This window comes from Brevibacillus sp. NPDC003359, from assembly GCF_042878995.1.
Taxonomy (GTDB): domain Bacteria; phylum Bacillota; class Bacilli; order Brevibacillales; family Brevibacillaceae; genus Brevibacillus.
On record NZ_JBIAOR010000006.1, the window covers coordinates 1 to 115,343 of the forward strand.

Annotated in this window: 57 protein-coding genes and 3 pseudogenes (1 of these 60 running past the window's edge); 10 read left to right on the forward strand and 50 right to left on the reverse strand. The window is 47.1% G+C overall.

The features are described 5' to 3' along the window. Window positions 1–287: 287 nt before the first annotated feature. The 8 genes from ACFYU8_RS17050 to cyoA all read right to left on the reverse strand — a co-directional run bounded on the left by ACFYU8_RS17050 (window position 288) and on the right by cyoA (window position 7,005). Window positions 288–1,244 carry a carbon-nitrogen hydrolase family protein gene (locus tag ACFYU8_RS17050; protein ID WP_390301345.1) on the reverse strand — a complete coding sequence of 319 codons (957 nt, stop codon included), beginning with the start codon at window positions 1,242–1,244 and terminating at the stop codon, window positions 288–290. Between the two features lie 70 nt (window positions 1,245–1,314). Continuing rightward, the gene (locus ACFYU8_RS17055) at window positions 1,315–1,887 is read right to left on the reverse strand and encodes an SCO family protein (protein ID WP_390301342.1); all 573 of its coding nucleotides are present in this window, start codon (window positions 1,885–1,887) and stop codon (window positions 1,315–1,317) included. A gap of 15 nt (window positions 1,888–1,902) precedes the next feature. After that, complete coding sequence (locus tag ACFYU8_RS17060) at window positions 1,903–2,229, reverse strand: c-type cytochrome (protein ID WP_390301339.1); 327 nt, start codon at window positions 2,227–2,229, stop codon at window positions 1,903–1,905. A gap of 36 nt (window positions 2,230–2,265) precedes the next feature. After that, window positions 2,266–3,132 (reverse strand): heme o synthase, encoded by an 867-nt coding sequence (cyoE, locus tag ACFYU8_RS17065; RefSeq protein ID WP_390301336.1) that lies wholly within the window; start codon window positions 3,130–3,132, stop codon window positions 2,266–2,268. Between the two features lie 28 nt (window positions 3,133–3,160). Continuing rightward, window positions 3,161–3,493: a cytochrome o ubiquinol oxidase subunit IV gene (gene cyoD, locus ACFYU8_RS17070; protein WP_390301333.1), complete on the reverse strand. Its 333-nt coding sequence runs from the start codon at window positions 3,491–3,493 to the stop codon at window positions 3,161–3,163. After that, the gene (gene cyoC / locus ACFYU8_RS17075) at window positions 3,494–4,090 is read right to left on the reverse strand and encodes a cytochrome o ubiquinol oxidase subunit III (RefSeq protein WP_390301330.1); all 597 of its coding nucleotides are present in this window, start codon (window positions 4,088–4,090) and stop codon (window positions 3,494–3,496) included. It abuts the gene before it with no gap. Next, the gene (locus ACFYU8_RS17080; RefSeq protein WP_390301327.1) at window positions 4,090–6,063 is read right to left on the reverse strand and encodes a cbb3-type cytochrome c oxidase subunit I; all 1,974 of its coding nucleotides are present in this window, start codon (window positions 6,061–6,063) and stop codon (window positions 4,090–4,092) included. Before ACFYU8_RS17080 ends, cyoC begins: the two co-directional genes overlap by 1 nt. Window positions 6,064–6,099: 36 nt before the next feature. Then, window positions 6,100–7,005, reverse strand: coding sequence for a ubiquinol oxidase subunit II (cyoA, locus tag ACFYU8_RS17085; protein WP_390301324.1), 906 nt, complete (start codon window positions 7,003–7,005; stop codon window positions 6,100–6,102). 260 nt (window positions 7,006–7,265) lie between these two features. Between cyoA and ACFYU8_RS17090 the strand changes: the two genes are divergently transcribed. From ACFYU8_RS17090 to ACFYU8_RS17100, 3 genes are read left to right on the forward strand one after another with little or no spacing between them, the layout of a single operon-like run. Then, window positions 7,266–8,786, forward strand: a complete 1,521-nt coding sequence (locus ACFYU8_RS17090) for a spore germination protein (RefSeq protein WP_390301321.1) — start codon at window positions 7,266–7,268, stop codon at window positions 8,784–8,786. A gap of 6 nt (window positions 8,787–8,792) precedes the next feature. After that, window positions 8,793–9,917, forward strand: a complete 1,125-nt coding sequence (locus ACFYU8_RS17095; protein ID WP_390301318.1) for a Ger(x)C family spore germination protein — start codon at window positions 8,793–8,795, stop codon at window positions 9,915–9,917. Between the two features lie 3 nt (window positions 9,918–9,920). Continuing rightward, a complete protein-coding gene (locus tag ACFYU8_RS17100; protein WP_391365899.1) occupies window positions 9,921–11,015 on the forward strand; it encodes a GerAB/ArcD/ProY family transporter in 1,095 nt (364 codons plus the stop codon). 41 nt (window positions 11,016–11,056) lie between these two features. Here the strand turns inward: ACFYU8_RS17100 and ACFYU8_RS17105 are convergent, their stop codons facing one another. Further along, a complete protein-coding gene (locus ACFYU8_RS17105; protein ID WP_390301312.1) occupies window positions 11,057–11,974 on the reverse strand; it encodes a pseudouridine-5'-phosphate glycosidase in 918 nt (305 codons plus the stop codon). Between the two features lie 30 nt (window positions 11,975–12,004). Beyond that, window positions 12,005–13,462: an aminotransferase class I/II-fold pyridoxal phosphate-dependent enzyme gene (locus ACFYU8_RS17110; protein ID WP_390301354.1), complete on the reverse strand. Its 1,458-nt coding sequence runs from the start codon at window positions 13,460–13,462 to the stop codon at window positions 12,005–12,007. 229 nt (window positions 13,463–13,691) lie between these two features. On the opposite strand from ACFYU8_RS17110, the gene hisC reads away from it, so the two are divergent. Together hisC and ACFYU8_RS17120 are read left to right on the forward strand one after the other, a co-directional pair. Beyond that, on the forward strand, window positions 13,692–14,807 hold the full coding sequence (hisC, locus tag ACFYU8_RS17115; protein ID WP_390301309.1) for a histidinol-phosphate transaminase: 1,116 nt from the start codon (window positions 13,692–13,694) through the stop codon (window positions 14,805–14,807). A gap of 189 nt (window positions 14,808–14,996) precedes the next feature. Continuing rightward, window positions 14,997–16,292, forward strand: coding sequence for an MFS transporter (locus ACFYU8_RS17120; RefSeq protein WP_390301307.1), 1,296 nt, complete (start codon window positions 14,997–14,999; stop codon window positions 16,290–16,292). Between the two features lie 75 nt (window positions 16,293–16,367). On the opposite strand, the gene ACFYU8_RS17125 is transcribed toward ACFYU8_RS17120, so the two are convergent. After that, entirely contained in the window at window positions 16,368–16,550 is a 183-nt protein-coding gene (locus tag ACFYU8_RS17125) for a hypothetical protein (RefSeq protein ID WP_106840900.1), read from the reverse strand. Between the two features lie 12 nt (window positions 16,551–16,562). Next, window positions 16,563–17,393, reverse strand: coding sequence for a hypothetical protein (locus ACFYU8_RS17130; protein WP_390301304.1), 831 nt, complete (start codon window positions 17,391–17,393; stop codon window positions 16,563–16,565). 505 nt (window positions 17,394–17,898) lie between these two features. On the opposite strand from ACFYU8_RS17130, the gene ACFYU8_RS17135 reads away from it, so the two are divergent. Then, window positions 17,899–18,822, forward strand: coding sequence for a hypothetical protein (locus ACFYU8_RS17135; RefSeq protein WP_390301301.1), 924 nt, complete (start codon window positions 17,899–17,901; stop codon window positions 18,820–18,822). A 42-nt stretch (window positions 18,823–18,864) separates the two neighbouring features. On the opposite strand, the gene ACFYU8_RS17140 is transcribed toward ACFYU8_RS17135, so the two are convergent. From ACFYU8_RS17140 to ACFYU8_RS17265, 26 genes are all read right to left on the reverse strand, one after another. Beyond that, window positions 18,865–19,950: a DUF5050 domain-containing protein gene (locus ACFYU8_RS17140; protein ID WP_390301299.1), complete on the reverse strand. Its 1,086-nt coding sequence runs from the start codon at window positions 19,948–19,950 to the stop codon at window positions 18,865–18,867. Between the two features lie 299 nt (window positions 19,951–20,249). Further along, window positions 20,250–22,127, reverse strand: coding sequence for a M56 family metallopeptidase (locus ACFYU8_RS17145; protein ID WP_390301296.1), 1,878 nt, complete (start codon window positions 22,125–22,127; stop codon window positions 20,250–20,252). Beyond that, window positions 22,120–22,491, reverse strand: coding sequence for a BlaI/MecI/CopY family transcriptional regulator (locus ACFYU8_RS17150; RefSeq protein ID WP_390301293.1), 372 nt, complete (start codon window positions 22,489–22,491; stop codon window positions 22,120–22,122). The genes ACFYU8_RS17145 and ACFYU8_RS17150 overlap by 8 nt, the downstream gene beginning before the upstream one ends. 257 nt (window positions 22,492–22,748) lie before the next feature. Next, on the reverse strand, window positions 22,749–23,723 hold the full coding sequence (locus ACFYU8_RS17155) for an ABC transporter ATP-binding protein (RefSeq protein WP_390301291.1): 975 nt from the start codon (window positions 23,721–23,723) through the stop codon (window positions 22,749–22,751). Beyond that, the gene (locus tag ACFYU8_RS17160; protein WP_390301288.1) at window positions 23,720–24,766 is read right to left on the reverse strand and encodes an ABC transporter ATP-binding protein; all 1,047 of its coding nucleotides are present in this window, start codon (window positions 24,764–24,766) and stop codon (window positions 23,720–23,722) included. Before ACFYU8_RS17160 ends, ACFYU8_RS17155 begins: the two co-directional genes overlap by 4 nt. Next, complete coding sequence (locus ACFYU8_RS17165) at window positions 24,742–25,722, reverse strand: ABC transporter permease (RefSeq protein ID WP_390301285.1); 981 nt, start codon at window positions 25,720–25,722, stop codon at window positions 24,742–24,744. The genes ACFYU8_RS17160 and ACFYU8_RS17165 overlap by 25 nt, the downstream gene beginning before the upstream one ends. After that, complete coding sequence (locus ACFYU8_RS17170; RefSeq protein ID WP_390301282.1) at window positions 25,719–26,690, reverse strand: ABC transporter permease; 972 nt, start codon at window positions 26,688–26,690, stop codon at window positions 25,719–25,721. The genes ACFYU8_RS17165 and ACFYU8_RS17170 overlap by 4 nt, the downstream gene beginning before the upstream one ends. 86 nt (window positions 26,691–26,776) lie before the next feature. Continuing rightward, complete coding sequence (locus ACFYU8_RS17175) at window positions 26,777–28,516, reverse strand: peptide-binding protein (protein ID WP_390301279.1); 1,740 nt, start codon at window positions 28,514–28,516, stop codon at window positions 26,777–26,779. Window positions 28,517–28,726: 210 nt separating this feature from the next. After that, window positions 28,727–29,782, reverse strand: a complete 1,056-nt coding sequence (gene ltaE, locus ACFYU8_RS17180; RefSeq protein ID WP_390301276.1) for a low-specificity L-threonine aldolase — start codon at window positions 29,780–29,782, stop codon at window positions 28,727–28,729. After that, complete coding sequence (locus tag ACFYU8_RS17185; RefSeq protein ID WP_390301273.1) at window positions 29,779–31,035, reverse strand: ATP-grasp domain-containing protein; 1,257 nt, start codon at window positions 31,033–31,035, stop codon at window positions 29,779–29,781. Before ACFYU8_RS17185 ends, ltaE begins: the two co-directional genes overlap by 4 nt. Then, window positions 31,010–32,062: a PLP-dependent cysteine synthase family protein gene (locus ACFYU8_RS17190; protein ID WP_390301270.1), complete on the reverse strand. Its 1,053-nt coding sequence runs from the start codon at window positions 32,060–32,062 to the stop codon at window positions 31,010–31,012. Before ACFYU8_RS17190 ends, ACFYU8_RS17185 begins: the two co-directional genes overlap by 26 nt. Continuing rightward, window positions 32,052–33,578 (reverse strand): argininosuccinate lyase, encoded by a 1,527-nt coding sequence (locus tag ACFYU8_RS17195; protein ID WP_390301267.1) that lies wholly within the window; start codon window positions 33,576–33,578, stop codon window positions 32,052–32,054. Before ACFYU8_RS17195 ends, ACFYU8_RS17190 begins: the two co-directional genes overlap by 11 nt. Before the next feature lie 72 nt (window positions 33,579–33,650). After that, entirely contained in the window at window positions 33,651–34,922 is a 1,272-nt protein-coding gene (locus ACFYU8_RS17200) for an MFS transporter (protein WP_390301264.1), read from the reverse strand. A gap of 90 nt (window positions 34,923–35,012) precedes the next feature. Beyond that, entirely contained in the window at window positions 35,013–35,912 is a 900-nt protein-coding gene (locus ACFYU8_RS17205) for a GHMP family kinase ATP-binding protein (protein WP_390301261.1), read from the reverse strand. Between the two features lie 173 nt (window positions 35,913–36,085). Then, window positions 36,086–44,848 (reverse strand): non-ribosomal peptide synthetase, encoded by an 8,763-nt coding sequence (locus ACFYU8_RS17210; protein ID WP_390301258.1) that lies wholly within the window; start codon window positions 44,846–44,848, stop codon window positions 36,086–36,088. An 18-nt stretch (window positions 44,849–44,866) separates the two neighbouring features. Continuing rightward, the gene (locus ACFYU8_RS17215; protein WP_390301254.1) at window positions 44,867–46,894 is read right to left on the reverse strand and encodes a condensation domain-containing protein; all 2,028 of its coding nucleotides are present in this window, start codon (window positions 46,892–46,894) and stop codon (window positions 44,867–44,869) included. Window positions 46,895–46,974: 80 nt separating this feature from the next. Further along, entirely contained in the window at window positions 46,975–56,541 is a 9,567-nt protein-coding gene (locus ACFYU8_RS17220) for an amino acid adenylation domain-containing protein (RefSeq protein ID WP_390301251.1), read from the reverse strand. Between the two features lie 10 nt (window positions 56,542–56,551). Continuing rightward, the gene (locus ACFYU8_RS17225) at window positions 56,552–63,667 is read right to left on the reverse strand and encodes an amino acid adenylation domain-containing protein (protein ID WP_390301248.1); all 7,116 of its coding nucleotides are present in this window, start codon (window positions 63,665–63,667) and stop codon (window positions 56,552–56,554) included. A 968-nt stretch (window positions 63,668–64,635) separates the two neighbouring features. Next, the gene (locus ACFYU8_RS17230) at window positions 64,636–69,135 is read right to left on the reverse strand and encodes an Ig-like domain-containing protein (RefSeq protein ID WP_390301244.1); all 4,500 of its coding nucleotides are present in this window, start codon (window positions 69,133–69,135) and stop codon (window positions 64,636–64,638) included. Between the two features lie 233 nt (window positions 69,136–69,368). Further along, window positions 69,369–69,896 (reverse strand): hypothetical protein, encoded by a 528-nt coding sequence (locus ACFYU8_RS17235; RefSeq protein ID WP_390301241.1) that lies wholly within the window; start codon window positions 69,894–69,896, stop codon window positions 69,369–69,371. Further along, window positions 69,877–71,661, reverse strand: a complete 1,785-nt coding sequence (locus ACFYU8_RS17240; protein ID WP_390301239.1) for a sensor histidine kinase — start codon at window positions 71,659–71,661, stop codon at window positions 69,877–69,879. Before ACFYU8_RS17240 ends, ACFYU8_RS17235 begins: the two co-directional genes overlap by 20 nt. Beyond that, on the reverse strand, window positions 71,658–72,338 hold the full coding sequence (locus tag ACFYU8_RS17245; RefSeq protein WP_017251702.1) for a response regulator transcription factor: 681 nt from the start codon (window positions 72,336–72,338) through the stop codon (window positions 71,658–71,660). The genes ACFYU8_RS17240 and ACFYU8_RS17245 overlap by 4 nt, the downstream gene beginning before the upstream one ends. A gap of 264 nt (window positions 72,339–72,602) precedes the next feature. Then, a complete protein-coding gene (locus ACFYU8_RS17250) occupies window positions 72,603–75,173 on the reverse strand; it encodes a winged helix-turn-helix domain-containing protein (protein ID WP_390301235.1) in 2,571 nt (856 codons plus the stop codon). A gap of 240 nt (window positions 75,174–75,413) precedes the next feature. Then, window positions 75,414–75,659, reverse strand: coding sequence for a hypothetical protein (locus ACFYU8_RS17255; RefSeq protein ID WP_391365901.1), 246 nt, complete (start codon window positions 75,657–75,659; stop codon window positions 75,414–75,416). Further along, on the reverse strand, window positions 75,586–76,041 hold the full coding sequence (locus tag ACFYU8_RS17260) for a hypothetical protein (RefSeq protein WP_390301232.1): 456 nt from the start codon (window positions 76,039–76,041) through the stop codon (window positions 75,586–75,588). The genes ACFYU8_RS17255 and ACFYU8_RS17260 overlap by 74 nt, the downstream gene beginning before the upstream one ends. Further along, window positions 76,038–76,247, reverse strand: coding sequence for a hypothetical protein (locus ACFYU8_RS17265; RefSeq protein WP_390301229.1), 210 nt, complete (start codon window positions 76,245–76,247; stop codon window positions 76,038–76,040). Before ACFYU8_RS17265 ends, ACFYU8_RS17260 begins: the two co-directional genes overlap by 4 nt. Window positions 76,248–76,384: 137 nt before the next feature. Between ACFYU8_RS17265 and ACFYU8_RS17270 the strand changes: the two genes are divergently transcribed. Further along, window positions 76,385–77,458: an RDD family protein gene (locus tag ACFYU8_RS17270; RefSeq protein WP_390301226.1), complete on the forward strand. Its 1,074-nt coding sequence runs from the start codon at window positions 76,385–76,387 to the stop codon at window positions 77,456–77,458. Window positions 77,459–77,790: 332 nt separating this feature from the next. On the opposite strand, the gene ACFYU8_RS17275 is transcribed toward ACFYU8_RS17270, so the two are convergent. The 4 genes from ACFYU8_RS17275 to brnQ all read right to left on the reverse strand — a co-directional run bounded on the left by ACFYU8_RS17275 (window position 77,791) and on the right by brnQ (window position 84,537). Further along, window positions 77,791–80,112, reverse strand: coding sequence for a S9 family peptidase (locus ACFYU8_RS17275; protein ID WP_390301223.1), 2,322 nt, complete (start codon window positions 80,110–80,112; stop codon window positions 77,791–77,793). Between the two features lie 197 nt (window positions 80,113–80,309). Then, window positions 80,310–81,911 (reverse strand): sensor domain-containing diguanylate cyclase, encoded by a 1,602-nt coding sequence (locus ACFYU8_RS17280; protein ID WP_390301220.1) that lies wholly within the window; start codon window positions 81,909–81,911, stop codon window positions 80,310–80,312. 428 nt (window positions 81,912–82,339) lie between these two features. Continuing rightward, a complete protein-coding gene (locus ACFYU8_RS17285) occupies window positions 82,340–82,993 on the reverse strand; it encodes a 2OG-Fe(II) oxygenase (protein ID WP_390301351.1) in 654 nt (217 codons plus the stop codon). A gap of 197 nt (window positions 82,994–83,190) precedes the next feature. Continuing rightward, complete coding sequence (brnQ, locus tag ACFYU8_RS17290) at window positions 83,191–84,537, reverse strand: branched-chain amino acid transport system II carrier protein (RefSeq protein ID WP_390301217.1); 1,347 nt, start codon at window positions 84,535–84,537, stop codon at window positions 83,191–83,193. A gap of 797 nt (window positions 84,538–85,334) precedes the next feature. Between brnQ and ACFYU8_RS17295 the strand changes: the two genes are divergently transcribed. The 3 genes from ACFYU8_RS17295 to ACFYU8_RS17305 all read left to right on the forward strand — a co-directional run bounded on the left by ACFYU8_RS17295 (window position 85,335) and on the right by ACFYU8_RS17305 (window position 88,516). Beyond that, window positions 85,335–86,813, forward strand: coding sequence for a hypothetical protein (locus tag ACFYU8_RS17295; RefSeq protein WP_390301214.1), 1,479 nt, complete (start codon window positions 85,335–85,337; stop codon window positions 86,811–86,813). A 282-nt stretch (window positions 86,814–87,095) separates the two neighbouring features. Further along, window positions 87,096–87,725, forward strand: coding sequence for a DUF2306 domain-containing protein (locus tag ACFYU8_RS17300; protein WP_390301211.1), 630 nt, complete (start codon window positions 87,096–87,098; stop codon window positions 87,723–87,725). A 203-nt stretch (window positions 87,726–87,928) separates the two neighbouring features. Next, the gene (locus ACFYU8_RS17305; RefSeq protein WP_390301208.1) at window positions 87,929–88,516 is read left to right on the forward strand and encodes a hypothetical protein; all 588 of its coding nucleotides are present in this window, start codon (window positions 87,929–87,931) and stop codon (window positions 88,514–88,516) included. 695 nt (window positions 88,517–89,211) lie between these two features. Here ACFYU8_RS17305 and ACFYU8_RS17310 read toward each other — a convergent pair. From ACFYU8_RS17310 to ACFYU8_RS31515, 8 genes and pseudogenes are all read right to left on the reverse strand, one after another. Beyond that, entirely contained in the window at window positions 89,212–89,817 is a 606-nt protein-coding gene (locus ACFYU8_RS17310) for a hypothetical protein (protein WP_390301205.1), read from the reverse strand. A 64-nt stretch (window positions 89,818–89,881) separates the two neighbouring features. After that, on the reverse strand, window positions 89,882–90,946 hold the full coding sequence (locus tag ACFYU8_RS17315; RefSeq protein WP_390301202.1) for a ParA family protein: 1,065 nt from the start codon (window positions 90,944–90,946) through the stop codon (window positions 89,882–89,884). Window positions 90,947–91,210: 264 nt separating this feature from the next. Beyond that, on the reverse strand, window positions 91,211–91,375 hold the full coding sequence (locus tag ACFYU8_RS17320; protein WP_390301199.1) for a hypothetical protein: 165 nt from the start codon (window positions 91,373–91,375) through the stop codon (window positions 91,211–91,213). A 104-nt stretch (window positions 91,376–91,479) separates the two neighbouring features. Further along, window positions 91,480–105,780: an SDR family NAD(P)-dependent oxidoreductase gene (locus tag ACFYU8_RS17325; protein WP_390301196.1), complete on the reverse strand. Its 14,301-nt coding sequence runs from the start codon at window positions 105,778–105,780 to the stop codon at window positions 91,480–91,482. A gap of 43 nt (window positions 105,781–105,823) precedes the next feature. Further along, entirely contained in the window at window positions 105,824–107,860 is a 2,037-nt protein-coding gene (locus ACFYU8_RS31500) for a beta-ketoacyl synthase N-terminal-like domain-containing protein (protein ID WP_483862306.1), read from the reverse strand. Between the two features lie 18 nt (window positions 107,861–107,878). Then, window positions 107,879–112,759 (reverse strand): annotated as a pseudogene (locus ACFYU8_RS31505) (type I polyketide synthase); the annotation flags it as partial. A gap of 30 nt (window positions 112,760–112,789) precedes the next feature. After that, window positions 112,790–115,159 (reverse strand): annotated as a pseudogene (locus ACFYU8_RS31510) (type I polyketide synthase); the annotation flags it as partial. Between the two features lie 18 nt (window positions 115,160–115,177). After that, window positions 115,178–115,343 (reverse strand): annotated as a pseudogene (locus tag ACFYU8_RS31515) (class I SAM-dependent methyltransferase) (its annotated part continues 863 nt past the right edge of the window); the annotation flags it as partial.

Sequence of the window (115,343 nt, forward strand, 5' to 3'; positions counted from 1 at the left end):
GTAGCGCTCTGTACATTGGCGTACTTGCCCTTAGTGTAGCCAGAGTAACCTACGAAGTTACGAATAGGGGCTGTCCTCGTTCATGATAACTTATGGAATACTTCTTCGAAACTTCTACGTTTGAAGCGCTCCCGCCATTTATTCCGGTGCGGACAGTCATATCCCCCTTTGCGGGGCGTAGGTTGAAGCGTAGACTGGAAATGCGCTTCGCCTCCACTACAGCAACTAAGAAAGACCTCCACCGCCTTTATCAAGCAATGGAGGTCTTCTGCATTTTACAAACGGACTTATTTCATCCACTTCACATTTTCTTTTTTCTCTTCATTCACCAACAACGTAAAAACATCCGGTCGCGAGTAATGGCCAACGACATCAAAATCGAATTGGCTATAGGCGATATCGCGAATGTCTAGATCAGCGTAGAGAATCTCCTCCCGACCAAAAACAGGCTCGACGATATAGTCACCCAATGGCCCCACAATCGCACTTCCACCTCTGCTCATCTCGTCTGGCGAAGAGGCCAGATCGTCATAGCAGGCCAAATCAGTCGGATACATCTCTTTTGTAACGTACTGATTGCTCGATAAGACGAAGCATCTGCCTTCCAATGCGATATGGCGGATGGTGGCTTGCCATGCATCCCTCGCATCAGCTGTTGGTGCGATATAGATTTGAACACCTTTTGCATACATCGCTGCTCGTGCTAACGGCATATAATTCTCCCAACAAATTAGGGCCCCGATCTTACCGTAAGGAGTCTCAAATACCGGCAAAGTACTTCCGTCCCCTTCACCCCAAATCAACCGTTCGGAGGCAGTCGGCTTCAGCTTGCGATGCACACCGAGCAACCCACCATCGGGTCCAAAAAATAAGACGGAACAATATAAGGTGCCGCCGCTATTTTCATTGTCTCTCTCGATCACACCTATGACGAGATACACGCCAACTTTGCGCGCTGCCTCTCCGAGCTTGTCTGTCTCTTCACTCGGGACGACAATCGAATTGTCCCAATAACGAAACCAGTCTTTGCGGCCTTCTGGAGAACGACTTCCTACTTTTGTCCCAAAAGTAAGGCCTCTCGGATACGCAGGGATAAAAGCTTCGGGAAAAACAACGATATTTGCTCCCTTTTCTCCTGCTTCCAGTGTCAGTGAAACTGCCTTTTCCGTACTTGCCTCAAGGTCCATGATGACAGAAGCAGCTTGAACTACAGCAACTCGAACGTTTTGTTGCGGAATAGACATATTGACCTCCCCTGCTCTCCTAGAGAAATTCGCTTGTTCTCCTACTATTCGGTGTATCCGAGGGTCTCCCCTACTGCTGCAACAATTTAATATCCTCGATAATTTTGTTGTAAGGCACGTCCGTCATTCCTTCATAACGGTTAACCACTGTTCCCTTTTGATCGACCAAGTATAAAAACGTGTCGTGGATGATTTGATCGGAATTAGGGTCCTTTTCTATCGGAGTCTTGAATGACTTGAGAATAAACGTTTTGATCTCATCAAATCCATAGCCAGTCAATGCATGCCAATTGGAGAAGTCAGCATTGAATTTACCCAGATATGACTTCAATGCCTCCGGCGTATCTCTTTCTGGATCAACCGAGAAGGAAACAAACTCCACATCAACGCCAGCTTCTTTTGCTTTTTTCTGCAATTCAGCCATGTTTGCGGTCATCGTAGGACAAACGGTTCCACAATACGTAAAGACAAAGTTAGCAACCCATACCTTATTTTCCAGATCTTTCGATGAAAAAGGCTTCCCTTCCTGGTCCGTATAAGCAAATTCATTAACCGGATAGTTGTAATCATATCTTGCAGGACCACACGCAGTTACCAAAACCATCAGGATACTGAGCATGATCAACCAAGCTGTTTTTTTCATTGTACCGCCCCTCTCCTATTCCTTTTTCTCAGAGAGCCACTTCGCTAACTGGCCGATTTCTTCGGCGCTGAGTACATTTTCATAACCAGGCATGCCATTTGCACCGACCGTAATTATTTCAACGAGTTTTTCCTCCGTCATTTTCGAGCCAACTTGCTGCAAGCCTGGACCCACCCTACCGGATAAATCGTTTCCATGGCAGCTCATGCAATTATTTTTGTATAGCTTCATCGCACTTTTATCTGCATCTGCAACTTCTGCTTGTTCTTCTGTTGCACCACCGCCGCATGCAGTTACGAGCAAGAACAGAGAACCGATCATTAGATACTTGATAGCTTTCATGGAACTCCCTACCCTTCCTACGGGAATGACTATCCCTTACAAAAAGGGACGGCCTGTCGTATCCACTACCATGCACACAAACACAATCATCAAATAATTAATCGAGATAAAAAAATTCGTTTTCGCCCATTTTTCCGTATTCTCCGACACAATCCCAATAATCGTATGCCCCATCCATACCATTCCGAATAGGAAGGAAACAGCGAAAAAGATAATCCCTACGTAACCCAGCACATACATAATCGTTACCGTTGGCAATAGCAACACCACGTACGGAATCATTTGCAGCTTGGTCCGCTTGATCCCCTTCATTACCGGGAGAAGAGGAAATCCAGCCGCTGTATACTCGTCTACACGTCTGATGGCAAGCGACCAGAAATGAGCAGGCTGCCACAAGAACAGCAAAGCGAACAAAAGCCACGCTCCTGCGTCAATCTCATTCGTATAGGCACAATACCCCATCACAGGCGGCATTGCCCCAGACACTCCACCAATGGACGTGCTCCAAGTGGACGTTCTTTTGAGCCACATCGTGTAAACGACTACGTACACGAACATCCCGAATAATCCGAGCCAACCTACTAGCGCATTGACTTTATAAAATAGCACCAGCTCTCCTACAAGACCGAGAACCAGGGCGTACAGCAGTACGCCCCCAGGTTTCAGTCGTCCAGTAGCAAGTGGTCGGTCTTTCGTACGGGTCATTTTTTGGTCAAGCTGCCAGTCCCAAATGTTATTTAACACACAGGACGAAGCCATTGTGAGTGTGGTCCCGATCATCAACCATAACAAGAGCATCCAATCCGGCTCCCACTTACTCGCTACCCAATACCCACCGAATGCTGCTACCAGATTGAGTTGTAGAATGCGAGGCTTGGTCAGCTGTATCCAATCTGCTAGCATCTCCATACCCCCGGCAAAATGTTGGTCATTATAGTGCGACCATGTTGTACATCATGATCCAAATCGAACCGATCACAATGAGGAATACGATAAACAACCCGAGTAAGAGCGACATCAAGTTGTAGCGTGGTTTATCCTCTTCTTTCAGATGCATGAAGAAGAATAACTGGACAATAAACTGGAACAGAGCCGCAACTAAATAGATGATGAGTCTCTTATCACTATCCAACCAACCGTTCTCTAGGGCTAGAATGGGAATGATGGTGAAAACAAGCGACAAGACGAAACCGATCACATACGATTTCAGGGAACCATGACCGCCGTGTTGTTCTGTCGTGCCATGCACAGATTGCTTGCTCAATTAATTCACCCCCATCACATATACGATGGTGAAGACGAAAATCCAAACAACATCAAGGAAATGCCAGAACAAGCTGATGATGTTGACTTTTCGCTTGGTCACTGGGGTAATACCGCGCTTCGCGATTTGCATAATCAGGATGATCATCCATCCTAATCCGAGAGCCACGTGCAAGCCATGCGTTCCTACCAATGTGTAAAAGGCGGTCCAGAAAGCACTCGTGCTAATCGTTGCCCCTTCGCTTACGAGGTGCATGAACTCGTTGATTTCCAGGAACAAGAACGATGCTCCCAGAAACACAGTCACACCGAGCCAGTTCATCAAAGCAAGACGATTCCCCTTATTCATAGCGAGAATCGCAAGACCGCTCGTAAAACTACTGGTCAACAAAATAAACGTACTCGCGTAAATCCCATTCATCTGAAAAAGATCTTTTGGACCTGGTCCACCATCCGTGCTCCCTTGCAGCACGATAAAAGTCGCAAACAAGGTAGCGAATAAGATGACATCCGTCATGAGGTAGATCCAAAAGGCAAACGTGCGCAATTCCTCTTGGTCTGGATGATGATCATGATGTCCAGCATTCACATTAGCCATTACGTAATCACCCTCCCTGCTTCTGCCTCTGTACGTTTAATCTCTTCCACCGTGACGTAATAGTCCGTGTCGTAGTTAAACGAGTGAACAACCATACACGCAAGTACACCGATAAACCCTGGTACAGCCATCCATAACCAGTCAAAAATCAAACCGAATCCGACAAAGAACCAGAACATGGACATCACGATTGGAATACCGGAGTTTTTCGGCATATGAATCGGTTCCAGCTCTACTTTCGCCGGCTTTTCCAAGCCTTGCTCGATGCGCAGCTTTCTTTCATGCCAATCATCTTGAGACGTTACCTGTGGCATTACGGCAAAGTTATAGAACGGTGCTGGAGAAGGAATCGACCACTCCAATGTACGAGCATTCCATGGGTCTCCTGTTGTATCTCTCTTCATATGTTTGATACTGTGTGCAATGTCCCAAATTTGGACAAGGAAGGCAGCACCCATGATTACGGCACCGATCGTCGATACCAGGTTCATTTCGAACCAGCCTTTGTCCCAGCCGTACGAATAAAGACGACGCGTCATTCCCATCAAGCCCAGCGCGTATTGCGGCATGAAGCACAGATAGAACCCGATGTTCCACAGCCAGAAAGCCCAACGACCTATACGCTCATTCAGCTTGAAGCCAAAAATCTTCGGCCACCAGTAATACAAGCCCGCGAAGAATCCAAACACAACACCCGCAATGATCACTTGGTGGAAGTGAGCAACGAGGAAGTAGCTGTTGTGATACTGGAAGTCAGCAGGTGCCACGGACAGAAGTACACCCGTCATCCCACCGATGACGAAGTTCGGGATAATCCCGACCGTCCACAGCATCGGCGTTTCGAACGTAATTTTTCCTCGGAACATCGTAAACAGCCAGTTAAACACTTTCACACCCGTCGGAATCGCAATCAACATCGTCGTGACCGCGAAGAACGCATTGACGTCCGCACCGGAGCCCATTGTGAAGAAATGGTGCGCCCATACGAGGAACGAGAGAACGCTAATGATGATCATGGCGAACACCATGGATTTGTAACCAAACAGCTTTTTCCGAGAGAAAGTCGCCACGATCTCGGAGAAAATCCCGAACGCTGGCAGAACGATAATGTAAACTTCCGGGTGACCCCACATCCAAATCAAGTTGATGTACATCATCGGATTACCGCCGCCATCCAAGGTGAAGAAGTGCCCACCCAAATAGCGGTCGATAAACAGCAGTGCCAATGTAACGGTCAAGATTGGGAATGCGAAAACGATTGCGATACAACTCGACAAAACTGACCATGAAAACATAGGCATTTTCATCAAAGTCATACCAGGAGCACGCACTTTCAAGATCGTCACAATAAAGTTAATCCCGGTCATCAAACTACCTATACCTGAAATCTGAATCCCCCAAATGTAGAAATCCTGACCTGGTCCCGGGTTAAAGGCTAACTCCGAATACGGCGGATAAGCCAGCCATCCTGCATCCGGGGAACCCCCAATGACGAAGGACAAGTTAAACAGCATCGCCCCTGAGAAAAACAACCAGAAGCTGAGCGAATTCAGAAACGGAAACGCTACGTCACGTGCACCGAGTTGCAGCGGCACGATGACATTGAACAAACCAAACATGAGGGGCATCGCCATAAACAGAATCATGATAACGCCATGCGTCGTAAAAATCTGGTTGTAGTGATCCCCACTCAAAAACTGCATATCAGGCATGGCGAGCTGAGCTCGCATCAGGAGAGCATCTACCCCTCCTCGAAACAGCATGAGAACGGAAGCGAGAATGTACATGATACCGATCTTCTTGTGATCGACAGTTGTCAGCCATTCGCGCCAGAGCCATCCCCATTTTTTAAAGTAAGTCAGCACCGATACGATTGCGATCATACTGAGCACAATGCTGACGTCCGCACCGTAAATAAGTGGATCGCCTGTTACGAAAAATTCAGAGGCGAATTCTTTCACACTCTCCCACATCGTTGTCTCTCTCCTCCCTCTTTCAATTTCAACCGACTATTCTTTCACCCGCGCTGGCGGTTGCACTCTCGTAGATAGGCCGTGATTGTGTGAAGCAGCATACTTGGTCACAGTCATCTCGTACAATCCTTCAGGGAAAGCGGAGAAATAGCGTACATCCGATGTTCCTTGTTTGGTCAGCTCTTTGTAACCATCCAACGTCAGCCCAGGGGAAGTATTTTTCACCTGATTCACCCATTGATCAAAGCCTTCTTGGGAAGTCGCATTTGCTGTAAAGAACATCTTCGCAAATTCTTTTCCGGTAAAGTTCGCACCAGATCCCATGTACTCACCCTGCTCATCTGCTTGCAGGTAAAGAGTCATAGACATGCCGGACATGGCATAAATCTGACCGCCAAGCTGTGGAATCCAGAATGAATTCATCGGGGCGTCAGATGTCACTTCGAAGCGTACCGGCACATCCTCTGGGAACTGCACATAGTTCACAGTGGCAATGCCTTGTTCAGGATATTGGAACAGCCACTTCCAATCCAAATTGGTCACTTGAATCGTGATCGGTTTCTTCTCGGATTCCAATGGCTTGGATGGCTCCAGAGAATACGTGTACTGAACAGTCACGATCCCGATCAACGTAATAATGATGATGGGAATGCCCCACCAAATGATTTCCAGTTTCGTGCTGTGTTCCCAATTAGGCGTGTACTTTGCCTTTCTTCCTTCTCTGTCACGGTATCGCCATACGATGACAAAAGTAAGAATTAGTACAGGAACAATCACAATTAACGTTAAAAGCGTGGATAAAATCATTAAGTCCTTTTGCTGTTCACCAATGGGTCCTTTCGGATCGAGCACGATATAGTTATCAGCGCAACCGGTCGTCAAGAACAGCAGGATGAACATGAACAAAAATGACATACAGCGTACTGTCTTGGACGTCTTCATGTCCTTGTCCTCATCTCCTATCACCATGCACAGGGTACTATTGAAACAAGTCTTACTCTAAAGCCGGACCGTTGGAGTGTCACCAGCCAATGACAAAGTGGATCAACCAGCCATGTTCAATAATCCGCTACATTTTGTACACTTTTTAGACATAAATAAAACCTTCTCAATTAAGAAGGTCCTTATCTAGTCGAATGGAATTGGAAATCGATGGGTACCCTAAGAGCACTTCCATCTCATTGCTGATTAGGTGAAGCTATATGATCAAAAAGTTTCGGAGAAAGCTATCGATTCATCACATCAAACAGAATCAAGACCCACAAGAAACTCCCCTACAGGAAGACCTTCAAGCAAATGTGACTACCGTTCGCAGTCATTTTGGGTTCACGAGTGACCTAGCCGTCCGAACCTTTTGGCTTGGGGCAAATCAATCACATCAAGCATCTTTGCTGTTCCTTAAAGGCATGACGAATCAAGATGTCATGGATCGAGATGTCATTAGACCGCTGATGAATACCATTGGCGATCTCCACGAGGGCATGGTTGATCATATTATGAATGCTGTTCTGCATGTCTCGCTGGCGTGGAAGGAGAGCACACTTGAAAAAGTGCTCGAACAGCTTGCCCGCGGATATATCGTTCTTTTTATCCATAACCAAGCACAGTGCATTATTATCGGAGCCAAATCGCTTGGACAAAGAAGTGTGGAAGAGCCTTCTAAAGAAGCAGTCATTCGCGGTCCACGCGAAGGCTTTATTGAAACGATTGACACAAATCTCTCACTGATTCGCAAAAGATATCACAATCCCAATCTCCAAATTGAAACCTATTGGATCGGTACACAATCGGATACAAGGGTATGTCTCGCCTACATCCGAGGAGTTGTGAAGGAAGAATTGGTCGACGAGGTGAGAGCTCGTCTATCTGTCATTAAAATGGATGCCATCTTGGATTCTGGCTATATCGAGCAATGGATCGAAGACGAACCGTTTTCTATTTTCCCGACGATCTACAACAGTGAAAAACCGGACATTCTGGTAGCCAAAATTTTAGAGGGGCGTGTTGCTATTTTGGTGGATGGCAGTCCCGTTGCCCTCATGGTACCAGCTACGTTCCAAGAGTTTTTCCAGAATCCGGAGGACTACTATTCTCGCCCCTTCTATGCCAGCTTTTTACGCTTGCTTCGTTACGCAGCATTTTTTGTCTCAGCATTTCTCCCATCTCTTTATATATCTTTCGAAAATTTCCACAAGGATTTAGTGCCACCTACGTTGCTGTTCAGTTTTATCAATGCCAGAGAAGGCGTTCCGTTCCCTTTGCCCATCGAGCTGCTTCTTATGGCGATCGTGTATGAATGGCTTCGTGAAGCCGGGGTACGTATGCCCCGTCCTATTGGACAAGCTGTCAGCATCGTAGGAGCTTTGGTCATTGGAGAGGCTGCTGTTAGTGCAGGGTTAGTAGGGGCGCCGACCGTTATTGTCATTGCCGCGTCAGCCATCACTTCGTTTATTTTCCCTGCCATTTCTGACGTGGTGGTCATTCTGCGATTCGTTTCGATTTTTGCCGCGTCGGCGCTTGGACTGTACGGCAATTTTCTCGTCTTTTATATGGTTGCGATCTATTTGTGCGATCTCCGTTCATTGGGGGTACCCTATCTGGCTCCTTTAGCTCCTTTGAAGCTGCAAGATTGGAAGGACTTCTTTATTCGCTTTCCGCTTTGGTTCATCAAACTAAGCTCTGGTGCTACCCCTTTCCCACTGAAGAAGCAAAAGGGAGAATGATTGGTCATGAAGACACTAACCGCTGTGATAGGCTTGCTGACTGTCATTTTAGGGGGTTGCTGGAATAACATCGAGCTCACTGAGACAAGATTTGTCACGGCAGTTGGAATCGACTTGAACGAGGAAGGCCGTTATGTCCTTACTGTGAACGTCATGAAGCCAAGTAGTGGAAAAACGGATGGAGGCACGGCGGAAAAAAGCGCGATTATCCAATCGACAGGCTATACCACGTTTGACGCAGCCCGAAATATGATCGAGTACTCGGGGTACAAGCTTAGCTATCATCAAATGCAATACGTAGCGATTGGTACTGACGCAGCCAAAAAGGATATCATCGGGCCCCTTGATTTATTTTTTCGCGACCAGGAATTATCCGGGCGTCACTGGGTCATTTATGTCGAAGGGAAAGCGGAATCTCTCCTGCACACAAAAGGAAATACGAACGACATCCAGCCGTTGCAAATCAACGAAAAAATGATAGCCAGTCGAGCCATTGGCAAATATCCACCCGTACGTTCGCTGGACCTAATGCGGATGATGGCGAGTAAAGAGAAAATAGGCTATCTGCCGATCAGTCATCCAATCCAATCGAAGAAAGAAAGCCGTGAAGCTGGAGCTGTCATTATCAAAGGCGGAAAAGCTATTGCTTCGATCAATGAGACACAGGTGCGCGGATTACTGTGGACAACGGGGAAAATAAAAAGCACGATTGTCATCGTTCCACTCAAGAAGCAGGGACAATACGCATCGATCGAGATTATAGGTTCCAAAACAAAAATCCGTCCCGTTCTCGAAAATAATCAGTTACATATCCAGGTGACTGTCCATCCACACGGATATATCGGAAGTCTCAATCATCCCATTCCAATGGACACAGAGACGTATAAATGGTTACAGACAAAAGTCAATCATGTCATTAGAGATGAAATCCATGAGGCTGTAGCAGTAGCGAAGAAAAATAAGGCCGATATTTTTGGCTTTCATGAATATGTGCATCGCACGTATCCACAAGTGTGGAAAACCCGGGAAGAACAATGGCCCGCTCACTTTTCAGAGCTAGACGTAAAAGTGAATGTTCAGAGCAAGCTCCTCTTAAATGGACTTCTGGCAGAGCAACTTGGCGAAAAATAAGGAGTGGGATGGTTGGACGTCCGGACGATTTCAAGATTTCAGTGGGTCTCGATCCAAGCATTAAGTCTCCCCATAATGGGACACGTCTTCCTAATCGAACCTCTGATTCATACTGCGGGCAAAGACGGCTGGATATCTGCTTTGATCAGCATTCCTTGTGGCATTCTATTCGTCCTGCTGTTGAGCATACTGCGAAGTAAACTTCAAAACACCTCGTTGCTGACGGGAACTGAAGAAAAAGCCGGTAGAGCACCAGCTGTCATTTTATGTGTGATCTTACTCGCCTATTTTCTGTATGCTTCTGCTACGACGATGCGTGGTCTGGAGGAGTTCGTCAAAATAACCTTTTTGCCAGAGACGCCTCTCTGGGCAATCGGAACGAGCTTCATTCTTCTCATTTGGTTCAGTCTGCAAAGAAACATCGAATCCATCGCTAGAATGGCCGTGATCTTTTTTTTGATGACGATGATAACAGGACCGCTTGTTGGACTGACACTCATGCAAGAAAAAGATTATGCCCGCATTTTGCCGATCCTCGACAATGGGTGGGGACCTGCTCTGGAGGGCTCGCTTTTCTATGTTGCATTGTGGGGGGAATTGATCTTAGTCCTCCTGCTTCAGACAAAATGGGTCGGAGTTCGTCATGACTTCAATGGTTTCTCCTTTCTTGTGTTATTTAACGTCTTTTTGGGAGCATCCATGCTAATGAGTGCCATTGCTGTATTTGGGCTGCCTCTCTCGGAAAAATTGGACTGGCCGGTACAAAATACAGTCAGACAAATAAAAATGGGATTTATAAGCCGGGGAGACATTTATGGTATATATACCATGACAGCAGGCTGTTTCATCCGGGTAGCGGTATTTTTATATGCCATCTGTGAATGTCTTGCCTTTCTCCTTTCCACCACTTACAAAAAGCTGAGCTTGCCCGTCTGTTTGGTTACGCTTTTGCTGTCTTTACTCGTCTTTTCCAATCATCAACAACTCTTGCAGACTAATCACGCCTATTTTAAGTATGGATACGTACTCCTGCTACTGCCGATTTTTTTGCTGATTCTCTTCCGGATCAAAGGAGGAAAGGCGGTAGAGAACCCTTGAGTAAGCAAAAGAAAAAGGCCACCCCAAGGCGGCCTTTCCTCCTATGATTCGCTACGGTTTAACGCAACGGCAATTTGTGCAGCGAGCTTTGCATTATTTTTCACCAGGGCAATGTTTGCCTCCAGGCTTTTTCCGCCTGTTCGTTCTTTTACATTCGCTAACATGAATGGCGTTACTTGCTTGCCAGTGATTCCTTGTTTTTTCGCATCATGCATTGCTTGGAGAATAATCGCTTCGATTTCATCGTAAGGGATCCCATCCGCTTCGAGGATCGGATTGGCAATCACCACTCCGCCCTTCATACCGAGTTTCCATTTAGCATCCAGCATCGCAGCTGCCTCTTCAGGCAAATCCATGCTTACAGACACATCGAATCCACTGTGGCGGGAGTAAAAGGCCGGGAACTCTGTTGTTTGATAGCCAACAACAGGTACTCCGAGGGTTTCCAAGTACTCCAGTGTTCTTCCGATATCCAAAATGGATTTGCAGCCCGCACATACGACTGCCACATTTGTCTCTGCCAGCTCTGTCAAATCAGCAGACACATCCCACGTTATTTCCCCTTCACGGTGAACACCGCCGATTCCACCTGTTGCAAACATGCGAATGCCTGCCAACTCAGCACCGATCATCGTCCCCGATACGGTTGCCGCTCCGATTTTTTTCGAGGCTAAAATATACGGGATGTCCCGGCGGCTGACCTTGGCCACATTTTTGTTTGTCGCGAATTCTTCCAGCTCACTCGCACTCAAGCCAATCTTGATTTGCCCGTCCATAAAACCAATCGTTGCCGGAACAGCACCATGATTGCGAATGATTTGCTCTACGTCATTCGCCATTTCCACATTTTGCGGGTAAGGCATTCCATGGGAGATAATCGTCGTTTCTAGTGCAACAATCGGTAATTGATGATCAAGTGCATGTCTGACCTCTTCCGAAAAGCTGAGATATTGTTTCATAGAATTCTCCTCCAATGCCTGATTGTATGGTTATTCCTTGATGACACGAATGGTCTGTAGCGTGGGATCTTCAAAGCCCTGTACCGGCAGGCCTGCCTCCATGTTTTTCTTCGCATAGATGAGGTTCTCTTCCGAAATGATCTCACCCGGGATAAAGATCGGTATACCTGGTGGATATACCATGACAAACTCCGCGATAATTCTTCCCACGGATTGTTCGACGGGGATCATCTCCGTCGGTGCGTAAAAGGCATCGCGCGGGGTAACCGCGAGTACCGGTATTTTGGGAAGCTGCATTTTCGGGCGGCTATTTCTGTTTACTTGATCCTCGAACACAGCAGCCAGCTCTTCCAATGCATAGACAAGGATTTGCAAATCTTCTTTCGTATCACTTGGTGTGATAATACAAACGATGTTGTACAGGTCAGATAGCTCTACTTCAATGTTATAGCGATCGCGGAGCCATTTTTCGGCTTCATACCCCGTAATGCCGAGGTCTTTTACCGAGATGACCAGCTTGGTCGGATCATGAGCAAACGCTCCATTTGTCCCGATAATTTCTCTACCAATGCAGTACAGATGTTTAATTTTATTGATTTGTGCTCGTGCTTCGTTGGCCAGCTGAATTGTTTGATCCAATAGCGCTTTCCCGGCTGTAACCAACCGCTTTCTCGCCACATCGAGCGAAGCGAGCAGTAAATAGGAAGTGGACGTCGTGGTGAGCATACTATAGATAGCTTGTACACGCTGGATCGAAACCAGATTTCCCTGAATGTTCAACAACGAACTCTGCGTCAGCGAGCCTCCTAATTTATGCATACTGCTTGCAGCCATATCTGCACCAGCTTGCATCGCCGATAGTGGAAGCTTGGGATGGAAGTGCACATGTGAGCCATGCGCTTCATCGACGAGTACAGGAACTCCTCTGGCATGCGCAATTTGAACAATACTCTTCAAGTCACCTGCAATTCCAAAATAGGTTGGATTGATGACTAGCACTGCCTTTGCATCAGGATGCTGTTCCAATGCTTGTTCCACAGATTGTGGTGTAATTCCATGGGAGATCCCGAAGACTGGATCTATTTCTGGATGTAAAAAGACAGGAGTCGCACCCGATAAAACGATTCCACTCATGATGGATTTGTGTACATTCCGTGGCACGATGATCTTATCGCCAGGATTACATACCGCCATAATCATGGTCATAATGACTCCGCTCGTACCTTGAACAGAAAATATGGTGTGACCAGCGCCAAAAGCTTCAGCAGCCAATTCCTGCGCTTGTTTGATAATTCCTTTTGGTTGATGCAAATCATCTAATGGTTCAATGTTAATCAAATCGATGGAAAGTGCATTTTTTCCCATGAACCATCGAAATTCAGGATCCATCCCTTTCCCTTTCTTATGACCTGGTATATGGAATTGGATTGGATTCTTCTGGGCATGCTTTCTCAACCCGTTAAAAAGCGGCGTTTGCCCTTGAATCAACATTTTTCCCACCTCACTATCCTTCCGTGTTGTTTGAATGAGTGATGTTTCTGGGCTGATTATAAAGTAAGCTGCTCCTTCCTTCATGATCCAATCTTGACTTTTATGAACCATCCAATTTGTGTTCTTCCCCATAATTGGTCTGTTTCATCTTTCATGAATTGGCTGGTTACAGTACTGGAGATTTCACTTACAGTGTTGCTACCATGAAGTTTTGGAGGCCATATAGATGAAACAACTGCCCACGATTCCATCGCGACAAACATTAGAAAAAATACAATCCTATCAACCTGGGATGCCAATTTGGGAGATTAAAAAAATGTACGGACTCTCCCATATCATTAAATTAGCCTCAAATGAAAATCCACTCGGCCCATCCCCCAAGATCATCCGCGCCATTCTCGGTGCGCTCCCGGAACTGCATCGTTACCCGGATGCCAATACAACTACGCTGAAAGAGCACTTGGCTGATCACCTTGAGTTAACTCCGGAGCATTTACTCGTCACGAATGGCGGGGACGAACTGATCAAGCTCATTTCCGAAACCTATTTGGAGCCTGAGGACGAAATCGTCGTACCTTCGCCGACCTTTAGTGAATATGAATTCGGCGCACATATCATGGGGGCTGTCATCAAAACGGTTCCGCTTGAGGCTGATTATGCATTCAATGTTTCCGCTATTTTGGCAGCCATCACGGATCGAACAAAGCTTGTCTACCTTTGTTCCCCAAACAACCCGACAGGCACTTATTTGTCTCGTCTGGACTTGACGTCATTGCTAGACCAATTGCCAAACGGGGTGCTTGTGGTACTCGATGCTGCTTACAGTCACTATGCAACAGCTGACGATTACACAACGGGTATTGAATTTGTCCGCCAAGGATACCCTGTTCTCGTCTTGCAAACCTTCTCAAAAATTTATGGGCTTGCCGGTATTCGAGTCGGATTTGGTGTCGCTCACCCATCGGTAATCCAAAAAATCCTGAAAGTAAAAGAGCCGTTTAACGTCAATTCTTTGGCACAAACAGCCGCAATTACCGCGCTTGGAGACGTGGAGCATTTTGAAAAATCTCTCTCAGAAAACACCAAAGGCCGTAAGCAGCTCTATGATGCCTTCGATGAAATGAATATTCCCTATGCCGTGAGTATGTCTAATTTTGTCTTGGCAAAATTGGGGCCAAATGCGGGTAGGATTTATCAAGAGCTGTTGGCAAGAGGAATCATTTTGCGTTACGGAGACACTTGGGGGTTACCGGAGCATATTCGAATCAGTGTAGGTACGCTGGAAGAAAATCAAATTCTCATACAAAACCTCCGTGAGCTATTGCTTATCATAGGAAAATGAACGAAAAACACCGGATAGAAATGTCCGGTGTTTTTGCTTTTGCAAAGTGTTTATTCGGCTGGATTATCCTTGTGTTTACCCGTCCCCAATACTATACTGAATGAAAATTCCCCAGTCTTTTCCATCCGAAGGACTGACTGAAATTTCATAACTTCACGAAAGCTTTCGCTCCATAGAAAGGTGGATCAGATGTCACTCAAACGCGAAGATTTACAAAGCTACATCGACTCCCCAGATAAACAGCAAGGACTATACAAACGAACGCTCTGGATTGTGGTCATTTCGCAAATTTTTGGCGGTGCAGGACTTGCGGCAGGAGTCACCGTAGGGGCTCTCCTCGCTCAGGATATGCTCGGTTCGGAAAGTCTCGCGGGCATACCTTCCGCATTGCTCACGCTTGGCTCTGCTATCGCCGCATTGCTGGTGGGGAGACTCTCACAACGCTTTGGACGCCGTTTGGGCCTCGCTAGCGGATTCTTTGCCGGAGGGATAGGCGCAATTGGGGTGGTAATCGCAGCCGTCGCAAATAGTGTTGTCCTTCTGTTTGCTTCCTTAATTCTGTATGGTGCTGGCACCGCCACTAACCTGCAAGCCCGCTATGCAGGCACAGACTTGGCAAAGCCTAAACAGCGAGCGACTGCCGTGAGCATTGCCATGGTCTCCACTACATTCGGGGCTGTTGCAGGACCAAACCTGGTGGAAGTCATGGGACGATTCGCTACATCCATCGGTGTCCCTGCACTGGCTGGTCCTTTCATCTTGGGTGCCGCTGCCTTCATCCTCGCTGGTCTCGTATTTTGGGCATTGCTTCGACCGGACCCGTTCATCGTTTCGAAAGCAATTGCCGAAGCACAACATTTGGATCAGAGTTCCACGTCCTGTCTGAATGAGAATCAGCTTGCAAGCAACAACCGGGGAATCATCGTGGGAGCCACCGTCATGATTTTAACGCAGATCGTCATGGTCGCTATTATGACGATGACGCCTGTACATATGAAGCACCACGGGCATGGTCTCTCTGAAGTAGGCATCGTCATCGGTTTTCATATCGGTGCGATGTACCTCCCCTCGCTTTTGACGGGTGTACTCGTTGACAAGATCGGTCGCTCCACAATGGCATATGCTTCCGGTGCCATTCTGCTTGCAGCCAGCATGCTCGCTGCTTTTGCTCCCGCTGATTCGATGCCGCTGCTCATCGCAGCTCTTGTGCTGCTCGGACTGGGCTGGAATTTTGGATTGATTAGCGGTACCGCGCTCATCGTGGATGCAACGCAGCCCGCCACTCGTGCGAAAACCCAAGGAACGGTTGATGTCTTGATTGCCTTGGCTGGTGCTTCCGGTGGAGCCCTGTCTGGTATGGTTGTCGCCAACGCCAGCTTCGCAGCACTTTCACTCGCTGGAGGCGTACTATCGCTGTTTCTGGTCCCTGTCTTGATCTGGTCCCACCGCAAGAGCAAACACAGTGTCGAGATCGCCCAAAACTAAAGCCACCCTCATCAGGTGGCTTTTCCTCTATCCCAAGTACCCCGAAACAAAAAATGACACTGCTTACGGGCAGTGTCATTTTCCTCCAACCACTTTATTATCATGTCGCTCATTCGGACTATGTTCATCTACAATCTGTTTTAAGCTAGCGAAGCCAGGAGTAAATTTGCTGTTGGGAATCTTCTTCTTGGAAGAGAGATTTTTCGAGTAAACAGCAGTTTCGTTGCCTCTTTTCGAGAAGAACTCAGCTAATTTCATCGTATCCCACTCCTAACTAGCTCTCTTTAGGGTTTTAACCTTATTCACAAACTTGGTAACAAATCCTAATAATAACATATACGTAGTCAACCGCTCGAACTCCTGCATATTTTCGGGAGTAAATGTGTCATTCTTGTAAACAGCGACCGCGAATCCAAGCCTGAACTTGCCAAAATTTTTTACAATCGCAAATTGTTCGATGTCCGTGTCTTGAATACGTCCTTTTACTTGTTTATCGGCAATTCTGCAATCATCTTGAAGCATGGAAGACAGTAGTAGCGTACGTACTGTGTCAAAATCCTTCAACTCGGTTAAGTAAAACACTTCAAACTGCTTGTCATTATTCGTAGGTACGATCCAATAACAGCATAGCTCGTCCGGTTTCAATCCATAAATCGTCTTTACCTCCATTTCAAATGCCTTCATAAACGTGATCGCATTCGCATTAATAATAGCTGTTGATTGACCGCTGCCATCCAAGCTGTAAATCGCATTGGCCAATTCTTTCTCACAATATTTCACTTCCATCTGGAACTCGATGTCGTTCCCTCTCACCTTGTTGCAGATGAACAAAACGATGAATACCATTCCTGCCAAAATGGCGGAATACAAGATAGACAGGCCTAGAACAGAGCCTAATGAAACTAGCTTGTTTTCCTCATTTGGCGGTGCTAGGATAAACAGCCATTCGATCGGTTGAAACATCCACTTATGTATGACTGTTATCAAATCTGGCAATAAACCTTTTAAAATTTCAAGTACGAGCCAGGAGACCAGAACGGACAAGATGCCAAGAACAGAAAAAACAATTTTTACATTGCTCTGCACGAGATTCTTTAGCACCTGTAAACCTCTCCTTCTGGTAAAGTTTTACATTATTTTAACATTTTATTTAGATTCTACAAATAGGAAAAAACTACCTACATTTAGGTAGTTTTTTCGGCGTTTCTATCGTAATCGTACTTACTTTTTGATTCCCTATGTACTGTATCGTCTGCTGTATAATCTTGCTGTTCTCTTCAATTCTCTTCAGTGGTTTAAATGAACTCAGCAATTGCGCGCTCCCCCTATCGGTATACTGGGTGTAATTCGTAACGAAATGCTCCCTTATTGGTCTGCCCATTTTTCACCGCTATCAAACACGAAATGCTCATCATGACCTTCCATCCATCTTGCTAATACCCCATACCTTATGCCGTTTTAATTTTGTTTAGACCCTCTTCTGGGTGCTGCTTTTCCACTGTTAGTGACGGTTTTGTTACAGACAATGTTGCTCCCATTGGCACAATTGACTTCCACAATCCTTGCAATAATAAAGGATAATCCGAACGAAAAGGAGTTAGTCAGAATGAATTCAGTAATAGCGAAGAATGAAACCGTTCTTTCTTATATCATTGCCATAGCGCTTATCTTGCTCATGGTAGCGGCTTCCGTCATACTCGATGATCCCGAAGTGATTCTACCAGAAATTGCAGCGATGGCGATTGGCATATGGGTATACCGAGAACCGGGATGGATCAGACAGCCCTCTAAAATTTTTGTGGCTCCGTCGATTACAGCTGCAATCGGATTTGCGATAAATCAAGTAGACTTGCCGTACCTTGGAAAAGTCAGTATCACGCTCGTACTCATGATGCTCTTTTTACGAATCATCCAATCGAATTTTGGACCATCCCTTGCCACTGGCTTATTACCTCTGGTCACGAATGCAGTTGAATGGTCATTTATGATCTCCGTTGTCATGCTTTCCTTCATCATCATGCTTGGCGTTCTCGCCTTCAAATGGAATGACGGTCTTGAGAAAAAAGTGAAGATACCGTATCAGTATATGCTCGTGTTTTTGATTTTGACATTCGTATGGATCGGGTTATGCTGGATGGCTGGTTACCCACAGTTAGCAGTTATTCCGCCCATTCTCGTCGTTGTATATGAATCCCTTCACAAGCCGATGTTCAACGGCAAGATGGCCTTCAAACTCAGTCTGGTGTTAACCATATCGGCGACAGTTGGTACTTTGCTCTACTTTGCAATTGATTCGTGGGTGATCGTCACGCTGCTCGACATGATTTTGATGCTTGTTTTGTTACGTATCCTAGGTATGCGTGTCCCGGCAGCATACGCTTTTCCACTGCTTCCTTTTGTCTTCCCTGATGAAATTGTGGTCATGCTGCCCTTCAGTGCGCTCATCGCTTCTACATTCTTGTTTGGCTCCGTGCTTTTGTACAAGAACTGGGAAAGAAAAAGAAGTCAGCTTCATGCCCCGAGGAATTAGCCCATAACAATAGAGCCACCCGTCTTGGGGTGGCTTTTATCCTTACTTCGCCTTTGGGGTTACCTTTTCCACTTTGTTTTCGCCCATCTTCACTTTGAATACATCTTTTTTTTCAAAATCGGAAGCTTGATAGTCGTAAAAAAAGATGAAATCTCCCCCGATGTTTATCGATTGACTGGAAATGCTACCTAATGGATACAGCGGGGTTGTCTTGCCGTCCGTCATATTCATTCGGCCTACCGTGTGTGCCCCTTTTATTTCTGAGATGTAGTATAGATACTTCCCAGCAATAATGATCGGATTCTTTACTGGTGGCAACCCTTTCTTGACTAGAGCAGTCTTCCCATCCTTCAATCCTATTTTATAAACATCCGCGACTCCATTATGGTCTACCCATTTTGTGTAGTAAATGAAATCGCCAGACAGACCGACAAGGGTCAGTTCTTTGTCTTTGCTTATTACCTTATTCTGCGTTCCATTCCTCTTCATTTGATATAGTTGACCACTCTTATTGGAGTAAAAAATCCAATCCTGATAGAAATAAACTTCCTCAAACTGATCAAGCAGCTTCTTTTGATTTTTGCCGTTCGTGTCCATCCTGTGCAAACGACCGTAATCATCTCCGTAAAAGATGACATCTCCCACTACATACAATCGATGTACGTTATTGGGGTCCCCTTCCGTAAGACTACCGCTCTTGATAACTGTTTTCGAACTGCCATCTGTCTTGATTTTCATGAGCTCCGTCACATCTTCATACGTACGATTGATATCGTAATCGGGCATCTCAAGCTGATAGATTTCTTTAAAAGGCTTACTGCGCGTATAGTAAATCCAGTCACCTACGACATTCAAATTATCGGCCCAATCACTGCTCAACTTTTGAAGGGAGCTTCCATCCTTTTTGATTTTGTATAAGCCATCGTTGTTATAAAAAATCCACTCTCCTTGAACGGTGACAAAGCTTCGGTCTGAATTGATATTGACAGGATCGCTGCCCAACACATTTATCACTGGCTTTTTTATTGGAGCAGTCGCTATCGTTCGTTGATTTCCAAAACCAAAAACCACAATCAGACAGACTGTCATCGCAATGGTGATCATCCATTTCCCGTTTCGTTGCACCATGCATCTCTCCCATTCATATGCAATCCGGCGACACTGATTTATATGTACCAAAACGAAATTACTTTTGTCTATCTTCATTTGTATGATTTGGAAGATTTTATAAATCAAACAACACATATGCCATTATTACCGGCTAAAAGATGGTTGTTCGTTGAAAATACTGTTCTAGACTCGAAAAATAAAGGATTAGACCGTGATAATATAGTTGTAGACTGAGAAAATATAGTTTTAAACAAACAATAAAAAAAGGAGGCATCTCGCCCCCTTCAAGAAATTTTGCCGACTGACGAAATCTTCTTTCATTTATTATGTTCACTTATGTTCACTTCTTCTTTACCAGTCTGATACGTATAAATTTCTACCTCTGCATGATCTTGTTCCCTTCCACTTGCCACAACCTTAAAGGAATGATTCACTTCATTTTTCCCAGGCGTGTAAATATGCCTACTCCAAGTGAAAGAAGCATTGAAAATTGAATCCACAATCTTGCCAGTCGTCTCATCAATGATCACCCAGTGAATCTTGTTGTCTGGCAATTCCTTTATATTGATCGCTAAAGTTTCGCCGCTCTTTATGACAAAGGCAGCACCGAGCTGTACCCCCTGTTTTGCTAAAGTTTCTTCCACCTGATTTAATTCACCGATATCACTCGTTTTGGGCAGCTTAGCTTTTCCGTTAAAAATGTCTGTTATTTTTATTTTTTTGTCATACGAAGTATACATTTTATGGCCAACGATGGCGCCGCTTGTCTTTTGGGATAGACTATAAGTAAACTGTTTCGGAGTAATAACCTCCTCTATTACATAAACTCCCCGCTTCATAAGCTCTTTGATAAATGCCTGATGATCATACTTATATTTTGGGTCCTGGTAGTCCAAGTCAAAAGTAATTTGATTGACTATCATCTGTTTAATCACTTTATCGTCTATGTAATCCTTCGCGCGTTCACTGAAAGCAACCGTTACCGTATGGCCTTCAATAGACATCGTTTTGTTGATCATGTTCGCAGCTGACTCTTTATCCTGCCAATATTGATGAATTTTATAGTAAGGCTCAGTATGGTTGAAATAAGCATCAGCATCGATCTTTCGTCCATCAGCATCAATATACAAATTTGTGCTTGTATGCATCGACTTTGTTCCAAGCGCGATTTCCACATTTTCTTCAGGCGTTTTGAACGTATCGTAATAGGTCTCAATGTCACCGATATCTTCCGTAAGAGGCTTGGATTTCTCAGCAAAAACAACGGAGGATGAGAAGACTGACACAGTTGTAATTAGAACAACAAGGAAGATGCCTAAGACCGTTTTTCCGCTTCCCGTATTTCGTTTCATGATTAGAGAAAACCTCCTGTACAACTGTTTTTTTGGTTGAGCCAGATTGCTGTTCAGAACAGGCGAACTTGAAGCAAAATGTAAAATCATCTCGCTGTATCGTTTCTTCTCAGCAGTTTTCAAGCCTTTCGTTATTTGTTCATCTACGGCGTATTCGCAGGCCTCGCTAATATTAGCTAAAGCAAGATAAGATACAGGATTGAACCAATGCAGGCAGTTGACCAACACCGCCATAAGCTTAATCCAAGCGTCTCTTTGCTTGTAGTGGATCCATTCATGCTGCAGCGCAAGTTGGTAATCCTCTGCATTTATGTTCGCGTTTGGCATTACGATTGTCGGCTTGAAAAATCCAATTAGCATAGGAGAGTGCACATAATCGCTGACTACCACTTTCAGATCTCCTATACGATCGATCGGGGAGGATTGAATCGCTTGCTTTTTAAAGCGAAAGTAAGCGAAAAAATAACGGTACAACATTGCTAAACAACCAACCATCCAGATTCCAAGTATCCACTGATCTACAGATAAAATTGAAAAACCTTGGTTATGAGACGTAGTGCTGGCACTTGCCGTCTGGTCAGGCATTGATGTTCCGATCGCTGCAGTCATCTCTATAACAGGGCTCGTTGAATCTGATTGCACCTGTTTTTCATAAAAGGAAAACAGCGGTTGATTGATTGACAAGTTAAAGTGCAGCGGCAAAATAAAAAGCGATAATGCCATCAAACTGGCGTAATAATACCAACGACCACCATATTTTGATGCCAATTTCGTTCTTAGCAGAATGAATAATAAACTTGCAACACTACCGGTAAGAGAGGTCATTAATAACCATTTAATCATAGCTGTCCGCCTCGCTATTTATAAATGCCCGGAGCTCTTCGATATCCTTCTTTGTCAAATTTTCAGCCTGGAACAATGAGCTAATCAAACTTTTGGCAGAGCCATTATGGATGGAGAGTAGAAAGCTCTTTGTTTGCATTTTTCTGTAATCCTCTTCGCTTATAGCTGTCCAATATTCATGAGCATGCGAACGTCCGCGTTTCACGGATTGCAACGCCCCTTTGTCTAGTAACCTACCGGCAAGCGTGAGAATAGTCGTCTTATTTTTGTCAGGAAAATATTCCATGATTTCATTTGTAGTCATCCTCCTTCCACTATCCCATAGGACTTGCATAATCTCCATTTCAGCTTTTGTGATTTGCATATCGGTAAGTCGCTCCTTTCGATTCTACATTGTGTTTTTTATTCTACAACGCGTTGAAACGAAGTGCAAGCCGAAGTCGAGCAAATATTAATTGGCCAATCCCGTAAAGATAAGGACGTATGAAAGGAACTGATGATTTGGTCAACGTCATTCACAAAGGTGGATGTTCATGACTATCATAACGCCAATGTCAGTATTTCCGTTATCGAGTTATTTTGAGAATAGAAGAAGCCACCCTTTAAGGTGGCTCTTTCTCTCTATGCTAAAGGGAAATGACACGCGACCTGCCGATCCTGCCCAACCTCGATGAGCTCGGGAATCTCCTTGCTGCATCTCTCTTGCGCCATTGGACAACGAGGATGAAAACGACAACCTGACGGCGGATTGGCCGGAGATGGTACATCCCCTTGCAGGACGATCCGCTCTTGTCTCCGATGCGGAGTCGGTTTCGGAATCGCTGACAACAATGCCGCCGTATACGGATGTAGTGGCTGTGCGAACAAGTCATCCGTTCGTGCAATCTCCACCATTTTCCCCAAGTACATCACGCCTACCCGATCAGAAATATGGCGTACCACATTCAGACCATGCGCGATAAATAGATAGGTCAGCCCCATCTCTTTTTGTAATTTCATCATCAGGTTCAAGACCTGTGACTGTACGGACACATCCAGCGCAGAAACAGCTTCATCCGCCACAATGAATCGTGGAGAGAGCGCGATCGACCGCGCAATACCGATCCGTTGCCGCTGTCCTCCGGAAAACTCATGCGGATACCGATTCCGCCTCGTAGGATCCAGTCCCACTAGACTCATCAGCTCGACTACACGCTCATCTATTTCCTTTGCAGACGCACGCAGATGGACCCGTAACGGCTCTCCAATAATATCGCTTACCAAAAATCGTGGATTCAACGAACCAAACGGATCTTGAAATATAATTTGCATATCCCGTCTCAGCTTCAAATTCTCTTGTCTGTTCACCTGATGGATATTGGTTCCGTCAAACAGCACTTCTCCGCTTGTCGCCCTTTGCAAATTCAGCACGACACGCCCCAGCGTCGACTTCCCGCAGCCGGATTCTCCTACGAGTCCAAATGTCTCCCCTGGCCGAATTCCGAATGATACATCATCTACCGCTTTTACATGACCGACGACACGACTCAACAAGCCGGCCTTAATCGGAAAATACTTTTTGATATCTTTTGCTTCCATCAAATATTCCCGGTTCATTGGCGGTTCACCTCTGCTTTGCTTCCAGCGGCTGAATTTGCACGCTGATTTATTCTGAAGTGATTGCTGACATCTTCATTCAACCAGCAAGCCACTTGTTGTCCCGTAACAACCTCGCGCAAGATAGGTTCCTCTTTTCGGCATTTGTCAATGGCATGCGGACAACGCGGGTGAAAACGGCAGCCCGTCGGCAATTGGGTAATGCTCGGTATGGTGCCTTGAATGGTATACAATTCACCGCCGCGCTCCCCTTCAAATCCGGGAATGGACTGCAACAAGCCAATCGTGTACGGATGCCTTGGCTCGTCAAATATAAGCTCGACCGTCCCCTCTTCCACAATCGTTCCTGCATACATCACCGCGATACGATCCGCCATCTCTGCTGCTACCCCCATGTCATGGGTGATCAGCAAAATTGACATGCCCAATTCCTTTTGCAGCCGTCTCAGCAAATCCAAAATTTGCGCCTGAACCGTTACATCAAGAGCAGTCGTTGGCTCGTCTGCTATCAGCATTTCCGGGTTGCAGGCCAAGGCCATCGCGATGACAACACGCTGACACATCCCTCCAGACATTTCGTGCGGGTACTGTTTCACTCGTACTTCCGGCGCTGGAATCCCAACCAGACGAAGCATCTCAATCGCTTTTTTAAACGCCTCCTGCTGGCTCATATTTTGATGCAGCATCAAGCTCTCCGCAATTTGATCGCCTACTGTAAACACCGGATTGAGAGCCGACATCGGGTCCTGAAAGATCATCGCGATTTTGTTCCCGCGAATGTGCATCATTTCATCCAGTTCTTTTGCCGCCAGGTCTTGTCCGTGAAACATGACGTTCCCACTCTGAATAAATCCGCCTGCATAATCAATCAGTCGCATGACCGCAAGTGACGTTACACTCTTCCCGCTGCCGGATTCCCCGACCAAGCACACCGTCTGTCCTTTGCCAACGTTAATGCTCACTCGATCCGTTGCCTTGACAGTGCCGTCATCCGTAAAGAAGCAAGTGGTCAAATTTTTTATTTCGAGGATGTTGCGTTCCACTTGTTCAGCCTCCTTTTCGGGTTCTTCTTTTTCTTCCGTGGGTCGAATGCATCACGGATACCGTCTCCGACGAAGTTAACCGCTAGCACTACGAGCAAAATACAAAGGCCAGGATAAAGTGCCTGCAAAGGATCGACCAGCATGAATTCCTGGGCCTTGCTCAGCATTAATCCCCAGCTTGTATCAGGCGGTTGAATCCCCAAGCCTAAATAAGAGAGACCTGACTCTGATAAAATCGCTGAACCAACCATGAGAGTCGCATACACAATGATGGGAGCCATTGCATTGCGAATCAGGTGGCGCGTAATGATGCCCCAGTGCGAAACACCGATCGCTCTCGCTGCTTCCACATACTGCATCTCCCGTAGCTGCAAGAACTGCCCGCGCACCAGACGTGCCACGCTTGTCCAGCTCGTCAGTGCCAAAATCAAGATCATGTAGATAAATTCCGCTCCGAAGAGAGCCAGAACCAGAATGTTAAAGAACAGACTCGGAATGGAGTTCATCACGTCAACAAGACGCATGAAGCAGGTATCAATCCAGCCTCCGAAATAACCGGAAATGGCTCCAATCAGCGTGCCGATGACAACAGCAGCAAAAGCAACGCTGAAGCCTACCAGCATAGACACTCGGCTGCTATGAATGAGACGGGATAAGATATCACGCCCGAGCTCGTCTGTTCCGAGCACATACCCTTCCGTTCCAGCAGGCAGGTTGGTAATCATAAAATCAACCTTTGCCGGATCATGTGGTGCAACCCAATCGGCAAATACGGCGATCCCAATAAAAAACAGGAGTACGATCATTCCACCAACGGCATACGGATTGCGCATAAATTTTTTGCCTGCGGTTGTCCAGAGTCCAGGAGGTTTTTGACCAACAGGATTCGTCGGAAGCTGTCCACCTGGTCGATTCGTTTCAACGACAGTGTCATCTTGAAGTTGTACTTGACTCATGCTGCCCTGCCTCCTTTGCGTCCAAGCTGTACTCGTGGATCAACCATCGCGTAGATTAAATCAGCTAACAAGTTTCCAATAATCACCATCAGCGAAATCAGCAACGTAATCGACATCAACACCGAATACTCACGGGCTACAGCCATTTCCACAAACAGACGCCCCATACCTGGCCAGTTAAATACACTCTCTGTCAATGCTGCACCTGCTACCAGAGTCGGCAAATCCAATCCGATGATCGTCACGACAGGGATTAGTGCGTTACGCAGCGCATGGCGAAAAATGACCCGTCTTTCCTTCATCCCTTTGGCACGTGCCGTCCGAATATAGTCCTGCTCCAATACCTCCAGCATACTGGCGCGCGTATATTTGACATAGGCAGCGATGTTCACCAGTGTTAACACCGTAACAGGCAGAATCAAGTGCAAAATAAGGTCGCTTAACTGTCCCTCTTTTCCCATCGTCCACATGTCAGATAGTGGGAGCAGATTCAACTGCATCGCGAAATACTGTTGCAGCATAATCCCAAACCAGAAGGTCGGCATCGCGAATCCGAGATAGGCAACGATGGAGGCGATCTGGTCAGACAGACCGTATTGCTTTGTGCTATTGTAGATTCCCCACGGGATGGCGATCAGCATGGAGAGCCCCCACGCCACAGACATGAGCACAAACGTATTCCAGACCGTCGGCCACAAAATATCACCAACAGGAACGTTATTTTTAAAGGTATGACCCAAATCTCCTTGCAACAAATTTCCAACCCATTTCATGTATTGAATGTAAACTGGCTGATCCAACCCCATATTTTTCATCTGGATGAGTTGTGCTTCTGGGGACATTCCCGGTGAGAGCATGACTTTTAACGGTCCTCCCGGTGCTGCATGCATCAGTCCAAACGACACCACGGTGATCAAAAATAAGACAAGTACAGCTTGTAGTACGCGGCGTACCAAATATTCAGTCAATCCAGCATCCTCCTTTCGTTTGAAAGGGGAAGGGACATAGTGCTGCCCTTCCCCCTTTTCCTATTGCTAACCGCTACTAGCCAAGCTTATTTTTTTGTATCATCGATCCACCAGTTCAGGAAACCAAAAGTCTCCCCGTAAGGAATCATGGATACCGGCTTGAACTCATCTTTGTACTTCACGCGAGAAGTCATGCCTCGTGGTGTTCCGTACTGATACATGAAGACGTATGGCAGATTCGTCGAGATTTCCTTACCGACTTCTTTATAGATCGCTGCGCGTTCCTCTTGTTTAACTGTGGATACAGCTTTTTCCCAGAGCGCATCCAGCTTCGGATTGTCGTACCAGCCAGCGTTGTTGCCAGGCGGGAATGCCTTTTTACCGAAAGTAGAAATGCCATCCGGATCTGGATCAGACAATTGCCATCCGAGTAACAGAACCTGGAATTTACCAGGGTTGGCATATTGATCGACAAGAGCCGAGAAGTCTAATGCTTTTGGCTTCGCTTCAATTCCGATCTCTTTCAGGTTTTGCTGAATAACGACTGCTGCCTGTTCTCGACGACTGTTCCCCGAGTTGAAAATGAATTCAAAGGAGAAGCGATTGCCGTCTTTGGCAAGGATTCCATCTGCCCCGGCTACCCATCCGTCTTCTTTCAGCAATTGTTTTGCTTTCTCTGCACTATATTCGTAATGGACTGCCGCATCGCCCGGGTCTGCCCATGTACCTGGCAGGAACGGTGCATCCATAATTTTTCCGGTTCCCTTCAAGATATTGTCGATAATACCTTGACGATTGATTGCGTGAGCGATGGCCTGACGCGTTTTTTGACCTTCAAACAACCCGTAGTTGTTCGGGAAGTTCTTCTTGTCGAAGTTGAAGGCAAAGTATTCATAGCTAGGACCTGGCTCCGTCGAAATGTTGATACTTCCTTTCGCCTTCACCGCTTCGAGCTGCGTGACAGGAATGGAATCTACCAAGTCAACGTCGCCTTTCATCAGAGCCTGTACTTGTGTGTTCTGATCCGCATAGATTTTGTACACAACCTTTTGGATATGCGGCTTCTTTTCACCCCAGTAATCTGGGTTAGCATCAAGCACATGGTATTCTTTTTGTTTCCACTCCGACCATTTAAATGGTCCGGAAGTTGGGGTCTTGGCTGGATCTTTTCCGTAAGAATGTGCTTGCAATTCTTTAAACGGTACGTCTTTCAACACGTGAGCAGGTGCCAACTTTTGCATTAATCCAAAGGCAAATGGAGCATACAATTGCGTCAATTTAATTTCCAGGGTGTAGTCATCCAGTTTTTTCATTTCTTTAACTTTGTCGTATTTCGTAATTTCTGGTGATCCGGTCTCAGGAGTTTTGATCGCATTAATGGTATACATCAAATCTTCCGCCGTGATTGGCGTTCCATCGGACCATTTCGCATTATTCTTCATCTTGATTGTATAGGTTAGGCCATCCTCGCTTACTTTTGGCAACTCAGCTGCAAGAGACCAAGGGTATACTGCTAAATCAAAAGACGGGTTTCGATTGTACAAATACGCCTGAGTATACTCCATAACGTCACCGGAAGCTGTATCGTTTCCGAAAATCGGATTGATTGTGACAATGTCAGAAGTCGTCGAATGCGTAAACGTCCCTCCGTCTACTGGCTTCTCCTCATCCGTACTGGTCGCCTGCGGAGCGACCTGTTCCACCGTTTTCTGTGCTGGTGTTGCAGTCCCTGGCGAAGCATTGTTCCCGCTTGAGCAACCGACTAACAGTGCGCCGGTTAACGAAAGCAGTGCCAACGGCTTCAGCCACCCTTTTCCTTTTTTCAAAGCATATCCCCCTCTTTCGCGTGTTTTTCAAGCCTTTTCCATAACGGGAAATACATCCCAAGACCTGTCTTTTTAATATTAAATAATTTTCTGTTATTTGAAAATATTTTCTCTTTAAAATATTTGAAAAAATCGGATGATTTTATATTATTTTATAAACCTTTATAATAAATCCCCCTTCTAATGAAGGGGGGAGCGAACATGCGTACCCTACAGAGTTTGGTCCCGCAGTAGTTCATGTACAATGCTAAGCGCCTTGTCGATATCCGCTGTCTCAATTCCGGAATGAGTCACCGCTCGAATTCTGCCGTGACCGAGCTCTGCTACGTGCAGCCCATGCGCATACGCTGCTTCTATGAAGGTCTGCCAGGTATGGGCTGGGTGTTCAATCTGGAAGAACACAATATTGGTCTCAACATCCTCCACACGAGTCACGATTCCTGGAATCTCCGCCAGACCACGTGCCAAGCGAAGGGCGTTTGCGTGATCGACTGCCAATCGATCCGTCATTTGTTGCAAGGCAACCAGACCTGGAGCTGCAATTATCCCTGCCTGACGCATACCACCACCCAGCATTTTGCGAAGACGATACACTTTCTGAATAAAGTCCTCTGTTCCAACAACAAGGGAACCAATCGGTGCTGACAATCCTTTCGACAGACATATTTGCACGGAATCCGCATAACGTGCAATCTCTGCCGCATCCACGTCAAGAGCAACAGCTGCATTGAACAAGCGTGCACCGTCCATATGAACGGGCACAGCCTTTTCCTTTGCAAATGCGTGAACCTCATCCAAATAAGACAACGGTAGGACACGTCCTCCCATCCTGTTATGCGGGTTCTCCAGGCAGATCAGGGAAGGCAATGCGAATTGTGGATCTTCTGGCTCCAATGGGAATACCCGCTCCATGTCAGCAATGTCCAACCTTCCATCTGGCTGCGTCGGAATCGGTTCGTACATAATGCCACCACACACGGCCGCACCACCCGCTTCATAGATGTAAATGTCGGTCTCATTCCCTACAATTACTTTGGAACCGCGAGGACAATGCACCATTAAGGATGCCAGATTGGCCATCGTTCCACTCGGCATGAGAATGGCCGCCTCTTTACCCAGCTTCCGAGCCGCTTCTTGCTCCAATTGGCGAACCGTAGGATCTTCCCTATACACATCGTCACCGAGGACCGCCTCTTGGATTGCATCCATCATCTCACGTGTCGGCAAAGTAAATGTATCGCTTCTCAATTCTATCAACGGCTTCATACCCCGCTCTCCAATTGCTGACTTACTTGTACTTTCAGGCAGTCATTCACCTGCTGGATCAGCTCAACGGTCTCGCTGTAATGCTTGCCTTCGACGATGACATATCCGAGACGATGCGAGAAATTTTGTGGAGGCTGAACGTTTTGCCCGATTTTCGCCTGAATCGCCACTTCCACAATCCCCGGCAGGTTGCGAACCGTATCCATTCCATGTATCCCGCTAAAGGTTCCCTGACTCTCTGACACGAGAAAATGAATGCCTGCATATTGTTGCTTTTCGACTGTTTGAGACAATTTAGGAGCAAGTCCAGCCGCACACCGAATCTGTTGCAAAAGCAGATCAATCCCCGTGGAGCGGCGAACCAGCTCTGGAATCATTCCACCGGCAAGCCTTGCGTTGACTTCGATGACAACACAACCTGCTGATGTCCACTTCACTTCTGTATGGGCAGCACCGAACTGATAGTTCACCGCCGCTAACGCCCTTTCCACTGTTCGCTCGATCTCCTGCTTCTCTTCTGCCGACAGTGGTGCAGGGAAAATATGCCCCGCTTCCACGAAAAACGGATATCCCGTTAACCGTTTCTGGGTAATACCGATCACAAAGCATTGTCCTTGCCACGAGAACGTCTCCACACTAAATTCAGGACCCTCGACATACTGCTCCAGAAGGACTGTTCGAGCTGTTTCCTGACCGCGCGCATTGTACTTGATTGCAAGGATTTCCCTTGCCATATGCTCCACTTCATCCCAGCTAAAGCACAGACGCACGTTATTCGACCCACTATCGTCAGCGGGCTTCACCACGCAGGGCAGAGAAATGGAAGATCGCGCTTCCTTCAATGCCTCCAGAGAGTCTATTGCCACAAATTCAGGCTGAGACACCTGATGCAGATGAAGCTTCTCCCGAAAAATCGCTTTGTTGCGGCATGCCACAATCGCCTCCAGAGAATTGCCTGTCCGACCGAATTTTCGGGCCAGCTTGGCTACCGATTCGAGGTAATAGTCACTTGTCGACATCATTCCGGCTATCTCTTTGCCCTCCGCAATCACTTGTGCTACACGGTCAGTCAGCTCTGCTTGGGAATTCGTATCGGTCACGACTACGTGACATTCCAACTCATCCAAACCGTGGTAGCGTTCAGGCTTTTCTGTGAAAAATACTGGCTCGAACCCCAATTCACGCGCTTTTTGAATAGCAAGCATACCTGTTCCCGTCGTATTTGCTTCAACGAACAGAAAGTGTTTGTTCATTCGGATACATCCCCATTAATTTAGAATAGGACCAGCTCGTCACAACTGTATTTGGTTCCACACATTGCGGTGTGTCTGGCAGGTTCATTTGCATCAGACCTTTGCTCTCACGGTAGGAGTGGCTATAGATCGTATCGATATAACGATCCCCTCGATCCGGCAATATGGCTACGATATTGCATTCGCTCCCGACTTGGCTTGCTAACCAGTTGGCTACTGCGTACACGGAACCTGAGCTGTTGCCAGCAAAAATATGCTCGTTACGGGCCAACTGCAGCGTAGCCGCAAATGCCTCAGCATCGTTTAACCAATGCACTTCATCGACAACGGAAAAATCTACATTCTTGGCGACCAAACTGTTTCCCAAGCCACCTTGCAGACGCGTAGGCTGATCGGGCTGTCCGAATATCACACTCCCCGTTGCATCAACCGCCACGACACAAAGGTCCTTATGATGACGCTTCAGTTCTCTGGCGGTCCCGGACAAGGAACCTCCACTGCCGACCGCACCAACAAGCACGTCAATTCGTTCGAGGTCCTGCATCAACTCGGATGCCAGCGCAGCATATGCACGCGGATTTTCCGGATTATCGTATTGGCGAGGCCAGAACGCTCCTGGATACTCCCTCATTAATTCTTGGAGTCGTTCCAGTCTGGCACTTTGCCATCCTTGTTTCCCCATCTGCGAAACCACGTGAACATGGCAGCCAAGCGAGGTCAACTTGGCATAGGTAATAGGATCAATTCTCGGATCAGTCACGATGTGTACGTCATGCCCCAACTGGCGCCCAACCAAGGCCAAGCCGCAAGCCAGAGTTCCTGACGAGCTCTCGATAATCGGCATGCCTTCCTGAAGTTCTCCTGACTGTATCGCCGCCAAGACTGATTGCTTAGCCACACGATCCTTCATACCGAACGGATTCATTAACTCAAGCTTTGCAAATACGGAGCCCACTGCCCTTTCATCAAGTCTCAGCTTGACCAGAGGGGTGTTCCCGATTGTATCTGTCAACTGTTCATACCGCATCTACGCTCACGTCCTTCCCTTGCTTGCCAGAAAGAAACCTCTTCATTACCCTCTCCCGCCTTTCTTCGATTGCCTGCAAGTGCCCTTGTCGATCTTGCCACTCCAGTTGAAGCTTCTCTGCATGCTCCCTCTGTGCTGTCAACATTTGCTGTACTTCTTCTGGATTTGTGGAGCCCGTTGATTTCTTGGCGTACAAGCCCCCCTCCACATCGAAGGAAGCAGCGAGGAGTGCAGCCGTATCCGGTACCGGAAAGCCTGCTTCCGCGCAAGCTTCATAGAGTAACCGTGGGTCTCCCGGCTCCGGCGATACACCGTGTTCCAGTGCGCTAACGATGTATCGGCCCGCGATCACCTGGGCTGTGCGATACGGAATGCCGTACTCCAAAGTCAGCAAATTCGCAAGTGTAAATCCGCCAAAAAAGTCCCGTCGGCATATACTGAGTAACTGCTCTTGATTGAATTGCAAATGATCGATAACCGCTTTTAGCAGGCGCAGCAACGTTTTCGTCTGTTGAAATAGCGTCAGCAGATGAGTACCAGCCTCTTTCGATGTCTCCACCAAATTTGTGAAAGCCGTATTTCGTTGCCCAAGGAGCATGTCCATATAAAACGCAGGCAGGTGAGCGCTTTTCCCTCTAATCCGTTCCAAAATCGGATAGTTCTTTTTCTGTGGCATGGCAGAAGATATTCCTGATAGCTCGTCCGGCAATTGGAGGAAGTTCATTTCGCTGCTGCCCCATTGAATCAAATCCGTTACAAACCGCGAGACGAGTACCGAGAAGGTAGACAGCTCACCAGCTATGCGCAAAACCCATTCCCGAGAAGCGACCGCCGACAGCGCATTCGTTCGGGGCTGTCGAAACCCGAGCAGCTTGGACAACCGTTGACGGTTCCACGGCAGTTCTACCCCTGCCATAGCCCCTGCCCCAAGCGGGCACTGATTCATTTCGTCATAGATTTGTATCCATCGATTCATGGCTTGCAAAAATTCACCGTTAATAGAGGAAAGATAGAATCCAGGAGTAATAATTTGTGCGGATTGGTAGTGGGTATATCCTGGCATGGGAACCGAACGATATTGAGTAGCCAGTGTATGCATCGATTGAATAAGCTGTCCCAATTCTCCCGCCGTCTCCAGCCATTGCGCACGACCAAACATCACCTGGGCGCACGCTTGTACATCATTGCGGCTGCGATCCATATGCCAACACGGTACCGGTCTCGGAAGCAAACCTTCGATATAGCGCTCGAGGGCAAAAGAGATATCAGACATGTTCTGTCCAGGGTCAGGAGCTATTGTTTCTGGTGTAGCGCCCTGAAGTGCCTTTGCGATAGAGAAAGCGTCTTGTCGTGTAATCAAGCCCATTCTGACATATTCCAAAAGCATGGCGAATTCAATCTGAATATACCCAGGCAACAAGTGATCGACTTCATATTTGAACTGTGGTTCCAATACTTCATCATGCAAGAGGCGGCTTGGTGTCGAAGCAATTCTGCCCGTTAATTTTACACTCATGCAAAAAATACACCTCGCTTCCGACTGAGTAACGTTACTACCTGGAGTTGAGACAAAAGGTGGGAGAGTGTACTAAAAAGAGATACCCCCTGATTTCTGTTCCGTATATTCGTAGCTTTGTTCTTTCTTCATTCTCAAGTGTGGATTCATCAACATGAGAACCACAATGAGAAGTCCCGCTCCGCCAATAATCCCAAATATCGTAAGTATGGAAACAAGACCAGTAGTCAGACCTACCAGAAAGACAGAGACTGGCATGGCGCACAGAACCATTACACTAATCAAGCTCGATGCTCTTCCCAAGACTTCTTTAGGCACCATCAAGGTGATCAACGTACTCATTTTGATATTGACGAATGCTGAGCCTATTCCATTCACGAATACACATATGACTTGCCAAACAAGTGGAATGCCAAACGCAAACATTCCGATTCCGATACTGAACAAACTAATTCCGCAGCAAATGTAAATAATCGCATCATATCGATTCAAATAATTAATACATAGGGACCCAAGCAAAATCCCGATAAAAAAACTGATCTCGAGCATGGCCAATTCGGTAACATTGGTAACGACCAGTGGCAGCAAGATCGCTTCTGGAGCCGTCAAAAAATTGAGGATGGTAAAATAAATCATGCAGTTTCGCAAAAAGTCATGCTTTGTAATCGCATGGATTCCATCCTTCAAATCCGTCATGATCATCCTTGCTGTAAACTCACTGACAGAAGAAATGACCAGCTCCCTCTCGTTAATCAATAAAATAATCAGTGCACCTAACAAATAGGTGACGACATTCAAAATAAAAGCATATTCCATTCCGAACGCGATCAACCCCGCTGCCAATGCCGGAGCCGCCAAACTAACAATCGTTTGAATCATTTGCGATAAACTTTGGGCTTGCGTCATGTATTGTTCAGGAACCAGTGTCCGTATGGCTACCGTGAGTGCAGGCCTGAAGAAGGCACTAACCGTAGTCAGCAAAACGGCAATGATGATCAGTACAGCAGGATGTAGCATGTTAAACAGGAACAACAGGACGATGCATAAAATGAGCACTGCTCTCAATACATGCGAAACGACCATGATCATCTTTTTATTTCCTCTGTCAACAAAAACGCCAGCAAACAATCCGAAGATGATCAATGGAATGGTCTCTGCTGCCAATAAAACCGACATTAACAAAGGGCTTTCCGTCAAAACCTTCATTAGCCAAATAAGCGCTAATCGATACACTCCATCTCCCATATTCGAGACAAATTGCGAAAAGATTAAATAGCGATAACTTTTCAAGCCAAGCAACGCCCGAAAAGATACCTTTTCATTAACGCTTACTGGCTGTTCCATTTTGATAATCCTCTCCCACTAAGAACAGAATCAATTTTTGGGGAAGATGACTCCCGAGTATGTCAGAAGTCATCTCTTGGATCTGATCTTCTACGTGTGGTAAACATGCACTTCTTTATTCCATTCACTTAAACATCTATACCCCCATTCCAGCTTTTGATAGAAGTCAGGTTCTTCTTTTAACAATAAAATACCTAGGCTGGTCCCACTGTGTGCTACAACGGTACCTAACCCTCCAATTTTCTCGTTGATCTCCATCACTTCCGGCAACAATTTCTTGGGCAGAATTTTTTGATTCAATATCGCACTTCTGGATGACACCGCCCCTATCGTGTGCACATCCCTTTCTCTGATCGCTTTTGTGATTTTTTGTAACAACAAGCTGTACTCCATCTTCTCTTCATCGGTATAAGGCTTTGTTAGCTTATTGAACTCAACGGTATCGATGGTTCCTCCCTCATCAATACTTACTATGCATAATGCCGGCAGTTCCCCAATGTATTCTCGTAATCTGACCTGTTTATGGTAGTAAGAAACGGATCCTTCATACATAACCCCATCTGTCGGCTCAATACTCGACAAGAACCACTCTAGTAATGAAGGCTCAATCTTTATATGGAAACAATCTTCAACTGCTCTGGACGCAGCCACCAAATCTGCTGATGAGCTTGCCAAGCCTTTTCCAACCGGAAGTTCAGAGTTGATCTCTAAAATTCCGCCTGCCGGCAATCCATAGTGCTTAATGATTTTTTCCACTAACCTCCTCGATTTTTGCTTGGAGCGTGGCACGGTGACGATTTCCTGTAAAGTTGGAATCGAATAAAAGGTAGCGTAGGAGGCATTTTTGATAGGCAAAGTCACTAGAAAATCCAAATTATTTTCCTCGAGAATCCCCTGCAGAAGTTCCCCAAAAGTACCGATAGCTACACCGATTCCTACGTCGTTCGTATTTGGAAAACGACTAATGGAACTAGGCTTTATCATGCTCATAGTGGCCCCCCGTTTACACGAATATGATTTGGTGTTGACTCACCGATCTCTGCTACATATCGTTTTAGAAGAGCCGCTGCGATTACTTACCGTCTGATTCATCAGCATGATGGCAGCGGCCCTCGCTTGTTCTTTTACCTGGAGCACAGCTTGACTACAGGGAAACACATGATTTACATAGTGATCGCTACCGCAGGACGATACTGCTTCATGAAGTAATCGAAAAATTCAATTTTATTGAACTGACTTTTATTTGCGCTAATAAATACCCCCAATTGTTTTTCTGGCAGGAACCACATAAATGAGTTAAAGCCAATCACCTCGCCTGCCTTCGCCAAAATATTCTCATGTACGTATTCTGGGTGGAATTTTACCGTGAATCCATACCCTGTATATGTCCCTTTTGGATGAGGTACCGAGTTACTGGAGAACATTTTGCCTACCGAATCCACCTCTAAAATTCTTTCTTTTCCATAAGCGCCTCCACTTAAGAGAGCCAGCATAAATGTTGCGATATCGTTCCCCGTGGAGAGCATGCTGCCGTCTGGTGAGATTGCAGGGCTGAAATCGTACTTTTGCACGGCCTGATTTTCCAGATCATAGCCCATGGCCATTTTCTCCTCTAATTCTGGTTGTAATAGAAAACTGCTGTTTGTCATTTCGAGAGGCGTAAAGAAATGCTCACTAACATAGCGGTCAAAGGGAACTCCCGTAACTCTTTCCACAAGATAACCCGCCAGCATAAAGGCAAAATTCTCATTCCCATATTGTTCGCCAGGTTTGTAAATAACGGTTGGCATATAGCGGTGAACATATTCTCGTAACGTTTGGGAGTCACGCCCGCCAAAATTATAGCTTTGATCATTTCCCGCGTCTGGCTCGTCAAACCCTGTTGTGTAACTAAGTAAATGTTCTACCGTTAGTGGTCCCTCAACCCTTCTCGGAATTTCCATATCGAGGTATTGCTGGACATCCTCGTTCCATCCAATCAGCCCTTGCTCCACAAGCTTCATAATGGCAGCGATTGTTACGAGTTTGGATATCGAACCTACCTTAATTACGGTTTCATCCGCACTCATGGGCACTTTCTCTGATAGATTGGCGTAACCGTAGGCTTTTTTTACTTTTACTTGACCATGTTGGACTACCACCGCAATTGCGCCAGGAAGATCATCCATCGTAGAAGAGTCGAAAAATCCGTCTATCACTGCTTCAAAATCTACCCATTCTCCAGCGATTTCGTGGTCAGGATTGTTGCGCAATTTCATCATGCAGTGTTGGATGACTTCCCTTAGACTATCCTGGAGGCATGCAGTAAGTCGTTCGATGGTTTCCGTTTTATACTGTGCCTCGCTGTAAGCTACCATAAAGTGAAAGCTTCCATTCAACACCACGCACTCAATGTCAATCTTGCATTCCCGGGACTGCTCCAGACTCATTGATTCTCCACCTGAGAATGTGGACAATTGAATGTCGTCATCCTTTTCTTTTCGATCCATATCAAATTGTCCCAAATAATTAAAACTGACCTCAGGATGTACATTCATGGTGGTGTTTGGCGATTTTGCGGACAAATATTTCAATACACCGTAGTGAATTCCTTTATGCGGTATTCGTCGTACATCTTTTTTGATTTTAGGAAGGATAGCTGACGGATTCATTTCGTTCCCGACATCTACCATCACTGGATATTCACTAGTGAACCATCCCACTGTGCGGTTAATGTTCAGATCTGGTAGAATCGACTCCCTACCATGCCCTTCCATATTCAAAACGACGCGATCGATATTTGCCCATTTTTTAAAGCCCATTCCAATAGCAGCCAACAAAAGTTCATCGATTTCCGTCTGATAGGCACGATTGGCTTGTTTTAGCAATTGCTCAGTTTGCTGCTGATCCATCGTGACCGTTTTGGTCCTGGTTGTTTTCCGAAGCGGTTTTTGCTCATCGTAATCCGTTGGCAACGATTGCGTGTCTCTCTCCTCGATTCGATTCCAATATTCACGCTCTTGCTCGAGCCTTTCGCTATTGGCATACTCGTTCAATTGTTGCGCCCATAGCAGGAATGAATCACTTTTTAAAGGCAACCGAATCTCTTCGTTACGGAGGAGCTGCCCATAAGCTGTTTTGAAGTCGTCGATTAAAATGCGCCATGATACTCCATCTACGACTAAATGGTGAACAGCAATAAGCAAGTGATCGCCATCCAAGCATTGAAATAACCCTAGCCTCATTAATGGGCCATCAAAAATGTTAAGCCTCGATTGAATTTCACTGCATTTCAAGTCCATCTCTTGTTCTATCTCAGATCCATTCTTATTTTGATAGTCCCAAATCTCCAGACTATACAAGTCGATAATGTTGACGCCTCGATTATAAGCTTCATAGCCAGTCTTGGTTTGGCGGAAAATCATTCGCAGCGCATCATGGTGCTGTACGAGCTTATTGATAACTTTGCGAACCATCCCCTCGTCAAACGGCTCTTCGCGGTACAACACAAAAGATTGGTTATAGTGATGGAGATGCTGACTATGTTCTTGAATCAACCAATGCTGTATTGGGGTCAACGGTACAACGCCTTCCATATCCTTCTGGTCAATTTTCCTATTCAGCGGTTTCAGTTTTGTACTCAGTTCTGCGATTGTTGGATATTTGAAAAGATCCCGAATTTCCATCTTGTATCCCAAAGCCGCTAATTGCGAGGATACTTGAATGGATTTGATAGAGTCGCCACCAAGTTCAAAGAAATGATCCAAAATACCAATCTTTTTCTCATGTAAAACGTCTTGCCACACTGCTACCAATATCTTCTCCGTTTCCGTTTTAGGCTCCACATACTCCTTTTCACTCTGCAATACGATGTTGATATCCACTAGCGCTTTTCGATCAATCTTTCCATTCGGCGTTACTGGTATTTCATCTAGCTGAGCAAAATGGGATGGAACCATAAATGCCGGTAACGACTTTCGTAATGACTCTTTCAATACGTTCGATTCCACAGCTTTTGCAGCTACATAGAATGCAACCAGCCTTTTTTGACCGGATTCATCTGCTCTAGCGATAACAACCGCGTCGCGAATATCGCCCATTTTTCGTAATTTCGCTTCTATTTCTTCCAATTCGATTCGATTCCCGCGTATTTTTACCTGATTATCCAATCTCCTTAAAAATTCAATATCTCCGCTGGGAAGCCATCGAGCCATATCTCCTGTCTTATACATGTTTTCGCCGATACAAAACGGATTGGGAACGAATTTTTCATTCGTCAAATCTGGTCGTTTGAAATATCCTTTTCCTACTCCCTGGCCTCCGATATACAGTTCTCCTGGGACACCCACAGGCTGCACATGAAAATGGGCGTCAAGAATATACATCTTCACCCCTGGCAATGGCTTGCCAATCGGCAAAAATTTGTAATCTTGCTGTTTATCTCTTTCATAATAGGAGGAATCAATGGTAGCCTCCGTCACTCCATAGCTGTTTAAGATTCTCATTGTGCTTCCGTATCGATCGACTAGCTTGTGAAAGGCATGTAACGGGCATTGATCCGAGCCAAGAATCAATATTTTCATGAAGTCTATGTTGAGCCCATTTTCATAGAGATAGTCCATGAAAGGAATCACCAGAACGGGAGTCGATTCAAACAGATTAATTTCATGCTTATCCATCAAGTGGTAAAGACGCTCCAAATCCACTCTCGAATCTTTTGGGCAAATAACCAGTTTCCCACCGTTTAACAAACATCTAATATAATCGCCAGTAAACACATCAAAAGAAAAACTTGCCCATTGCAAACTCCTGACGGGGAATTCATCCAGCTTGTATTCTTGTTTCCATGCCTGCGCAAGCGAATGAAGCTGTCGGTGTTCAATCATGACTCCCTTTGGTGTTCCCGTAGTGCCTGACGTATAAATCACATAAGCAAGTTGGTCAAACTGAACAGGTAACCCCAGATTCGTGTTGTCCTGATGATAGGACTCATCGTCGTCAAGCATGATCATTTTTTTGTCAGCATTCACTTTACTGCGTACCGACTGATGCAATAGCAAAACCTCTGCTCCCGAATGCTCCAACATGTACCTAATGCGCTCTTCCGGATAATCAGGGTCAATAGGGACGTAGGCTCCACCAGCTTTCACTATCGCCAATACGCCAACGATCATCTCTATAGACCGTTCTGCGATGATACCCACCAATTGATTCGCATGGACGCCCGCAGCTACCAATGTCCGCGCCAGTTGATTCACCCGTTTATTCAGTTCTGAATAAGACAGTTCTTGCTCTTCAAAAACGAGAGCAATTCGATCCGGAGTTCTCTCCGTTTGCTCCTCGAACAGCTCGATGATCGTTTTATGGTCATCCCCATTGGTAAAAAGAACTTCCTTATAGGCAGAGATCATTGCCTGTTTTTCTTCCACTGACAATAATTCGATATGCTTGAAATGAATATCTGGTTGAATGGCTACCTGTTCGATGATGTTGCCCAAATATCTGAGCATCCGTTGGACAGTTTCCGGCTTAAATAAATCCGTACGATATTCGACAGTCAAACCCGCCCCATTTTCTATATCCATGCATACGAGCGATAAATCGAAATTCGTCATGGAATTATAGGATTCAACAGCTGTCATTTCCAAGCCATTGATTTTATTTTCCTCTTCCGTTTTTTCGATATATTGGAACATAAAAGAAAAAATAGGATTGCGGCTAACATCTCTTTCCGGATTAATTTTTTCGACCAATTTATCGAATGGATACTCATGATGCATGTAAGACTCCAGTGCTTGCTGGCGCCAAACGTGTAACGCCTCGATGAAGGTATGCTCCTGATTGACTTCCAGTCTCAAAGGGAGTGTGTTAATAAAAAATCCAATGACCTCTTCAATATCCATGTGGTTCCGGCCAGCCTCCGGAGTACCGATAATGATATCCTGTTGATTGGTCAGCTTGGACAGCCATAAGCCTATCGTTGATAAAATCACCATAAACATGGATGCATCCTGTTGCTGAGCAATCTCTCGCATGCGACTAAACGTTTTTTCCGGAATCCGATAAGATTCCATTGCCGAAAAATACGTTTGTACAGGCTCGCGTTGATAATCTGTCGGCAAGTCCAATACGGGAATCTCTTTTTCGAATGTCTTCAGCCAATACGCTTCTGATTCCCCCAGCTCTCCATGATGGATCGAATCATTTTGCCAGACTGCGTAATCTTTATATTGGATACTCAATTCCGGCAATACGGGCTCCATCCCTTGATGCAAGGATTCGTAGAGTGTGCTGAAATCCTTCATTAAAATACCCCATGACCATTGATCACTGATCATGTGATGCATGTTCATTAACAAAACGTATTTTTCTTCCGCAACCTTACATAACTTCACCCGAAATAATGTATCCCAGTCAAAATCAAAGCTGGTTTCCGTCTCTTTTTGGATAACCAGATCAATCGCTTCTTGCTTCGATGCTTCGGACTCCTTGGAAAGATCGACAAATGCATAGGTGAAGTCATTACTCGGCAGCACCTGTTGAACGGGGCGTCCGTCTCTTAACAGGAATTGTGTTCGCAACACTTCATGTCTTTTCACCAGCACCCCGAATGCCTGATGCAGGATACGCTCCTTCAATGGTCCCGTGATATGGTAGATCGTCGGCATATTATAAGCCGTATTCTCAGGCTCTAGCTGCTGAATAAAAAACAGTCTCCTCTGCGCGTGTGAAACCGGGTAATACACTTGCTCTTTTGCCTTTGGGATCGTTGATTGATCTTGATGCGTACGGAGCTCTCCTGCGGACAGTGCTTCCTCGTGATGAAACAGGGAGGATAACTCCCGAATGGTTCGATGCTCGAATAAGTCCTTGATGGTAACTTCTATGCCCATCTCTCTTTTCATGCGCAAGCGAACCTGAATGGTTTTCATGGAATGCCCGCCAAGCTGGAAAAAGTCATCGTCTATCCCAATGTCCTCTATGTTTAGCACGGTACGCCAGATAGCTGCCAAGCTTCGTTCCAGATCATTGCGCGGAGCGACGAAAGCTTCTGGCTTCTTTTGAATCACGTCTGTCTCTGGCAATGCCTTTTTGTCTACTTTTCCATTGCGATTCAGTGGCATTACATCCAGAATGACGATTCGCTCCGGAACCATATACTCCGGCAAGGTCGTTCTGAGATAGACTTGCAGCTCATGTTCACTCTGCTGTTCATGCATGACCACATAGCAAACCATTCGGTTCTGCCCATTTTCATCTTCCCGTGCAACCGCTACACACTGTCTCACCAGCGTGTGACGTAAAAGGGCATTTTCTATCTCGCCGAGCTCTATGCGATGTCCGCGTACTTTCACCTGAAAATCTGCACGCGTAACAAATACGAGTCTCCCATTTGACAAATAACGTCCCAAATCGCCTGTTTTATACAGCCGTTCTTTTCTATCCTGCAAAAATGGATTTTCTGAAAATGCTAGCTCTGTGCGTTCGGCATCATGGAGATACCCCCGCCCTACGCCAGTTCCCGAGATGTAGATTTCCCCGACACACCCAACCGGAACGGAGCGCATCCATTTGTCCAGCACATAGTGCTTCATATTGGCGATCGAGCTTCCCAACGCCACATAAGGATAATCATCATGCGCATACGAACGATCAATGATTTCATGCATCGTATCATCTGAGCACTCCGTAGCTCCATACGTGTTCACTACAATCACATCGGGATACAGGTCTTGCCACTTTTTGCACAGGGTAACTGGCAATCCCTCTCCGGTAGAGATCATGTATTGCAATTGAGGCAACGCATGTTGTTCCGGCGGGAGAGTCAGTGCAGCATTGTGCAAAGCTTCTATCATCGCCGGTACCATCTGAATCACGGTGACACCGTCTCGATTCAAGGCTTTGAGCAATGCATCTGGATCAGTAGCCGTCTCGTTGTCGTAAATAACAAGCTTTCCCCCTGCCATCAAGGGAGCCAGGAATTGCCACACCGATATATCAAAGCAATGGGAAGCATTTTGCGCTACGATGCTGTCTTCATTCAGTCCAAGGGCATCCATTTTTGCATACAGATGATTCAGCATGCCGCTATGCTCGATCATTGCCCCTTTCGGCATACCAGTGGAGCCTGAGGTAAAAAAGACGTTTGCCAAATCATCATGCGCATTGATGATCTCAGGATTCGTTGTATCCGATGCTTGCAAAGAAGAGATGTCCGGGCTTCCACCGTCCCCCTTGTTTAGGCAAAACACGACCGGCTTGTGCTCCAATCTATCTGCCAAGGTCATGCTGCGCGATTGGAAACGCGCCTCAGTCAGTAAGACCTTGGCTTTGCTGTTATCGAGAATCGTAAGGAGTCGTTGATCGGGATGGGCCGTATCAAGCGGGACATAGGCCCCTCCTGCTTTCAGCACAGCCAAGATGCTAATCAGCATTTCGATGCTTCTCTCTGCAAATAGGCAAGCAAGATCATTTCGGCCAAATCCTTGCCTTCGGAGCCAATGCGCCAATCGGTTCGCATCATCATTCAATTCCTGGTAGGTGATGGATTGCTTCCAATCGATAGCAGCAACAGCGTCAGGATTGCGCTCTACCTGCTCTTCTATGATTTGCTGGGCCCATTGCTCCATACTGCGATTCGACTTTACAAAATTGCCCATCACCTTTGTCATGATCTTTTGTTCTTCATCCGTCACGATGTTCAGATCGGTAATTTTCATGTCTACCTCTGAGCAAATCTGTTCGAGCATATGGATGTAATGTGACTGTAGTCTTTCCAGATCGCTCTTGGAGGACGCATTCTCATGGAACAATTGAATCTTCATGAGCTGCCCGACCGTCACGACTATCTCCACTGATTGGAGACCGCCGCGATAAAGCATCGCAGATTCCTGGTGATCTTCTGCACCGTTCCGTATCGTCAGTGTCGTTCCAAATATAAGATCAGCTTCTCGGACACCTGCGTAGTTACGGACCATATCTAGTGTGGCCATTTCATGTTGCTGCAGTTGTTCCCAGCTTTCCTCGACTTCCTTTACGACATCACGCACTTTTTGATTTGCATGCACTGTCAGGAAGACAGGTAAGCTGTGAGCCAGTGGCCCAATAATGTTCTTCGCCTCTTTCCATGTTTCGGGTCTGCCAGAGACGGTAACGCCAATGACCAGCTTGTCCTCGCCACTGTACATATTCTCCAAGAGGAGCCAAGCAGCCTGAAAGATTGCCTCTATGGATACACGCTGCTCGAATGCCATCCTTTTGATGGACGTGGTTAACACTTCGGAAAGATCAACGTTGCAACTGGTCGGTTGACTTGCTTCCTTCTGTGCCCCTTGTACCGGATAAAACACTGACTCGCTTTCATAGCCTTGGAATTTATCTGTCCAAAAGTTTTTTACTTTGGAGCCATCTTGACTTGACTCCCAAGCAACGTACTCTTTGAATGCGGCTCGCTGGTCAACAGCTGGCTGGGTGCCCCGTAGCCGTTTCAGCCATTCCGCTACAAGAAGCTCACGACTGGCATCGTCCATGCATAATGCATGATGGGTCCAGATGAGGACGGATTGATTGGCGTTCATCTGCAAAATAGATACCCGGATTAATGGCCCCTCCTCATACGGAATGGGCTCCTGATGGGATGTAAGCGTAGAGAGATACACTTGCTCTTGCTGTTCAGGAGATAACTCCCGTACATCGTGCCAGTCAATGGGAATGGGGAGCTCTTTCAATACGACTTGTACATGTTTATTTTTGAGCTGGCGGAAAACCGTTCGCATCACTGGCGTCTGGCTGACTAATTCTTTCCACGTTTCTTGAACGCTTTCCAGTTCGAGACGCTCCTCGATGAGATAGCGCATGGTTGTAATCTTTTTATGGTGTAATAATTGCTTTTGCACCATGGAGAGCTCTATGACTTCCAGTACGTTTTCTTTTGTTAAATGCTTCAAGCCAGTGCACCTCTTTCGCTACAGAAATAATTGTTCAAAATCATCACTGGTCAAGAATTGGCTGTTCAGATGACTGACAATCTCGCGGATTCTTTGATGCGGCTCGGCTGTCACACTTTCCAACAAGTATTCATATTGGGTGCAGATCCGTTGCACAGTCTCCCTCTTGAATACATTCGCATGATAGGTAATGGCGCCATTTATGTGATCGTTAGATTCATAGATGCGGAATTGAAAATCAATCGTGGAGGGATATTCGTTGTCACTCATTTCAAATAAGAGTTGAGGCTCGTGAGGTTTCGGAAAGGACGCTTGATGATAATGGGCTTCTTTTAACTTACTTTGTACTTGCAAAACCAAATCGCCAAGTAGCGGATTGCCTGACAGATCAGCTCGTAAAAGCAAGGCGCTTGGGACATCCTCGTACTCGTCCCACCCCGCACGAAATGCCAAAGCCACATCCTCCCTCTCCGTTTCCGCATACAAAAGCACGAGAAACGCGGTCATAAGAATCGAATAGGACGAGGTATCCCAAGCTTCAGCCAGACGAGATATCCCAGTCTCCTGCAAGCATGCCCATTCAAACGTCTCTTGCTCGAACTTTTTTGAGTCGGTAGCGAGCGGGATGATGTCCTCCGGTAATATCTTGAGGGAAGACAAATCGGCAAAGCTCTTCATCCAATCGTTGGTCTTGTCTGCATGTACAGAGATGCTCTCGCAATCATTTTTCAAAAGATAAAGACTGGTGCGTTCAAAGTCAGCAACCCATTTGGCAATGGTTTCTTCCTCCAAAATATCCGAATTGTATTCGAATCCTGCCAATATGTCATGATGGTTGTCCTTTTCAACGACCAAACATAAATCATATTGGGATACATCTTTACCAATCGGATAAGTGCTTACGGAAAGACCATTGCTATGAAAAGTATTTTGCGCATTGCCCAGCATCATGGCTGCGTCTTGCTTAATCGCTTTTTGATGGACGAAAGCCGTTGAAAAAAAGGAAGCATATTTTTTATCGCGCTCATATTGCAATTCTGCTGTAATCAAAGAAAGTGGATAGTTTTGATACTGTGAACATAAAGACAACTCTTCATGAATCAGCTTTGCCAACTCACGTAGCGAGCTGTTCTTTGGAATTTTGATTCGCAGGGGAAGCATCACCATACACGGTCCCATGATCATATGAAACTCTCTTTTTGGCCTGCCGTATCTCGGTACGCCAACAATGATGTCATCTTGTCCAGCAATCCGATTAAGAAAAGCACTAAAAAGGGATAAATAAATGACATCCGTAGGATATTTATTATTTTTATGATAAGCAATCAACTCATCCCGGAGTTCGCGGGTAAACGTAAAGAATGATATCCCTCCTTTAAACGAAGGGGTACTTGGACGTTCTTTATCTGCCGGTACTTCCAACCTCTCAAGAGTTCCACCCAATTTCTTTTTCCAAAAAGCTCTCGCAGCTTCGCCTTCTTGGCTAGCTATGTAATTCTGCTCCCACTCCACAAAGTCCGCGTATTGGTGTATTTGTGGTTGCAACTCGTGATCATTGCCCGTTATCAGTAGTTGGTAGATCCTCGTAAATTCATCGAGCGTGAGCGAGACACTCCACCCATCAAAGCAGATATGGTGATACTTGAAGCTTAAAATACTGCCGCTTTCTTTATCATCCAGCAATCTGCAACTAAATAACGGCCCCTCTTCCAGCTTAAATGGCTTGCTGAACTCCTGGTTGAAATATTCTCTAATCATCGTGTCGTCCCAGGTAGCGGAAGACACATGTTCAAAATCCAGTACAGGCTCGCTATATACTTTTTGGATGGGCTCGTCTTCCAAAACAAAAATGGAACGATAGATTTCGTGGCGTTTCACGATCTCGTAAAGAGTACGGATCGTAACCGATACATCCAATCGACTTTCGAATTGGAACAGATACTGCTCCTGATAATATGGACTCATTGGATAGACCAAATAGTGTAGATAGTAATCCTTTTGAGCCTCAGACAGAGGGATGGTTTTGATAAAAGTTTTATCCATCATTCGTCGTCTCCCCGATACGCAGCTGCGTAATGGTTGGGGCATGCGGCTCTCACCAGCATGCCCCAACAGCCATAAACTCGTTAGCTGAATAGTTCATTGAAATCATATTCTTCAACCACGTTTATTTGAGACAAGCGCTGCATTGGATTATCAATCATTTGGCAGATGACATGCTTTAGCTGATCCAGTAACGTATCCATGGCATTCTCGCTGAATGCTTCCGTGTTGTAATGTGCAGTTAACGTCAGTTGGTCATGACGCGTGGACAAAAATAACATCATATCCAATTGATCATCTTGAACGAAGTGACTGCCTTCATATGTTTTGATAATCGTTTCATCCAGAAAACGTCTTAACGAACATTCCGTAAAGGTAATTTCATCTGATTCAGGCGAATTGTTCGATACGTGTTGTCCAATAAAAACAATGGAATACAAACTCTTCTTATCGCCTGTGGCAGCTAGCTGATCCTCTACGACCAAATTGTACGGATACTCTTGATTCTCGTACGCACCATATGCGGTTTCTCTTGTTCTGTTCATCATTTCCAATACAGTCGGGTTGCCAGATAAGTCTGTACGCATGGCGACCGGATTGATTAAAGGCCCAATAATTCCTTCGAGGTCAGTCTGCGTACGGCCAGATAATGTAGATCCGACAGTAATGATGGTTTGATCCGTGAGGAGTGACAGCCAGATGTTGATCGCCGTCAGCAAGCTCGTATAGACGGTACCACCAGCCATTCGCGTCAATTCTAAAAGCGATTGTCCCGTCACTTGCTCAATGGGAAGTGATGCTACGTTAGAAATTCGGCTGCCGTGTGTGAACGATTGTGTCTCTCGCGGTATGAACGGTGCATCTACATTTTGTTGCAGCTGTTTTAACCAATAGTCCCGTTGTCGATTTAATTCTCCATTTTGTAGTCTTGTTTGCTGCCACAAGGTGTAATCCATATAATCCAGTGGTTTGGAGAACTCCCTTTGCACACCATTCTTTATTTGTTGATAAATGTCCGCCAGATCATTCATAAACACATCTAATGACCAGCCATCAAATCCAATATGATGAGCGCTCAAGATCAAGAAATGCTTCGTTGATGTGACTCGATACAAAGTCATCCGGAAGAAAGACTCTCGCGAAAAATCAAATGGCTTGTACAGAGCAGCTTGCAAATCCATTTTGATGCGCTGCTCGCCTTCCGTCACAGATAATGAAGACAAATCTATAAACGCATTCTCCACCTCAAGGTCGTCATGCACTTTTTGATACAATTGCCCTTCGTTTTCTATAATCGTCGTGCGCATGATTCTGTGACGTTCAAACATAAGCGCCATAGACCTGTGCATAGAATGACTATCAACGGGACCAGCTACTTCAAAGAGGTAAACCCCTCCTACTGCTTCTTGATCACTGAATTTTGCATGGAACCATTGTCTTCTTTGCCCGTGAGATACTTCGAATAAGGAGACATCCGTCTGATTTTCCACTCGTGATACTTCATGGATGCGGGTATTCGTCTCGCTGCCTTGCTTCATCTCGAATATACGAGCGGCAATCGCTTCAATTGTGGGAAACTCAAATATCGTGCGCAATGGTATGTCCATCCCAAAAACGGTTCGCATGCGGGAAACGACTTGCGTAGCCAATAAGGAATGTCCCCCCCTATCAAAGAATGAGTCCTTGATCGAAATCTGATCCACCTGCAATATATCGCACCAGATGGAGTGTATAAGTTCCTCAGGTATTGTGCGCGGCTCGATGATCGAGAAATCGCTTGTTTTCATAACTGGAAGTTCCAGTCTATTTCGGTCAATTTTTCCACTCGTGGTTTTAGGAGTGCTGTCCAACTTCATGAAATAAGTTGGAATCATATAAGCAGGCAAATGCTCCTTCAGGAATGCCCGCCATTCGTTTACATCCCCGTCCCCCACGATATAAGCAGCCAATTCGGTAGCTGACCTGTCGTTTTTCACAGAAATAACGGCTACTTCACGAACGGACGGATGTCTGCTTAATGTGGATTCAATTTCACCCAATTCAACCCGCATGCCTCTAATCTTGATTTGATTATCTTGTCTACCTACGAATTTAATGTTGCCCGAAGGCAGGAAGTACCCCTTGTCTCCGGTTCGATATATTCTTTCCCCTAGTACAAACGGATTCTCCATAAATACTTCTTGGGTTTTCTCGCTATTATGCAGATAGCCTCTGGCCAAACCAATGCCACCAATATAAAGGTCGCCAATGACGCCAATTGGGACAGCCTTCCTATTTTGGTCAAGAACATAGACTCTGTTGTTATCAATCGGCTTGCCTACACTCACACAATCCTTTTCCAGCACGTCCGTTGGCGAGCATGTATAAATGGTGGAGTCGATCGATACTTCTGTGGCCCCCCAGGTATTATGGAGTTTGGCATTTAGCTTTTTAAAGAATTTGCCTACTGTTTCGGGTAATAGCGCCTCACCACTGGAGATGACATTTTTTAATTTGTGCAAGTTGGATGCATCCTCTGGAGCAAGGGCGTCCACAAACATATTGAGCATGCTCGGTACGAATTGAATACACGCAGCTTGATAGTGAATGGCAGCCTTGATAATCGCCTCAGGGTCCCGATGCAGCCATGGTTCCAAGAGTGATATCCTTCCCCCTACAGACAATGGCCAAAAAAACTCAACGGCTGCATCATCAAAGGTTAATGTAGTTTTTTGCAGGACAGACTCTCCCTGCTCCAAGCCATGTTGTCGCTGCATCCATAAGATGCGATTTACCCAACCATAATGGAGGTTTTCAACGCCTTTCGGATTTCCCGTCGAACCTGAAGTGTGATAAATCGAAACCAAATCTGTCGGCTTTACGGTTTGCTCCGGTAATCCCTCCGGCATGCTTGCTATTTTTTCTTTTTCCGCTTGGGAATCTATACATCTAACATGAGCGGCTTGTCCAAACAGGTTCATAAACTCCGGCTCAGATATACAAATGTTGGTTCTGGAGCTTTCCAACAGTTTCGTCATCCTGGCTTGAGGCATCTCTGTATCCAAGGGGAGAAATGCTCCGCCAGCCTTTACGATGCCGAGAATCGAAATGACAAGCTCCATGGAACGATTCATACATATCCCAACAGGCGTATTAGGTCCAACACCCAGCATGGTCAGGTAGTGCGCCAACTGGTTAGAACGTCTATCCAGTTCTTGATAGGTCATTTTTTCACTGCCATATTCGGCTGCTATGAGTTCCGGTGTCTTTTTTGCTTGCTCGATAAACAAATCATGCAGGCATGTATTCTCCGGAATGGCGACTGCTGTATCATTCCACTCCACGAGGATTTTGTGACGTTCTTCCTCGCTCAACAATTCTAACAAGGCCATCGGCACATCCGGTGCGTTCACTAGCTCTTGCAACCAATTCGCGAAGTGGTCTGTCATTTTTTCAATCGTCGATGGATCAAATAGATCCGTGTTGTAGATCATGTTCATTTCAAGGCCATCCTCGGACTCACCCATGGATAACTGAAGATCGAATTTCGCCACATTGATCTGAACCGGCATTTTTTCTAATTGCCCACTGGATGAATGATAGACATCCGCTTTCATTTCAGCCCATGTGAACACCGTCTGAAATACCGGAGAGTAGCTTGTATTGCGCTCCAGTTGTAGCATTTCTACGATTTTTTCAAACGGGACATCCTGGTACTCCTGTGCCTGAAGGGCTTTTTCTTTTACCTGGGCAAGCAGTTCCTTAAACGTTGGATTGTCTTGAAAATTCGCCCGATAGACGAGCGTATTGACGAAAAATCCAATCAAGCCTTCGATTTCCTTTACATTTCGGTTCGCTATGGGGCTGCCCACTAAAATATCGTTTTGTCCGGTATATCTGGATAAAAAGCCTTGATAAGCAGCCATCAGGGTCATAAATAAGGTGGAATTCTCTTGCCGACTGAACGCTTTTAACTTCTCAAGCAGTTCGGATGCCAGCACCATCTTATGCATACTTCCGGCATAGGTTTGAATGCTTGGTCTTGGTCGATCAATCGGCAATTGCAAGACAGGAAGCTCCCCAGATAACTCCGCTTTCCAATAGTCGAGTTGTTGGCCCATCACTTCATCCGTCAGCCATTCGCGCTGCCATACAGCAAAATCAACGTATTGAATCGGCAACTCTGGTAACTCCGCACGTGTTCCGTTCTCTGCCTCCTCGTAAAAGGCCAGCCATTCTTCCAATAAGATATCTTCAGACCAGCCATCCGTAATGACATGATGCATGGTGCACACCAGAAGGAACTGATCCTCTTCAACGACGATTAATTTGGCTTGAATCAAAGGTCCTCGCTGTAGATCAAACCTTTTGTCTGCTTCCTGCATGATAGAATCGTAGATTTGCTCTTCTCTTTCGGCAGCAGTTCGATCCCGTAGATCGATCACTGGCAACGTTCGATACACATAGGGTTCAATGACTTGGAAAGGTTGACCCCCATCATTCGGAAAAACAGTACGCAAGATGTCATGGCGTTGCAGAAGCGCATTCCATCCCGTTTCCAGCGCATGCACATTCCACTGCCCTGTTAAACGCCACATGTGAGGAACGTTATAGGCCGTACTCTCCGGTTCCAATTGATGTAAAAACCATAGACGCTGCTGGGCATGAGATAGCGGCAGCTTTTCTCGATGCGAGGCTCTCGCAATAGCTGGTGTCCGTTCTCTTTTGCCATCCCGGCCAAGCTCCATGATTTTGGCATCTAGGCGTGCGATCGTCGGGCATTCAAACAAGATGCGCAACGGGATAGACAGCTGGAAGGCTTCCTGCAAACGGGAAATGACCTGCGTCGCAAGCAACGAGTGTCCGCCCAAATCGAAAAAGGAATCGTGGATACTCAATCGTTCCGTTTCCGTTTTTAAAACTTCACGCCAAATCGATGCGATCCTATTCTCTGTCGCGGTACGCGGTGCGACAAATTCCTCCTTCATCGTGCGCATTTCTGGCAATGGCAATGCTTGACGGTCTACCTTTCCGTTAGCTGTAAGCGGGAAAGCGTCCATTTTCACAAAATAGGAAGGGACCATGAAAGAAGGCAGTTGTTCACTCGCATACGTTTTCCATTCATCGACATCCCCGTCTCCCGCGATATAAGCAATCAGGCGTTTATCATCCGATCCATATTCATGTACAAGGACAACTGCGTCCCTCACACTCTCATGCTGGTTGAGAACAGCTACGATCTCACCAAGCTCGATACGGTTCCCTCTTATTTTCACTTGATTATCTTTTCGACCGATAAATTCGATCCCTCGATCCGGTACATATTTCACCAGGTCGCCCGTCCTATATAATCTCGCTTCAGGGTCTGGATGAAACGGATGCGGAATAAATTTCTCTTGGTTCATCTCCGGTCGATTCCAGTATCCGAAAGCTAGCCCCTTGCCGCCCACATACAATTCGCCCACGAGGCCGTCAGGAACTACCTTTAACATTTCGCTTAAGATATACACCTCTGTATCATCGATCGGTCGACCTATCGGAACGGAGTGCTGGATTGCGCTCTTATTTTTTATAGGATAATAGCAAGTAAATGTCGTGTTTTCTGTCGGGCCATACCCGTTAATCACCAGTGTATCTGGTAACAGATCCAAGGCACGTTGCGCATGCTTGGCGGACACGATGTCGCCGCCAGCTAACAATTGACGCACCCCTTTTAAATCTTCGATCCGGTAATCGATCATTTGATGAAAAATACCTGCGGTTAGCCATAGCGTGCTGATTTTTTCGTCACGCAGTACTTGTCCCAACTCGTCCAGGGACAGACCGTGAAATGGATAAATCACCAATTTCGCGCCATTTAGTAAGCTCCCCCATATTTCGAAGGTCGCCGCATCAAATGAGATCGACGCTAGTTGCAGCATGGTTTCTTCCGGTGTGAGTGATATATAAGAGGCATGCTTCGTAAGTCGGATTACCCCTCGATGAGGAATGAGTACCCCTTTGGGATTTCCTGTTGAACCGGACGTATACATCAAATAGGCAAGGCTTTCCGAAGTCGTACTCTCGCCTAGATTTGCATCTGATTCCTTGGTGATCTCGCTAGCTTGCAGATCGGGACAAACGATTTTCAATCCATCTGGCAGTCTGGATACCAAGCTTTCTTTTGTCAGTACAATCGTGATGCTTGCATCTTGCAGCATATAAAGCAATCGTTGCTCAGGGTAGGCGGGGTCGAGCGGGACATAGGCACCGCCTGCCTTTAAAATAGCGACCATACTGATGATCATTTCAAACGAGCGATCCATGTACAAGCCTACTCTGCTATCTGCTCCTACTCCGCACGATTTTAAATAATGCGCCAATTGATTCGCTCTGCTATTAAGCTCTCTATAGGACAGGCTAGTGCCTTTGTATGCTAATGCAGTGGCGTCAGGATGAAGCTCCACTTGTTCTTCAAATAATGTAGGGATGGAATCTTGCACGGAGACTGTAGCTACATCAATTTTTCCAAAGTCACCGCTAGTATGATTCCATTCGAGTAAGAGTTTGTGACGTTCTTCCTCGGTTAACAATTCCAGCAAGGCCATCGGCACATCCGGCGCGCTTACAAGCTCTTGCAACCAATGCGCGAAGCGGTCTGTCATTTTTTCAATCGTGGATGGATCAAATAGATCCGTGTTGTAGATCATGTTCATCTCAAGGCCGTCTTCATACTCACCCATGGATAACTGAAGATCAAATTTCGCCACATTGATCTGAACCGGCATTTTTTCTAATTGCCCACTGCACGAATGATAAACGTCCGCTTTCATTTCTGCCCATGTGAACACCGTCTGAAATACCGGGGAGTAGCTTGTATTGCGTTCCAGTTGTAGCATTTCTACGATTTTTTCAAACGGAACATCTTGATATTCCTGTGCCTGTAGAGCTTTTTCTTTTACTTGGGCAAGTAATTGCTTGAACGTGGGATTGTCTTGAAGGTTCGCCCGGTAGACGAGCGTATTGACGAAAAAGCCAATCAAGCCTTCGATTTCCTTTACATTTCGGTTCGCTATGGGGCTGCCCACCAAAATATCGTTTTGTCCAGTATATCTGGATAAAAAGCCTTGGTAAGCGGCCAACAGGGTCATAAATAAGGTGGTATTCTCTTGCCGACTGAACGCTTTTAACTTCTCAAGCAATTCGGATGCCAGTACAATTTTATGCATACTTCCAGCATAGGTTTGAATGCTTGGTCTTGGCCGATCAATCGGCAATTGCAAGACAGGAAGCTCCCCGGACAACTCTGCTTTCCAATAATCGAGTTGTTGGCCCATCACTTCTTCCGTCAGCCATTCGCGCTGCCATACCGCGAAATCAGCGTATTGAATCGGCAATTCTGGCAGCTCCGCACGTGTTCCACTTTCTACTTCCTCGTACAAGGCCAGCCATTCTTCCAATAAGATATCTTCAGACCAGCCATCCGTAATGATATGATGCATGCTGCACAGTAAAAGGAACTCATCCTCTTCGACGACGATTAATTTGGCTTGAATCAAAGGTCCTCGCTGTAGATCAAACCTTTTGTCTGCTTCCTGTTCGATATAGTCGTGAATTTGTTCTTCTTTTTCGGCAGCAGGTCGTTCACGTAGATCGATCACTGGTAACGTTTGATACACATAGGGTTCAATAGCTTGGAAGGGTTGCCCCCCTTCATTCGGAAATACAGTGCGCAAGATGTCATGGCGTTGAAGAAGCGCATTCCATCCCGTTTCCAGCGCATGCACATTCCACTGCCCTGTTAAACGCCACATGTGGGGAACGTTATAGGCCGTACTCTCCGGCTCCAATTGATGCAAAAACCATAGTCGCTGCTGGGCATGCGATAATGGCAGCTTGTCTCGATGCGAGGCTCTCTCAATAGCTGGTGTCCGTTCTCTTTTGCCATCCCGGCCAAGCTCCATAATTTTTGTATCTAAGCTTGCGATCGTCGGGCATTCAAACAAGATGCGCAACGGGATAAACAGATGAAAGGCATCCTGCAAACGGGATATGACCTGCGTCGCAAGCAGTGAGTGTCCGCCTAAATCAAAAAAGGAGTCATGGATGCTAAGACGCTCCACCTTTAAAATTTCATGCCAAATCTCTGCGATCCTATTCTCCGTATCCGTACGTGGTGCGACAAATTCATCCTTCATCGTGCGCATTTCTGGCAACGGCAATGCTTGACGGTCTACCTTCCCGTTAGCTGTGAGCGGGAAAGCGTCCATTTTCACAAAATAGGAAGGGACCATGAAAGGCGGCAATTGTTCATTCGCATACCGTTTCCATTCATCGACATCCCCGTCTCCCGTGATATAGGCAATCAGGCGTTTATCATCCGCTCCATATTCATGTACAAGGACAACTGCTTCCCTTACACTCTCATGCTGGTTGAGAACAGCTACAATCTCACCGAGCTCGATCCGGTTTCCTCTTATTTTTACTTGATTATCTTTTCGCCCGATAAATTCGATTCCTCGGCCCGGCACATATTTCACCAGGTCGCCCGTCCTGTATAATCGCGCTTCAGGGTCTTGTTGAAATGGATGCGGAATAAATTTCTCTTGATTCAACTCTGGTCGATTCCAGTATCCGAAAGCTAGTCCCTTTCCCCCCACATATAATTCGCCCACAAGACCGACAGAAACGAGCTTTTGCTTATCATTTAGGATAAAGACCTCGGTATCATTGATTGGTCGACCGATCGGAACGGAATGTTGAATCTCGCTCTTCTGTTTTATGTGATAAAAGCAAGTAAATGTCGTGTTTTCTGTCGGGCCATACCCATTAATCACCAGTGTATCCGGTAACAAATCTAAGGCACGTTGCGCATGCTTGGCGGACACGATGTCTCCGCCAGTCAACAATTGACGCACCCCTCTTAAGTCTTCGATCCGGTAATCGATCATTTGATGAAAAATACCTGCGGTTAGCCATAACGTGCTGATTTTTTCGTCACGCAGCACTTGTCCCAACTCGTCCAGAGAAAGACCGTGAAATGGATAAATCACCAATTTCGCGCCATTTAGCAAGCTCCCCCAGATTTCGAAGGTCGCCGCATCAAATGAGATCGACGCTAGTTGCAGCATAGTTTCTTCCGGTGTGAGCGATACATAAGAGGCATGCTTCGTAAGTCGAATCACTCCTCGATGAGGAATGAGTACCCCTTTGGGATTTCCCGTCGAACCGGACGTATACATCAAATAGGCTAGGCTTTCCGAAGTCGTACTCTCGCCTACATTCGCATCTGATTCCTTGTTGATCTCGCTAGCTTGCAGATCGGGACAAACGATTTTCAATCCGTCCGGCAGTCTGGTTACCAAGCTTTCTTGTGTCAGCACAATCGTGATGCTTGCATCTTGCAGCATATAAAGCAATCGTTGCTCAGGGTAGGCAGGGTCAAGCGGGACATAGGCCCCGCCTGCCTTTAATATAGCGACCATGCTGATGATCATTTCAAACGAGCGATCCATGTACAAGCCAACTCGGCTATCTGCTCCTACCCCGCACGATTTTAAATAATGCGCCAATTGATTCGCTCTGCTGTTAAGCTCCTTGTAGGTAAAGCTTGCATCTTTGTATACCAATGCAATGGCATCAGGATGAAGTTCCACTTGTTCTTCAAATAATGCGGTAATGGAATCTTGCATACAGCACCTCCTAATGATTACTCCACATTTCCAGCAGTTGCTTTTCTTCCTCTTCTGAAATCAGTCGCAAGCCTTCTATTGACTCCTCAGGATATGCCATCACTTGCTCGAGCCAATTCACAAAATGTCCGATCATTCGTTCTATGCTGGACTGGTTAAATAGGTCTGTATTGTAACCAAATGAAATCGTCAACGAATACTCTGAATTGACTTCTATGGAAATTGACAAATCAAACTTGGCAACCTTGATGGTGCTTTTCACTGGCTCAATTTTTCGATTTGGCCATTGCTTTACGTTTCTCAGGTGGGTTTGCATCGTAAAAATAGTTTGGAAAACAGGGGAGTAACTTGCATTTCGCTCTGGCTGAAGGGCCTCTACTATTTTTTCAAAGGGCACATCTTGATTTTCTTGCCCGCGCAACGTTTTTTCTTTGACTTGGGCGACCAATTGCCTGAAGCTTGGATTGTCTTCGACGTTCACTCTATAAACCAGCGTGTTTACAAAGCACCCAATTAACCCTTCCATTTCTTTTCGAGTGCGATTCGCAACCGGGCTTCCTACTAAAATGTCTGTTTGTCCCGTATAACGAGAGAGAAAGCCCTGATAGGCGGCGAGTAATGTCATGAACAGGGAAGCACCCTCTTGCTTGCTGAAAGCTTTTAATTTTTCTAGTAATGCAGGGGCCAATTCGATATGCTGCATGTCCCCTGCGTACGTTTGAATCGCTGGCCGTGGACGATCGAATGGCAACTGAAGCACCGTAAGCTCGTCTGCAAGTTCATTTTCCCAATACGCCACTTGCTCTTTCATCGTCTCATCCGATAGCCACTGTCTTTGCCATACAGCAAAGTCCCCGTATTGAATGGATAACGGTGGCAGATCGGCAGGCGTTCCGCTGACTGCTTCTTCATAAAATGCCATCCACTCGTCCAACAAGATATCCTCTGACCAGCCATCGAAAACAATATGATGTACGGTACAAAGAAGAACATACTCCGATTCATCCTGCTTAATTAGCTCAGCTTCAATCAACGGTCCTTGACTCAAGTCAAATACGCGATCAGCACTCCGTTGAATATAATCTTGGACCTGCTTTTCTCTTTCAACAGCAGAGAGACTGCTTACATCCATGACAGGCAATGATCTTGGTTGATGCGGCTTAATGAGCTGTACAGGGACGCCATTTTGTTTTGCAAATACGGTACGAAGCATTTCATGACGCTCAATCAATTGGTTAAGACCTTTTTCTAATCCGGCAACATCCCATGAACCGCTTAAACGCCATACATAGGGAATGTTATAGACGTTACTTCCAGGCTCCAGTTGGTCAAAAAACCACAACCGCTGCTGCGCAAAAGATAACGGGATCGGTTCCGTTCTATCTACTTGCAGGAGCGCAGGCAATTGAACCATTTTCTCGCCTTGTCGCAATTCGGTTAGCCGCTTAGCCAAGCTCTCGATGGTCGGGCATTCAAAGATCGCTCGGAGAGGTAGATGTTGACCAAACACTCCTCGTATGCGCGATACAACCTGTGTTGCCAACAGGGAATGTCCACCCAATTCAAAGAACGAATCAAATACCCCGATTTGGTTTACTCTTAATATTTCACTCCATATGAGTGCGAGCAATTCTTCCGTTGAGTTTCGCGGCGATGTGTAGTGATGGCTTACAATGTGGATCTCAGGCAATGGCAATGCTTTACGATCCAATTTGCCACTCGATGTGAGCGGCATTTCTCCCACTCGTACGAAATAAGAGGGAATCATATAAGGAGGTAACTGTTTCTGTAAGTGGCTTTTTAACGTATCGACCTCTGATGTCCCACTGAAATAAGCGATTAATCGTTTATCCCCCGGCTCATATTCATGGGCAATAATTGCAACTTCTCCAGCCCCTTGCTGCTTCCTCATAACCGCTTCGATTTCACCTAGTTCAATCCGATAACCGCGAATTTTCACTTGATTATCCATACGGCCGATGTACTCAATATTGCCGTCTGGCATCCACCGTGCGTAGTCACCTGTCTTGTATAGCCTTTCAGATGGATTGCCAAAAGGATTCGGGACAAAACGTTCAGCTGTTAACTCGGGTTTTCCGATATACCCTCGTGCAAGTCCAATACCCCCAATAACCAATTCGCCCATCACGCCTATTGGTTGCAGGTACCCTTCCTTATTGAGAATGTAAGCTTGAATATTATCCATCGGCTTACCAATGGGGATTACCTTGCTATCGGCCTGGCAATCATAGTAGGTCACTTCAATGGTCGTTTCCGTAGGACCATACAGATTAATAAGAGTCGTATGATTCCGTTGCCCGATTAATCGATGAAAACGTTGAACCTGTTCCGTACTCAAAGCTTCCCCGGTCGTATAAACTCGCTGTAAAGTTTTGATTTCCTCTGCGCAATCGACATTTTCCAAATGGTCTAAAAAGATGCTGAGCATAGATGGAACAAAATGAATATACGTTACTTGGTGCTGGGCAACCGTTTTGATAATAAGCTCCGGGTCTTTCTCTGCTTCGGGAGCGAGGAAGCATAGTTTGCTACCAGTGAAAAACCATAGGACTAGCTCCGTTACGGAAACATCAAAACTATAAGGAGTCTTTTGCAAGACGGTGTCATGCTCGTTCATAGGGTAGCGATGAACCATCCAGTTCATCCGATTGACAACCGAGCAATGTTCGATCATGACTCCTTTTGGTGCCCCCGTCGAACCTGAGGTATAGATGACGTACGCCAAATTTTTCGAATGGGCAGCGGACTCAAGATTATCGCATTCTACATCCTGATCCGGCCTATTCTCTTCCAATAACAGGACAGGTCCATTGAAATCGATCGCTGTCTTGAATTTCTCTTGCATGACAACGACCTTCGTATCACTATCCCGAAGAATATAGGACAGTCTTTCTTTTGGAGCCGCTGTGTCCATTGGCATATACGCGCCACCCGCTTTTAGAATGGCAAGTATACCAATCATCATGTCGGGAGAACGCTCACTCATTAACCCTACTAATGTATCCGGCTTCACTCCCAGATTTCGCAATTTGCTTGCCAGGAAGTTTGCCCTGTTGTTTATTTGCCTGTAGGTCCATTGTTCGTCGCCGAATTCAACCGCCATTCGCTCTGGCGTCCGGGCAGCTTGCTCCTCGAATATTTGATGGAGCGTTTTCTGATCCTCAAACGCAACTTCCGTGTCATTCCACTCTTGGAGGATGTGAGTCTGTTCAGAAGCGGTCAGCATAGGCATGGAATGCAACATCTGGTCACTATGCGTAAGAACGCTTTTCAGCAATTCAATATAATGCGCAAACATGCCGCGCATCGTTGATTCGTCATACAAATCCGTATTGTATTCCCAGTCAAGGCTTATACTTCCGTATTCATCCTTTGTTAACAGAGAAGAAGAGAGCTCCTCGTGATTCGTCAGTACGACGTTGATATCAAATTTGGCCGATCCGTTGCTAATGCCTTCGGTGAGTTGAATATTCAGATTGGATACAGGTAGATGAGTGACTTTTGCATCCTGGAAACTAAACATGACTTGGAATAGAGGGTTACGGCTTTGATCACGTTTCAGTTTTAAGGCATCAACTACTTGATCAAAAGGAATCTCTTGATTCTCATACGCTTCCAAGGCCGACCTCTTCACATCTTGCAATACATCCTGGAACGTCATATTTTCGGTAAATTGCGTACGGATCACAATATTGTTTACAAACATCCCGATCAATTCTTCCGTGTCTTTCCAGCGCCGATTCGCGATACCCGAACCTACTATAATGTCTTCTTGATTGGAATAACGATGAAGCAAGGTTTGAAACGCAGCCATCATGACCATGAATAAGGTCGTGTTTGTTTTCATGCAGTAATCACGTAGTTGAAGATACAGTTCTTCCGGTATTAATTGGGTGAACATATTCCCGTGAAAGGTTTGATTTACTGGTCGTGGCCTGTCTGTCGGCAGTTCCAGAACCCCATTGGCCCCTTGCAATAGATTCTTCCAGTACGTTAACTGTTTGTTCTCCTTGCCGCGCTTAAACATCTCATTCTGCCATACGCAATAGTCTGCGAATTGAATCGGCAACTCAGACAGTGGAGATGGTTTATTTTCAAGATAGGCACTGTACAGTGTAAACAGCTCTTTTAAAAATTTGCGGAATGACCATCCATCATGAATCAGATGATGTTCCACAAACAGAATGACAGACTCCAACTCAGAAATCTTGTAAACAATCCATCGCGCCAATGGCAGCTGCGAGATATCTATTGGCTTTTTAATCTCCATTTTGATCAATCTTTGGACTTCACCAGCACGATCACTCTCAGGTAAGTGCGAAACATCCCTAACAGGCAATTCCACATCGAATGGTTCATAGATCACCTGATATGGTTGTCCATTTTTCTCATGAAACACGGTTCGGAATATTTCATGTCTGCGCACAATCTCCGTAAAACACTTATTGAGAATCGGGAGCTCCAGCATCCCACGTACCTTCATTGTGGCTTGAAAAATATAAGCCAAATTATTAGCGCTTAACTGTTCTAAAAACCACACTCTTTCTTGCGAATAAGAAAGCGGCAATTCTCGATCTCGTGATACCCTCTTGATGGCAGGTAGCGCATCCACTGCATTTACCTCATCTGCGGCAGTTACGATCGGCACGATGCTCCGAATCGTCGGAAATGTAAACAGAGCAGACAACGGAATCTCTTTCTTGAAAAGAGCACGGATTCTTGCAATAACCTGAGTCCCCAACAGCGAGTGTCCGCCTAATTCAAAGAAATTATCCTCGACTCCAATCTCATCGTATCCGAACAAATCCTTCCAAATGTCCAAGAGCTTCGTTTCCCATTCTGTTTCCGGTTTTACATATTCCGTCGAAACATGCGGGCGACTATTGCCTACCTCTGGCAACGACTTACGATCAATTTTTCCGCTGGGAGTAAGCGGGAAAACATCCATTTTCACAAAATAGGCCGGAACCATGAACTCTGGAAGCTGAGCCTTCAGATAATCACGCCATTCTGTTACCGTTCCAGACCCTATCACATAAGCGATCAGCTTGTTATTTTCATAGACGTCTTTTTTCGCGACAATGATGGCTTGCTCAACAGTCGAATGATTGCCTAAGATGACTTCAATTTCCTCCAGCTCAATTCTGTACCCTCTCACTTTTACCTGGTTGTCATTCCGTCCGATATACTCCAAGTTTCCGTCGGCCAAGTATCGAACCAAATCTCCCGTTCGATACAAACGCGAGTCTTCTCCTGGACGATACGGGTTGGAAATAAAGCGTTCATTTGTCAATTCAGGTCGGTTCAAGTAACCTCTTGCTACGCCTGATCCGCCGACATACAGTTCTCCGGCAACTCTGACAGGTTGCATTTGCAAATGCTCGTTCAACACGTATAACTGTGTATTGGTATTCGGTTTTCCAATGGGTATTTGCGTGTGTTTTTCATCTGGATGGCATTTGAAGCTGGCAACCTCGACTGTCGTCTCTGTCGGCCCATACGTGTTGTATAAGGTCGTACCATGAGGAATGGTCAATAGATCGGTACATTTCGTAACAACATGAGGCGGAAGCACTTCCCCTCCAACTGTGACGTATTTCAAGGAGGATAATGCAGAAGAAGAACCCTCATTTTCTATATAATCCAATACGGCTTTCAACATAGACGGCACAAACTCAAGATGGGTAATTTTATGCATCTCGACTGCTTTCACAAGCAAGGCGGGGTCTTTCTCATCGCTGTTCGGGAGGATGTACAAGCTAGCGCCTTTCAACATCCACCAAAAGAGCTCCCAAACAGAAGCATCAAAAGAAACAGACGTTTTCTGCAAAAGTCTGTCCGTTTGTAAGAGCGGACTGCGACTCTCCAGCGTTTGAAGAAAATTCATAACGGAATGATGTTCAATCATTACCCCCTTCGGATTTCCTGTCGAGCCGGAGGTATAGATGACATAAGCAAGATTGTGACCGTTTACTTCCATTGCAGGGGTTTCCGTGCTTTCATTCGACAAAATTTCGCAATAATCCGACAATTTAACCACTTTTATTCCGTCAGGCACTTTCGTCGCGGACGCGTCATCCGCAATCACTACTTGTAAAGCTGCATCCTCCATAATATAGTGGAGTCTTTGAACGGGATAAGCAGGATCTATTGGTACATAAGCGCCTCCTGCTTTCAACACACCTAATATGCTCACGATCATTTCAATGGAACGCTCTTGGCATATTCCCACCAGCACTTCACTCGTTACGCCAATCTTTCGGAGGTAATTCGCTAATTGATTTGATCGGATATCCAATTCCCTATAGGTCATCTTCTCTTCCTTAAAAACGAGCGCAATGGCATCGGGATTCCGATTGGCTTGGAAATCAAAGGCAGTCAAGATTGTGTCAGGAACATTCGTGGGCTCATCATTCCTGCACCACTCGTCTACCAGTTCTCTCTCTTGGTTTTTGGTTATCAGTCTCAATAAATCGATAGGAGTTTCGACATTCGTGATTACTTGTTCGATCCAGTTACAAAAGTTCTCGATCATTCGTCGTATCGTTTGTTGTGTAAACAAGAAGGAATTATATGTAAATGTTATACGCATTCCCTCAGCCTCTTCGATATCAACACGCAGCTCTACATTTGCTAGTTGGGAATCGACAAAAAGTCTGTTATCCTCATCCCCGGCTTTTCCTACTCTTAAAAAGGTATGAAATAATTTCGTAGTTTCGGAGTTGCTGGCAAGCTTCTCCTCAATCACATTCTCTTTGACATCGTTCAACAGCTGCTTAAAATTCGTCGTTCCTCCAGTAATCACTCGACTTGCAAAAAAGGCAGAGCTATCACCCGTTATCGCACCAATCCGAATGTCGTTTTGCCCCGTATATCTGTAAAGATAGCTATGGTATGCAGCCAAGAATAGCGTAAACCTATCAGCCTCTTCTTGTATGCAAAATAAACTCGCTTTCTCTCCCACCGTTTTTGACAGATCAATCGATTGCGACTCTTCCGCATAGCGAACATTTTTATGTCTGGGGATATCAAACGGAAGCTGCAGCAATGGAGCCTCTCCTGCCAATTCTGAAAGCCAATGATTCACTTGATCTTCCATGGTCATGGTTATCCTCCCTTTTTGAGCTTGATAATGAAGGGGGAACCCTCTAAACTTATGAAGTTCCTGACCCTCTCTGCTTGATCAGACTTTTAAAATGGATATTGGTCGGTAAGCCTCCCCCTCCTTTACAAAGTAGGCGTTGACTCATCGAATCGTCCACGATAAAGACTGGACACCCGATTGGTTAAGGTGAAGCAATTAAGCAGCGTCAAAAAAGGCCAATATATAAATAGAAAAAGGGAAAAACAGAGGAATAGTTGACCAAATAAACATGTTGATACCAAATTTTATCGTGCACGTTCAAAGCGGCTACAAACGAGAAGTAATAGGGAAGGTAAATGAATCGAATTGCTATGAATTCGCGAAAAAAGTGGAGTAGTGTTTGAATACAGTTGAGTATGAAACACCTATGCAGGAAAGCCTTGCAATTGAATGGTGAATTGTTCTTTCGAATCGTGGAAAGGTAGCTTCAGATTCTACTAGGAAGAGGGGAATTTTTAGAACAATCACCTATTAAGAGTATAAAATGTAATAGTTTGCCATTTAATGGCATTATATCATATCTGAATTTTATGTCAAATCCTAGCATAGACATTGGTTTATCATAAAACAAAAATAGACATGTTTATCTTCTCGGGTAGGCTGGTGTAGAAATTGATCGATACCTGAGAAGGTTGAACATGTCTATTTTTCTTTGTAGAAATTTGCTTACTCGATACATAAAATTCATTAACCTTGAAAAAGGGTATACCCTCCTACTCCTATCGAGACTACAAATAAAATACCGAAGTACCACTTCGTAAACCGAAGACTAAACCACGAGCCTTCCCACCATAAAATGCCAAAGAAAATAGCCCCAATCATAATGCTAGTGACAAAAGCAATGGATGCATTTTCCATATTTCTTCACCTTTTAAAACAGGATGGAAAAGAGGCTGCCCCCCACGGTAGATCGAACAGCCCCTTTTCATTTACCAGACCGTAATGTTAATCGTAATCGTCTCGCCGCCGTATCTCACTGTAATGGTTGTTTTACCAGATTCCAGTGCGGTCACGACACCATTTTCTACAGTCGCAATCTCAGGATCTTCCACTGTCCATTCGGCATCTTTGGTGACGATCTCCTCGTATCTATTTTCATAGACGGCATACAGGACGATCTCACCAGTATCGTCTGCCTTCAAGCGCAGCGAAGAGCGCGATACTCGCAAATCTTTCACTTTCTTTTCTTCTACTACGAGCACACGATTGGTTACCTTTTTACCGCCATATTTCGCAGTAATGACAGCCTTCCCTTCAGCCAGCGCTGTCACTTTTCCCTCTTTTGTTACTTCGATGACCTCTTCGTCGCTTGAGGACCAGGTAGCTTTCTCTGTCACCTCTTCTGTGTTCTTATCACTAAAGACGGCTGTCAGCGTTAGCTGCTTCTCCTCATCGATCTCCAGCACCAAATCCTTGAAGGAAGTCGTCAACGAACGAATCGTTTTCTTAGACACCGTCACCGGGATCTCCAGTTCCTCACCCATATAGCGAACGATAACGATGTCTTCTCCTTCTTCTTTGCCTGCCGTAATGCGGCCCTGCTTGACGGTAACCAACCCGTTTTCCGTGTTGTATTCAACATTTTTGTCTCTCGTGATGTCTTTGCGTTTTTTGCCTTCTACCTTATAGAGTCGTAAGGTCGTGGTTACTCTTGGCTTAATCCAGAAGGACGGTTCGTTTGTTTCCAACTGGAAGGTAGCTATTTCCTTAACGGTTACTTCTACCGAATCGGTTTTGTTCCCGTCCTCAGTCGTCACTGTAATCGTCGCAGTTCCCGGAGCTACCGCTGTGATCTTGCCTTCCTCATCTACCTCGACGATTTCAGCGTCACTGCTTTCCCACTTGACTCGTTTGTTGGAGGCATTCGCTGGTTTTACAGTGGCACGAAGGCTTTCTGTATCGCCAACACGCAACGTTAACTCCTCTTCCTCCAACTCGACTCCAATGACCGGCTCTCCTGTTGGCGGATTCGGTACATCTCGCACATATAGCTCAATGGAATCATCCAGTTCGACGTTGTTTCCTGCCTGGTCGCGAAGCTGGATCAGAACTTTTTTCATACCATTGCCATAAGGCAAATTCCACGGTACCGTTCCCGTCACTTTTTCCCAGCTGCTCCACTTGCCTTGGTCATTGGAGATGCGCATGTCGACATCTCCCAAATTGTCCGAAGCAGTAACATGAAGTCTCACGCTGGTGGAGTAGGTTATACGATCATCATTGTTGATGACGAACGTTCCCGTCGGTGCTGTCTTATCCAAAGTAAACGTAATTTTGGTTTCGTTCCCGGAAGCATCTACGACCCGCAGCTCATGCTTACCTTCGCTTGTTACCTGGTCGCCACTTGCAAACGGAGCACTATTCAACGTCGCGGTTCCTTCGTTGAAGGTAATTGTCACATCATCTTTGTAAATGCCTTTGTCCTCGACTCCTGTGACAACTGGCGCATCTGCATCCAGCTCGATGGTATCGGAAACGGTTGTGATGTGCCCTGCCTTGTCTGTGATCTGCATCTCGACGGTCTTGGTGCCATCACCGGACTTCAACTGCCATACTTTGGTTGCCGTTACTGCCTCCCAAGCGCTCCAATCGTTGTCACCATTTGCGAAGCGGATCTGTACATCGCTCGTACTGTCGTTCGCTGTTACAGCGAGCGTAACATCACGAGACTTGGTGTAATTGTCTCCGTTATTGATCGTGATGGACCCAGTTGGCGCCACTACATCCAGCACAATCGTATCGCTTAGCTTTGTGACGTTCCCCGCTTTGTCCCGCAGCTTGACATAGACCGTTTTGGTGCCGTTTGTACTGCCATCAGCCAGCTTCCATGCTTTTGACTCCGCGAAACGCTCCCACGTACCCGAATTGTCATCGGCGTTCGAGATAGCCATTTCGATGTCGTCTGCATTTCCTGATGCAGTGAGCTGAAGGGTAACGTCTTCTGCTTTCGCATACTCTGTTCCGTTATCGATGCTGAGCGTTCCAGTCGGTGGTGTTTTATCCAGCGTGAAACGAATCGTCGTGCGATTTTGTGCCCCATCTGTGACGACCAGCTCATACGATCCTTCCGCGCTGACGACAGAACCGCTCGTAAACGGATTGCCGTTCAACAATGCTGTTCCCTCGTTGAAGGTAATCGTTACGTCGTTCGCATAGACACCATCCTGAGCGACTCCTGTGACGACTGGTCCAGCGGAATCCAGCGTGATTTGCTTTTGAAGGGCTAGTTGGTTTCCGGCCAGATCTCTCAGCTCCAGATAGACCGTTTTGGTTCCATCAACACCATTCAACTCCCAAGGAACGTCACCTTTTGTCGGTGCTGTTTTCCAAGCACTCCACGTCAGGCTGTCATTGGACAAACGCATTTCCACACCATGAGCATCAGCCGACTCCACGCTCAAGGTAACCTTGTTCGTGTTGGTATACAACTGGCCTTGATTGATCTCGAAGGCACCCGTAGGGGTAGTCATATCGAGTGTGATCTCATCAGTAAAGCTGGCGGTATTTCCTGCTTTGTCCTTGACTTCCATGTAAACCGACTTGGTTCCGTCCCCAGTTGGCAAGGTCCACGCCTTTGTTGTGGTCAGCGTTTCCCAAGAAGTCCAATTGGCTGGATCACTCTTGTCATGGGAAAAGCGCATTTGTAGTTCACTACTTAAATCGGTAACAGCAATTTGTAATGTAATGGCAAGTGTATTGGTATAATTGGCGTCATCGTTGATCTTGAGACTGCCTGACGGCTTCGTTTGATCGATCGAAAATGGAAGTGTCGTCGTATTACCTGCTGTATCCGTCACTACCAGCGTGTACTTGCCCTCCACACTTACCTTTGTGCCACTCGTAAAAGGAGCACCATTCAATGTCGCTGTGCCCTCATTAAAGACAGGCGTGACAGCGGCCGTATAGACGCCGCCATTCGCAACTCCCGTGACTACAGGTGCGGTTTTGTCTAACACGATGGTATCCGATGTCGTAAACAGATTCCCCGCACCATCACGAAACTTCGCGTAGACTGTTTTTTGTCCGTCTCCACTAGCCAAGTTCCATTCCAGCTTGTTATTGGATGGGATTGGCAGCCAACTGCCTGTAAAGCTGTTATCATTCGACAACATCAACTCTACCGGGCCGTTCGCATCGCTTCCCTGAATGGTAAGCTCTACCTTTTCTGATGAAGTGGCTACGTTCCCGTTATTGATCTCGATTGTCCCTGTCGGAGGTGTCGTATCCAGTACAATGCTATCCTGTGCTTGCAGAACAGTCCCTGTTCCGTCACGCAGCTCCATGAAGACCGTTTTGGTCCCTTCTCCTGTCGTAAGGGTCCACGTTACAGGTGTCACAAACGCCTTCCATTCACTCCAAGGACCACCTTCCACGTTCGTCAAACGGTACTCGGGCTTGGCCGCGTCAGGGTCATCATGGGTCATAGTGAGCGTCACATTTGCTGAATTCGTAATCGCAGCACCGCCATTGATGGTAACCGTCGCTGTCGTAGGTGGTTCATTTACATCTGTCACCTGGATGGTCATCATCTTGGTAAAGAAATTGCCAGCCGAGTCTGTTGCGGTTATCGGCACATAGTAAGTCGACTTCGTTTCAAAATCAAATTTTTCCGTTGCCTTCAGTTGATTTCCCTCAACAGTAAATGGCACTGGATTGTTTAGAATGCTGAACGTAACGGTGTCCCCTTGATCAGGATCTACTGCCGAAAGCGTACCAACTACTGCTCCTATTTGATTGTTTTCAGGAATCGAATTGGACGATAAGAGGATATCAGTTGGTGGAGTGTTAGCAGCATAAGTGATTTCCAGCTGAGAAGCATAGCTAAGATTACTTTTGTCATAGAAAACGATTTGAGGCTGATACAAAAGGGGAGCAGGTGGCGCTGTTTGTCGTCCTCTTAAAACAAAGGTAGCTTTTTTGTCTGGAATATTGCTCTTGACAAAGCTAGTTACATCAAACGATTTCCACCCTGTGAAATTACTAGGAAGCACCTCATTTGTTATGATTCTTTCATGATGCATAGGTATCGTCACCGTAGAATCATCGTTCCAGCTGTCATCAAGCGAGCCCCATAGATCAATAAAGGGCATATCCCCGCCTGTTGATTCTACCTTATTCACATAAATCTTCAGGGTGGCGGACTCAATTTTCTTTTCAGTTTTCACGCCGCTCAGGTCAAAACGCAGGGCAGCATTCGCAGCCCCATAATCCATGCTAGAGTCTCGTGCATAGCCGACGATCAACGCGTTCTGAATCAATTCATATGGTATTCCCTCTGGATAGGCACCAGACGCATCCACGAACTTGTCTGCCTCTACTCTAATCACATCGGTAAGATCAGCTGCGTTCACTTTTTCTTGAATAAACACAGGTTGGACGATTGCGAAAACCATAACCATTACCAACAAACGAGCAATCATTCTTTTCATCAATAACACTGTCCTCCTTCCTTCCTCATTTGAACTACCCCTACTGTCGACACACTCCCCTAGCAAAACATCTAGGTGAAACAAAAATATGGTAACAACAGTCTTTTGCAAAAAATACTAACTAAAGTTATGTCTTTTCATGATTTTTTTCTTCCCAATAAAAAGCCTCACCGTATACATGTGCCAAACAAAATAAAAAGAACCCCAAAAATGAGGTTCCAATTGATCTCGCGTTATTTAAGGGTTAGCTCCTTCTCCCATGTCTTTTCATTGCCCTGCTCATTTTGAAAGACCAAGATCAATTTCCCCTTTTCCCCCTTCAACTCATCCTTATAAAAGAAACCGGTGAACTGTCCATTGCCACTGATATAAAAGCCATTCCCACCAGGGATACCTTCTCTGTCGTTTTTGATCGCTTCCTCTATCGTGCTTACGATGTCAGTTTTCTCAGACTTCCACTGCATGCTAGCTAACGAATAGCCGGCAGGTACGTGTTCGATAAAGAAATCGAAGCTATTCCCCTCGATGGGTTTCGGTTCCTGGTCGACCACGACGAGAATTTCTTTTTCCTGCTGTTCTGCGGCCATCTCTTGTGCAACGTTCTCCGGTTGTTTCTCCTTGTTTTCTTTGTTTTCCTGAGGAACTTGCGGCGGCACTTGACCAGTCGATTCTGAAGGAAGCGGTGTGCCACAAGCACTAGTAACGAGCGATAGGACCAATACAGCCAGTAAGCTTTTCATTTTATTCTTTTTCAGATTCATTGTCATTTCCACCTTTATTTTCATTTTCAACCAACGTGAAGGAAAAAGCGACTCCATTCACGGTATTTTCCGCACCATAATCACTGCCATGCAGATCGAGGATATGTTTACAGATCGCCAATCCGAGACCCGTGCCGCCAGATTTCCGCCAGCGAGAGCTATCTACTCGATAAAATTGCTCCCATATCCGCGTTAGTTGATCGTCTGGGATGTGCGCTCCTTCATTTTCGATTCGAAACCGGATGCACTCCCGCTCGCGGGCCCCCGTAATCCGAATCTCACTTGATGGATTGGCGTGCCGAACTGCATTGCCGAGCAAATTCACGATCACTTGCTCGATACGTCTTGGATCTGCCCATACGTTGTTCTCTTCAGGTAAGGCGAGCCATAGTCGTACCTGCTTGTTTGCCAGCTGTAGTTGAAAGGAAGCGGCTACACGATCTATTACTTCCGATACGGGAAACGATTGTCTACGAAGCAAAATGGCTTTGGCTTCGAATTTGGACAACTCCAGCATATCCATAATGAGCTCGTTCATCTTGTCGACTTCGCTTAAAATGACGTCCATGTATCGCTCCCGCTTTTCATGTGCGACATCATCTTTTAACCCTTCCGCAAAGCCCTTCACAATGCCAAGCGGGGTCTTGAGTTCATGAGAGATGTTTGCAATCAATTCCTTGCGAAGCTGCTCCATTTTTTCCTTATGCTCTAGATCCTCGCGAAGAGTGACGTTGGCACTCGTCAGGTCTTTTAATGTCTGATCCAGCTTGCCAGCTAACGTATTCAGATGGCGAGAGAGCTCACCGAATTCATCCTGAGAATGAATCGAAGCAAGTTCTGTGAAGTCCAGATTAGCCATGCGTGAAGCGGAATGACTCAGCGTAACTAATGGTTTCGTGATGATCTTCGAAAAGACAAAGGACAGCAGCAGTAAGATGACGAGGATGACTGGCGTCGCGTATAAGGAATAGCTGGTCAGCATACTTACCGCATCGCTCACTGGTTGCAACGTCGTCACTGCCAGCATGTAATTCGCCCCGCCCTGATGGGAGAACCGATGAATCACGATGGCATAGTTTACACCACTCCACGGATCAGTCCACTTCCGCTGGATGAATGATCCGCTTTTCATCTGTGCAATCTCGTCGTATTGCTGCGTCAGCCATGGGTCGATTTGATCCGCTACGAGAGAATCCTGATAAAAAGGGTTATGTGCCCGCTGCTGACTAGGCAGCATGAGTTCAGAAATAACAGCCGTAACCCGGGTTAGTCCATTTTCGGACACATTTGTGGATGGTCTTTGCCTTGCAATCCGAATCGGCTTCATGATCGTATCGTTCTCATCCATATAGATTCCGTCGATGGTAATCGTGTCTCCAACATGGAGTCCTTCAGGAAGATCGGTGCTTTCCATTTCTTTTAGCGGTAAGGTAATCACTTGATTTTTATTTGCTACTTTTATTTCTAGAAAATAGGGGGCGAGATTCAATTGCCTGAGCTGCTCATCTACGATCGCGATGCTGGCATCTGTGCGATTCATCAATGTACCCACCAGCTTATCCAGCTTGTGCTTGTCGGGAGGGAGTTTGGCGTACTCATCAGGGAAAGATGCCATTGCTTGCGAGAGCTCGCTTACTTTCTCATTTAAATAAAAGCGCTCAAAGAAAAACTTTTCCCCTATCAATATCAAAGCGTAGAGCAAAAAGACAAAAACAAAAGTGGCGGCAAATAATTTTGTCACAACGTTTAGTCGAAGGCGTTTCATCGTTTTGCCTCAAACTTATATCCAAAACGGATCATCGTCTGAATCAGATGCTGCTCTGTATCCAGCTTGGCACGCAATTTTTTCACGTGGGTATCAACGGTGCGATGGTCGCCAAAGTAGTCCATCCCCCAAACCCCATTCAATATGCTATCTCGGGACAAGACCGTCCCTTCATGCTTGATGAAGAACAGAAGCAGCTCATACTCTTTTGGTGTCAATGAGATCGGGACGCCTGCAATCGTAACGGTGTGAGCTCGTTTGTTTACCGTCAATGCTCCAAACTGAGCGATATCATCTCCCCTCCCGATGCTCCCCTCTGCCCTTTTCATCAGAGCTTTGGCACGGGCCACTAATACTTTTGGGCTAAACGGTTTGGTGACATATTCGTCCGCGCCAAGCTCGAAACCCATCAACTGGTCATCGTCGTCTACTCTTGCTGTAATGATCATGATGGGAATGTCGGATTGTTGGCGGATTTTTCTGCACACCGACCAGCCATCCATCTCGGGCATCATAATATCTAGCACAACTAAATCGACAGGGTGCAGAGCAAAAAGCTCCATCGCCATTTTACCGTGCTGCGCTTCGTACACTTCCCAAGCTTCTTTTTTAAAATAATCCGATACAAATTCACGTATGAGCTCGTCGTCCTCTACGAGTAACACTTTCCGTTTCATTTCCGCACTCCTTACTCGTGGTTGTGCATTTATTGCATAGATTATCAGTTTATCGTGAAATTTACGAATCCATCTCTCACCGTCACCATTCCTATGGCCGCCAACCTTGTTTTTACAAGATGAGTATAGATGGCTGATGTGACCGTTGTGTGTACATGAGATGGATTTGCAAAGAAAACAAACACCCGAATATGTCTCCCTACATGCAAAACGAGCCTTAGAATCGATTCTAGAGGCTCGTTTTGCTTTAAAGGCGGGGTGATTCTAATTGTCGATCTCACTTTCTCTTAATCTGACGATGGCTTGTGCCCGATTTTTTACCTGGAGCTTGCTAAAAATTTGATGCACATGCCCTTTTACCGTCCCCAGTGTGAGATGCAGCTTGTCCGCAATCTCCGAATTGGATAATCCCTCACCGATCAGTGCCAGTACTTCCGACTCTCTTTCCGTCAGTTTTTCCAATGCAGGGGATACACGGATTTGAATATCAAGCGCAGGAAATTCCTTCTCCACGCTTTTGAGCAGCATAGAGAGATAAACCATCTCTTGCTTGGATACGTTTTTGCTTTTATAGAGAGAATAGAGCATTTTGGCAACGCCAGGGCCTTCATCCAAAAAGGTTCGTACATAGCCTTCTGGTGCGGCTAACGCCACCGCCATGCGCATACACGCCATCGCTTCATGATGCTGTTTATGGATCATGTATGCTTGGCTGAGCAGAAGAAAGGTTTCAATCCGACTTCCGAGCCGATCCTTCATTTCCGATTCATGCTTGAGGCTGGTGAGCAGCATAATGGCCGCACTGTCGTTTTTTAAATAGATGTACACCCGAGCCAGCGTCATTCGCTCAAACTCATGCCGGGAAGCGACAATATCTACATTCATTTTGGTGTAAGGCTCGGCCCATTTTTCTATTTCTTCCCGGCGATTTTCCTCGATCCATAAGCGGACGCGGAATGTTTCTACAAAAGACATCCAATGGGGAGGCGCATCGTGCTGGCGGCATAGCGCAGTGATTTCCTCCATCGCCAGCCACATCTCGTCGTTACGGTGCTCTGCTCTTCTCCATCGGGCCAACGTCAAATACACAGGGACCAATACGCCAAAGTTCAAGGAGATGGTGCCTAACTGGATTGCTCGTGGTACGAAATATTTCAACTGCTCAAAATCATTTTGCTCAAAATAAAGCTCGGCCATCACGATGGAACCGTAGGCCAATATGCCAAGGCCACTATGCTTCCAGATCGCCCTTAGTTTTGGGTAGTATTCATTCACGTTGGACAAATACCCGCTCAAGGCCACACGACTGCGCAGCACGTACGGCTCATCTGAATTCAACTCTATGCCGACGATGAAGTAGCGGCTGAATTTCGGCTTCATTTGAACAGATTCTTCCATATATTTAAGAGAAAGGTCTACATTTCTTCGCATCACTTCGATATATCCCCGAAGCACACACATTTCCACTCGACAGTCGTCAAAGCTCCCATGATTGATTCGCGTCGCTTCGTCAGCCAATTGAAGGAGGATTTCCGCCTGATCGATTTCGTTGGACACAGCATGCAGCCAGGCAAAAGCAATGCACAGCTCGGGGTTGCTTTCCAACCAAGTCTTTTCAAAGTATTTCATCCATCTGCGCAGTGTAATATTTTCGTACTGTTTCAGCATCCACGGCGCATATGCAACGATCAGACGGCTCGAACGGGTCCAATCTTTTCCAAGAAGCGCATGCTCAATCGCCTCCATTACCCATCCGTGCCTTTCAAACCAACAGCTTGCTGAGATATGTAGGGCAGGAAGCAATTCATTATATGTTTTCCTTACATGGGAAAGCAGAAGATCTGCGAACAAATGGTGATAACGATACCACTCATTTACGCCATCCAGCGCGATGACGAAAGAATTCGTTCTCTCCAGCATGCGAAGGATGTCATGAGCGTCCGACTCTCCGGTAACTGCAGCGCATAAATCTCCTGTCAGACGCGGAAGTATAGACGTTTTCAGTAAAAACATCTGTACCGTTTCAGGCAGTCGTTTCAATACTTCTTCCGTCAAATAGTCCCCGACATACTTGTCGTTACCGGAAAAATGATGAATGACCATAGATGCTTCGGGCTTTCCTTGCATAGACAAGGCTGCTAACTGCAAACCTGCCACCCATCCCTCCGTTCGTTTGCTCAACAAGCCAATGTCTTGTTCTGACAAACCAAGACCCAATTGGTCGCAGAATAAGCGCCGGCACTCCTCCTCGTTGAACCGAAGAGTGTCTGAGCCCAGTTGCTTCAACTGTTTCCGAACGCGTAGACGATGTAGGGCGAAGGGAGGTTCCTCCCGTGTAATCAGGATGACATGCATGTATAAGGAAGCATGCTGGATCAGTGTCTGCAATCCTTCATGAATGGAAGGCTCCTTTATGAGATGATAATCGTCCAATACTAGATAAAAATCACTTTCAAACCCTGCAATTTCTTCGAGTAGCAAAGACATCAACTGTTCAGCAGAGGCCGTGTACTGTGGGTGAAGCACCGAGGAAGATTCCTTACCCAGGCCTTTCTGTGCCGTATCAATTGCGCTAGCAAAATATCGCCAAAACCGCACGGGATCATTATCTGATCCATCCAGGGAGATCCAACCGGAGGGTTTGCCGGAGCTTTGCGTCCATTGACTGACTGCTGTCGTTTTACCGAAACCGGCAGGCGCACATACGAGAATTAATCTTGCAGCGCCAGCATCATCGATTTCTTTCACTATCTGATGCCGAAGCAACAAGTCTGAACTATACTTTGGAACATGAAGCTTGGTTGCGATTAGTGGACTGTACGTTAATAAATCCATACGCATCTCCTGCCTAGAAGTAAAGTGACATTCATGAAGGAAACATGGAAAGTAGCCTTACTATCGATGACCTGAAGCACAGTGAGGTTGGCTATCGAGGAAAAAGAGCTCATATAAAGATAGGAAATATTGCTCAGATTAAAGATACAGCAAAGTGATCCCTGAGTGGATATTTTTTTTATGAACGGTGCATCCAAACAGAGAAAAACCCGACCGTTGCATTGGCGGGTTTACCTTGAGTCATCTAAGCATTCTGTTGATTCGTCTGTCTTCTATCGCGACTTTTTTACTGTACAGCCTTTTATCCTGTTTGAGTTGCAGCACCTTCGCACACTGGTGCGCCTTTTTCAAAACGTTACTGCTGTAGTTGTTTGTTGATTTCAACATCTGATCGGCCCAGCGGTACGCTTCTCTAGCCAAAGACTCGTTGCTGTCCTTCGCCTTCAAGCTGATATCCAACAAGGTCTCGCTCAAGCTTCTGCCCAAACCGGCGCTCCTCCAGGAGGAAAATAGCTTGAGCTGCGCGATAATACAGCAGAGAATAATTCCTTTTGTCAGAGCCCAACTGCTCCTCTAGTTTCTCTAGTAATTTTCTTGCTTCTGCCATGTTACCAAAATCAATTGCTCTGTCCATTAATGTACTCAAGGATTCATCCTCGATATTGGCGGGATAGTTCCTGGCCTTGGATTGAAACCATCGCTCCATATGTTCAGCCGTATACATCGTTTCCAGCTCCTCTTTCTTTTCTTGAAAGAAAGGGCTGATTCGGTACAGATCATTCTCTTTGATATACTTGATCGCCTCTTCAATCCCCGCCGAAATGATATACTCCGTATCAAAACCATAGTAGGTATCAAAATTGCTCAATTTTTCCAGCTCAAATAGTGCAGGAACTCCTTGTCTGCTTCTGTCACAGTCTGATCGTATTGAAGCTGTATGATCAGTGCGTATCTTTTCAGCCCGTTCTTGTCATAACCATATACATCCTTACATTTGCTATATACAAAAGAGCTCCAGAGGTCTTTTGTATGTTTGATCAATGGCAATTGCTCTGGTATTTGGTGGATTTCCATATGCTATTCTCCTCTCCCCGTAAATGGGATGGCAGCGCCTTACTCATTTTTTCCCATTCTAATCGTATAAAATTGACAATACAATTTTCAAAGTGGTTAAATGTAATATGTTTACATTTTTCAGGAGGTGCACAAAATTGGAGCAACAACCACCATTATCATCGATACCCACAGAGTTTTCTCCCCTTGCCCAACAAGAGCCACCAAAAAACATGGGGGATTTATCGAAATCGTACGACAGGGCGACGATTTTTTTCACGAGATGGGGAGCCCATGTTCTTGATCATATTCTTCTCGCTTGTTTTCTAGTCGGATTGCTCTCCCTTGGGGTTTCGATCGATAAAAACGCCAACGGACTCTATTTCTTCATCCTAGCCGCTATTATCCTTTCTTCTTACTATGTTCTGTTAGAAGGACTCACCGGATATACGATCGGAAAATTTACATTCCGCATCATTGCTGTCAATGCGGAAGGACGACCACCGGGGTTGTGGAAATCATTCATCCGTTCCATCATTCGTCTATTCGAAGCGAATGCATTTCTTCTAGGCGGGTTGCCGGCCGGTATCAGTGTGTTGGCTTCGGACAAAAGACAGCGGTTAGGCGATCTAGCAGCGAATACATACGTCGTGAAAGTGAAAGATCTGAACAACGTCAACAAGAAACAAACAACCGTACTCGCTGTTGCCTTCTCCATCACAGCCGTTTTATCCATCATTGGTATGATTTTTGGGATAATCGATCTCGCATCAAGGACGCCTGCCGAAGAAATCTTCTATGGCAAGGATAAAAAGATTCAAATAACAGCCCCTTCCGATTGGAGCAAGGATTCATCCCTTCACGATGAGGCTGATTTAGAAATCTCCAATCGTTTCAGCGAAAAGTATGTATTGGTACTGTCAGAATCGAAACAGGATCTAGACAGTTCGTTCACGCTTCAAGATTATGCCCAAGTCATTGAAGCAAACCTTCAAGAAGCAGTAGAAAATGTATCCGTTGATAAACAGATTCGTACTGTAGTCGACAACCAGGTGGCCATCCAATTCAATGCCAAAGGTGAAATAGACGGTATTAAGGTCGCTTATATTGTGACATTGGTCGAAACGCCTACACATTTTCATCAAATCATGGCTTGGACAGAAGAAAAAAGGTTTGATTCCCTCAAGCAAGAGTTGCAGAAGATCAGTGCAAGTTTTCGCGAGGTAAAATAGCGACTGAACACAGAAAGCCACCTAATATACGAATCATGTGGCAAATAAGGTTGACCATCTCGCTGACAAAATTTCCTTTGCAGTGGATATGATAGCCAATGCAGCGAATAAGCGCCAAATTGACGATGGAAGGAGGTTCTACTTTTGTAGAGCCTCTTTTATTTTTGCGGCGCTGCATGGGTTAAGAATTGCTCCATGACCTGATTGAATTTCTCGTCATGCTCCCAAAACATCATATGTCCTCCGAGAACTTCTATCACGGATTGAGGAAAAGAGGAGCTCTTCTCAGGGCTCCTCTTCGCACAGTCTGCTAACAAAACTCTCCTCTCACGCTACCTCTCTACCGGCTCTTTATCATTGGCCTTTTTGTTGGCGATTTGATTCCCCCACGGAGGTTCTGCTCTCATCAAGTGCCGTACAAAATACTCCCATTTTCTGCGCAGAAAGTACGGTTCCATAGAAAAACCGTGATGTCGGTTGGGCAAAAGCAGCATGTCAATATCTTTATCCGCTTTAATCAGCGCATCCGCCAACCGAATCGTTTGGGAAGGATGCACATTTTCATCCAAATCTCCGCTCACCAGTAAGAGCTTTCCTGTCAGATTGGCTGCCAGATGTGCATTGTCTTGATCCCTGTAGAGGTCCGGGGCATACAGACCTTGATAGCGTTCTGCCCATGCTGCTATATACAGCCGTTGATCATGATTCCCACACGCGGAAACCGCAGCCTTGTAAAACTCAGGGAATGAGAGCATGGCCCTTGCCGAAGCGTAGCCTCCCCCTGACGAGCCCCAAATGCCTACCCGATCAACATCCACATACGGATAGCGCTCAGCCAATTGCCTTACCGCTGTCACATGGTCAAGCAAACCTCCTGCTTCCTCCAATTTCCCATTTGAAATGTCATGGAACCATTTGGAACGATAAGGTGTTCCCATTCCATCTAGGATCAATACGATAAAACCCAACTGCGCCAATGATTGTCCACCACCCAGCGGGTCATGATTTCTGCCGGGATCGAGCGCGAACGCTTTAGGCGTATTGATGATCTGTGGTCCCCCGTAAATGTAATCCACAACCGGATACTTGCGTGAAGGATCAAACGGGAATGGACGCAGCATCACTCCATAAAGATCGGTGACACCGTCCCGTGCTTTGACGGTAATCCTTTCTGGAATTTGGAACCCCATCTCGAGCAGCATCTCCACATCAGCGTGCTCCAATTCGCGAATCAGACTGCCATCTACTGAGCGGAGAACAGAAACAGGCGGCAAATCAACTCGCGAAAACGTATCGACGAAATACTTCATAGTGGGAGAAAACATAACATCATGCTCTGCATCTTCTGGCGTCAGCAACGACAAACCGGTTCCATCCAGGCGAACGCGATACAGGTGTTGATAATAAGGATCGCGCCCTTCCTCACGCCCCCCTCCGGTGATATACACCCATCCCTGCTGCTCGTCCACTGCCATCAGCCTACGTACCGTCCAGGAACCCGATGTGATTGGATTGCGAATCTCCCCCGTTTTGCCATCGCAATGGTAGAGGTGGCTCCACCCATCACGCTCTGAATGCCAGATGAACGAACCATCGGCTAATAACCGGATATTGGGATTGGATGCTCCAAGATTATGCAGGTCTTGGTTCAAAAACGTATCGCTATGTTCCCGCAGTAGTGTGCAAACCTCACCGGAGCAAGGATCAGCTACGGAAAAATCGACAGAGCGGGCATCACGGGACATCCGGGTGATATATACCTGTTTACTGTCGGATGACCATCCGGCCATTTGCATCCCCGGCGTGAGGGGGGAGACTGGACATGCCTGTAAAGGCTCGCTTTCAATCCGGACGGTGGTTCGCCTTTCCAGATCACAGATAACCAACTCTGCCAACGGTACATGTTGATCGCCAACCAGTGGATAACGGTACGAGTGCAGTACCGGTCTGACTCCTTCCCCATTTGGAACCGATTGAATCAGATGCATATTTCGCACTTTTCTTTGGTCAAGCTGATGGGTCAACAGCATCTTGGAATCGGGTGACCAAATGGCCACTGGAGGGAGCTTAATGTTTGCCAATCGCTCCGCCACGGTCGAGAGTCGACATTCCGGTTGGGTACCGTAATCATAGTAAGCCTTGCCGTCGCGGGTTAGCCTGATACGCTTTCCGGTTTCGAGTGACCGAACATACAAATTGTGATCATATACGAACGCCACCCACTTTCCATCTGGAGACGGCAGTTCATCCGCCGATGTCTTAATAACCTTATCTATCGGCTTGCAGCTGTATTCCTCTAAATCACAGTTCCAAACAGTACCTCCCACCTCAAACTGGATCGCCGATTTATTCTCGGTAAACATAAGTTCCCCAAGTGGCAATGTTTCTGCGCTGTAAATTTCGCCTGAACATTCTGACAAAGATATAGCTAATCGTGCGTGGTCGAATGCGAGCTGACTCGTATTCTGTTCAGCATCCACGATAACATATTGCCTGCCACTACCCTTTTCCAGACGGATTTCACGGATGTACCAAAACCGATTCCCACTGATCCAGCTTGGCCTGACAACAAAATTGAATACTGCGTCGTAATAATTGGCGGGATGCAAGCGTTTTGCCCTCTCATACTGTCCCTTCATGACAACATTTTCCATTTTAATCCCCCTCTTTCAAAGTGAGATACAAGAATCATGTGCTTCACATTTGTGAGCGAAAGAATTTTCCTTAATTATCCATTTGTTTCATGCATATGTAAAACCCGAGATAATATATCTCCGAATTTACTTTTTTAGCACCTGCGCAGAAAATCTTTCTTTCACAAAGAAAGAGGCGATCTCTCGCCTCCTCGCTCTTAACACGGCGATCTCACTTCCGCTATCACTGTTTGGTTTCTACCCGATCTCTTCGCCTTGTACATGGCCTCGTCAGCTACATGCATCAGATCTTCAGCCGAAACAGCATGGGAAGGATAGTGCGCAATGCCTTGTGACACGGTTAGTGGCTGCCCGATTGGATTTGTACTTGTTTCTAAGGCATGGCGTATTCGTTCGGCTACCTGATAGGCCTCCTCCAAGCCAGTATGGGCAACAAGGACAACAAATTCCTCACCGCCAAAGCGACTGCTCACATCTTCGGGCCGAAGTGATGAAGAAATCATTTTTGCAAAATGTTTCAACACCTCATCTCCAGACTGATGACCATACGTGTCATTAATACTTTTAAATCGATCAAGGTCCATCATAATAAGAGAAAAGGGGATTTGCTCCATCATCCATTTTTGCATGGTTTCCTCGAGCGTTCTTCGGTTTGTTAGCCCTGTCAACGGATCTGTTCGCGCATCATGAGCCAACTGATCTGTCTGTTTTTTGATATCGTTTAATGTAAAGCGAATGGCTCGAGTTAACAGCTCAGCCTCTCGATTCCAATGCTGCTTACCTTCCGAGAATTCAACCTCTTCTCTCCCGGCCTTGCTCACAAGGTCGGCCAGGGAAACGAAAGGTCTTGCTACTTTGCGCGCAAGCCCAATCACAACTAGCATTAATAATAGAAAAGGAGGCAGTGTATACAGCAAAACGCGTTGAATATCACGATTTACTTGTTCATAAACAACACTGATATGCGACACGACAACGACACCCCAGTCGTTCTCTGGAACCTTCACGTAGGCGGCCAATTCCGTCTGTCCCCTCAAGTTGACGATCTGTTCATAGCCACTTTGCCCTTGAATGAGCTTGTGTACGGCTGGATTGGCACTGATATCCTCTCCGATCCGACTTGCATCACGATGGAACAACAAATGACCGTCTGATCCTACGATGTAGAAAGATGAACCTAGCTCGTCCGTTGGGTTGCTCCCAAGGATCGTATTTAAAATGTTCTCTTCATGAAGATAAAGCGTTCCTCCGATAAAACCACGGTAGACTCCGTCCTTATCGAAAATAGGCTCGCTAATAAGTACAACGAGACATTTCGAACTTGCAGTAATATATGGTACAGAAATATAGGGCTTTTTTAATGCCAAGACTGTTTTCGCCGCTTCCGTTCTCAAATATGTTCCTGCTGTACCAATTGATTCGGGAGACACACTTCGAACAAGCCCGGTTTCATCCACCACAGTAATCGAATTAAAATAGTTGTTTGTACGACGTATCAATTCAAGCTTTGCATGTATTTCATCTGCATTCATCGTGTGCATATCGGAAAAGATGCTCGCCGAATGCTGTAAGCTACTCCGCATTGATTTTATCAAAGTGTCTATGGTGTGACTCATTTTGAGTGCACTTGTGTGATTTAAGGTCAACGTTGTGTGAATCAGTGCCTGTTTTTGGGATTGATAGAATGAGATCAGGAGAATGGTAACAGTCAGAACAACGGATAAAGAGACTAGTCCTGTCAAAACTGTCACCAGGCTAATCTTTTTCGAGTGGTTTGCTTTTTTTTGTAAGTCAGGCACCGGATGCCCCCTTGTGTTTAGCATGTAGCTAATTATGCAATAAATAAAAAATAGTCTAACACTTGTTAATATTCGTTTCAAGTATATGAGAAGAAGTTCGTGGCTTGCTGTGGGCTTGGGGGTATAAAAAAGCCACCTTTGTCAGGTGGTAGCTTTGTTTATGTAATTTGAGGGATCCGTTACCTAGCCTCATGGCACACTGGCCGAAGCACTGTGAGAACCTCACTGGTCATCCATTTTGTTCGACAAAACCGTCTTCATAACTTCTCGCAATTCCGAATCATCTTTAGGAGAAAGAATCATTGCTTTTAGTATCTTGGAACCCTCAACACTAGCCCAACTGATCTGATATCCTGCTTGTACAGCTAGGCTTCGAATAAACTCGCGCTGAACTCGACCGTTCCCTTCCCGAAATGGATGAAGGACGTTTAGGAGACCCGAAAGGCTTGTCTTCTCATCCACATCGTGGCAACCCACTTTTCCCCATTAACCACTTGGGTCCCTGCATGCAAAGTGAACTCGTTCAATTCTTGATTTCTATAAAAATATTCAAAGTAGACAGCCATGCCTTTAGTAGGAAAAACAGATAAATGAAGCAAAGGAAACACCGTTTCTCCGCCTTCCTCCACATCATTTAAATACATCACGAGCGTACTAATTCGATTGTTCGTACTTGCTCGACTCGTTTCTGCAAAGAAGTCATAATGAGGTTTATATTCTTGACCAGAGGTATATTGTAGAACTTGCAAGCCATCACCATGCTCAATCGGAATATTCATGATTTGAGAGATTCGCTTCTCGATTCTTGTAATCGTCTCCGTCTGCTCGCAGAACACCCCGCTGCTCGTTCTAATAGAATTGACCGCACGATCTTCGCCTGTTTTTGAGCGTTGCAATCGTTCTCTGGAATGTTCGATTAACTCATCGCATTCTTCATCGCTAAGCACATTACCTAATACGACAACCAGCGGTTCCTCATACTTAGCTAGAATTCGAATCTCTCGATCTTCTGTCTTGATCCTATTTCCCCGATGATCAAAAATCGTCCGTTCTTTCTCTGTCGTATACCCGTTCATGGTTATGCACCCCATATATATGACATCCATCACGAAAAATAGAATACCATAAAATGGTTATTTATATGCAAATGACTTCAGAAAAATTAAAATATTTTTAACGATGTACTTTTACAGTTCTTATATCTTACATCTTACATGACCAAAAACCCGTCTCCCTATATTAAGAGACGGGTTTTGTTGTATCTCCCTGCTTTCCTGATTCATGCCTCACTTTGTTTTTGAACGCGGTACATATTCTTCCGGAATACACTGATCATGTATCCGCATACCGCCCCTATAAGAGAGGGTAGCAGCCAGCCCAAACCTACCTCATACAACGGAAGGTACTGAGTGAAATAATGATGGACAACACTGTTGTCTACTCCGGCTGCCTTTAAGCCATCAAACAGACTAATCAGAAAAGTGAAAAGTAAACTTCCTTGATACACTTCTGGACTGCCCTTGAATGTTTTGTGCAGAAACGTCAAGAAGAGTAACGAGATCGCAATCGGGTACATGGTCATTAAGATCGGAACGGAGACCTTAATGAGTTGTGTTAATCCAATATTGGCAACGAGTGTACTGAAAACAGACAAAATAACCGCAAATTTTTTATAAGAGATCTTCGGAAGCAATGCATGAAAAAAAGATGAGCAGGCTGTAATAAGCCCTACACTTGTAGTCAAACATGCCACTGTAATCATTAATCCCAATAAAATACCACCATAAGAACCAAAGTAGTAATTCGAAACTTTCGCCAAAACTTCAGCGCCATTTTCTAAGTGGCCCAACTTTTCGACACTAGAGGCACCCATAAAGGAAAGTGCGGTATAGAAAAGAGCGAGAAGTAAACCCGCTATCATTGTTGCTTTTGAGCACGTAGCCAAAACTTGTTTTTTGGCAGTAACCCCTTTTTCTTTAATCGCATTCACGATAATCATTCCGAAAACAAAAGCGACAAGAGCATCCAACGTCAAATACCCTTCTTGAAAACCCTTGAAAAATACATGGGATGTGTAATCTGCTTGCGGGGCTTGAAGGGCTCCAATTGGAAAAACTATAGCAGTTACTGCAATAATTCCGATAAAAGCTAATTTAATAGGAGTTAAGATTTTTCCGACTACATGGATAATTTTCACAGGATTGAGCGATAAGAAGCAGGCAATTGCGAAAAACAGGATGGTGAATAGAATCAGCGGTGCCGAACCTGCCTGTTCTGTTAGGAAAGGCTTTATCCCAATATCAAACGATACATTGCCGGATCTTGGTATCGCAAAAAACGGACCGATTGCTAGATAAAGAACAATCGTGAAAACAATTCCGAATACGGGATGTACGCGACTGGCTAAAGAGCGCAAGTCGTCTTCTCCCGAGTAAACAAGTGCTGTGATCGCCAGCAAAGGTAACCCAACACCTGTAACTAAAAAACCAGCATTGGCTATCCATACATTTGTTCCTGCTAATTGGCCAAGCATTGGCGGGAAAATTAAATTACCTGCTCCAAAAAACAAAGCAAATAACATGAACCCTATCGTAACTACAAAAGAAACTGGCGCTTTCTGTGACACAACAATCCTCCTAATTGTGCTATATCTCTCATTCATAAATGTTCATTCAGTTGATTGCTTACCCAACCCCAATTTATTCATTCTGATACTATACTCTAAATAAACATTCTGTTCAAACACATAGAACTCAAAATACTACCCGCAAAAGAAAGAATTATCTTTCTCTTCCAACTATAGAGGAGCATGACACTCCAATCGATATGGACTCAGGTACTCCATGGTTGCCGGAAATCAAGCTTACATCCCTGATGAAGTATACTACAAGCACCCCCAATGTGCAGCAGGAAGTACCTTCCTTGGATACCTCGCACAATTTATATATTTCAGAAAATATTTATTTTTCTTAACTTGAATTGAATTGGCAATATTCCTTATAATTACAATTAATCCTTTTGTTGATAGGAGAGTACATATAATCCCATTCGATTGGAAAGGAGGTGTACACTCATGAAAAAAATCGTAAAAGTAGCAGTAAATAAGAACAAGCAAGTGCAAGAAATGAAAGCGTTGAAATGGCGCGTAGTTGTTGATGTATGTTTGTAAGAAAGTCAAAAAAGCATGCATGATCACCATATATAAAATTTGGGAAGGACGGGATTACCCATGAAAAAAGTAGTGAAAGCACAACTGTCTAATAATCAAAACGTTCAAGAAATGAAATTGCTTTTCCATCCAATTATGACACTTGCATGTAAAAAGTAATCGATTGTTCAAGAGCACCTCGTGTGCTCTTGAATTTTTTGTAAAAAGTTCTCGCTTTCTAGGCAGTAAGCAAACATGACGGGATGGTGCAGTTTATGAATCAAGCGGATTTGTTGGAAAGATATCATCAGTTGAGAGAGCTTGCCGAGGACGCAGACGCATGGCTAGAATCAGAGATCGGTTCCGATCTTTGGGTGGATGGAATTAACGTATTTTTAACGGTATCACCAGAGGATTTTATTGAGGGACTTGAGAGATTCGAGGATAACTACGGTTTTCAGAACCATGGAATGGTAAGCGATATACGTCAATTTCAACGTTATTGTCGAGAAGCTTCAGCGGATGGTGAATTTCCTTTATATCAGGCTTTATCAGTTGGAATGACCTGGTTAAGTTTACAGCCTCAAATAAACGGCGGCTATTTCAACTTGCCTGTTCAAATTACCAATCACTCCATCGCTTTGTTGTTAAGCCCAACCTATTTAGCTGTTTGGGCACATAGTTACAATGAGGGGATTGGATTATACTTAGATTTACACTCGTCGCTACCAACGTTATTCCGACCAGAGCATGGACGGATCTATCAAAATGCAGGCTCGTATTTGGAGGGAAATCACATCAAGTTCCCTTTTCAAAATTACTTCCACGAAATTGCTCATATCCTATTCTTCCATGACGTCTATCAACGTGTACTGGGGAGCGAAGAGGAATGCAGAAGCTACTGGACACATATCGAAGCATGCATTTATGGTCTGGAGGAGCAGCTGCTCGCTGAAATGATGGAAGTGCAACCAGATTTGCATGCCATCGATGATGGATTCGGAAGTAGTAAAGGATTCGAGGATTTTATCTCTTATCGCTTTGGTATTCTTGGTGCTCACGAGGATATGTCGATATCAAAAGATACAGTTCGTACGTACATCAAAAGAAACATGCAATTGGGCGAGGCTAATGAATTCATCCCTGATAATGAGGTAAAAGCAAGGATTCTTGCTAGTCATAAGCTAGATGAGGAACGATTACAAGAGCTCGATAATCATTGCAAGTCATTTGCTACTGCATTGCAGGTACATAGCTTGTGGGGGATCAAAAGCTATCAACGAAATTCGATTCCTGCATATCGTGAAGTGGTAGAGTTACTCCCTCCTGATGCGTACTGCCTGCAAAAACTCGAAGAATCTATGCGACCAGATTCATGGGGTACATTAGAGGATTTGTTATCGAAAAATCCGTTTGTTGAGATATGCTCCCAAACACGAGAAAAGAATATTCAAGTATGGAACTGGCGCGATACCATGTCTCGCTTGGCAGAAATGCGCGGATATTTGGCAAACGCTAATGAACCTGGTTATGGTGAGACCAATCAAGAGCTATTTGAGGTAGCAAATCGTTTAGCTAGAGTAATTCACGAGAAGAAACAAAAAGAGGCCCCGGAAGAGCAGCATGAAAGCCAGTACGCTGACATGAAACGAGAAATTAACGAATCATTAGACCGATTGCCTAACGTGGCAGTACGCGATCATTTGCACAATCTTCTCTCCAAGCCCTATTACTTTGTGTTAGAGCCTAATTAATAGCTGATGATGCGTCAAAGACCGGCGATGTTTACTATGTTGGTCTTTGTTTTTTTATGCCATGAACGAGATTTGTGATCTAGCCAGAGCCAGTACTTGCTATTTTCCTAGATCAATTCCATTACTTCCCTCTTTACTCCCCATCAACTGTTGGAACCTTATTCCCATTTTTCGTTATGACGTTCAGTTTTTATCCTTTTTTTAGAAATCGTTTAGGGTTTGTTTTGAACTTGCGTTTAGGATGGGGGTGAGACAAATTATTCAGAGGGGAGAGGTTTTTGCATGCTTGAGAAACTTCCTAAAATTTGGTGGGGATTATTTCTTGTATCTGTAGTGGTTATCGTTCCATTTATGGCTCCCTATTTTACATTAGACCCTGCAAACAGTCGCATAACGATTATTTCCGGCACTGTTCAATATCCTTTATTAGTTGCTCATATCGCTTCTGCTTTCATTGCTCTTCTCACTGGTTTTTTCCAGTTTGTCGACCGAATTCGCCTAAAGAAACCAAGAATACATCGTTTTCTTGGGAGGGTTTATGTATACAGTGTGTTTATCAGCGGACTACTCTCTTTAGCAAGTATCTTTTATGCAGAAAATTTCACGAAGGCAACAGCCTTCCTTATCCTATCTTTGGCTTGGCTGTTCACTTGCTGGAAAGGGTATCGTACCGCAATCAACAAGGAATTTGAGGAACACCGAAAATGGATGATTCGCAGTTTTGGAATGACATTAGTTGCCATAAGCGCGCGTCTTTTGGTGCCAGTATTACTCCTTATCTACTATATTTTTCACGATTTTTCTCTTCCGCATGGTATGGAAACCGTCATTGGAGAGGTATTGAATGTAAACATTTGGGCTGGTCTCATTCTTAATTTTGTTATTGTCGAGTGGGCTATATTGAAGAGATAGACTTGCTTAGTCACGCCACATGGGTGATGGAATACAAAAAACGATAGTAAGGCTGTTGTATCTCACAGGGAAAAATAAAGTCTTAGACTAGAGTTGTTGATTTTATGTAAAAATATTGAAAAAACACCAAATGATTTAAGGTTCTTAATAAGACAAAAGCGAATCCTAACAGAAAATATTTCTTATGAGAGGGTGTTTTGTTCATGCTTAAAAAAAGTATGGTTTCTGCTTTAGGTCTACTAGTAGTTACAATGTCTTTATCCATTCCTACCAAGGCTACTGAACTCACAACATCTTCTCAGGAAACGTTACTTCAAAATAATTCAACCGACTCTCGTAAAGTATCAAGAATAACTAGTGTTAATTTTGGAGCTACAAGACAAATTTCAAAATCAACTCCGATTCCTCCAGATTGGGTCATTACAACAGTAATGAGTGACTACTACGTCATCCAATATGTAGGTGGAGCAAGGTTGGGTCAGACAGTACAGACTGCTAGAACGACCCCTATTCCAAAAGACTGGGTGATCACTGTTGCAACGAGTGATTTCTTTGTATGGACGTATGTAGGAGGAGCAAGCTTCGGACATACCATTCAGACCGCAAAAATAACCCAAGTTCCAGAAAACTGGGTGATTACTCTAGCAACTTCGGATTTTTATCAACTGAAGTATGTAGGAGGGGCAAGCTTCGGACAGACCGTACAGACCGCAAAAATTACCCAAATTCCACCAGGCTGGGTCATTACAACTGCTACATCAGACTTTTATATCCTTACTTATAGAGGATAGTGGTAGTCAGAGTAAACATGCATAATGACACCTACTCGTGAGAGCGGGTGTTTTTTCGTTTCATCTGTCATCGCTTAACCTGGACTACTAGTGTGCCCAGCTACTCCAATAGCATTAGGTTTAGTCCAGTATGGGCTGAATCTCTAAAACGATTGTTATATCAGTCTTCCCAATAGAGAGCAGTTCCTCCATAAACGCAAAAAAGCCACCCTCATCAGGTGGCTTCACTTTATGTATTTGGTGGAGGCGTGGGGATTCGAACCCCCGTCCGACCTTAGTGCCCCGCAGGGGTAAAACAGCGATACACGAGCATCTGCGAGCGCAGTCACTCATATAAATTTCGATACCGGATTCGCGGAGTGACGCCTGAACCGTTACCTAGCCTAATTCATCTTCTTCCTCCGGCTCCAGGAGGAAGCCTCCGGCGTATCCCACTAACGTTGAGCGCTAGTCATGCCACATGGGCGATGGAATGGTATCGCCTCACTAGTTATACCAAATTATAGGATGTTGTCATTTCTCTAGGGCAAAGAAAATATATTGCAATTTTCCGTCACATCTTAGGATAAACTGCGAAGTGAACTTGCAACCGTATAATAGCGATTAATATCAGGCAAGTAATCTTCATCACATTAATTCCCCTAGCTTGCCTTTTTACATATGTATCCTTATATGAAAATAAACACCCTAAAAAGTCAAACACCGGAAAATTTATTGATTTGGATCGCCAAGTCAGGAAATTTGTATTTAATATATTCCCCTAACCAAAGATTTTTTTCTCTAATAGTAGTCTTAGGATTTTTGATACCATGTTCAATTGTTTTTAAATTTCTTTCGATTTCGTTTCTCTCTGCTGATGCCAAAAAGTCTATGAAAAACATGCCGTCGTTTTCCTTTAGGATTGGAATATCCGGAGATAATTGCTTCTCTGGGTAAAGTAATTCTATTAAATCTGAGGAAACTAAAATTCTCGGGTTCTTTGCAGCTGTACTCTCAAGTTTATACGCCTCTATTAAGCCTAAACTGAACATAAAACCATCTTGGTAGAAATGCCGTCCGTAGGCAATTCCACCTCTAGATAAGATCCCCTGAGAAAATAAACTACATTGGTATGTCGCGATTATCTTTATAAAATCTAGAAACTTATCTTTGTTAAACTCGGTTGCCATTACAACTGAATCTGAGAATTGAACCAAACTGATTTCAGATTCAGTCAAACTTAAAGTACTCTGATGGACAGCATAAAGCCTTTCAATGTACTTTTCAGTTCCTTCTGGGGCCTCGAGGTCATGTTTTACCATGTTTGAGAATCCTAATAAATCAATGAACGCAACAAAATTCAATTTAGATAGTCCTAGTGACAAACTAGATCAACTCCAAACGTGCCGCAATTTCAGCATATTTCTGTCTGAACCTACTCATACGTGCTACAGCGTCGTTCCAAGTTCCGCCGCCCCATGGAATATGTGATTCTGTAACCAAAGCAGTTTCTTCTCTAATAATTTGAAAAACAGCTTTGCCGCATTCTTGCATTAAAGGTGCTAAACTTCCGAAGTCCGGAACATCCGCTGCAGTAATCATTGTTTTATCCAGCCCTGATGTAAGATCGTGCCACTCTGTAGAATGCTTACTTAAAGCTGGCAAAAGATTATGATGAACATTTTGTGGAATCCTTTCCATCCAGAGTCTAAAGCCCGGTTTAGGCTTGCCATTTAGGATTTTGAACTGCTGTACTGTTGTTCCAAGAAATTTAGGTTTACCATGCCTTATTGGTAGGTTAATACTTTTGAATTGTTCATATACTTGCTGATGTTCTGTAATCCATCTATCAATAATAGTTGAAAGGGTCGTGATTGCCTGAACATTAAATCGATCCGGACAGGTTGGAATAAAGAAGCCATCACAAGCTAAAAAACAGCTTCTGGTTAATGCCCCCGAGCTTGGACCAACATCAATTAAGACATAATCATAATTTCGCTCTTCTCCAATCCTTTTCAGAAAATCTCCTAAAGCAACATAAGTCCTTTTCTCATGCGTTTTTGTTGAAAATCTTTGAATATGTGCTTCTGCCAAAGCGTCTTCTATTGTATTTAAAGACACATCTCCTCTGACTAATTCTAGGTTATCATTTACTTTATTTACAACTACAGAGCTAGTGTCAACAAAAGGAACGGCCCCATCAATTCTAGGCTTCAAAATTTCCAGCAAACTACTACCATAAAGTTCCTTCTCTTCTCCACTCTCCAGCTGTTCTTCATCTAGAGCAGAAATTACCGAGGAAAGTAGAAGTTCAGTAATATTACATTGAGCGTCCGCATCAACCACAAGAACCCTTTTTCCTTCCTCAGCTAAGTAGTGAGCAAGATTAAATATTGTAGTTGTTTTAGCGACTCCACCTTTGTGATTGTAAAATGTAATGATTTTCGCCAACAAAATCTCCTCCTGATATTAGCTGTATATACCTGCTCTATTTCAACTTTAACATTTATTAGCAATAAATAGCAATTTCCTACAAATAGTATTATGCTTATAGACAAACATACCGAAATATTTCATCGTTTGAAGTAATGGAATACGACAATTAAGCAGGCTCCCTGTCATATGGTGGGGAGTTTTTACAGTACTACCACTGACGTATTGTTTTCCTTCGCTCTTTGGCCTGCAGCAGTTCTAAATTATTGGGCTGGCTACGGCTCAACTCGATATACTACTCACCCCTAAGACGTTCAGCACCTGAGCAATACCGCTCCGACTGCAGCCTGTTTTGATACATAGTTCATCAACGGGTGGCATAAGGTGACGACCGACTTGATAATTCCCAATGATCCGTAGTACCTTACGTTCGATGCCAGACAGCATGACGATTTCCTCCTATTAGTGAGATTGCGAGTACTATTAAATTTTGGCTTGCCGAAACAAAAAAAGCGAGATACGCATCTGCGTACCTCGCTTTTGTCAGTGTATTATACGAACATGGCGTGCTGCTTATAAAAGGATTGAAAAAAACGTCCCGAAAGCGGCCGCTTTCCATAAAGTTTCTCGCAGAACGCATAAATCGTTTGTCTTGCGGCTTCGTCTTCGAGCATTGTCATATGTGTCAAGGCTTCAACGTCCATCACGTACGCCTGCGGGATCTGTCGAACCCATTCCTCCCAGTAAGGCAGATGGTCGAACGGAACGGCCCCTTCTTTAGATGTTAAATAAGGTTCCCATGGTCCCATGAACACCCCACTCTGGTTTCGGAAGTAATAGCAGGTCACTTCATCAGGCCGAGGTAGAGGCAGAAGCTTATAGTCTGTCACCCCGTAGCGCTGCTGCATGGAAAACTGACGCTCCAATTGCTTCTCCAGCAGCCGCTTAGGAATATCCAGTCCTCTATGCTCGGCTAGCTCGGTTAGACGTTCAAAGAATACATCGAATCCGTTGTCGCAGTCAATCTCATCCCTATGGATGAGAAGACCTTTCTCATCGGTCGAGGCAATGCCATGGATGGCTGCCAACGCCATGTTAACGGTTTGCAGGGCTATAGAATTCTGATCGAGGGTCGTCCTCTGGACCTCCGGGCTAAACATCGTATCCAGCATGACCAAAGACGATACGGTCTCACCCGCTTCCTGCAGCTGTCGCGTCATTTCGTAGGCCAACATACCGCCGAGCGAATATCCGCCAAGCTCATAAGGGCCCTCCGGCTGAATCGCTTGGATGAGTCGGACATATTGTGAAGCAATAGCCACTATGCCCTCAGGTGCTTCATCGCCGGTACCACCGAACGATTGGATACCGTAGAACGGTCTTTTCGCATACGCCGCTAAAGAACGATATACTTCCACGCCTCCGGATGCGCCATGAATCCAAAATACCGGCCTTCCATCCGTAATAGGATTGAGCCGAATGATCTGCTGATTGAAGTTCTCCTCCAAAAAAGAGCCGTCAACATGAAGATCATTGATTTCCGGCGGGAAGTTCGCTTGCACCTTGTCGATCAAGTCTTGAATCGTTTCACAAGTCAACAGATCGGGGAGCTCCATCGACGGAGCAGCTACTTTCTGCAGGCCTGCAAGCAATTGCGCGAGATGAAGCGAACTCAATCCGTAATACATCAATCGTTTGTCGGATTGAATCTCTGTCGGCATCATGCCAAGAAGTAAAGCGACGCTATTTAAGACGATTGTCTTTGCATCATTCCCGTTCATGGCAAGCTGAGCCTTTTGTGTGCTCATCTCATCGTTCTTGCTCATCTCAGCTTCCGTCCGTTCTAAGCCCGCTTCCGGTTGGGATTCAAGCCAGCAGCGCTGCTTGACGAACGGGTAAGTGAGCAATGGTACGATTCTCCCCTTTCTTCGGCTGCGATACAATTCCCTCCAGTCCATATCGCCGCCCTTTGACCAGTAGATGGCAAGCTTCTCGACATCATATTCATCCATCAAGTGCTTCATATACAGCCGGCCGTTCTTACCAGAAAGGAGCCTGAGCATATCATCCGGAGGTCCGCCCGCATTTCCTTCGTATAACCCGAAGCTCCCGGATAGCGGAAGATCCGAACTGCCGGTATCATCAAGATAGTACGAGAGCGCGGCCATCAATTCTTCCCTGCTGCTCGCTGTTACAGCAAGGCGGAAGTCCGTGGCTTCACGACCGACCTGTAGCGTATAGGCCAGATCATCCAGCGAAAGCTCCTCGTTCCGCTTCACATACTGACGTACATGGTACACGGCTTCCTTCAGACGTTCCCGGCTTTTGGCCGAAAGGATCAATAATTGATTTCCAGTTTCCTGTACAGACGGCTCTTCAACAGGCGGCACATATTCCTCGACAATCAGATGAGCATTCGTACCGCCGGCACCAAAGGAGCTGATCGCCGCGCGAAGCGGGAATTTCCCGCCATGTGGCGCTTCAATTTCCGTCTGCTGCCAGTCCTCTAAACGCCGCTGAATACGGAAATTCGTTTCCTCAAGGCGTAAATTCGGATTCAAGGCTGTGTCCGAGCCGATTGTCGGAACAAGCTGCCGATGCTTTAACTGAAGAACGACTTTTGCTAATTGGGCGATGCCCGAGGCAGCTTCCCCATGCCCGATGTTGGATTTGACGGACCCAATCGGCAGAGCACGCTTCGTACCGGAATGGCTGCGGTACACCTTGTTCATCGCCGCCATTTCAACTGCATCGCCGATGGATGACCCGTTAGCCGCACACTCGATATAGCTGATTGACTCTGGTTTTATGTCGGCCTGGCGCATGCTTTCTTCCATCAGTTGGGCTTGCGCATTCGGATTCGGCGCTCCGTAGCCGTTTGTCTGTCCGCCATGATTGACGGCGGTTGATTTAATCACCGCTAATATGGAATCACCATCCTCGATGGCTTTGACTAGCGGTTTTAATAGGACCGAACCGACTCCTTCCGATGGCAAATAACCGTCCCCGTCCGTGAAACTTCTGCTTCCAGGATGACTGCCAGCCAAACGAGACATGCTTAAGCCGACATACTTTTGCGGATGAAGCGAAAGATTGACGCCGCCGGCGATCGCCAGCTCGCATTCACCCTTCCGCAAGCTTTCGCATGCCATATGGATCGCGACCGCCGAGGAAGAGCACATCGTATCGACAGCGATGCTCGGACCTTTGAGATTAAAGAAATGGGACACCCGGTTGGCGATGGAGCTATAAGAGGACAGAGCAAGAAGCGGCTCCTTCGCCGGGTCCTTATTAAGCAAATGATAATGATTGTACATACAACCGGCATACACGCCGACCTTGCTGCCGTACTCATGCTCAAGCGTCTGGCTTGTATATCCCGCTTGCTCTAGCGTGTTCCATACGGACTCGAGAAACAGCCGCTCTTGCGGGTTTATATAAGACGCTTCCAGGGGTGATAGTTGGAAGAAGATCGGATCGAATTGATCAATATCTTTCAGAAACCCGCCCCATTGACAGTAGCTCTTGCCCGGCTTGCCTTTCTCAGGATCATAATACTTGCCGCTTTGCCAACGAACAGTGGGTATTTCTTCAATACAATCCTTCCCGCTCTTCAAATTGTCCCAGAACTGGTCTAAATCGTCCGCTCCCGGATAGCGGCCCGACAATCCGATGATCGCGATATCGGACGCAGGTTGACGCTCGGATATCTCCTCGCGGATAAGCGTCGCTGGCTTTAACACTGGTTTTGTCGCCGCTGGAGCCGGCGTAACGGATAAATGAGCAGCCGCTAAGACCGGTGAAGCTGTCTTTGTTATCACTTGCGTAGGCTCGGGCGCAAGCAACCGACGGAGCTCACGCTCATAATGACCGAGAAGATATTCACTCAGCGCTTGTATATTTTCATACTCGAAGAACAAGGTCTTCGGCAGCGAGCCTAATTCATTCTCAAGCTGTGCCGTAAGCTGCATCGCCATAATCGAGTCAATGCCAAACTTGCTGAAAGAAGTCTTGGTATCCATACGATGCAGCGGCATGCGTATATAGGATGACAGGGTCTCCCTTAAGTAGTGCATCGTTCTCTCATACAGCTCGTCTGGTCCGAGCAGGTTATCTCTATCTGATTGCCACTCGGCCGCGGGAGCTTGCTGCGCTGTCGCCAACTCTTCCTTGAGCGGCGTTGTGCTCAAAGCCATGTTCGTCACCGCAACTTGGTGCTTCCCGCTTGCTAGCGCAGCGTAAAGCGCTTGAATGCCCTGCTGGCTCTGCATCGCTTTCATTCCCACACGCTGCTCCATCATCGCTTCCGTTGCGGGATCGACGGTCATGCCGCCTTCCTGCCACAGCGGCCAATTCACCGAAAGCGTATGTCCTTGCCGCTGGCCAGCCGCTGCCAGCTCATTCCGATAAGCGGCGAAGGCATCCATAAACCCGTTTGCTGCCGCATAATCCGCCTGCCCATAGTTTCCGAGGCATCCGGAAAGCGAGGAAAACAGAATAAAGAAGTCGAGCTCCAGCCCGCTTGTTGCTTTGTCCAATGCGATGAGCCCATCCACTTTAGGTCCCAAGACAGCAATCAAATCGTCTGTTGTTTTATGGATCAGGAAGCTATCCTTCTTCATACCCGCAGCATGAAGGATGCCGTTCAATCGGCCATGTCGTGCTACAATTCCACTCATCAGTGCCGCCATGTCCGATTCCTTGCGAACATCTACGGTATGATACTCCACGTGTGCGCCTAACTCGCGAATCGTTTCCAATTGGGACTGACGGTTATGGTCAAGCTCTGACCTTCCGGTTAGAATGATTGCCGCTTCACGGGATTTCCTAGCGATATCCTGTGCGAAGATCAATCCAAGTCCCCCGGCACCGCCGGTGATGAGGTAGACGCCTCTGTCCTTCCACGGCGCTTCCACCACAACGTCCGCCGTATTCAGGCCTTCGATTACCGCTTCATACCGCCGGCTTCCTTCATAGCGAATATGGCTGACCGATGGATGACGGCCGTCAATCTCTATAAAGGAAAGCAGTTGATCGGATGAGACAGTTGCATCGAATTCGATTAACTGGCACCATACATTCGGATTCTCCAGATGCGCCGTCTTCAACATACCGGCTAATCCGGCGTATAGCTGCTGCTCACCGGAAGCGGGGATCAGCAGCTGGATCAGTGTCTGACCGCCAAACTTGTCCCTTAAGATCTTCTGAATGTCAACCATGAGCTGCTCCGCATAGCCGGCATACCGTTTCTCGATCACCGGCCCTTCTGCTTTCAGCACCTTGCACGCCGCCTCAGGGAACGCTCGGGCCAGCTGCGCGTTCATGCTTTGGTTTTCTTCCAGCAGATACATATACCGCCGGGTGATTGTGCACGCTTCGCTTCGGTCTTCATCATTGCGTTCGGCCCATGCCGGATTCCATAGAAGCGGAGCGTCTTCTTCCATAGACATAGCCGCTTCCTCTTCCACTTCCAATTGACGCGAAGAGAGGCCTTGCAGTATCGCGCAGTGTTTTCCATGCTCATCGTAGATGTCGATATCAAGCTTTTGAATCGCCCCTGATGCAATGCTTCCGGAGCTTCTTCGAATCCATGCCCACATGACCGCTGTACTTGGCCCCAATATCACCAAACGGTCCAGTGCATAAGGAAGTCCTGGCCTTAATGCTCCTTCCGAGCCGGTTCCTCCTTCCGAATCTAAAGGTAATGCGGCCATTCCGATTGATGCTTGCAGCGCCGAATCGATCATGCCCGGATGAAGCACATAATGCTCCAGTGTGGACAAGGCGGAAGCCGCAATTTCCAAACGGGCCAGCAGCTCGCCTTTACCGACCTGGATTCGGTCAATAGCACGATGGCCAGGTCCGTAATCCATGTCCAGCCGGCCAAGCATGTCATAACATTGGGCGCCGATGATGAGTCCGACGTCACATCTAGCCTGATGTTCTTCGAGCAATTCGGTATGCGGCACTTGAACGGATTCGCCTAATGCCGCTGTTCCTTGACAGTGAACCGTTCTTCCCGCCGGATGACCCGATGCTTCCGTATAAATTTCGAAGAAGAAGTCCAAGTCCACTTCGGAATTACGCTGCAGATGAATGTTCACCGTGACGGAACGATCTTCCACGACGATTGGCTGTGCCCATCCGATATGCCGCAGTAAGACGGGTGACGTTGGCGGACCTGATCCTTTTTCGCATGCTGCCGTCACAGCCGCCCGCGCCATCTCCAGATAGGTGACGGCAGGCAGCACCTTTCGACCTCGAACTGAATGATCCGTCAAGAAAAACTCCGTCCCCGTCAGAACCGTTTGAAACAATAGACCTGAAGTGTCCTTCAACGAAGCGCCCTGAAGGTTCAGAGGCAAAGATTCGCTAGACGCTTTCATAGGTTCGCGTCTTTGTGGATCCTGCGGCGGATAGTCAGTATTCGAAACCCAGTAACGCTCTTTGGCAAACGGATACGTCGGAAGCGGAACACGCGAATAGGAGTCGCCGGCAAACAGCTGACTGTAATTCAGCGCATAGCCTTGAACATACAATTCGGCTGCCGTGGACAGATGCTCCAGATACAAGCCTGGATTCGTGCAAGTTTGGCAGCTCTCGATCGCGGCATTGCCGAACCGCTTTAACGATTGCTGCTCGCGAACGTCGTTTTCCGCTAACTCAGATACGTACACCTGCGCCGTTTTACCGCGCGATAGCCAGTTGGAGAGCAGCTGTTTTAGCTCTTCAGCGTCTTTGACGATAAAGGCCAACCTGTGATTCATGTGACGGCGCCCAACCAGCAGTGTATAGCTGATGTTTCCCGCATCAATGCCAGGTACCCGCTGGCAATGCTCCAACAGCCTCTCGGCTTGCTGCTTCAGCTGTTCCCGGCTGCGGGCTGACAGCGTAATGAGATAAAACGGCCTCGATGCATGCATGCGCAAAGGAGCTGGAGCCTCCTCAATGACCATATGCGCATTGGTGCCGCTGAAGCCGAAGGAGCTGGTGGCTGCAATCCGCCTTGAGCCCGGTGGAACCGCCCAATCTTTAATCTCCGTATTGACATAGAACGGGCTGCTGGAAAACTTGATATGCGCATTGCCCGTCTCATAATGCAAGGAAGGCGGGATTTGCCGGTTTCGCAGCGACAGCAAAATTTTGAAAACGCCTGTGACACCTGCAGCTGCAGTTGTATGACCAATATTCGTTTTTATTGTGCCGATCGCGCAGAACTGCTTTTTATCCGTGTAATGGCTGAAGGCACTGTTCAATGCTTCGAACTCGATCGGATCGCCGAGACGGGTTCCGGTGCCATGCGCCTCCACCATTTGAATCTGCTCCGGATGAATGGCGAAACGCTCATAGACGGACTTTTCCAGCCGTTCCTGCGAATTGGCGCTTGGAGCGGTAATGCCGTTTGTCGTCCCGTCCTGGTTAATGCCCGACCCCTTAATAACCCCGTGGATATGATCGCCGTCGGCAATGGCATCCTTCAGCCGTTTTAGCACGACGACCCCGACCCCTTCGCCAGGCACGAAGCCGTCCGCCCGATTATCGAACGTGTGACATTTGCCCGAAGGAGACAGCATGCCGGCCCGGTTGGAATTGATATAAAACGTTGGCGTCGTTTGGACAAACACGCCCCCTGCCAGCGCCATCTCGGTCTCTCCGGTCCATAAGCCTTGGCAGGCAAGATGGATGGATACGAGCGAGCTGGAGCAGGCGGTATCCACCGTAACGGCAGGGCCCTGCAGATTTAAATAATAGGCGATTCTGGCAGGAATAATGGATGGAGCATTCCCCCACATCGCTTGCGGAGGCGAGTTGTCTCCGATATGGTGCACATAGTCGCCGATATTGTAGCCGACATATACGCCGCAGGCACGACCCTCTACGCTCTGGCCCGCATAACCCGAATCCTCCAGCGCCTTCCATGATTCCTCCAGGAACATGCGCTGCTGCGGATCCATATAGGTAGCCTCGAGTCCGGAAATATTAAAGAAGGACGGATCGAACTTATCGATCTCATCCAAGAAGCTGCCGTGATTGCAGTAAGGCATGCCTTTGGGTGCATACTTTGATAGATCCCACCGGGTAACTTCTTCAACAAGATCATGACCTTGAGCCAAATGGTCCCACAATTCATCCAGCGTGTTCGATTTGGCAAAACGGCCACTCATTCCGATTATGGCGATTGGCTCTTTAACTGCTGCTTCCGCAGCCCGAACGGATACAGCTGCCTCGGCCGGCTGCGCGGACGCCTTCGTTTGCAAGGATTCGAAATGGACAGCTTGCTCCTCCCTTTCAAGAGGAATTGAACCTTGCTCGTAAACGGCAGCGAGTCGGTCGCTAAATGCGGACACGACAGCCTCTTTATGCGCAGACAGCAAATAACCGGCCAGTTGATTGATCGAACTGTAGTCAAAAAGAATGGTCGTCTTCATCTCAATCTGCAAACGTTCGTTAAGCGTATTGACGATATGCACACCGGAAATGGAATCAAGCCCGTAGTCTGCGAAAGAGTCATCCATATCGAGCGATGACGCATCCAGCTTCAGCGTTTCCGCCAGCTGGGAAGCGATCAACGATTTGATTTCATCCTGGAGCATCTGCTCATTCAAGGCAAATAAGCTGTCTTCTCTTTCGCTTCTGGAATCCGCATGTGCTGCATCACCCCGCTCTTTCGTCAATGTTGAAACGGATTGGGTCGCAGACTGCTGAGCGCTTATTCCTTTCCGTTGTTCCCCTCTAGACTGCCTGATGATTCCATCGCTTTGCGCCGCAACGATTTGCTGTCCCAGGTCGTGATGATCCCGGGCCAAGAAGCCGATCGCACCGAAGCCCTCCCTATCAAGCAGCTGCTGCCAGCTTTCGGGCGAGAGCGCCGGACTGCCCGGGATCCGAATGCCGGGATCGTCATACAGCCACCAGCCTTCCAGCAGTCCGAACGTAAGATGGGTAAATAGGGCGCTGCTGCTAATTTCATTTAAAAGCAACCATCCTCCGGGCTTTAATGCCGCTTTGGCGTTGCGAACCGTCGTCCGCATGTTACGCGTAGCATGAAGGACGTTCGCGGCTATGACAAGATCATACCGACCGGCATCAACGCCTTGCTGCGCAAGAGCTTGCTCTACGTTGAACGTGCGGTACGTCAGGAACGGATAGCTAGGGCCGTATTCCTTCTGCGCATGGAGCAGGAACATTTTGGATAGATCGGTATAGCAGTATTCCGCAATATGAGTCTTATAGAGAGCAAGCTTGGCAAGCACGCCCGCAGACGTACCGCCTGTGCCCGCGCCGATTTCCAGAATACGAATTTGCGCCTGCGGATTTTCCTGTACACGCTGTCTGACTACACGCAGGGTTGCCTCGGCCACTACATCGTTGAAATAATCGGCTACCGGATTGCTCTTGTAAATCCCCTCTACAAGTTCCATTGACGAGTTCGGAAAGAGCACGTCGGTCGCTGCGGATTTCCCTGTAAGGACGGCCGGCAAGGACTTCAGCGTTGTTTCTACCAATACGATTTGCGCTCTTGTTTTCTCGTCCTCCCGCCATTTAGCGGTATGCTGCCTCCACTGCTCCCATACCGTCCCGTGTTCGGTGCTTGCCGTGACTGACGTAACCGACAGAAGATGGCCGCTGCGGGACAGCAGCCCGAGCTCTACGAGAACAGTAACGCTCTGACTCAGCCATTCGGCATACAGCTCTTCGGCGATTCCTGAAACAGCCATTGCCTGTTTCAGATCGAACGTTCCGGAAGCGAATAACCCCGTTTGTCGAAGCTGCACGAACAACAGCCTGCCAAGAAGTGCGTTCATCTCATCCGTCTTCTCCGCGTTCTCACGCTTCAGCTGTCCGATATCGGGTCGCTCAGAGGCGGCAGGCAGGCTTCGGCCTGCTTCAGCTGACCGCTGCCCTGCAGCAAGAGCCGTAATTTCTTCTTTGGGATTCATGCTTTCGACGGGGATCGGCTTCGTCGTTTTCATGACAGCCAGCTGCAATTGCGGCTGGTCAAGCACTCTCTCGATCGCCTGCATCGCTTCCTCCGGCTCGATCAGCCCGATTCCAAGCTCCTGCAGCATCCGGTATTGTTCCGTATCCTCGACCTTGTCGCTTGACCAGAATCCCCAGTTCAGCACTTTCACGCTGCAAGACCACTGCTGTGCCAGCAAGTGCGCGAGAGCATCCTTAAAGACGCAACCGGCCGCATAATGAGCCTGTTGCGGATTCTTAATGAAGCTGATGAGCGACGAGAAGAAAAGTACGAAATCCAGCCGTTCCTCGTGAAATACCTGCGCCATCCTGACGCTCACATCAACTTTAGCGGAGAGCGCAGCTTGAAGAGCAACCTCATCCATTTCAGCCAAGCTGTACTCGTTTAATACCATTGCCGAATGGACGACGCCGTTTACAGAGCCAAAGCGCTGCTTAATCTCGGCATAAGCCTGCGAGAGCGAATGGATATCCGATGCGTCTGCACTCCAATACCGAATCTCGGGACCACGATCTGAAAAACTGTGAATTTTGGTTCGAATAGCGTCATTCATCGGGCTGCGGCCAATCCATACGATTTGCGCTTGATAGGTACGAATCATATACTCCGACCATACGCTGCCGATCCCGCCGGCGCCGCCGATGACGACATATACGCCTCCATTCCGGTACACCGGCGCCTTCGGAGTGGGAAGAACAGTTGGAATTAGCTGCATACGGTGCCACTCACGCCCTCTGTATACTGCAGCCCCGCCTTTCCGGTCTGCAGGGACCCGGAACATCTCGGACACCGGCCATGTCGAATCCGACTCCAAGTCGATAAGACGAATCATCCAGTTTGGATATTCTTTAGCAAGCGAGCCGATCAGTCCGTGAACGCCTGCCTGTGCCGGTTTTATGATGTCTTTCTTGTATACCGCTTGGGCCTGGGTCGTGATGACCGTGAGACCGACGGGCCTTGAACCGTAGCCGGATTGCAACAGCGCTTGAATAAACCGGAAGCAGCTGAGCGTAGTCTGATTGTGAGCGGTAATCAGCGCATCGTCCAAGACACCGTCATTAGCAGCAGGATCACGAACTGCCCATATAAAATGTCCGATATCCTCAAAGCCGGAAATCTTCCGCTTGATATCAGCCACGGATGCGTCTTCGTCATTACCCAAATTTACGGAACCCGGATATAGGGCTAGGATTTGCGCGAAACGTTCGTTGCAGAGACCAAATACAGCGATCCGTTCCGTTACGGCAGGGAAAAAGTCGCCTTCCGACTCAACGGTGAACGTATCCCACACCGGAGTAAACTGCCGCAGCATATCCTGCGAACCGGCACCTGCGTCAGCTTCCACGATACGTTGGTTAGCGTCAATTACGGCTGAGCTTTCTCCCTGAGGCGAGATCGGACTTGCCGCTTTGGTTGTGCTTCCTGCTTGCTGTACCGCTGTTGGCAGGCTGTCCTGCGGTTTCGCCGCAACCGGCAGCCAGTATCGGTTTTTCGCAAAAGGATAGGTCGGAAGATGCATTTTTCTCGGTTTATCGGCACGGTAAAGCCGTCCCCATTCGATATCGCCGCCCTGAGCCCAACACTGTGCTATTTCAGCCATGTTTCCTTCTGTGAACCAACGGTCGTCCGTCTTCGTCACTTCCACCAACACGCCGGACTTCTTCTTCAGCTGACCTCTCCAGCAGTTCGGAATGGAAGGTTTACCATCCGCATATGCTTTCAATTTCTCGGCCAGTTCCCGGATGCTGCTGACTAGAAAGACAACCCGCTCTTCCATTGCTTCGCGTCCGGTCTGTAGCGTATACGCAATGGACGACAAGCTCATCTCCTGAGATGCCCCGCCTTCCGCATGACGATTGCGATTCAGGATCAGATGCAGCGATTCGGCGGCATCAGAGATTGATCGAAGCTCGTACCAATCGATGCTTTCGCTCTCGATTTCATATTCCCGCAGCAGTTGATCCCGGACAGCAGACAGGTGAGCCGTCTCCATGCCGTATTCCGACCAGTCTTGATCGAAATCGATGTCTTGTTCTTCCACCTTCAGAACAGTTGAAACCATTCGCAGAATATTGGCTGCCAGCCCGCTCTGTGATTCCATTTCCTTAACGCTAGCCACGTATCCAGCCTCATCTGCAAGGAACCGCGCTAACCGATCCGCATACGCTTTTAAGCGATCTTCATTTTTGGCCGATAACGGCACAATGACGGCAGACGGCTCGCCGCTCGCGGAAGAAGCCTGCTGCGGCACCCATTCCTCTAGAATGACATGCGCATTTGAGCCGTAGGCGCCAAAGGAGCTGATCCCTGCCCTTCTCGGGTATACCGTTTCCTTTCCTGCTTCGATCAGCCGAGGCTGCTCCCATTGTTCTACCTGTCGCTGGATATAGAATGGCGATTGCTCAAAATCGATATATGGATTCGTTTCGCCGGAATGTAGCGACGGCACTAACGTTTTATGATGCATCTGTAGCGCAACCTTAATCAATCCGCAAACCCCGGCGGCGGACTCGCCGTGACCGACGTTGGATTTGACCGAACCGATAGCGCAATATTGACGGTCATCCGTGTAGCGGGAATAAGCTTTAACCAGTCCTTGGATTTCGATGGGATCGCCGAGCGACGTGCCTGTGCCGTGCGCTTCCATATAGCTGATCGTTCTCGGATGAATATTAGTCTTATTCAGGCAGTCTTCAATCAATTCAGCTTGCGAAACCGGACTGGGCACCGTAATGCCGCTAACCGTACCCACATGGTTGATTGAACTGCCTTTGATAACGGCATATATCTGATCGCCATCCTTGACGGCCGCGCTGAGCGGTTTTAGTACGACCGCGCCAATCCCTTCTCCGGATGTGAATCCGTCGCCGTCTTTACCGAACGTGCGGCAATAACCGTCGCTCGAATGCATGTTGGCCATGCCGAACGTTTTATATTTGCCGGGGTGAAGCGACAAGTTGACACCGCCCGCAATTGCAGCTTCACATTCTCCGCGCCGGATGCTCTCTACTGCCATGTGGACAGCTGTCAGCGATGCGGAGCACAGCGTATCGACTGCCAGACTGGGGCCATGGAAATTAAGCGAATAGGAAACCCGGTTCGCCACGTACGAGTAGCTCAAAGAAAGCGGGAATAGCACGCCTTGCGCCATAAGATCCGACCCGAGTAGCGCATAATCCTTATGCATAATACCGGCGAACACGCCGACAAGGTTCCGTTTGTTCGGTCCTCTTGGCGTTACGAGGCTGGACGGACGGTATCCAGCATCTTCAATGGCTTCCCAGCAGGTTTCAAGAAAAATCCGCTCCTGCGGGTCCATGAATTCCGCTTCGCGAGGCGATATGCGAAAGAACGGCGCATCAAAGCAATCCGGGTCATCAATGAAGCCGCCCCATCTGGAAACCCCTTTGCCCGAAGGAGACTTTAAGTCTTCAAACTGTTTCCAATCCCATCGTGAAGGGGGAATTTCGCTGATGCAGTCTTTGCCGTCCTTCAGATTTTGCCAAAACTCGCGGAGATCGCTTGCCTCTGGAAAACGGCCTGACATTCCGATGATTGCAATATCCTCTTCTTGCGATGTTGATGCCTCTGCGCGGCTGCTGGAATCTGCAGGTGTCATCCTGTTGTCCCGATGTTCTTCAAGCTGCAATCGGGAGGCATCGATTCCATCGCCCGGTGCCGGTGCGAAGCTTTCATCCGCGAATGCCGAAGCGTAGTGTTCGGCCAAGTAAACGGATAGGTCTGCAATCGTCGTATATTCAAAAAGCAGCGTAGGCGGAAGCGATACGCCTACCTTCGCTTCAATTCTCTTAACCATCTCCAGCAAGCCTGGGGAATCCAATCCCATCTCATAATAGCCCGCGTTCCGATCGATATCCGCTTCAGCCATATTCAAGCGCTCAGCCAAGATGCCGGCCAGAAAAACGGCCGCCTGAACGGCGGGAGTGCGCTCCCCACTGAGAGCATGCCCCGCTTTGACTGGAGCCGGTGCCGGTACTGTGACGGACGGGTCATCTCCACCTCCGGAGACGGCAGATGAACCGATCCCGGATGCCGCCCTCACCAGCTTCACCGTGTAGTTTTTCATTTCTGCTACTTTGCGGCCCTTGCTGTCGAATAGCTCCAGCGTCATGCTGAGCAATTCGTTCTTTCGTTGAACACTGGAAGCGAGAACCTGTGTATAGCAGCGCTCTTGAATGAGCTGCTCCGCACGAAAGGATTCAATATATAAGGGCAGAAACAATTGCTGCTCTTCCCCGACATGCGTTCGCAGCAATATCGAGGCACCTGCACCGCTTGCATCTAACAAGACGGGATGAAACAGCACGGCTTCGGCGCTGTCGCGCGAATTGCGATCCAATGCAAGCTCGATGAGCACGCCTGTTGAGGTTTGGAAGGTTTGCCCTTCTGCTTTCATCATTCCGGTATGGATGAGGCCTAGCGCACGAAACTGCGCATAGACCTCCTCTAGATCGACGGAAGCATCCGCCTGATTCATGGCTTGCCCGAGATTGATCGTCTTATCAAATGAAACGGGTTGAATCTTCCGCATTTGGGCTTCGGCATATCGTTTCGCCTCCAGGCTGACCGCTCCATCCCGCGATTCGCGGCCTTCTATAACGATGCTCCAGCATCCCGCTTCCTTCTCTTCCACAACAATATCGATCAGCACCTCGTAATCGTGACCCACCGCCAAGGGATGATAAATCGATACATGGCAAAGCTCCAGCTCTCTCCAATCGTACCCGTTATCCCGAAATACTTGGTAGATCAGGTCGACATAAGCCGGACCGGGCAGCAGTTCCTGACCAAAGGCTTTATGGTTGCTCAGGATCGGATGATCGCTGCTTAATAAAAATTGTTCTTTCATGAAATAGTCCCCCTTGAATGCGCTACCCCTAAGCCCTATGGGGTTATTTGGGTTTAGTTCCGCCCCAGAATGATTTCGGACTGCTGACCTTCCGCTCTTCCGCTTTCATTTTCCATATATTCGTTCGGCTCTTAACCGTCTGCGAATCAGACGATGATACGCTGACCGGTTTTCCGCACTCCTGCCATTCTTCTGGCCAAGGCAGCGGCTTCCGTATGGCATCGCCTGAGCGCTCTTCCTGCCAAGATTCTATAACCGCATGAACATTGGTGCCTCCGTCGCCAAAACAGTTTATCGCCGCTGTTCGAACCGATTCACTCCAGTTCTTCGTTTCTCGGTGAAAGAAAAACGGGGACGCTTCCAAATCAAAGTGCTGCATCGGCAGCTCGCCCGATAAAAACGGTACAAACTGGTCATGATCGAGCATCAGCACAACCTTAATGAAGCTCGCAATCCCTTCGGCGCTTAGCGGGTGACCGATATTAGGCTTGATGGAGCCCAAGGCGATAGCGGCATTTCCACCGTTTCCATAAACCTGCTGAATCGTCTTGAGCTCCAACAGATCGGTTACTTCCGAGCCTGAGCCGTTCGTTTCGATATAAGAAACGTCAGACGGATTTCTGCCGCTCTTCTTTAAGGCAGCGAGCATGACGTCCTTCTGCGCCTGCATATTTGGAGCCGCCGGCCCCGCGGTTCTCCCATCGTTATTTACGGCGATTCCCTTGATAACGGCGTAGATGCGGTCTCCGTCAGCCAGCGCCTGCTTCACTGTTTTTAACAGGACAACGCCGGCGCCTTCACTGAGTACAACGCCATCAGCCCTGCCGTCAAAGACGTGAAATGTCGAGCTTTTGCTCAGAATGCCGCGCTGACCGAATAGTTTGTGCGAGAAGTCGCTGTTCAGCAGGCTGACCCCTCCCACCAATGCGGACACCGTATCCCCGCTCCGCAGGCTTTGAATGGCCATGCTCATCCCGGTCAAGGCAGAGGAACAAGCCGTATCGATCACCATGCTGGGACCCCTTAGGTCAAAGAAACGGGATATATTAGCAGCCAAGTAATTTTGGCCGACCGCGACGATCGGATTTCTCGTTTGAAGGAGCAGTTCCTCGCCCGGCCAATACTGGGTTCTGGCACCGATATAAACGCCAACGGCCTTTCCTTTTACGTCCGCACGGTTATACCCTGCGTGATGAAGCGCTTTTACACTTTCCTCCAAGATGAGTAGTGCCTGCGGGTCCATCGCTCTGGCATCCTCGTCCGGAATATGAAAAAACGACGGATCGGCATGGCGAAGCGCATCCAGCAGCCCTGCATAATAAAGCTGGTCGCTCCCCCATCGTTCCTTCGGAACCGGCCGTATCGCGCTTCGGCCTTCCGTGAGCAGCGACCAATAATGGGTCAAGTCCTTCGCTCCCGGAAATCGGCAGGACATCCCGACGACCGCTATACCCTCCTCGCCGATTCGTTCCTGATGAATCGACTGACGGGAGATCTCCGCTTCAGGCATGGAAGGAGCATCGCTAAAATCATGAATTGGCATTGACTGTTCATGCTCCTGGCACTCCTGGCCCCCCGACAGCAATTCCCGGGTCAGCGGCTCGCCGTATGAGGCCGTCAACCAATCTGCGAGCGACTGAATGGTCGTATGCTCGTAAAGCACCGATGGGTCGATATCCTTGCCTACGGTGCGGCTTATTGTCCGAATTAATTGCGCCAATATGATCGAGTCTGCACCATAATCCTGAATCGGTATGTGAAGCTCCAGCTTGGATCGCTCAAGCTTCAATTCCGCTGCAAATAAATCCAACAGCCATGAACGTACGGCTCCCGGCAGCGATGCTTGTGACTCCAAACGCACTTCCGATGGGCCGGAAGCGGGATTCCGCGTGGTGAGGCTGCTTTCAAGCCGTCGCATAAGCAGACTCTCCGGCTGCCACTTATCAGGTTGAACGACAGCAGGCAAAACGACCGCTCCCGGCGGCTTTGCAATTATATGATCAAGCAATCTCAGCCCTTCCCGGTCGGTCAGGCTGTGCATACCGGTGGCAAGGAAGGCGCCGCTTTGCACCTCGCCCATGCCTGATTCTTTCCAGCTCGGCCACTGAATGCTGATAATGGGCTTTTGATTCGCATGAGCCTGCGCGAAATAATCCATAAACGAATTGGCCATCGCATAATCGCTTTGTCCCGCAGCCAGCGATGGAACAACCGCCGATACGGACGAGAATAGAGCAAAAAAGGCAAGCGGCTCATCCTTGAAACATTCCCATACGGACATTAAGCCTTCCACTTTCGGCTCCAATACCTGCCGTATAACAGAGGTTGGCTTGTGAACAAAAGCCGGATACTCCCGATCGCCGACGCCCGCGCAGTGGATCACGCCTCCTGCCGGTCCCCATTCATCTCGAATATCAAGAAGTGCCTGCTTTAGTGCACCTGTATCCGTTAGCGGGATGGCGAGCGTCCGCACGTCAGCCCCTATCTTCTCCAATTCCTTGACTAAACGGATCTTATTCGCCATTGGTGAAGTCCGGACCGCCTCGGATTCCCATGCTTCCCGGGGAGGCAGCGCTTCTCTTCCGAGCAGGACAAGCCTTTTCACGCCCATGGTTTCAACGTAATGGCGTGCACACAATGCACCTAGTCCCCGCGTTCCGCCGGTAATCCACAGCACATGCCCCTCCGGCCACGAAAACGGCTTGGCATTCTGTACCGTCTCTTGCTCCCGTAGGTATGCGCGGTAACGCACGGATTTGCGGTAACAAATTTCCGGCCACTCGCTGTTACAATGCAGTTCAGCAATCAATTGTTCCGCCCAGGCTTTACCATTATCCATAGCATCCAGATCGACATGTCTGGAATGAATATTGGCGTATTCGCTTTGCAGCATACGGTATAGTCCGGCTCTGCAAGCTCCAGATAATCGCACAGTATCGCTGCGGAATCGCTCAAGACCTTTCGTTACGCCGATCAATTTGATCCCTTTGCTTCGTCTTACATCTATTAGCCGCTGGAGCCAAGGCAATCCTTCCAGGTTCCGATCCGCTTCGCTGCTGCAGCCTAAAAGGTCAATGCAAGCATCGAAATCCATCTCCTCTACCTCTCCCGCTGTCATCTCATCGAGTTGACGAGGATGAAGGACGACAGCGCCGGGAAGCCTCGATTTAAGCTCCATCACAAGCTCGCGGGTTCCATCCTCAGTAACAATAGCGACTTTACCTGGCGGTTCACCGTCGGCCGATGCCTTTTCTTCTATCCATTCTTTGCAGAGCAAACGTGTCGTATCGGGCTTAAGGGAGTCTGCGGAAGCACCGCTTGAGACCTCAAGCGGTTCTCCCGGCACCCAATAGTGGTCCCGAGAGAACGGATATACTGGCAAATGGATACGACTTTGCATCTCGTCCCCGAATAATAAATCCCCGTCTAGGCTATAGCCTTGGCAGTATAACTCGGCCAGCGCGATCAATGCTCCCCGGTATTCACTCGAAGCCTTGTCCATAGACTGGATTTTATGAAGCCAATCGACCCTTTCCTGCTCCTTCGCCTTGTCAGCTTTAAACATCCGTTCTACTTGTCCGAACAAAATGTGCGGGCCAGACCGCTTCTCAGCCGTAGCCAACCAGGCTTCTACCGCTTCCTCCTTGCTGGAGGCAACGATTACGCAGCGATAAGCAAACGGCTGTCTGCCTTCAAGAAGCGTAAGGCAAATTTGTGATAATTCCACCGATGCAGGCTGGCTCGCCATGTAATGCCGCATATCGTCTATTCTCCGCAAAAGCGCATCCTCGCTCTTTGCTGAAAGGGGAAGCATATAATACGCTGTTTGACCGGAATAGCTGCTGTGCCGCTTCTCGTTGTAGCTCTGAAGGACGAAATGGGCGTTCGTACCGCTCATACCGAACGCACTTACGGCACCAGTTAACGGCGCGCCTGAGCTGGAACGCCATGGCCTCGGCTCGCGGTTCACATAGAACGGGCTCCCTTCAAATCGTATATAATCGTTTTCCTTATCCATATGAAGACTTGCAGGTATCGTCTCATGACGGAACGCCTGGACGAGATTAACGAGGCTGACTAGGCCTGAAGCTGCGAAGCTATGACCAAAATTAGTTTTGGGAGAGGTTAACGCGCATGTACTTTCGTTCAACGCTGCCCCTTTAAACGCTTCCTGAAGCGCGTGGATTTCGACAGGATCCCCCAGCTTTGTACCCGTTCCATGCGTAACGATATACTCGACCTGCTCCGGATTCACGCCGGCCTGCTCGTACACCGAACGGATGAGGCGGGCCTGCGCTGCCGCATTCGGCGCCGTAATTCCGTTCGTTTTGCCATCATAATTGATGCCGCTGCCGCGGATGACAGCATAAATCGGATCGCCATCTTTCTCCGCCAAAGACAATCTTTTCATCACGACGGCCACGACCGCCTCGCCCGGTACCATACCGTTCGCCCGGTTGTCAAAGGCATAGCATTTGCCGTCCGGCGAGAGCATGCCCGCTTCCCTCATCCCGTTCAAATACAACGGTGTCAGCATAAGGTTAACACCCGCGGCGATAGCCGTATCGCATTCGCGGTTGCGAAGGCTGACACATGCTTGATGGGCGGCGACCAGCCCGGAGGAACATGCGGTATTGATCGACATAACAGGTCCGCTCAGGTTAAGGAAGTACGAAAGGCGAGATGCCAGAATCGCATTGTTCGTGGATGTCACGCTGCCTGCCCCTTTAGCGATAAACTGGTAGTCGCCATCCTCAGCTCCGACAAATACGCCGATATTTCCTTCCCGCAGCTGCTTGCTCCCGTATCCTGCATCCTCCAGCGCTCGCATCGACTCCTGCAATAACAGCCGCTGCCTTGGGTCCATCAGCTCCGCCTCGCGCGGAGAGATTTCGAAGAAGGCAGGATCGAACTCGCTGACGCCCGGCACCCATCCGCACGTCCAGCTCTCACCGTTCATGAGATTGCTTCGTACTTCCGGCATCGGCTGAACCGCATCGCGGCCATCCCGCAGAATACGCCACATGTCTTCAACCGAACGAGCCTCAGGAAACCGTCCGCTCATGCCGATAATCGCAATGGGCTCCGGAAATGGATGGCTTTGTGTTTCAACCGCAGCGACGGGTTCTTCAACCGGTTTAGATGGCTCCGTATGAACGGATTCCAGAGCAGCCGCTTCCTGATGAAAATCCAGTCCATCATCAGGACGAAGCTCATATCTGTCCTTGTAAAACCCGGTCAGGTCGTCACGATGCTCCCGTAAGTAAAAATGGATAAGCTTCTCCACGGTCGGATAGGAGAAGAAGACGGCTGGCGTAAGATCAATGCGGTAATGCTTGGTCAGCGATGAAGCCAGCTCGGCAAAGCTGATAGAATTGAAGCCGAAATCGGAAAAATACTGTTCCTTGTCGATCCGGTCAATCGGGATCGCTACTATTCGACTGATGTGCGCCTTCAGGTCTTCCTCCAGCAGCTGCTCTACATTCGACTCAGCATGTTCTGCCCGCTTCGCGATTGATGTCAACGGCGCCGCCTTCACCGGCTTTACCGCTTCCTGTTCAGCTGCCGGCTCCAGACCTAGAGAGCGGCGGACGCTCCCGCGATTCCCAACCATCACAAGATGATTGGGCTCATCTTGTGCTAAGAGAAGCTCAAGCAGCGCGATTCCCTGCTCAGCTTCCAAGGCACGCTGGCCGCTTGCTTGAAGATACATTTTCGTCATAACCGGATCCCCGACACTCATGCCGCCATCCTTCCACAGTGGCCACTGAATGGAAACAATCGACCCGCCATGTCGTCGATCTCCCATGCGAACGCGGGAAGTCCGCTCCGCGTAGGAGGTCATGAACCGGTTACCGACAGCGTAATCGCACGATCCGAAATCGCCCAGTACAGCGGATATCGAAGAGAAGTAAGCAACAAAATCAAGCTCGCGTTCTTCTTGAAGCAGCTCATCGAGCAGGAGCGTGCCGGTAATCTTCGGTTGTATGACTTCGTGGAATTGCTCCGTATTCTTCTCCAGAAGGCTACGGCCGCTTTCCGTACCGGCTGCATGGATAACGCCGTTTATGCTTCCCGATAAAGCAGCCCGAGCTTCAACAAGTCCTTGCTTCATGGCGGCATAGTCACACACGTCCGCTTCGATCGCGAATACGGCGGCGCCTGCCGCTTCAAGCTTTTTCATCATCGATCTTTTGCGAGCATCAATGGATGACCGACCCGTCAGGATAAGCTTGGCCTGATACGTTTTGGCCAAATGCTCCGCAACGACCATGCCGATTCCGCCGAAGCCGCCTGTAATGAGATAAATGCCGCCCCGGCGGAATTTGGTCGCTTTCGGCTGAAGCCGGGTTTCGCGCACGGAACAAACATGCCGTTCTCCCCTTGCATATAAAGAGCTTCGCACCTTGTCCTGTCCAAGCTCTGTCCACAACGACTCCCAAAGATTGCGGCCCGAACTGCGTTCCACCTGAAAACCGTCCGTAAAGAGATGAACAGACATCCGCACATCCTTCATAAGCGGGCCGATCGAACGCTCAAAGCCGATCCAAGACTCCGCATGGCAGCGTTCGATATCCGTGGAGCACACCGCCGCGGCCAGCAGCCTGATCGACGTAAGGCCAGAGGCATGCATCCCTTGGATGAGAGCGGTTAGTTCGTCCGTCATTTGCGCTGAAGGCACTGTCTCCAAAGGCCATAAAAACAGAATGGCTTCTACCGCCTCTGTCCGGTTGACGTCCGCCAGCACACGTTCGAAGCCGGATGAATCCCACTTATCTATGGAATGCGGCCATGTATTCAACGCTTCGCCCTCGTAACGTGACACAAAAACCAGCTTCGTCTTCGGACTTAAGTGGTTAACGGCTTCCGTCAGCTCTAGTTGACGGTGTGAATCCGAAAGGAAGCAAACGACCGTCCGCGGCTGTTCGCGCAGCACTTCCTTCCATTCAGCCGGCTGCCACGTTTCTTGAAACGTCATCACTTCAAAAGGGACCTTAACCGCATCTGGTTCAGAAGCAGCGAGCCAATAGCGTTCCTTAGCAAACGGATAAGTCGGCAGGCTCACCCTGCGCGGAGGTTTGCTGCCGTAGAGCTTCTGCCAATCGATTTCGAACCCTTTCGTCCAAAGATCAAGCAACTTGCCGTACTTTCCCTTGGCAAACCAGGCATCAATCGCCGTCTGCATATCATCGTCCGCAGCCAGTGCTTGAAACGAATTTCTTCCCCGCTTAACCTGTCCGCGATAAATACCGGGGCCGGCGCCAAACATCCTGTACTGTTCCAGCTTTTCCTTTAGCTCCGTAATTGACGCTGCGGTGAAGGCTAAACGTTCCTCCATCGCCTGCCGGCCAATCTGAAGCGTAAACGCAATATTTGCAAGCTCCTCATTCCGCCATGCCTTTGCCCCGATGGCTTCGGCGAATTGGCGGACGTTCGCTTCCAGACGCTCCTCGTTCATCGCGGATAAAACGATGATTGAAGCGTGCTGTGCTAAGTCCGGACGGTCTTCGGCCTTCTCTGTGAACTCTTGGACGACAAGATGGGCATTCGCTCCTCCGGCACCGAAGGAGGATATGCCGGCGATGCGGGGATACGTGATCGTTTCCCCGTCCAAGGCAACGACGGGCCGTTTCCATTCCGTCAGTCGCTGCTGCACCGCAAAAGGCGTCCGCTCGAAGGCGATATTCGGGTTCACTTCGTCCGCGTGCAAAGTCGGCGCAAGCTGTTCATGCTTCATTTGCATCAGCACCTTGGTCAGTCCCGCTATGCCGGCCGCGCTCTCACAGTGGCCGATATTCGATTTAACGGATCCGATCGCACAATAGCCTTGTTCTCCGGCCAGCGGCGAGAATGCTCGCGTCAGCCCCTCGACTTCAATCGGGTCACCGAGCGCCGTTCCAGTACCATGAGCTTCGATATAGCTGACGGCACCCGGATGTACGCCAGACCGCTTTAATGCGTCTTGGATCAACTGCGCTTGAGCGGAAGCGCTGGGTACCGTATAGCCGTTCGTCCGGCCGCCGGCATTCAGCATGCTTCCTTTTATGATGCCGTAAATATGATCGCCGTCCGCAATCGCCGCATGCAACGGCTTGAGGACAACCGCGCCTACACCCTCTCCATCGACGAATCCATCGGCTTGTGCACCGAAGGATTTGCATTGATCACCGGAGGAGAGCATGTTCATTGAAGTTAGCCTCTTGTAGTGGACGGGATCTACAATCAAATTAACGCCGCCTGCAATCGCGCATTCGCTGGTACCGGAATAGATACTCTCGAGCGCAAGATGGATCGCAGTGAGCGAGGAGGAGCATGCCGTATCGACAGCCAGGCTCGGCCCCTGGAAATTCATAAGATAAGATAGCCTGTTCGCAATGGACCAGAAATTCGCCCCAGTCGAATAATTGCCGTTCATCACTCCGACAAAAACACCAACCTTACCGGAACGGCTTAGACGTTCCGGGGTATAACCGGCATCCTCTATACTCGCATAAGCGGTTTCCAAAAAAATCCGCTCTTGCGGGTCCATTCCTTCGGCTTCCTTGGGCGCAATCTGAAAGAATAGCGGGTCGAATTTGTCGATATCATCCAGGAATCCGCCCCATTTGCTATAGACAGCGCCCTCCTTGCCCCGCTCTTCATCGTAGTAGAGTCTCCAATCCCACCGGTCGGATGGAATTTCGGTAACGCAATTTGTTCCGTGTTTAAGGTTTTCCCAGAACTGTTCTACATTCCGTGCCCCCGGATAACGTCCGGACAAGCCGATGATCGCCACATCCTGTTTGCCTGCCGCTTCGCTCTGTGACATTTCGATGACCGCTTGCTGTTCGTTGATCGGCTCAAGGGCTGCCGGTTCAATATGACGATCTGGCGCTAGATTGCTATCGGGCACTTCTTGCGTATCTAAAATTGAGCTGCCTACTGCTTGTCTCTCCATTCCCGTGAAGCGAAGCATCTCCTCCGGATGGGCTTGCAGCAAATAGTCGGCTAGCGCATTAATCGTTGAGTGCTCGAAAAATAGCGTACTGTTTATTTTGGCGAAATAAGGCCGGAGTGCTTCCGTAAGCTGCACGACCAGAATCGAATCGATTCCGTATGTCTCTAGCGACACGTATGTTTCCATGCGCTGGTATGGAATTTTCAGCGTTTCGCTGATGAGCGCCTTCAGTCGTTCTCTGCCCGTCTCGCGGAGCAACTCCTGGCTTTGTTCATCCTTTTTGGCGGGCAGCGTTGTAGGAGCAATCGGCTTCTGCTCGGGTTGTTCTTCTTCAGCGTTATCCGATCCATCCTCTTGACTTCGTATCCGGATTACACCGTTGCTTTCGGCTGCTATAATCTGCTGTCCAAGACCGTGTGAATGCTCAGCAGGGAAAAACACATCGGGGAAGCCCTCCTCCTCCAACAGCGAACGCCACGAATCGGGTGTCAAACCCGGTGATCCCGGCATCCGAAGCTCTTGATCCTCATACAGCCACCAGCCTTCAAGCAGACCGAACGTCAGGTGGATGAACAGATTGCTGCTGCTCATTTCATTGAGGAGCAGCAGACCGCTGCGCTTCAGG

What these genes read in the sequence shown, in the direction of transcription:
- ACFYU8_RS17095 (WP_390301318.1), top strand. Translation starts at nt 8,793, where the DNA reads ATGAAGACACTAACCGCTGTGATAGGCTTGCTGACTGTCATTTTAGGG.
- ACFYU8_RS17120 (WP_390301307.1), top strand. Translation starts at nt 14,997, where the DNA reads ATGTCACTCAAACGCGAAGATTTACAAAGCTACATCGACTCCCCAGAT.
- ACFYU8_RS17320 (WP_390301199.1), bottom strand. Translation starts at nt 91,375, where the DNA reads ATGCTGTCTGGCATCGAACGTAAGGTACTACGGATCATTGGGAATTAT.
- ACFYU8_RS17185 (WP_390301273.1), bottom strand. Translation starts at nt 31,035, where the DNA reads ATGAACAAACACTTTCTGTTCGTTGAAGCAAATACGACGGGAACAGGT.
- ACFYU8_RS17305 (WP_390301208.1), top strand. Translation starts at nt 87,929, where the DNA reads ATGCTTAAAAAAAGTATGGTTTCTGCTTTAGGTCTACTAGTAGTTACA.
- ACFYU8_RS17235 (WP_390301241.1), bottom strand. Translation starts at nt 69,896, where the DNA reads ATGAATCTGAAAAAGAATAAAATGAAAAGCTTACTGGCTGTATTGGTC.
- ACFYU8_RS17090 (WP_390301321.1), top strand. Translation starts at nt 7,266, where the DNA reads ATGATCAAAAAGTTTCGGAGAAAGCTATCGATTCATCACATCAAACAG.
- ACFYU8_RS17325 (WP_390301196.1), bottom strand. Translation starts at nt 105,780, where the DNA reads ATGAAAGAACAATTTTTATTAAGCAGCGATCATCCGATCCTGAGCAAC.
- ACFYU8_RS17165 (WP_390301285.1), bottom strand. Translation starts at nt 25,722, where the DNA reads ATGAGTCAAGTACAACTTCAAGATGACACTGTCGTTGAAACGAATCGA.
- ACFYU8_RS17155 (WP_390301291.1), bottom strand. Translation starts at nt 23,723, where the DNA reads ATGAACCGGGAATATTTGATGGAAGCAAAAGATATCAAAAAGTATTTT.
- ACFYU8_RS17215 (WP_390301254.1), bottom strand. Translation starts at nt 46,894, where the DNA reads ATGATGGATAAAACTTTTATCAAAACCATCCCTCTGTCTGAGGCTCAA.
- ACFYU8_RS17055 (WP_390301342.1), bottom strand. Translation starts at nt 1,887, where the DNA reads ATGAAAAAAACAGCTTGGTTGATCATGCTCAGTATCCTGATGGTTTTG.
- ACFYU8_RS17105 (WP_390301312.1), bottom strand. Translation starts at nt 11,974, where the DNA reads ATGAAACAATATCTCAGCTTTTCGGAAGAGGTCAGACATGCACTTGAT.
- ACFYU8_RS17245 (WP_017251702.1), bottom strand. Translation starts at nt 72,338, where the DNA reads ATGAAACGGAAAGTGTTACTCGTAGAGGACGACGAGCTCATACGTGAA.
- ACFYU8_RS17230 (WP_390301244.1), bottom strand. Translation starts at nt 69,135, where the DNA reads ATGAAAAGAATGATTGCTCGTTTGTTGGTAATGGTTATGGTTTTCGCA.
- ACFYU8_RS17225 (WP_390301248.1), bottom strand. Translation starts at nt 63,667, where the DNA reads ATGACCATGGAAGATCAAGTGAATCATTGGCTTTCAGAATTGGCAGGA.
- ACFYU8_RS17220 (WP_390301251.1), bottom strand. Translation starts at nt 56,541, where the DNA reads ATGCAAGATTCCATTACCGCATTATTTGAAGAACAAGTGGAACTTCAT.
- cyoA (WP_390301324.1), bottom strand. Translation starts at nt 7,005, where the DNA reads ATGAAGACGTCCAAGACAGTACGCTGTATGTCATTTTTGTTCATGTTC.
- ACFYU8_RS17300 (WP_390301211.1), top strand. Translation starts at nt 87,096, where the DNA reads ATGCTTGAGAAACTTCCTAAAATTTGGTGGGGATTATTTCTTGTATCT.
- ACFYU8_RS17140 (WP_390301299.1), bottom strand. Translation starts at nt 19,950, where the DNA reads ATGGTGCAACGAAACGGGAAATGGATGATCACCATTGCGATGACAGTC.
- ACFYU8_RS17145 (WP_390301296.1), bottom strand. Translation starts at nt 22,127, where the DNA reads ATGATTAAATGGTTATTAATGACCTCTCTTACCGGTAGTGTTGCAAGT.
- ACFYU8_RS17265 (WP_390301229.1), bottom strand. Translation starts at nt 76,247, where the DNA reads ATGGAAATCCACCAAATACCAGAGCAATTGCCATTGATCAAACATACA.
- ACFYU8_RS17200 (WP_390301264.1), bottom strand. Translation starts at nt 34,922, where the DNA reads ATGGAACAGCCAGTAAGCGTTAATGAAAAGGTATCTTTTCGGGCGTTG.
- ACFYU8_RS17080 (WP_390301327.1), bottom strand. Translation starts at nt 6,063, where the DNA reads ATGTGGGAGAGTGTGAAAGAATTCGCCTCTGAATTTTTCGTAACAGGC.
- ACFYU8_RS17150 (WP_390301293.1), bottom strand. Translation starts at nt 22,491, where the DNA reads ATGCAAATCACAAAAGCTGAAATGGAGATTATGCAAGTCCTATGGGAT.
- ACFYU8_RS17060 (WP_390301339.1), bottom strand. Translation starts at nt 2,229, where the DNA reads ATGAAAGCTATCAAGTATCTAATGATCGGTTCTCTGTTCTTGCTCGTA.
- hisC (WP_390301309.1), top strand. Translation starts at nt 13,692, where the DNA reads ATGAAACAACTGCCCACGATTCCATCGCGACAAACATTAGAAAAAATA.
- ACFYU8_RS17195 (WP_390301267.1), bottom strand. Translation starts at nt 33,578, where the DNA reads ATGAGTGTAAAATTAACGGGCAGAATTGCTTCGACACCAAGCCGCCTC.
- ACFYU8_RS31500 (WP_483862306.1), bottom strand. Translation starts at nt 107,860, where the DNA reads ATGGGCGAGGTGCAAAGCGGCGCCTTCCTTGCCACCGGTATGCACAGC.
- ACFYU8_RS17205 (WP_390301261.1), bottom strand. Translation starts at nt 35,912, where the DNA reads ATGAGCATGATAAAGCCTAGTTCCATTAGTCGTTTTCCAAATACGAAC.
- ACFYU8_RS17050 (WP_390301345.1), bottom strand. Translation starts at nt 1,244, where the DNA reads ATGTCTATTCCGCAACAAAACGTTCGAGTTGCTGTAGTTCAAGCTGCT.
- ACFYU8_RS17310 (WP_390301205.1), bottom strand. Translation starts at nt 89,817, where the DNA reads ATGGTAAAACATGACCTCGAGGCCCCAGAAGGAACTGAAAAGTACATT.
- ACFYU8_RS17275 (WP_390301223.1), bottom strand. Translation starts at nt 80,112, where the DNA reads ATGGAAAATGTTGTCATGAAGGGACAGTATGAGAGGGCAAAACGCTTG.
- ACFYU8_RS17135 (WP_390301301.1), top strand. Translation starts at nt 17,899, where the DNA reads ATGAATTCAGTAATAGCGAAGAATGAAACCGTTCTTTCTTATATCATT.
- ACFYU8_RS17125 (WP_106840900.1), bottom strand. Translation starts at nt 16,550, where the DNA reads ATGAAATTAGCTGAGTTCTTCTCGAAAAGAGGCAACGAAACTGCTGTT.
- ACFYU8_RS17240 (WP_390301239.1), bottom strand. Translation starts at nt 71,661, where the DNA reads ATGAAACGCCTTCGACTAAACGTTGTGACAAAATTATTTGCCGCCACT.
- ACFYU8_RS17190 (WP_390301270.1), bottom strand. Translation starts at nt 32,062, where the DNA reads ATGCGGTATGAACAGTTGACAGATACAATCGGGAACACCCCTCTGGTC.
- ACFYU8_RS17295 (WP_390301214.1), top strand. Translation starts at nt 85,335, where the DNA reads ATGAATCAAGCGGATTTGTTGGAAAGATATCATCAGTTGAGAGAGCTT.
- ltaE (WP_390301276.1), bottom strand. Translation starts at nt 29,782, where the DNA reads ATGAAGCCGTTGATAGAATTGAGAAGCGATACATTTACTTTGCCGACA.
- cyoE (WP_390301336.1), bottom strand. Translation starts at nt 3,132, where the DNA reads ATGCTAGCAGATTGGATACAGCTGACCAAGCCTCGCATTCTACAACTC.
- cyoC (WP_390301330.1), bottom strand. Translation starts at nt 4,090, where the DNA reads ATGGCTAATGTGAATGCTGGACATCATGATCATCATCCAGACCAAGAG.
- ACFYU8_RS17250 (WP_390301235.1), bottom strand. Translation starts at nt 75,173, where the DNA reads ATGGATTTATTAACGTACAGTCCACTAATCGCAACCAAGCTTCATGTT.